General features: G+C 63.5%; 100 protein-coding genes (1 of these 100 running past the window's edge). 34 read left to right on the top strand and 66 right to left on the bottom strand.

The window, feature by feature from the left end:
* Both AC0CMF_RS03065 and aspS read right to left on the bottom strand, forming a co-directional pair.
* Positions 1-196, bottom strand: partial view of an ABC transporter ATP-binding protein gene (locus tag AC0CMF_RS03065; protein WP_374628176.1) — the beginning only. The gene continues 1,577 nt to the left of window position 1, outside the view; only the first 196 of its 1,773 coding nucleotides appear in the window; it begins with the start codon at positions 194-196; its stop codon lies off the left edge, out of view.
* A 98-nt stretch (positions 197-294) separates the two neighbouring features.
* Positions 295-2,076: an aspartate--tRNA ligase gene (gene aspS / locus AC0CMF_RS03060; RefSeq protein ID WP_123195668.1), complete on the bottom strand. Its 1,782-nt coding sequence runs from the start codon at positions 2,074-2,076 to the stop codon at positions 295-297.
* 370 nt (positions 2,077-2,446) lie between these two features.
* On the opposite strand from aspS, the gene AC0CMF_RS03055 reads away from it, so the two are divergent.
* On the top strand, positions 2,447-3,685 hold the full coding sequence (locus AC0CMF_RS03055) for an MFS transporter (protein WP_374628175.1): 1,239 nt from the start codon (positions 2,447-2,449) through the stop codon (positions 3,683-3,685).
* Positions 3,686-3,847: 162 nt separating this feature from the next.
* Here AC0CMF_RS03055 and AC0CMF_RS03050 read toward each other — a convergent pair whose 3' ends face one another.
* On the bottom strand, positions 3,848-4,465 hold the full coding sequence (locus AC0CMF_RS03050; protein ID WP_374628174.1) for a nucleotide-binding protein: 618 nt from the start codon (positions 4,463-4,465) through the stop codon (positions 3,848-3,850).
* Between the two features lie 129 nt (positions 4,466-4,594).
* Here AC0CMF_RS03050 and rnd point away from each other — a divergent pair, with 129 nt between their 5' ends.
* On the top strand, positions 4,595-5,770 hold the full coding sequence (gene rnd, locus AC0CMF_RS03045) for a ribonuclease D (protein WP_374628173.1): 1,176 nt from the start codon (positions 4,595-4,597) through the stop codon (positions 5,768-5,770).
* 414 nt (positions 5,771-6,184) lie between these two features.
* Here the strand turns inward: rnd and eno are convergent, their stop codons facing one another.
* Complete coding sequence (gene eno, locus AC0CMF_RS03040) at positions 6,185-7,459, bottom strand: phosphopyruvate hydratase (protein WP_334249725.1); 1,275 nt, start codon at positions 7,457-7,459, stop codon at positions 6,185-6,187.
* A gap of 120 nt (positions 7,460-7,579) precedes the next feature.
* Positions 7,580-8,422, bottom strand: a complete 843-nt coding sequence (gene kdsA / locus AC0CMF_RS03035; RefSeq protein ID WP_050471458.1) for a 3-deoxy-8-phosphooctulonate synthase — start codon at positions 8,420-8,422, stop codon at positions 7,580-7,582.
* 221 nt (positions 8,423-8,643) lie between these two features.
* Between kdsA and galU the strand changes: the two genes are divergently transcribed.
* Together galU and AC0CMF_RS03025 are read left to right on the top strand one after the other, a co-directional pair.
* On the top strand, positions 8,644-9,537 hold the full coding sequence (gene galU, locus AC0CMF_RS03030) for a UTP--glucose-1-phosphate uridylyltransferase GalU (protein WP_050471457.1): 894 nt from the start codon (positions 8,644-8,646) through the stop codon (positions 9,535-9,537).
* Positions 9,538-10,101: 564 nt separating this feature from the next.
* Positions 10,102-10,575 (top strand): DUF4864 domain-containing protein, encoded by a 474-nt coding sequence (locus tag AC0CMF_RS03025; RefSeq protein ID WP_374628172.1) that lies wholly within the window; start codon positions 10,102-10,104, stop codon positions 10,573-10,575.
* A 392-nt stretch (positions 10,576-10,967) separates the two neighbouring features.
* Here the strand turns inward: AC0CMF_RS03025 and tgt are convergent, their stop codons facing one another.
* The 6 genes from tgt to coaD form a co-directional block, all read right to left on the bottom strand.
* Positions 10,968-12,119, bottom strand: coding sequence for a tRNA guanosine(34) transglycosylase Tgt (gene tgt / locus AC0CMF_RS03020; RefSeq protein ID WP_374628171.1), 1,152 nt, complete (start codon positions 12,117-12,119; stop codon positions 10,968-10,970).
* Positions 12,116-13,234: a tRNA preQ1(34) S-adenosylmethionine ribosyltransferase-isomerase QueA gene (gene queA, locus AC0CMF_RS03015; RefSeq protein WP_374628170.1), complete on the bottom strand. Its 1,119-nt coding sequence runs from the start codon at positions 13,232-13,234 to the stop codon at positions 12,116-12,118. The genes tgt and queA overlap by 4 nt, the downstream gene beginning before the upstream one ends.
* 51 nt (positions 13,235-13,285) lie before the next feature.
* Positions 13,286-13,696: a VOC family protein gene (locus AC0CMF_RS03010; RefSeq protein ID WP_374628169.1), complete on the bottom strand. Its 411-nt coding sequence runs from the start codon at positions 13,694-13,696 to the stop codon at positions 13,286-13,288.
* 1 nt (position 13,697) lies between these two features.
* The gene (locus AC0CMF_RS03005; RefSeq protein ID WP_208977498.1) at positions 13,698-14,132 is read right to left on the bottom strand and encodes a peptidylprolyl isomerase; all 435 of its coding nucleotides are present in this window, start codon (positions 14,130-14,132) and stop codon (positions 13,698-13,700) included.
* A 95-nt stretch (positions 14,133-14,227) separates the two neighbouring features.
* The gene (locus tag AC0CMF_RS03000) at positions 14,228-14,710 is read right to left on the bottom strand and encodes a peptidylprolyl isomerase (RefSeq protein ID WP_050471842.1); all 483 of its coding nucleotides are present in this window, start codon (positions 14,708-14,710) and stop codon (positions 14,228-14,230) included.
* Between the two features lie 100 nt (positions 14,711-14,810).
* A complete protein-coding gene (gene coaD, locus AC0CMF_RS02995) occupies positions 14,811-15,317 on the bottom strand; it encodes a pantetheine-phosphate adenylyltransferase (protein WP_186393408.1) in 507 nt (168 codons plus the stop codon).
* Between the two features lie 188 nt (positions 15,318-15,505).
* Here coaD and AC0CMF_RS02990 point away from each other — a divergent pair, with 188 nt between their 5' ends.
* Entirely contained in the window at positions 15,506-15,793 is a 288-nt protein-coding gene (locus AC0CMF_RS02990; protein WP_374628168.1) for a hypothetical protein, read from the top strand.
* A 210-nt stretch (positions 15,794-16,003) separates the two neighbouring features.
* The gene (locus AC0CMF_RS02985; RefSeq protein ID WP_374628167.1) at positions 16,004-16,366 is read left to right on the top strand and encodes a hypothetical protein; all 363 of its coding nucleotides are present in this window, start codon (positions 16,004-16,006) and stop codon (positions 16,364-16,366) included.
* A gap of 606 nt (positions 16,367-16,972) precedes the next feature.
* On the opposite strand, the gene AC0CMF_RS02980 is transcribed toward AC0CMF_RS02985, so the two are convergent.
* Entirely contained in the window at positions 16,973-17,827 is an 855-nt protein-coding gene (locus tag AC0CMF_RS02980; RefSeq protein WP_374628166.1) for a LysR substrate-binding domain-containing protein, read from the bottom strand.
* Between the two features lie 106 nt (positions 17,828-17,933).
* Here AC0CMF_RS02980 and AC0CMF_RS02975 point away from each other — a divergent pair, with 106 nt between their 5' ends.
* Both AC0CMF_RS02975 and AC0CMF_RS02970 read left to right on the top strand, forming a co-directional pair.
* Positions 17,934-18,830 carry a DMT family transporter gene (locus tag AC0CMF_RS02975; RefSeq protein ID WP_374628165.1) on the top strand — a complete coding sequence of 299 codons (897 nt, stop codon included), beginning with the start codon at positions 17,934-17,936 and terminating at the stop codon, positions 18,828-18,830.
* Between the two features lie 179 nt (positions 18,831-19,009).
* Complete coding sequence (locus AC0CMF_RS02970; RefSeq protein ID WP_374628164.1) at positions 19,010-19,225, top strand: hypothetical protein; 216 nt, start codon at positions 19,010-19,012, stop codon at positions 19,223-19,225.
* Between the two features lie 153 nt (positions 19,226-19,378).
* Here the strand turns inward: AC0CMF_RS02970 and AC0CMF_RS02965 are convergent, their stop codons facing one another.
* The 3 genes from AC0CMF_RS02965 to gyrA form a co-directional block, all read right to left on the bottom strand.
* A complete protein-coding gene (locus AC0CMF_RS02965; protein ID WP_374628163.1) occupies positions 19,379-20,224 on the bottom strand; it encodes a porin family protein in 846 nt (281 codons plus the stop codon).
* 16 nt (positions 20,225-20,240) lie between these two features.
* A complete protein-coding gene (locus AC0CMF_RS02960) occupies positions 20,241-21,593 on the bottom strand; it encodes a metal-dependent hydrolase family protein (protein WP_472480942.1) in 1,353 nt (450 codons plus the stop codon).
* Positions 21,594-21,924: 331 nt separating this feature from the next.
* A complete protein-coding gene (gene gyrA / locus AC0CMF_RS02955; protein ID WP_374628161.1) occupies positions 21,925-24,735 on the bottom strand; it encodes a DNA gyrase subunit A in 2,811 nt (936 codons plus the stop codon).
* Positions 24,736-24,954: 219 nt separating this feature from the next.
* Here gyrA and AC0CMF_RS02950 point away from each other — a divergent pair, with 219 nt between their 5' ends.
* Positions 24,955-25,602 (top strand): MarC family protein, encoded by a 648-nt coding sequence (locus tag AC0CMF_RS02950; RefSeq protein WP_374628160.1) that lies wholly within the window; start codon positions 24,955-24,957, stop codon positions 25,600-25,602.
* 42 nt (positions 25,603-25,644) lie between these two features.
* On the opposite strand, the gene AC0CMF_RS02945 is transcribed toward AC0CMF_RS02950, so the two are convergent.
* The 7 genes from AC0CMF_RS02945 to AC0CMF_RS02915 all read right to left on the bottom strand — a co-directional run bounded on the left by AC0CMF_RS02945 (position 25,645) and on the right by AC0CMF_RS02915 (position 37,178).
* Complete coding sequence (locus AC0CMF_RS02945) at positions 25,645-28,881, bottom strand: efflux RND transporter permease subunit (RefSeq protein WP_472480940.1); 3,237 nt, start codon at positions 28,879-28,881, stop codon at positions 25,645-25,647.
* Complete coding sequence (locus tag AC0CMF_RS02940) at positions 28,878-29,915, bottom strand: efflux RND transporter periplasmic adaptor subunit (protein ID WP_374628158.1); 1,038 nt, start codon at positions 29,913-29,915, stop codon at positions 28,878-28,880. Before AC0CMF_RS02940 ends, AC0CMF_RS02945 begins: the two co-directional genes overlap by 4 nt.
* Positions 29,916-30,036: 121 nt before the next feature.
* A complete protein-coding gene (locus AC0CMF_RS02935; RefSeq protein ID WP_374628157.1) occupies positions 30,037-33,135 on the bottom strand; it encodes a CHAT domain-containing protein in 3,099 nt (1,032 codons plus the stop codon).
* A gap of 221 nt (positions 33,136-33,356) precedes the next feature.
* Complete coding sequence (locus tag AC0CMF_RS02930; RefSeq protein WP_374628156.1) at positions 33,357-34,289, bottom strand: dihydrodipicolinate synthase family protein; 933 nt, start codon at positions 34,287-34,289, stop codon at positions 33,357-33,359.
* A 34-nt stretch (positions 34,290-34,323) separates the two neighbouring features.
* Complete coding sequence (locus tag AC0CMF_RS02925; RefSeq protein WP_050471444.1) at positions 34,324-35,619, bottom strand: TRAP transporter large permease; 1,296 nt, start codon at positions 35,617-35,619, stop codon at positions 34,324-34,326.
* Entirely contained in the window at positions 35,616-36,158 is a 543-nt protein-coding gene (locus tag AC0CMF_RS02920) for a TRAP transporter small permease (RefSeq protein WP_050471443.1), read from the bottom strand. Before AC0CMF_RS02920 ends, AC0CMF_RS02925 begins: the two co-directional genes overlap by 4 nt.
* Positions 36,159-36,176: 18 nt before the next feature.
* Positions 36,177-37,178 (bottom strand): sialic acid TRAP transporter substrate-binding protein SiaP, encoded by a 1,002-nt coding sequence (locus tag AC0CMF_RS02915; RefSeq protein ID WP_094462028.1) that lies wholly within the window; start codon positions 37,176-37,178, stop codon positions 36,177-36,179.
* 159 nt (positions 37,179-37,337) lie between these two features.
* Between AC0CMF_RS02915 and AC0CMF_RS02910 the strand changes: the two genes are divergently transcribed.
* The gene (locus tag AC0CMF_RS02910) at positions 37,338-38,072 is read left to right on the top strand and encodes a GntR family transcriptional regulator (RefSeq protein ID WP_472480936.1); all 735 of its coding nucleotides are present in this window, start codon (positions 37,338-37,340) and stop codon (positions 38,070-38,072) included.
* A 7-nt stretch (positions 38,073-38,079) separates the two neighbouring features.
* On the opposite strand, the gene AC0CMF_RS02905 is transcribed toward AC0CMF_RS02910, so the two are convergent.
* Positions 38,080-38,760: a GntR family transcriptional regulator gene (locus AC0CMF_RS02905; protein ID WP_094461777.1), complete on the bottom strand. Its 681-nt coding sequence runs from the start codon at positions 38,758-38,760 to the stop codon at positions 38,080-38,082.
* A gap of 170 nt (positions 38,761-38,930) precedes the next feature.
* On the opposite strand from AC0CMF_RS02905, the gene AC0CMF_RS02900 reads away from it, so the two are divergent.
* The 6 genes from AC0CMF_RS02900 (at position 38,931) to AC0CMF_RS02875 (ending at position 47,125) form a co-directional block, all read left to right on the top strand.
* Complete coding sequence (locus tag AC0CMF_RS02900; RefSeq protein ID WP_123194335.1) at positions 38,931-40,445, top strand: ABC transporter substrate-binding protein; 1,515 nt, start codon at positions 38,931-38,933, stop codon at positions 40,443-40,445.
* A 129-nt stretch (positions 40,446-40,574) separates the two neighbouring features.
* Positions 40,575-41,492 (top strand): ABC transporter permease, encoded by a 918-nt coding sequence (locus tag AC0CMF_RS02895; RefSeq protein WP_050471840.1) that lies wholly within the window; start codon positions 40,575-40,577, stop codon positions 41,490-41,492.
* 1 nt (position 41,493) lies between these two features.
* A complete protein-coding gene (locus AC0CMF_RS02890; protein ID WP_374628154.1) occupies positions 41,494-42,396 on the top strand; it encodes an ABC transporter permease in 903 nt (300 codons plus the stop codon).
* Positions 42,396-44,066: a dipeptide ABC transporter ATP-binding protein gene (locus tag AC0CMF_RS02885; protein ID WP_374628153.1), complete on the top strand. Its 1,671-nt coding sequence runs from the start codon at positions 42,396-42,398 to the stop codon at positions 44,064-44,066. Before AC0CMF_RS02890 ends, AC0CMF_RS02885 begins: the two co-directional genes overlap by 1 nt.
* Positions 44,067-44,077: 11 nt before the next feature.
* A complete protein-coding gene (locus AC0CMF_RS02880) occupies positions 44,078-45,463 on the top strand; it encodes a M20 family metallopeptidase (RefSeq protein ID WP_374628152.1) in 1,386 nt (461 codons plus the stop codon).
* 537 nt (positions 45,464-46,000) lie between these two features.
* Positions 46,001-47,125, top strand: coding sequence for a PQQ-dependent sugar dehydrogenase (locus tag AC0CMF_RS02875; protein WP_374628150.1), 1,125 nt, complete (start codon positions 46,001-46,003; stop codon positions 47,123-47,125).
* Between the two features lie 2 nt (positions 47,126-47,127).
* Here AC0CMF_RS02875 and AC0CMF_RS02870 read toward each other — a convergent pair whose 3' ends face one another.
* The 5 genes from AC0CMF_RS02870 to AC0CMF_RS02850 form a co-directional block, all read right to left on the bottom strand.
* A complete protein-coding gene (locus AC0CMF_RS02870; RefSeq protein WP_094461782.1) occupies positions 47,128-47,358 on the bottom strand; it encodes a hypothetical protein in 231 nt (76 codons plus the stop codon).
* A 75-nt stretch (positions 47,359-47,433) separates the two neighbouring features.
* Entirely contained in the window at positions 47,434-48,231 is a 798-nt protein-coding gene (locus tag AC0CMF_RS02865) for a heme ABC transporter ATP-binding protein (RefSeq protein WP_122520141.1), read from the bottom strand.
* Between the two features lie 5 nt (positions 48,232-48,236).
* On the bottom strand, positions 48,237-49,328 hold the full coding sequence (locus AC0CMF_RS02860) for a FecCD family ABC transporter permease (RefSeq protein WP_209004841.1): 1,092 nt from the start codon (positions 49,326-49,328) through the stop codon (positions 48,237-48,239).
* A 17-nt stretch (positions 49,329-49,345) separates the two neighbouring features.
* Positions 49,346-50,269 (bottom strand): heme/hemin ABC transporter substrate-binding protein, encoded by a 924-nt coding sequence (locus AC0CMF_RS02855; RefSeq protein ID WP_374628149.1) that lies wholly within the window; start codon positions 50,267-50,269, stop codon positions 49,346-49,348.
* Between the two features lie 23 nt (positions 50,270-50,292).
* Positions 50,293-51,378, bottom strand: a complete 1,086-nt coding sequence (locus AC0CMF_RS02850) for a hemin-degrading factor (protein ID WP_374628148.1) — start codon at positions 51,376-51,378, stop codon at positions 50,293-50,295.
* A gap of 362 nt (positions 51,379-51,740) precedes the next feature.
* Between AC0CMF_RS02850 and AC0CMF_RS02845 the strand changes: the two genes are divergently transcribed.
* From AC0CMF_RS02845 to AC0CMF_RS02815, 7 genes are all read left to right on the top strand, one after another.
* Positions 51,741-53,861: a TonB-dependent hemoglobin/transferrin/lactoferrin family receptor gene (locus tag AC0CMF_RS02845; RefSeq protein ID WP_472480931.1), complete on the top strand. Its 2,121-nt coding sequence runs from the start codon at positions 51,741-51,743 to the stop codon at positions 53,859-53,861.
* A 1-nt stretch (position 53,862) separates the two neighbouring features.
* On the top strand, positions 53,863-54,306 hold the full coding sequence (locus AC0CMF_RS02840; RefSeq protein WP_122520144.1) for a hypothetical protein: 444 nt from the start codon (positions 53,863-53,865) through the stop codon (positions 54,304-54,306).
* Between the two features lie 10 nt (positions 54,307-54,316).
* Entirely contained in the window at positions 54,317-55,024 is a 708-nt protein-coding gene (locus AC0CMF_RS02835) for a MotA/TolQ/ExbB proton channel family protein (protein ID WP_050471431.1), read from the top strand.
* Entirely contained in the window at positions 55,014-55,400 is a 387-nt protein-coding gene (locus tag AC0CMF_RS02830) for a biopolymer transporter ExbD (protein WP_050471430.1), read from the top strand. Before AC0CMF_RS02835 ends, AC0CMF_RS02830 begins: the two co-directional genes overlap by 11 nt.
* A 29-nt stretch (positions 55,401-55,429) precedes the next feature.
* On the top strand, positions 55,430-55,837 hold the full coding sequence (locus AC0CMF_RS02825; RefSeq protein ID WP_050471429.1) for an ExbD/TolR family protein: 408 nt from the start codon (positions 55,430-55,432) through the stop codon (positions 55,835-55,837).
* On the top strand, positions 55,834-56,817 hold the full coding sequence (locus AC0CMF_RS02820) for an energy transducer TonB family protein (protein WP_472480928.1): 984 nt from the start codon (positions 55,834-55,836) through the stop codon (positions 56,815-56,817). The genes AC0CMF_RS02825 and AC0CMF_RS02820 overlap by 4 nt, the downstream gene beginning before the upstream one ends.
* A gap of 65 nt (positions 56,818-56,882) precedes the next feature.
* Positions 56,883-57,119, top strand: a complete 237-nt coding sequence (locus AC0CMF_RS02815) for a DUF1653 domain-containing protein (RefSeq protein WP_058899834.1) — start codon at positions 56,883-56,885, stop codon at positions 57,117-57,119.
* 3 nt (positions 57,120-57,122) lie between these two features.
* On the opposite strand, the gene uraD is transcribed toward AC0CMF_RS02815, so the two are convergent.
* The 14 genes from uraD to AC0CMF_RS02745 all read right to left on the bottom strand — a co-directional run bounded on the left by uraD (position 57,123) and on the right by AC0CMF_RS02745 (position 73,244).
* A complete protein-coding gene (gene uraD / locus AC0CMF_RS02810) occupies positions 57,123-57,659 on the bottom strand; it encodes a 2-oxo-4-hydroxy-4-carboxy-5-ureidoimidazoline decarboxylase (protein ID WP_374628146.1) in 537 nt (178 codons plus the stop codon).
* Between the two features lie 36 nt (positions 57,660-57,695).
* Positions 57,696-58,877 (bottom strand): urate hydroxylase PuuD, encoded by a 1,182-nt coding sequence (locus AC0CMF_RS02805; RefSeq protein WP_374628145.1) that lies wholly within the window; start codon positions 58,875-58,877, stop codon positions 57,696-57,698.
* Positions 58,878-59,009: 132 nt separating this feature from the next.
* A complete protein-coding gene (locus tag AC0CMF_RS02800; RefSeq protein ID WP_050471425.1) occupies positions 59,010-60,074 on the bottom strand; it encodes a BMP family ABC transporter substrate-binding protein in 1,065 nt (354 codons plus the stop codon).
* 102 nt (positions 60,075-60,176) lie between these two features.
* On the bottom strand, positions 60,177-61,091 hold the full coding sequence (locus AC0CMF_RS02795) for an ABC transporter permease (protein WP_050471424.1): 915 nt from the start codon (positions 61,089-61,091) through the stop codon (positions 60,177-60,179).
* A complete protein-coding gene (locus tag AC0CMF_RS02790; protein ID WP_058899836.1) occupies positions 61,084-62,178 on the bottom strand; it encodes an ABC transporter permease in 1,095 nt (364 codons plus the stop codon). The genes AC0CMF_RS02795 and AC0CMF_RS02790 overlap by 8 nt, the downstream gene beginning before the upstream one ends.
* Positions 62,178-63,737 carry an ABC transporter ATP-binding protein gene (locus AC0CMF_RS02785; protein WP_026355949.1) on the bottom strand — a complete coding sequence of 520 codons (1,560 nt, stop codon included), beginning with the start codon at positions 63,735-63,737 and terminating at the stop codon, positions 62,178-62,180. Before AC0CMF_RS02785 ends, AC0CMF_RS02790 begins: the two co-directional genes overlap by 1 nt.
* A 75-nt stretch (positions 63,738-63,812) precedes the next feature.
* Entirely contained in the window at positions 63,813-64,823 is a 1,011-nt protein-coding gene (gene xdhC / locus AC0CMF_RS02780) for a xanthine dehydrogenase accessory protein XdhC (RefSeq protein WP_374628143.1), read from the bottom strand.
* On the bottom strand, positions 64,820-67,165 hold the full coding sequence (gene xdhB, locus AC0CMF_RS02775; RefSeq protein WP_472480923.1) for a xanthine dehydrogenase molybdopterin binding subunit: 2,346 nt from the start codon (positions 67,163-67,165) through the stop codon (positions 64,820-64,822). Before xdhB ends, xdhC begins: the two co-directional genes overlap by 4 nt.
* Positions 67,149-68,633, bottom strand: a complete 1,485-nt coding sequence (xdhA, locus tag AC0CMF_RS02770) for a xanthine dehydrogenase small subunit (protein ID WP_374628141.1) — start codon at positions 68,631-68,633, stop codon at positions 67,149-67,151. The genes xdhB and xdhA overlap by 17 nt, the downstream gene beginning before the upstream one ends.
* A 3-nt stretch (positions 68,634-68,636) precedes the next feature.
* On the bottom strand, positions 68,637-68,987 hold the full coding sequence (gene uraH, locus AC0CMF_RS02765; RefSeq protein ID WP_019965688.1) for a hydroxyisourate hydrolase: 351 nt from the start codon (positions 68,985-68,987) through the stop codon (positions 68,637-68,639).
* A 148-nt stretch (positions 68,988-69,135) separates the two neighbouring features.
* A complete protein-coding gene (locus AC0CMF_RS02760; RefSeq protein ID WP_050471419.1) occupies positions 69,136-70,098 on the bottom strand; it encodes a LysR family transcriptional regulator in 963 nt (320 codons plus the stop codon).
* Between the two features lie 37 nt (positions 70,099-70,135).
* Complete coding sequence (locus tag AC0CMF_RS02755; protein WP_374628140.1) at positions 70,136-71,116, bottom strand: quinone oxidoreductase family protein; 981 nt, start codon at positions 71,114-71,116, stop codon at positions 70,136-70,138.
* Positions 71,117-71,281: 165 nt separating this feature from the next.
* Positions 71,282-71,998 carry a CDP-alcohol phosphatidyltransferase family protein gene (locus AC0CMF_RS02750; RefSeq protein WP_050471835.1) on the bottom strand — a complete coding sequence of 239 codons (717 nt, stop codon included), beginning with the start codon at positions 71,996-71,998 and terminating at the stop codon, positions 71,282-71,284.
* 319 nt (positions 71,999-72,317) lie between these two features.
* A complete protein-coding gene (locus AC0CMF_RS02745) occupies positions 72,318-73,244 on the bottom strand; it encodes a DUF2182 domain-containing protein (RefSeq protein ID WP_374628139.1) in 927 nt (308 codons plus the stop codon).
* A 212-nt stretch (positions 73,245-73,456) separates the two neighbouring features.
* Between AC0CMF_RS02745 and AC0CMF_RS02740 the strand changes: the two genes are divergently transcribed.
* A complete protein-coding gene (locus AC0CMF_RS02740; RefSeq protein WP_374628138.1) occupies positions 73,457-74,695 on the top strand; it encodes a UbiH/UbiF family hydroxylase in 1,239 nt (412 codons plus the stop codon).
* Positions 74,696-75,479: 784 nt separating this feature from the next.
* Positions 75,480-77,648 (top strand): putative bifunctional diguanylate cyclase/phosphodiesterase, encoded by a 2,169-nt coding sequence (locus tag AC0CMF_RS02735; protein ID WP_374628137.1) that lies wholly within the window; start codon positions 75,480-75,482, stop codon positions 77,646-77,648.
* Between the two features lie 672 nt (positions 77,649-78,320).
* On the opposite strand, the gene AC0CMF_RS02730 is transcribed toward AC0CMF_RS02735, so the two are convergent.
* The 5 genes from AC0CMF_RS02730 to AC0CMF_RS02710 form a co-directional block, all read right to left on the bottom strand.
* The gene (locus AC0CMF_RS02730; protein WP_374628136.1) at positions 78,321-79,559 is read right to left on the bottom strand and encodes a saccharopine dehydrogenase family protein; all 1,239 of its coding nucleotides are present in this window, start codon (positions 79,557-79,559) and stop codon (positions 78,321-78,323) included.
* 59 nt (positions 79,560-79,618) lie between these two features.
* The gene (locus AC0CMF_RS02725; RefSeq protein WP_374628135.1) at positions 79,619-80,716 is read right to left on the bottom strand and encodes a carboxynorspermidine decarboxylase; all 1,098 of its coding nucleotides are present in this window, start codon (positions 80,714-80,716) and stop codon (positions 79,619-79,621) included.
* A 400-nt stretch (positions 80,717-81,116) separates the two neighbouring features.
* The gene (locus AC0CMF_RS02720; protein WP_123194354.1) at positions 81,117-81,569 is read right to left on the bottom strand and encodes a DNA polymerase III subunit chi; all 453 of its coding nucleotides are present in this window, start codon (positions 81,567-81,569) and stop codon (positions 81,117-81,119) included.
* Between the two features lie 635 nt (positions 81,570-82,204).
* Entirely contained in the window at positions 82,205-82,825 is a 621-nt protein-coding gene (locus AC0CMF_RS02715; RefSeq protein ID WP_123194355.1) for an FMN-binding negative transcriptional regulator, read from the bottom strand.
* Positions 82,826-82,897: 72 nt separating this feature from the next.
* Complete coding sequence (locus tag AC0CMF_RS02710) at positions 82,898-84,397, bottom strand: leucyl aminopeptidase (RefSeq protein ID WP_374628134.1); 1,500 nt, start codon at positions 84,395-84,397, stop codon at positions 82,898-82,900.
* Between the two features lie 210 nt (positions 84,398-84,607).
* Here AC0CMF_RS02710 and lptF point away from each other — a divergent pair, with 210 nt between their 5' ends.
* The 6 genes from lptF to rsmA all read left to right on the top strand — a co-directional run bounded on the left by lptF (position 84,608) and on the right by rsmA (position 92,328).
* Complete coding sequence (gene lptF / locus AC0CMF_RS02705) at positions 84,608-85,792, top strand: LPS export ABC transporter permease LptF (RefSeq protein ID WP_082206152.1); 1,185 nt, start codon at positions 84,608-84,610, stop codon at positions 85,790-85,792.
* Positions 85,793-85,797: 5 nt separating this feature from the next.
* The gene (lptG, locus tag AC0CMF_RS02700; RefSeq protein ID WP_050475168.1) at positions 85,798-86,889 is read left to right on the top strand and encodes an LPS export ABC transporter permease LptG; all 1,092 of its coding nucleotides are present in this window, start codon (positions 85,798-85,800) and stop codon (positions 86,887-86,889) included.
* The gene (locus AC0CMF_RS02695) at positions 86,890-89,280 is read left to right on the top strand and encodes an LPS-assembly protein LptD (RefSeq protein WP_374628132.1); all 2,391 of its coding nucleotides are present in this window, start codon (positions 86,890-86,892) and stop codon (positions 89,278-89,280) included.
* A gap of 240 nt (positions 89,281-89,520) precedes the next feature.
* Positions 89,521-90,447, top strand: coding sequence for a SurA N-terminal domain-containing protein (locus AC0CMF_RS02690; RefSeq protein ID WP_208977436.1), 927 nt, complete (start codon positions 89,521-89,523; stop codon positions 90,445-90,447).
* Positions 90,448-90,469: 22 nt separating this feature from the next.
* Entirely contained in the window at positions 90,470-91,489 is a 1,020-nt protein-coding gene (pdxA, locus tag AC0CMF_RS02685) for a 4-hydroxythreonine-4-phosphate dehydrogenase PdxA (protein WP_374628131.1), read from the top strand.
* Positions 91,486-92,328 carry a 16S rRNA (adenine(1518)-N(6)/adenine(1519)-N(6))-dimethyltransferase RsmA gene (gene rsmA, locus AC0CMF_RS02680; protein ID WP_374628130.1) on the top strand — a complete coding sequence of 281 codons (843 nt, stop codon included), beginning with the start codon at positions 91,486-91,488 and terminating at the stop codon, positions 92,326-92,328. The genes pdxA and rsmA overlap by 4 nt, the downstream gene beginning before the upstream one ends.
* Positions 92,329-92,356: 28 nt before the next feature.
* On the opposite strand, the gene AC0CMF_RS02675 is transcribed toward rsmA, so the two are convergent.
* From AC0CMF_RS02675 to yajC, 5 genes are all read right to left on the bottom strand, one after another.
* Complete coding sequence (locus AC0CMF_RS02675; protein WP_374628129.1) at positions 92,357-93,202, bottom strand: phytoene/squalene synthase family protein; 846 nt, start codon at positions 93,200-93,202, stop codon at positions 92,357-92,359.
* Positions 93,203-93,297: 95 nt separating this feature from the next.
* The gene (locus tag AC0CMF_RS02670) at positions 93,298-93,675 is read right to left on the bottom strand and encodes an Mth938-like domain-containing protein (protein ID WP_082206153.1); all 378 of its coding nucleotides are present in this window, start codon (positions 93,673-93,675) and stop codon (positions 93,298-93,300) included.
* Between the two features lie 10 nt (positions 93,676-93,685).
* Positions 93,686-94,636 (bottom strand): protein translocase subunit SecF, encoded by a 951-nt coding sequence (gene secF / locus AC0CMF_RS02665; protein WP_050475175.1) that lies wholly within the window; start codon positions 94,634-94,636, stop codon positions 93,686-93,688.
* A gap of 17 nt (positions 94,637-94,653) precedes the next feature.
* Positions 94,654-96,264 carry a protein translocase subunit SecD gene (gene secD / locus AC0CMF_RS02660; protein WP_050475176.1) on the bottom strand — a complete coding sequence of 537 codons (1,611 nt, stop codon included), beginning with the start codon at positions 96,262-96,264 and terminating at the stop codon, positions 94,654-94,656.
* A gap of 64 nt (positions 96,265-96,328) precedes the next feature.
* The gene (yajC, locus tag AC0CMF_RS02655) at positions 96,329-96,658 is read right to left on the bottom strand and encodes a preprotein translocase subunit YajC (RefSeq protein WP_050475177.1); all 330 of its coding nucleotides are present in this window, start codon (positions 96,656-96,658) and stop codon (positions 96,329-96,331) included.
* 249 nt (positions 96,659-96,907) lie between these two features.
* On the opposite strand from yajC, the gene AC0CMF_RS02650 reads away from it, so the two are divergent.
* Positions 96,908-97,804, top strand: coding sequence for an ATP-binding protein (locus tag AC0CMF_RS02650; RefSeq protein WP_050475178.1), 897 nt, complete (start codon positions 96,908-96,910; stop codon positions 97,802-97,804).
* Positions 97,805-97,889: 85 nt separating this feature from the next.
* On the opposite strand, the gene AC0CMF_RS02645 is transcribed toward AC0CMF_RS02650, so the two are convergent.
* The 11 genes from AC0CMF_RS02645 to nagZ all read right to left on the bottom strand — a co-directional run bounded on the left by AC0CMF_RS02645 (position 97,890) and on the right by nagZ (position 107,499).
* Positions 97,890-99,080, bottom strand: coding sequence for a peptidoglycan DD-metalloendopeptidase family protein (locus AC0CMF_RS02645; protein WP_374628128.1), 1,191 nt, complete (start codon positions 99,078-99,080; stop codon positions 97,890-97,892).
* Positions 99,081-99,288: 208 nt separating this feature from the next.
* Positions 99,289-99,969, bottom strand: a complete 681-nt coding sequence (locus AC0CMF_RS02640; RefSeq protein WP_050475180.1) for a protein-L-isoaspartate(D-aspartate) O-methyltransferase — start codon at positions 99,967-99,969, stop codon at positions 99,289-99,291.
* Between the two features lie 37 nt (positions 99,970-100,006).
* A complete protein-coding gene (surE, locus tag AC0CMF_RS02635) occupies positions 100,007-100,765 on the bottom strand; it encodes a 5'/3'-nucleotidase SurE (RefSeq protein ID WP_374628127.1) in 759 nt (252 codons plus the stop codon).
* A gap of 3 nt (positions 100,766-100,768) precedes the next feature.
* Entirely contained in the window at positions 100,769-102,055 is a 1,287-nt protein-coding gene (gene serS / locus AC0CMF_RS02630) for a serine--tRNA ligase (RefSeq protein WP_374628126.1), read from the bottom strand.
* Between the two features lie 81 nt (positions 102,056-102,136).
* Positions 102,137-102,925 carry a twin-arginine translocase subunit TatC gene (gene tatC, locus AC0CMF_RS02625; RefSeq protein ID WP_050475183.1) on the bottom strand — a complete coding sequence of 263 codons (789 nt, stop codon included), beginning with the start codon at positions 102,923-102,925 and terminating at the stop codon, positions 102,137-102,139.
* Positions 102,922-103,428 (bottom strand): Sec-independent protein translocase protein TatB, encoded by a 507-nt coding sequence (gene tatB / locus AC0CMF_RS02620; RefSeq protein WP_374628125.1) that lies wholly within the window; start codon positions 103,426-103,428, stop codon positions 102,922-102,924. Before tatB ends, tatC begins: the two co-directional genes overlap by 4 nt.
* 38 nt (positions 103,429-103,466) lie before the next feature.
* Positions 103,467-103,703 (bottom strand): twin-arginine translocase TatA/TatE family subunit, encoded by a 237-nt coding sequence (locus AC0CMF_RS02615; RefSeq protein ID WP_050475185.1) that lies wholly within the window; start codon positions 103,701-103,703, stop codon positions 103,467-103,469.
* Positions 103,704-103,838: 135 nt separating this feature from the next.
* Positions 103,839-104,984: an ABC transporter ATP-binding protein gene (locus tag AC0CMF_RS02610; RefSeq protein ID WP_094461802.1), complete on the bottom strand. Its 1,146-nt coding sequence runs from the start codon at positions 104,982-104,984 to the stop codon at positions 103,839-103,841.
* Positions 104,981-105,640: an SMC-Scp complex subunit ScpB gene (gene scpB / locus AC0CMF_RS02605; protein WP_050475187.1), complete on the bottom strand. Its 660-nt coding sequence runs from the start codon at positions 105,638-105,640 to the stop codon at positions 104,981-104,983. The genes AC0CMF_RS02610 and scpB overlap by 4 nt, the downstream gene beginning before the upstream one ends.
* Entirely contained in the window at positions 105,630-106,436 is an 807-nt protein-coding gene (locus tag AC0CMF_RS02600; RefSeq protein WP_123194364.1) for a segregation and condensation protein A, read from the bottom strand. The genes scpB and AC0CMF_RS02600 overlap by 11 nt, the downstream gene beginning before the upstream one ends.
* Before the next feature lie 40 nt (positions 106,437-106,476).
* Entirely contained in the window at positions 106,477-107,499 is a 1,023-nt protein-coding gene (gene nagZ / locus AC0CMF_RS02595) for a beta-N-acetylhexosaminidase (RefSeq protein WP_374628124.1), read from the bottom strand.
* Positions 107,500-107,634: 135 nt separating this feature from the next.
* On the opposite strand from nagZ, the gene AC0CMF_RS02590 reads away from it, so the two are divergent.
* Positions 107,635-108,642 carry an alpha/beta hydrolase gene (locus AC0CMF_RS02590; RefSeq protein WP_374630667.1) on the top strand — a complete coding sequence of 336 codons (1,008 nt, stop codon included), beginning with the start codon at positions 107,635-107,637 and terminating at the stop codon, positions 108,640-108,642.
* 65 nt (positions 108,643-108,707) lie between these two features.
* On the opposite strand, the gene AC0CMF_RS02585 is transcribed toward AC0CMF_RS02590, so the two are convergent.
* The 3 genes from AC0CMF_RS02585 to AC0CMF_RS02575 form a co-directional block, all read right to left on the bottom strand.
* Positions 108,708-111,581, bottom strand: a complete 2,874-nt coding sequence (locus AC0CMF_RS02585; RefSeq protein WP_374630669.1) for an SPOR domain-containing protein — start codon at positions 111,579-111,581, stop codon at positions 108,708-108,710.
* An 81-nt stretch (positions 111,582-111,662) separates the two neighbouring features.
* Positions 111,663-113,429, bottom strand: a complete 1,767-nt coding sequence (gene argS / locus AC0CMF_RS02580) for an arginine--tRNA ligase (RefSeq protein WP_374630671.1) — start codon at positions 113,427-113,429, stop codon at positions 111,663-111,665.
* An 80-nt stretch (positions 113,430-113,509) separates the two neighbouring features.
* Positions 113,510-114,730 carry a deoxyguanosinetriphosphate triphosphohydrolase gene (locus tag AC0CMF_RS02575; protein WP_374630673.1) on the bottom strand — a complete coding sequence of 407 codons (1,221 nt, stop codon included), beginning with the start codon at positions 114,728-114,730 and terminating at the stop codon, positions 113,510-113,512.
* A gap of 194 nt (positions 114,731-114,924) precedes the next feature.
* Between AC0CMF_RS02575 and erpA the strand changes: the two genes are divergently transcribed.
* Positions 114,925-115,275, top strand: a complete 351-nt coding sequence (gene erpA, locus AC0CMF_RS02570) for an iron-sulfur cluster insertion protein ErpA (RefSeq protein WP_026355957.1) — start codon at positions 114,925-114,927, stop codon at positions 115,273-115,275.
* The last annotated feature ends 68 nt before the right edge of the window (positions 115,276-115,343 follow it).

The raw sequence follows: 115,343 nt of genomic DNA, 5'->3' as shown, positions 1-115,343 counted from the left end.
GGTCGCGGTTGACGAAGACCTCGTTGATCACGTCGCGCATGATCCAGGCGCTGGCAGCGGTCGAACCGGCCACGAGGCCCATGAACAGGAAGGACAGAAGATAGCCCGGCACATGGGCGCGGGCATTTTCGGAAACGAGACGCCGGATTACGGCATAGGTGCCGTCCGGGTCCTGAAACCAGGTCTTGACGCTCACGTTTCACGCCTCTGGTCTGCAGCGGCCTGCGCCCATTGCACAAGGATCACCGCCGGATAATACGGCTGCGCCCGCTTTTGGGCGGGCGCAGCATCAGATCACTTGGCCGGGAGGTTAAGCCGCAGATGCAGCTCCCGCAGCTGTTCGTTGCTGGGCGGCGTCGGCGCGCCCATCAGAAGGTCCTGCGCCTGCTGGTTCATCGGGAACAGCGACACTTCGCGCAGGTTCTTTGCCCCGACCAGAAGCATGATGATGCGGTCCACGCCAGCGGCCATGCCGCCATGCGGTGGTGCGCCATACTGGAAGGCGCGGTAGAGGCCGCCGAAACGCTCTTCCACGTCGGAGGCGCTGAGACCCACCTTCTCGAAGGCCTTGACCATCAGCTCCGGCGACTGGTTACGGATCGAGCCGGACGCAATCTCGAAGCCATTGCAGACCATGTCATACTGATAGGCCTTGATGGTCAGCGGGTCCTGGTTCTCCAGCGCCTCCATGCCGCCCTGCGGCATCGAGAAGGGATTGTGGGCGAAGTCGAGCTTCTTCTCGTCCTCGTTCCATTCATAGAACGGGAAGTCGACAATCCAGCACAGCTCGAACCGGTCGCGGTCGACGAGGTTCAGATCCTCGCCCGCGCGGGTGCGTGCTTCGCCGGCAAACTTGTAGAACTTCGCCGGATCACCGGCGACGAAGAAGGCGGCATCACCGTCCTCAAGGCCAAGCTGCTGGCGGATCGCTTCGGTGCGCTCCTCACCGATGTTCTTGGCAATGGGGCCAGCACCTTCCAGCACATCGCCTTCCTTGCGCCAGAAAATGTAGCCGAGGCCCGGCTGGCCCTGCCCCTGCGCCCAGGAGTTCATCCGGTCACAGAAGGCGCGGCTGCCGCCGGTCTTGGCCGGAATGGCCCAGACCTGGTTGCGCTCGTCTTCCAGCATGCGGGCGAAGATCTTGAAGCCCGAACCGCGGAAGTGGTCGGACACCTCCTGCATGACGATCGGGTTGCGCAGATCCGGCTTGTCGGAGCCGAACATGCGGATCGAATCGTCATAGGCGATGCGGCGGAAGGTCTGCGTCACCGGCTTGCCTTCGGCAAATTCCTCGAAGATGCCGCGGATCACCGGTTCCATGGTGGTCCACACGTCTTCCTGCGTGACGAAGCTCATCTCCAGGTCGAGCTGGTAGAACTCGCCCGGCAGACGGTCGGCGCGCGGGTCCTCGTCGCGGAAGCAGGGAGCGATCTGGAAATAGCGGTCGAAACCCGCCATCATCAGAAGCTGCTTGTACTGCTGCGGTGCCTGGGGCAGCGCGTAGAAGGTGCCCGGATGAATGCGGCTCGGCACCAGGAAGTCACGCGCCCCCTCCGGCGAGGAGGCGGTGAGGATCGGCGTCGAATATTCGGTAAAGCCGCCCTTGGTCATCTCGCGGCGCATGGCGGCGATGATCTGGGTGCGCTTGACGATGTTCTTGTGCAGCGTGTCGCGGCGCAGGTCGAGGAAGCGGTAGGTCAGGCGGACGTCTTCCGGATACTCCTGCTCGCCGAACACCGGCAGCGGCAGTTCCTTGGCAGCGCCCAGCACTTCCATGTCACGGATGAACAGCTCGATCTCGCCGGTCGGCAGGCCTGCATTCACCGTCTCTGCCGTGCGGGCCTTCACCTCGCCGTCGATGCGGATGCACCATTCGGAGCGGACGGTTTCCGCCAGCTTGAAGGCGGCGCTGTCCGGATCGACCACGCACTGGGTGATGCCGTAGTGGTCACGCAGGTCGATGAAAAGAAGCCCGCCATGATCGCGCACGCGGTGGACCCAGCCCGACAGGCGAACGGTTTCCCCAACGTGGCTCGCGCGCAATTGGCCGCAAGTGTGGCTCCGGTAGCGGTGCATGCAGTCCTCGACAATCTCGGCAATGAACAAGGGGCGCGCCCCGCAAAAGGGCACGCAATCGTGCGAGCGACAAGCCACGTTGTGCCGCCAAAGTCAAGACGCAGGCGGGTTTCCTCCCCTGTTCCAGCCCTTCCGGGGCATGCCGCGCCACGGCCTTGCGCGCCGACCGATCACTTTCCGTGAAGTGTCCATTCACCTCGTGAACTGTTTTCACCGGCAAACGCAGAGTACAACGGGATACAAGGGAATTGCAGGCGGCCTGCGGCCTTTGAGTCGGGGCCAGGCACCGCCGCACACAGAACTGACCAGGTCCAAGAGCGCAGCAGCAAAGCGCCGGTCCGCAATCGCAACGCGCCTTCCAGAGAAACCGATGTCAACGATCCGCCCGCTCATTCCCCTGCTTGCCACCGCCGGCATTCTCATCGGCGGCAACGGGCTGCAGGGAACCTTCATCTCGCTGCGCGCGCTGGAGGAAGGCTTTTCGCCGCAGACCATCGGCGTCATCGGCACGGGCTACAACATCGGCTTCGCCGTGGGCTGCATCTATATCACCCGGATCATCCGGGCCATCGGCCACATCCGCGCCTTCTGCGCCCTGGCCGCGATCGCCGCCGCCGCTTCCATGCTGATGCTGCTCTATATCGCGCCCCTGCCCTGGTTCCTGATGCGCCTCGTTCAGGGCCTGTGCATCGCCGGACTGTTTGCCGTGGTGGAAAGCTGGCTCAATGCGCGCGTCACCAATGCCAACCGCGCCCGCACGCTTTCCATCTACCGCTTTGTCGATCTGGGCGCGGTAACCTTGGGCCAGTACATCATCCCGGCGGTCGGCGTCAGCGGCTTCGAGCTGTTCGTCATCATCGCCATGACGCTGACGCTTTCGCTGGTGCCGATCTCCCTCACCGACCGCACCAGCCCGGCGGTGCCCGAACATGTGCGCTTCGATGTGCGGGTGCTGTGGCGCGTGTCACCGCTGGCGACCATCGGCTGCATCGTCGTGGGCTTCACCAACGCCAGCTTCCGCTCGCTTGGCCCCGTCTATGCGGACGGGATCGGCATGACGGTCACCTCGATCGCCACCTTCATGAGCGCGGGCATCTTTGCCGGTGTGGTGCTGCAATATCCGCTGGGGCATTATTCGGACAAGCTGGACCGGCGGCTGATCATCCTCATCGCCACTTTCGGCTCCTTTGTCTCCGGCATTTTCCTGGCGCAGGTGGCGGGCGAAAGTGTCTGGCTCAATTATCTGGGCATCTTCGCCTTCGGTGCCTTCGCCATGCCGCTCTATTCCCTGTGCTCGGCCCACGCCAATGACCACGCAGCCCCCGGCCAGCATGCGCTTGTCTCCGCCGGAACCCTGTTCTTCTGGTCGGTTGGAGCCATTGCCGGACCGCTCTTTGCCTCGATGCTGATGGGCCGTTACGGGCCGCACTCCCTCTTCTGGTACACCGCCGCCGTGCAGGGGCTGTTCATGGTCTACACGGTGATGCGGATGATGCAGCGCGAAGGCGTTCCGGCCGAAGGCCGCCGCAGCCGCTTCCGCTCCCTCCTGCGCACCTCCGCCTTCTTCGCCAAGCTGGCGGGATCGGGAGGCGCAAAGGAAAAGCCGTGAGGGAGTGTATCCTCACGGCGTCGCCCCGGCTCGCGCTTCGCTTCGCCCGGGGTGACGCCGGGATTGAGTGGCAAGGCTCAACACATCTCCGGCTCATACTGCGGCGTGATGGAGCCTGGAAGCCATAAAGACGTCAGCGCCGGAAACGGCACAAACCCCGTTTCAATCCAGCGCCTGAATGAGCGGATGCCATTGCGCCAGAACATCGGCGGGAGCCGCAGGCGGATCGAAGACGCTGGTTCCGCTCGCAGCATGGCGGGCATAGATCACCCGGTCGGCAATTTCGGTCAGCAGCGGATAGCCTGCTTCCTGCGCCTGCTGCTGCAGCAGAAGCTGATCAGCCCGGCTGCGCCGGACCCGGTTGGCCACGACGAGAATTTCCGCCTTGCCCTTGCGGATGCGTTTCATTTCCGCGAGCCGTTTCAGGAACGCTGCCGTCGCGTCCCAGTCGAAGGCCGACGGCATCAGCGGCACGACAATGTCATCGGCCTCCGCCACAAGATCCTTTGCCCGCTCACCGCGCAGGCCGCCGGGGCCATCGATGAAGATGAACCCCTGGCTGAAGGACGGCATGTTATGCTCTCCCTTGCTCCAGTCGAGCCCATGGATCACCGGCAGGCCTTGCGGCCGCCGCTTCAGCCAGCCCAGCGACGAGCGCTGCCGGTCGGCATCAGCGAGAAACACCCGCTCGCCCCTCGCCGCAAAAGCGGCAGCAAGCGTGGTGGCAAACGTGGTCTTGCCACAGCCGCCCTTGCCATTGACGATGAGAATCCTGCGCATGAAGCTGTCCTCCGGAACCTGAGCTTTGCGCAGGTGTTTCCCTCATGCAACCTCGCTGGCGCACATTACAAGAGGCTGACGGTTTCATGGCGACAAGATGGCAAGTCTGCGGTATAGACCAGAGTTACCATGAATCTGATCACGACCACATCTGACCTCGCCGACGCCTGCAAGCGCCTTGCCGCCCATGATTACGTGACTGTGGACACGGAATTCCTGCGCGAGACGACATTCTGGCCGAAGCTCTGCGTTATCCAGCTGGCTGGCCCGGATGACGCCTTCATCGTCGACGCACTGGCCACCGGGCTTGACCTTGCGCCCTTCTTCGAGCTGATGCGCGATCAGTCCGTCATCAAGGTCTTCCATGCCGCCCGGCAGGATATCGAGATCGTCTATCATCTCGGCGGCCTGATCCCGACGCCCCTTTTCGACACTCAGGTCGCGGCAATGGTCTGCGGCTTTGGCGACTCGGTCTCCTATGACCAGCTGGTGCAACGCATTACCGGTGCGCGCATCGACAAGTCGTCCCGCTTCACCGACTGGGCCCGCAGGCCCCTGACGCAGAAGCAGCTGGAATATGCACTGGCAGACGTCACCTACCTGCGCGACGTCTATCTGTTCCTCAAGGCCAACCTTGCCGAACAGAACCGCATCAGCTGGGTGGGCGACGAAATGCAGGTGCTGCTGTCGGAGGGCACCTACCGCACCGAGCCGGAAGACGCCTGGCAGCGCCTGAAGATGCGTGTGCGCAAGCCCATCGAACTCGCCGTGCTGATGGAAGTGGCCGCTTGGCGCGAGCGCGAGGCCCAGTCCCGCGACGTGCCGCGTTCCCGCGTGCTCAAGGATGATGCCATCTACGAGATTGCCGCCCAGCAGCCGGTCAATGCGGATGCCCTCAGCCGCCTGCGCACCATCCCGCGCGGCTTCGAACGCTCCAAACAGGCCGAGGACATCCTCAAGGCCGTCAACGCCGCCATGAGCCTGCCCAAGGAGAAGCTGCCGAAGCTGCCCAAGGGCCGTCAGGCGCCCGATGGCTCTGCCGCCGCGGTGGACCTTCTGAAGGTGCTGCTGAAGCTCGTCAGCGAACAGCAGGGCGTCGCCGCCAAGGTGATCGCGACGGTCGAAGATCTGGAGCAGATCGCCGCCGACGATCAGGCCGATGTGCCTGCGCTGGAAGGCTGGCGCCGCGAAATGTTCGGCGAGATGGCCCTGAAGCTCAAGCGCGGCGAAATCGCCCTCGCCTTCGACGGCCGCCAGGTCGTGGCGCTGGAGCAGCCCGCCAAGTCCAAGGCCGCTGCGGAGTAATCCGGCAGGCAGTCTAAAGATTGAAAAGCCCCCGGGCCGCGAGGTTCCGGGGGCTTTTTTTGTTCCGCCAACTCGCCACCCGGCGCCGCCCCGGGCGGAGCGGAGCGCAGACCCGGGGTCTACTCGCTTGCAGAGCGGCGAAATGAACCGCGAAGGCGCGGCAGGCGCACGAGATCATCGGTTTCTCACCTTCAGCAGATTTCGGCATCTCTCTGCAAATGAGTGGGCCCCGGCTCAAAGGCCGGGGCGACACTGCGGCAAGTGGCAAGGCAGAGCAAAACACACACCGCCTCCATAGCCAGAATGAGAACAGTCAGAAACAAAAACCCCCGGAACCTTCCGGTTCCGGGGGCTTCAAACTCAGCAGTCCGTCAGACTGATCAAACCGTCAGGCCAATCAGGCCTTCAGGCCAATCAAGCTTTCAGGATGGAGCGGCCGGCGAAACGGGCCTGGGAGCCCAGTTCCTGCTCGATGCGCAGCAGCTGGTTGTACTTGGCAAGCCGGTCGGAACGGGCCAGCGAGCCGGTCTTGATCTGGCCGCAGTTGGTGGCAACCGCGAGGTCGGCGATGGTTGCGTCCTCGGTCTCGCCCGAACGGTGTGACATGACGGCGGTGTAACCGGCCTTGTGGGCGGTTTCCACGGCGTCCAGCGTCTCGGTCAGGGAGCCGATCTGGTTCACCTTGACGAGGATCGAGTTGGCGGTGGCGCTGGCAATGCCCTGGCGCAGGCGGCTGGTGTTGGTCACGAACAGGTCGTCGCCCACCAGCTGTACGCGGTTGCCGCACAGCTCGGTCACGGCCTTCCAGCCGGCCCAGTCGTCTTCGGCCATGCCGTCTTCGATGGAGATGATCGGATAACGGGCGCTGAGGTCGGCGAGGTAAGCGGCCATCTGGTCCGAGTCGAGCGTCTTGCCTTCACCGGCCAGAACGTACTTGCCGTCCTTGTAGAACTCGGTGGAAGCGGCGTCGAGCGCGAGGTAGATGTCCTCGCCCGGCTTGTAACCGGCCTTCTCGATGGCCTTCATGACGAAGCCGATGGCAGCGTCGGTCGATTCGAGGTTCGGCGCAAAGCCGCCTTCGTCGCCCACGTTGGTGTTGTGACCGGCGTCCTTCAGGGCCTTCTTCAGCGTGTGGAACACTTCCGCACCCATGCGCAGCGCCTCGGAGAAGTTCTCCGCGCCCACCGGCATGATCATGAATTCCTGGAAGTCGATCGGGTTGTCCGCATGGGCGCCGCCGTTGATGATGTTCATCATCGGCACCGGCAGCAGGCGGGCGGAGGCGCCGCCGACATAACGGTAAAGCGGCAGGCCGGAGGACTGGGCAGCAGCCTTGGCAACGGCCAGCGACACGCCGAGGATGGCGTTGGCGCCAAGGCGGGCCTTGTTCGGGGTGCCGTCCAGCTCGATCATGGTCTGATCGATGTGGATCTGGTCTTCCGCATCGAGGCCGCCGATGGTGTCGAAGATCTCGCCGTTGACGGCATCGACGGCCTTCAGCACGCCCTTGCCCAGGTAACGGGAGCCGCCGTCGCGCAGCTCGACAGCCTCATGCGCACCGGTCGAAGCACCGGAAGGCACGCCGGCGCGGCCAAAGGCGCCGTCTTCCAGCAGCACGTCCACTTCAACGGTCGGATTGCCGCGGCTGTCCAGAATTTCGCGCGCCGTGATATCGACAATGGCGGTCATTCGTATCTCCTCGAGATCAGCCCGGCCGGCCCTCCGGCACGGGCAAGGTAGGGACCGGACAATTGTCCGGCGCATTCACATCCCCCGGCAGCCGGCAGCGGCCACGGCAAGGGCAAAAGGTCAGGACTGCGCGGCAGCCTTCACCACGCGGTCAATGTCGCGCACCTGAGCAAGCAGCGCGCCCAGGTCCTTCAGCGGCACCATGTTCGGACCATCGGACGGAGCATTGTCCGGGTCGTCATGGGTTTCGATGAAGAGCCCTGCGATGCCTGCAGCGGCAGCCGCACGGGCGAGAACCGGCACCATGGTGCGGTCACCGCCTGTGGAAGCGCCCTGCCCGCCCGGCTGCTGAACCGAGTGGGTGGCATCGAACACCACCGGCGCACCGGTGCGCGCCATGATGGGAAGAGAGCGCATGTCCGTGACAAGCGTATTATAGCCGAAGGAGGCGCCGCGCTCGGTGAGCAGCACATTCGGATTGCCGCTCTCGACGATCTTGGCCAGCACATTGGCCATGTCCCAGGGCGCCAGGAACTGGCCCTTCTTCACATTCACCGTCCGCCCCGTGCGGGCAGCAGCGACGAGAAGGTCCGTCTGGCGGCAGAGGAAGGCGGGGATCTGAAGGATATCAACAACTTCCGCAACCGGCGCACACTGGGCCTCGTTGTGGATGTCGGTGATCACCGGCATGCCGAATGTCTCGCGCACTTCGGCGAAAACCGGCAGCGCTTCTTTGAGACCAATCCCGCGCTTGCCCGTCAGCGAGGTGCGGTTTGCCTTGTCGAAAGAGCTCTTGAAAACAACGGGAATGCCGAGATTTCCGGCAATTTCCTTCACCGCCGCTGCCATCTCCAGCGCGTGGGCGCGGCTTTCCATCTGACAGGGACCGGCAATGAGGGAGAAAGGCGCGTCATTGGAGAATGTGACGTTGCCAACAACGACTTCCTTGTTCGGAGTCACCATGCGCAGATCATCCTTTGGGCGTAGGGGCCAACGGGGTCTGCATACAGGCCTTTTGCCCCTGCCGCAACTCCGCAGAACCCCAAGCAACCCCGTTTCGCATTTGCGAAAAATTTGATATTCAGGAGGTGTTGCCTGCAATCCTGCCATGTTTCGGCGCCAGCGTGAGCAACCTACAGCATATTGACCGGACAAACAGTCCACGTGTTTCAGGAGTATTTTCCATGAGCAGACCGATCCGCAAGGCCGTATTGCCGGTGGCAGGTCTCGGTACGCGTTTTCTTCCCGCGACCAAGGCCGTTCCGAAAGAGATGCTCACGATTGTTGACCGCCCGATCATCCAGCACGTGGTGGACGAAGCCCGTGCCGCCGGTATCGAGCACATTGTTTTCGTGACGGGCCGCAACAAGCACGTCATCGAAGACCATTTCGACATCAATTACGAGCTGGAAGACACCCTGCGCCGCCGCAACAAGGCAGCCGCGCTGGAGCTTCTCGACAAGATCCGGCCAGACGCAGGCAGCACCAGCTTCACCCGCCAGCAGGAGCCGCTGGGTCTGGGCCATGCCATCTGGTGCGCCCGCGACATCATCGGCGACGAGCCCTTCGCCATCCTGCTGCCGGACGTGATCGTCAAGTCGCAGAAGAGCTGCCTCGCCCAGATGGTCGACGTCTACAACGAGCGCGGCGGCAACGTCATCGCCGTTGAAGAAGTGCCGGAAGACCAGACCCACCAGTACGGCATCGTCAAGCTGGCCAGCGGTGGTCCGCGCGGCCGCGCCATGCCGATCGAAGGCATGGTGGAAAAGCCGGCTCCGGGCACCTCTCCGTCCAACCTGATGATCACCGGCCGCTACATCCTGCAGCCGGAAATCTTCAAGCTGCTCTCCGAACAGGAGAAGGGCGCAGGCGGCGAGATCCAGCTGACCGACAGCATGATCAAGCTGATGGAGAACCAGACCTTCACATCGCTTCAGTTCGAGGGCCGCTCCTATGACTGCGGCTCGAAGATCGGCTTCATCGCCGCCAACATCGCCTTCGGCCTGGAACAGTCCGATATCTCCGGCGAACTGATGACGATCATGTCCGACCTGACCCGCGCCAAGGCCGCCGAATAAGCAGCAGTCCGGAAGCAGAGCAATTCAAGGGGCGGAGCAATCCGCCCCTTTTGCGTGAGCGCGTTGCTTTTCAGGCTTTAGGGGGCATATTTTTCGGAAAACATGCGCTCTGAAAGCTGTGAGATTGACGCTCTGCTGCAGAAATTGCCGCGCGGCTGCAGACAACAGCAGCCCTCTGCAAACGAGTGGTCCCCGGCTCGCGCTGCGCTTGGCCGGGGTGCCCCCCAGTGTTTGCTGGCAGGGCAGTACTCTCGGTCTATGCCGCATGCTGCAGAGTGATGCACAGATATCCCACCCATTCAGCGTCACCCCGGACGCAGCGAAGCGGAGATCCGGGGACCACTCGCTTGCAGAGCGGTGAGAATTGTTTCCGCAGCTCAAATTGGCCTGAGTGGAGCTTACCGCAGAGCCCGGAACAACGGCCCTTCCCCGGCAAACAGTTTCCCGCCGCCGTTTTTCTCTGTCCCACCCCCGCTCTCCTCCCGAAAACGTGACGAAACAGGCAGATCTCTTTGCCGTTTTCTGGCGTAATCTTCTCATGTTCCACACGCGAGGAGACGCGCCATGAACAAGGTGGCCAGAAGGGTGATGTGGGGGGTGATGTGGGTTCTATGCTGCAGTCTGGGCCTTGTGCTGTCCCCGGACCCGGCAGCGCTGAGGCTCGGGCCTCAGGCGGTCCAGGCCGAAGAGGCCTCGGGCCAGGAGTTCCGCCAGCTCATCCAGCAGCAGATGCAGGCCTTCCGGCGCAATGACGCGGCGGGGGCCTTTTCATTTGCCACGCCCGGATTGCAGCAGCAGTTCATGACGCCGGACATCTTCATCAACATGGTGAAGGAGGTCTACATGCCGGTCTACCGGCCGAAGAGCGTCAGCTTCGGCAAGCTGCGCCAGACGAAAAGCGGCCCCGTGCAGGAGGTCTTCGTCACCGGGCCTGATGGGGACGACTGGCTGGCGCTCTATTCCTTCGCACAGCGGGAAGACGGCACCTGGGGCATCTCCGGCTGCATCCTGCGCAAGGACAAGGGCTTTCAGGCCTGAATGTCCTGCTCCTCCCACACCGCTCCGGCATAAAATCCCAAGACTGAGCCGGGAGGATGCAAAGGTCGCGGGCTGCAGAAGTGAGAGCACAGCCGCAAGGCCCATGCGGCGTCACCCCGGGCGAAGCGAAGCGCAGACCCGGGCCCTACTCGCTTGCAGAGCATTAAGTTGAGTTGCAAGGGGCGCGGCAAGCGCATGGGGCCATCCGCGCTGTACTTCGGCGAACTTGGCAACAATTCTCTGCGAACGAGTGGTCCCCGGCTCAAGGCCGGGGTGACGCGGAGAGAATGGCAACACCAGAACAAGACGGAGGTGCTGCACGCAACAACAGATTCCCGCGCACCCTGACTGCTCGGGAGTGTTTCGGCAGACAGCCAGCCCCAACATATCCCTCACAGCGGCGGCAGGTCGCCCCTGGCCCAGCCTTCCTTGACGCTGAGGCGGTGGTCTTCGAAGCGGCCAGCCTCAATGGCATCGCGCATGCCCTGCATCAGCTGCTGATAGTAAGCGAGGTTGTTCCAGGTCAACAGCATGGCCGCCAGCCCTTCGCCGGCCTTCACAAGATGATGCAGATAGGCGCGGGAATAGTCGCGCGCGGCCGGGCAGTCGCTTCCCTCGTCCAGCGGACGCGGATCATCGGCGTGGCGGGCGTTTTTCAGGTTGATCTTGCCCCGGCGGGTGAAGGCAAGGCCATGGCGGCCGGCCCGGGTCGGCATCACGCAGTCGAACTGGTCAATGCCGCGGGCGACACTCTCCAGAATGTCGTCCGGTGTGCCGACGCCCATCAGGTAGCGCGGCTTGTCCACCGGCATCACCGGCGTGGTGACTTCCAGCATGCGCAGCATCACCTCCTGCGGCTCGCCAACCGCAAGCCCGCCGACCGAATAGCCCTCGAAGGGCATGGCCGCGAGGCTTTCGGCGGAGCGGATGCGCAGATGCGGCACGTCACCGCCCTGCACGATGCCATAGAGCCCCTGCCCCTTTTCAACGCCGCCCATGGCCTCGAACTTGGCGCGCGAGCGTTCGGCCCAGCGGAGCGACAGCTCCATCGCCCGCTGCACTTCCTTTTCAGGCGCAGGCAGGCCGATGCACTCGTCCAGCTGCATCTGGATGTCGGACCCGAGCAGCCCCTGAATTTCAACGGAACGCTCCGGCGTCAGGTGATAGCGCTGGCCGTCGATATGGCTCTGGAACTTCACGCCAGTTTCATCCAGCTTGCGCAGCTGCGCCAGCGACATGACCTGAAAGCCGCCCGAGTCGGTCAGGATCGTATGCGGCCACTTCATGAAGTGATGCAGCCCGCCAAGACGTGCCACACGCTCCGCACCGGGGCGCAGCATCAGGTGATAGGTGTTGCCCAGCACCACATCGGCGCCAAGCGCGCGCACCTGATCGGTGTACATGGCCTTGACGGTCGCCTGCGTGCCCACGGGCATGAAGGCTGGCGTGCGCACGAGGCCGTGCGGCGTGGTGATCTCCCCGCGCCGGGCCATGCCATCGGTCGCAAGCAGGCGGAAGGAGAAACGCTGGGTGTCACCGGTCATCGGTCGATCTCGTCCTGGGCGGCGATGCTTCCGGCAGCGGGAAACAGCAGCGAGCTGTCGCCATAGCTGTAGAACCGGTAGCCGTCGGCAATCGCATGGGCATAGGCCGCGCGCATGGTCTCGAGGCCGCTGAGGGCGGACACCAGCATGAACAGCGTCGAGCGCGGCAGGTGGAAATTGGTCATCAGCGCATCAATGGCGCGGAAGCGGTAGCCCGGCGTGATGAAGATGCGGGTCTCGCCCCGGAAGGCGGCAAGGCCGCCGGGCCCTTGCGCGGCGCTCTCCAGAATGCGCAGCGAGGTGGTGCCGACGGCAACCACCTTGTTGCCCCGCGCCCGCACCGCCTTCAGCGCCGCGGCAGTTTCACCGGAAATCTCGCCCCACTCGGCGTGCATCTCGTGCGCGTCCGTGTCATCGGCCTTCACGGGCAGAAAGGTGCCGGCGCCCACATGCAGCGTCACCGTGTGGCGCTCGATGCCGCGTGCATCCAGCATCTCGAACAGACGCGGCGTGAAATGCAGGCCGGCGGTCGGCGCGGCGACGGCGCCTTCCTTTTCCGCATAGATGGTCTGATAGTCCTCCCGGTCCTGCGCATCCTCGCCGCGCTTGGCCGCGATATAGGGCGGCAGCGGAATGTGGCCGGTGGCGTGAATGGCCGCGTCAAGATCGGGGCCCGAAAGATCGAAGACGAAGAGCACCTCGCCCGTGTCCTTCTTCTCCGCCACGGTCGCGTCGAGCACGCCTGCCATGCAGGCCATGCCTTCGCTGGCCGAACCAAAGCGCACCCGGTCGCCCGGAACCAGCTTTTTGGCCGGGCGGACAAAAGCCCACCAGCGGTCGGCACCGGCGCGCAGATGCAAGGTTGCGCCGATGGTGGCGATGGCCTCGCCGCGCTGGCGCGTGCCTTCCAGCTGCGCCGGGATCACCTTGGTGTTGTTGAAGACAAGCGCGTCACCGGGCTGCAGCAGCGCAGGCAGATCGAGCACGTCCCGGTCCTCCAGCACAGGCCCGCCCTGCGGGCGCACCAGCAGCATGCGCGCCATGTCGCGCGGCCGGGCGGGCCTCAGGGCGATACGCTCGGGCGGCAGGTCGAAGTCGAAATCGTCAACGCGCATGGGTGCGGGGTCCTGGGATCAAACGGCATCCCGCCGGGGGCTGCGTGACAGTCAGAGGTCCCAGCCACGGTTCTGGAACACCAGCCGGTGCCCGTCCGGATCCTCGAATGTCATGCCTGCTTCGGCCCAATAGGGATTTTCCGGCGGCACAGGCTGATAACCGCTTGCCTGCATCCGGTCAACGCTGGCGGTCCACAAGCCTTTGTCCGGCTGGTAGAGCACCAGCAGGCTTTCCTTGTCCGTGCAACGCGGCACGGTCAGCCCCTCGCGCATGAACAGGGCGAGATGCCAAGGCGCATGCGCGGCTCCGGCAATGAAACCGCTGTACCCCGCATTGCCGGCGAACCGCGTCAGCACGGCAAGCCCGGCAGCATCGCAATAGAAATGCTCAAGGGCAGCAAGATTGCTTGCTGCCCTTGCAACTCTCAGCACCGGATAAGTAGAGGCCGGTGCGCTGATCATGTCAGGCGTCCGCCGCAACCTTCAGCGACACGATGCTGTCCGGGTCACGGACCGGCTCGCCGCGCTTGATCTGGTCGACGTTTTCCATGCCGGAGATCACCTCGCCCCAGACGGTGTACTGGCCGTCGAGCCAGGGCGCGTCGGTGAAGCAGATGAAGAACTGGCTGTCGCCGGAGTTCGGGTCCATGGCGCGGGCCATGGAGCAGGTGCCGCGCTTGTGCTTCTCCTTGGAGAACTCAGCCTTCAGCTTCTGGCCCGAGCCGCCGGTGCCGGAGCCGTGCGGGCAGCCGGTCTGGGCCATGAAGCCCTCGATCACGCGGTGGAAGACGATGCCGTTGTAAAAGCCCTCGCGGACCAGTTCCTTGATGCGGGCCACGTGGTTCGGCGCAAGGTCCGGACGCATTTCAATGACCACGGCTCCCTTGGTCGTTTCCATCAGGAGCGTGTTTTCGCTGTCCTTGTAGTCTGCCACTTGGATCTCCAGTTCGGATGCTTGTGTATGAACGGGTTTTAGCCTGCGCAGCGCCGCGGTCAACCCGCGTCGGCAGCAACCGTCATCTTGATGATCTTGTCCGGGTTGGCGGGCGGCTCGCCCTTGGCAATCTTGTCGACGAATTCCATGCCTTCGACCACTTCACCCCAGACCGTATACTGGCCGTTCAGCCAGTCACCATCAGCGAACATGATGAAGAACTGCGAATTGGCGCTGTTGGGCGAGGCGGCGCGGGCCATGCCGAGCGTGCCGCGCTTGAACGGTGTGCGGGAAAACTCGGCCGCCAGATCCGGCTCCTCCGATCCGCCCATGCCGGTGCCGGTGGGGTCACCCGTCTGGGCCATGAAGCCGTCGATGACGCGGTGGAAGACGTGGCCGTCATAAAAGCCTGCGCGGGTCAGCTTCTTGATTCGCTCCACATGATTGGGCGCAAGGTCCGGACGCAGGCGGATGACGACGCGGCCATCCTTCAGATCCAGATAGAGGGTGTTCTGAGGGTCGAGGGTCTGCGCCTGCGGCATCGCGGGGGCGAGGACGAGCGACATGATGACCGCAAGGCAAGCAAAAAGGCGTTTCACGCGATGCTCCTGATACAACAAAAAAGCTGGAACGGCTGACGGATCAGCCCTTTTCCGCAGCCCGGGCCGCAAGCGGGCCTGCAACCGGTGCCGGGACAAAGGGAGTGATATCACCGCCCATGCGCGCGATCTGACGCACAAGCGTGGCAGTGATGTGACGCACCCCCGGTGAGGCGGGAAGAAAAACGGTATGAACATCGGGCACCATGGTGCCGTTCATGCCTGCCATCTGCATCTCATAATCGAAATCCGTGCCATCGCGCAGGCCGCGAATGAGCAGGGAGGCACCTTCGGCCTTCGCCGTTTCCACCACCAGACCGCTGAAGGACAGCACGGACACCCGCTCCCCCGCCCCTGCCCCGAGCCTGTCTGCCACACAGGCGCGGATCAGATCCGCCCGTTCCTCGAAGGAGAACATCGGCGTCTTGCCGGGGTGGACACCAATGGCAACGATCACCTTGTCCGCAAGGCTGAGCGCCTGGGCAAGCACGTCGAGATGGCCGTTGGTGATGGGATCGAAGGATCCGGCGTAAAGGGCGGTACGTGTCATGGCAAAGTGATAGCGCCCTTGCGGCGGCCGGGCAAGCGCTCCGGCACAGTTGCGCCGTTCCCGCTCAAGGCCGCGAAACCGGAGCGGCAATCACTGAACACAGTTTCAACATGTTCACATAACGTTGACAATTTGTTTAGCCAGCTTGGCTGGACAATGACCGGCAACAGGCCCATATCCGGCTCATCATGAACACCACATTCCTCTCCTCCCTGAGAGACGGGCTCTCTTCGCGCGTCTCAACTCCTGTTGCTTTCTGGCTGGCGGCGCTGGCCGGACTTGTCCTCCTCATGGGCGCGGGCATTGCCCGTATCGACACGATCGCAGCCCCTCTGCCCCCTCATGCGCTGACACCCGGCAAGCCGGCCGTGAAGGATCCCCATGGCTGCGCCGAACTGAGGTTCCTGAAGGAAGAGCCGGCCTGTTCCTACCGCGCCCGCGACGACAAGCCGCTCAATGGCGGCCCTGCGCTCTGAATTCTGGCTCTCTGAATTCTGCCCCCCTTATTCTGGTCCTCTGATCCAGACAGCAGGCCGCCGCATCAGACATGACCAAAGGTAAGTTTTGGCATGATCGTGGCGGCCAGCCGCTCATTTCGTGTCATCTTGTGATACCCATCACGGAACCAAAGCCGTTTTTGAGGTGTTATGCTCTCACAACCTGACCAGATGGCAGGAGAGAGCCAGATGACGACGCAGCACAGCTTTACACCGCATGTTTCCGATACCGCCAGCTTCAACATTGCCAAGTTGAGCTTTGCAGGAGTTGCCGGACTTTTTGCGCTGGCCATCCTCGGCGTCTTTGCCTCCGTGGCGCTGGCCTTCGCCCAGTTCGAAACCACCCAGACCGCTCAGGCCACCAAGGGCAACCGGATCGAAGCAAGTCTTCCCTCCGACTGTGACGGCCAGAGCTGGGGCAACTGGTCCGCCGCCTGCCTTGCCACCCTCAACGGCGAGCGCACGGTCCGCACTATCTCCACCACCACCACGGTGGAACAGCGCCCCGGCGGCCCGGTCTCGGTCCTCGTGCGGACCCCGGTCGAAGGCTGATCCCCACCCCCGACCTCCTCCCTCCCCCAAACTTCTCCCCGCGACTGAAGGCGGATGAGAGCAATAGCCTCATCCGCCTTTTTTTGTTTGGGGATGGGAGACGAATTCTGTCTCAAGGAAGGCCGCGCGGTCGAAAGGCAGCCCTTCTCCGGCTTTCTCACGGACAAGGCGGAACGCCACTGCAAGCGATCCGGCTGAACCTGTCTGGTCTTGGGAACCGGGAGGACTTTGATCGGGACGGGATGTCTCTTATCCGGAACAGCCCATGGTTCATTTGGGACAACAAGCATTTGGCGGCTTTGCGGACGGGACTGACGTTTCCTGCAGGCTATGCATCGCCTGATTTGAGACCATGCCCGGAATGGCGGATTTCTCTGCCACTCTTTGAAAAGCTGCCGTTGCCTGCCCCTAGATGACGGCTCTATTCAGCAAGACATGGCGGGAATCTGCCGCAAAATATCCGCGTAAGCCTAATTTTTGCACTCGTTTCTTGCGGCAATTATCTAAAGCCACTCAATTCGGCTGACGTGGTTGCGAAACTCAGGATTTCGCGACATTGCCGATGCGGCAGCTTGCGTCCTGAAAGTGTCAAGCTCTGCCATTGTCCTATCTAGTCATCCCTTCTGCACTGGCGTGAATTGCTTCCGCCATGAAATCGCAAAGCGAATTGTTGGACCCAGCGCTGCGTATCAGGGCAACGTCAAGATGCTCTATCATAGGCAACACATCAGCCTGCGTCAGTTCCACAACAGAGGACGGGGCCGACATGCGCGTGACGGCAGCCACGGCAAGCCCAGCCTCAACCACAGTGAGAAGAGCCGACAGGCTGAAACTTTCATAAGCCGGCTGAAAGCGGATATCGCTTTTCCCCAATGCGGCCAGAACAACGGCACGTGCCTGACTTCCCGGTTCGAACAATGCAACAGGAAGCGGACGCCTTTCCAACGCAATCCGATCGCGGGAGGCAATCCAGATCATAGGCTCTTGTCGCAGGAGTTGACCTTGCACACCCCGCGACCGTGTTACGATGGCAAGATCAATGTCTCCCTTCTCGACTTGCGGCACAAGCACTGTTGATTGAGAACAAACGATCTTAATGGCGACGCGGGGGAACAGCTGGCCGAAACGGCGTAACACGGGCGGCATGATATGGGAGATATAATCATCAGGCGCGCCGATGGTGATCGACCCGGCAATATCGGGCTTGCGGAAAGCTTCCACGGCCTCGTCATGCAGCCGTAGAATGCGCCGTGCATAGGCCTCCAGTTCTTCACCGGCCTGGGTCAGAGCCAGATTGCGCGTGTCGCGGATAAAGAGCGGTGCCCCTACTTCAGCTTCGAGCCGGGAGATCTGCGTGGAAACGGTGGCCGGCGATTTATGCACGGCAGACGCCGCCCGCGTGAAACTCATCAAATCGACACATGCGACGAAGGTCCGGAGCAAGGTGTGATTAAGTTCCATGATTGTTTGGAAACTCCAATGAATATGTTCATATTATATTGATTGTGCAATTAATTGGAAAAGTCCAATCCTGAAGCAAGCAAAGGTGCATCAGGAGCGAGACAGCATGAGCAGGCACATTCAAGGTTTCCTCGGCATGGCATCTGCCCAGATGTTGTTGGGAATTCTTGGGGTCTGTGTTCTGGAAAGCAATGCGGATCCGCTATCCGTCACCTTTTACCGATGTGTAATCGGTGGCCTGGTGCTGGCACTTTATAGTGCCATGCGGGGTAATCTTTCCGGCGTGTTGCGCCTGCCGCCAAGAGTGCTCGGTCTTGCATTTACCAGTGGCCTGCTGATGGTCGGCAACTGGGTGCTGTTCTTTACAGCCATGCAACACATTGGTATCGCGGTCGCCACGATCGTCTTTCATGTTCAGCCGTTCATGGTGGTGTTGATCGGGGCGTTCGTCTTTCGTGAACGGTTGCATGCCGCCACCCTCTTATGGATCGCCGTTGCCCTGATCGGGCTCGCTTTCGCCACCGGGTCCAGCGAAGGCCAGACCACTGCCGATGCATCCTGGCTGCTGGGAATTTGCTGTGCGCTTGGCGGTGCGTTTCTCTATTCCATTGTTACGATTATCGCCAAAGGACTGACGGGCATCACCGGACCTCAATTAGCCTTCGTGCAGTGTCTTTGCGGCATAGTGCTCCTGGCGCTGGCCGTGCCGGCAGGACCTCTGAAGGTATCACCCGTTCAATGGGGGTGGTTTGCCGTCATCGGCGTCGTGCATACTGGTGCTGTATACATGCTGCTCTATAACGCACTGCCGAAGCTCCCAACGCCCTTGGCAGCCGTATTGCTGTTTCTCTATCCGGCCACTGCGATCGTTGTGGATGCCCTCGTCTATGGCCATCGGCTGGGGTTGGCGCAATATGCTGGCGTAGGCTGCATTCTGATCGCAAGCCTCGGTGTGACGCTGAAGTGGGGTGTTCGCCGTCACCCGTCAGTTTCGGCCGCTTGAGGAGTCGAAGAAAGTGCACTCCATCTTGTCGCAGAAATCCCAATTAAAGTTTCTGTATTCCGGACGGAGCGGAGATCCGGAACCGGCGAGCCGAGGTCTATAGGCTTGGCCTTGAGACAAGAACAATGGGTACGCCGACTCTCCGGTCCCGGATCGCGCGGGGCGCCTCCGCGAGGACGATGGAGAGGCAACCATGCAAGAAAAAGGGCCGCCTACTTGGGACGGCCCTTGTTCGTTTCTGCGTCAGAACAGCCTGCGACTTACTCTTCGCCGCTAGTGTCCTCGCCACCCTCAACGGCGAGCGCACGGTGCGCACCATCTCCACCACCACCACGGTGGAACAGCGCCCCGGCGGCGGTGTCTCGGTCCTCGTGCGGACCCCGGTCGAAGGCTGATCCCCACCTCTGACCTCCTCCCTACCCCCAAACTTCCCCCCGCGACTGAAGGCGGATGAGTACAGCAGCCTCATCCGCCTTTTTTTGTTTGGAGACAGCAGAACGCAAAAGATCTCAGGGCAGCAAAAACTTGATTGCAGCTCATTTCGGTCCCTAGAACCGCAAGGTCATCCCCAAAACAGGACCACTCAGAAGAACATCGTAAACATGCCCGCCGTGATCGTAATCGACTTTTAGTGCCTTATAGCCAGCCGACAAGGACAGCCTGTCGTTCAATGTATAATTTGCGGTAGCAAGCACCGACCAAGTAAGATCGGCACCAGCCCCAAATCCCCCCACATCAGCCTGAGCCTGTATCGAGAGCTGTTCCGTCATCGGAACAAACGCACGCAGTCCCACGAGTGGGTCGGCCCAGCCGAAGCTCTCGCCGTGGCTGGCAGTCCGCCGGCCAATAGCGGCATGTTCAGCCGTTACCTTGAGCTCATTGGAGATATGCCAGAAACGAACACCTGCAAGCGCATCAAGCGTGAACCGGGGCGTGTCGACGACGCGATACCCCCCCTGTAGAGCCGCCATCAACTGTTCTGTGTTGACACTTCCGCTGACGGCAGCTTCCGGAGGGATCGAAATGCCAAAGCCCGGAATCTGAAACGCAGGCAGTGGCCCGCTCGCCCGGGCATCAGTGGTGTTGACATACATGACATCACCTGAGAACACAAAACGGTCGCGCCGTATCCACAAATTGGCAAACCCGCCGAAATTCAGGTCATCCAGAACGTCCCGGAACGGCTTGTCAGCATCGACGGCGGGGCCGCGCCGGAAGGGCGAGATGCGCCCGTCAAGGCCAGCCGCCCAGAGATAGGGTGTGACCTGAACCACCCATTGGTGGCTATCCGTCACCTCATGAGCCGGGGCAAACGGACCAGAAGTACTTTCTGCCGCGTCTGTTACCTGGACACAGCACAAAAGCAGGATGGTGAACGCAGCAGCTCGTTTCAATGTATCCCCCTTCCGGTCACGCAGGCAGCGTGTTCTTGTGGATGCGCCCGTCCTTCATGACCAGTTTCATCGTGCGGTCAGGGTCAGCAATCAGGGTAATGTCTTCAAGGGGATTGCCATCAATCACCAGAATGTCCGCATAGGCTCCGGCCTCGATATGTCCAAGCTTCGCAGGATAAGGATTGCGTGCGCCGGACAGAGCCGCAAGCTCTGCATTTCCGCTGGTGAGAAGGCGCAGGACCTCGGCATTGTCATACCATCTTGCAAACTTGGCCAGCTGTTTGCCCTGGGTCGCGGTTCCCGCCGGGTTGAACAGGACATCGGTACCCAACGCCATCTTGACACCGTACCTGCGGCCAAGTTCCACAGCACGGGCAGTGCCTTCGGCAATGCGCCTTTGTTGTTCCCGCTGCTCCGGCAAAGGATATGAATTGGCATCCTCATCGGCCAGGAATGGCTGGATGCTCCACCAAGCGCCGGAATCTGCTATACGTCGAGCCGTTTCATCGTCCGCGAGCTGGCCATGCTCAATGGATTTCACCCCACACGCAAGCGCGCGCTGTATGGCGGCCGAAGTGTAGGCATGGATACAAACATAAGTCCCCCAGTCAGCCGCTGCGGAAACAGCAGCCTTGATTTCGGCCTCGGTGTATTGAAGCGTGTCGATCGGATCATAGCTGGAGGCTACGCCGCCGCCGCCCATGATCTTGATCTGACTGGCGCCGAGCATCAGTTGCTCCCGGACGCGGCGCAGCACCTCCGCCTCGCCATCGGCAATCGCTGAAATGCCAGCCTGTTCCGCCCCGCTGAGATTGGTCTGCGGAGACCGGGGCAACTCCGTGCGCAGGCGGAAGTCGCCATGCCCTGAGGTCTGGGAGATCATGGCCCCGGAAGGATAGATACGAGGCCCTGCAATGCGTCCCTCATCTATGGCGCGCTTCAGGGAAAACGAAGGCCCCCCCGCATCCCGAATTGTTGTGAAGCCGCGCAAGATCGTACGCTCGGCCTCTTGGGCGGCAACCAGATGGACGTAAGGAACATCGGCAGTCACCGCCGTCATCTGGGAAATTCCGGCAAGGATAGAATGCCAGTGCGCGTCGATCATGCCCGGCATCAGGGTCCTGCCGCCGCAGTCAATGGAATCGGCATCAGCCACTGTCTCTCCGGCTGGCACGAGTGCCTTGATCCGGTTGCCTTCGACAAGAACATGCTGCCCGGCGATCAGCTTCGGGTTAACGCCGTCAAAAACATTGACATTCGTAAAGAGCAAGGGCTTTGCCGCCGATTGCGAAAAGGCAGGATTTACAAGTCCCAATGCGGGCGCTGCAAGTGTTGCCCCAATTGCCTTGAGAGCTGACCGGCGCGACATCTCCCTGCCCATCCTGGCCAGCAGTTGCTGAGCGCCAGGGCTGTGACAGGCACACATTGCGGCCAGGGAAAGATCTTTATATTTTCCGCCAAGACTAAGCAATTTCATCCCCCCTTACGCAGCAATCGTCAGATATCATACAACAAATCATGACGCTCTGGCCACATCGTGCAACCGACGGCTGTTTCCATTCTTCATACGAGGAAACAAGACGGGTTGCACCACCCCCAACTTGAGGGAAGAACAGGCCCATTGGATCATCCCCACCATGCAAAAAGGGCCGCCCACATGGGACGGCCCTTGTCGTTTCTGCGTCGGAACACCGTGCGGCTTACTCTTCGCCGCCCGTGTCCTCACCACCAGTGTCTTCACCAGCTTCCGGGCCAGCGCCCTCACCGGCAGCACCCTCAGCGGCGATGCCGTCCACGGACTCTTCGCTGTCGTCTTCCTCGCTGACGCGTTCCACGGCGACGACCTTTTCGTCCTCGGCGGTGTTGAAGACGATGACGCCCTGGGTGGCGCGGCCGGCGACGCGGATGCCGTCAACCGGGCAGCGGATCAGCTGGCCGCCGTCGGTCACCAGCATGATCTGGTCGCGGTCCTCCACGGGGAAGGAGGCAATCAGCGGGCCGTTGCGCTTGTTCACCGCCATGGCCGTGATGCCCTTGCCGCCGCGTCCGGTGACCCGGTACTCGAAGGACGAGGTGCGCTTGCCGTAGCCGTTTTCGGAGACGGTGAGGATCACCTGTTCCGCCGCGCTCATTTCGGCGTAGCGCTCCTGCGGCAGTTCGCCGGCGGCGGCTTCCTCCCCGTCGTCGGCCACGGCTTCGCTGCCCGCATCATCGGCCTCGCCGCGCATCAGGCGGCGGAGCTTCAGATAGGCGGCACGCTCTTCCGAGGTGGCGTTGAAGTGGCGCAGGATCGTCATGGAGATCAGGCGGTCGTCGTCGGCCAGATTGATGCCGCGCACGCCGACCGAGTTGCGGCCCGCAAAGACGCGCACATCGGACACAGGGAAGCGGATGCACTGGCCGGCCGCCGTCGTCAGCATCACATCGTCATGCTCGGTGCAGGTGAAGACGCCGACAATGCCGTCGCCCTCTTCCAGCTTCATGGCGATCTTGCCGGAGCGGTTGATCTGGGTGAAGTCGGACAGCTTGTTCCGGCGCACGGTGCCGCGCGTCGTGGCGAACATCACGTCCAGATCGCCCCAGGTGTCCTCGTTCTCCGGCAGCGGCATGATCGAGGAGATCTGCTCGCCGGGTTCCAGCGGCAGCATGTTGATCAGTGCCTTGCCACGCGAGGTCGGCCCGCCCAGCGGCAGGCGCCAGACCTTCATCTTGTAGACGATGCCGCGTGAGGAGAAGAACAGCACCGGCGTGTGGGTGTTGGCCACGAACAGGCGGGTGACGAAATCTTCGTCCTTCGTCGCCATGCCCGAACGGCCCTTGCCGCCCCGGCGCTGGGCGCGGTAGGTCGCCAGCGGCACGCGCTTGATGTAGCCGCCGTGGCTGACGGTGACCACCATGTCCTCGCGCTGGATGAGGTCTTCGTCCTCCAGATCCGCGCCGCCTTCCACCAGCTCCGTCTTGCGGGGGGTGGCGAAGTCGTTGCGGATGGCCAGCAGTTCATCGCGAATGATCTGCTGCACCCGGGCGCGGGAGCGCAGGATGTCCAGATAGTCGGAAATCTCGTCGCCGAGCTTGTTCAGCTCATCGCCGATTTCATCGCGGCCAAGGGCGGTCAGGCGCTGCAGGCGCAGGTCGAGGATGGCGCGGGCCTGTTCCTCGGAGAGCCGGTAGCTGCCGTCGGCATTGACGGTGTGGCGCGGATCGTCGATGAGGCGGACCAGCGGCTCCATGTCCTTGGCCGGCCAGTCGCGGCCCATCAGCAGGGCGCGGGCGGTGGCCGGGTCCGGCGCGGTGCGGATGAGGTGGATCACCTCGTCGATGTTGGCAACGGCGATGGCAAGGCCCACCAGCACATGGGCGCGGTCACGCGCCTTGGCCAGCAGGAAGCGGGTGCGCCGGCCGATGACTTCCTCGCGGAAGACGACGAAGGCCTTCAGCATGTCCATCAGCGTCATCAGCTCGGGGCGGCCGCCGTTCAGCGCCACCATGTTGCAGCCGAAGCTCTGCTGCAGCGAGGAGAAACGGTAGAGCTGGTTCAGGATCACGTCGGCGACGGCATCCTTCTTCAGCTCGATCACCACGCGCATGCCGAGGCGGTCGCTTTCGTCGCGGATGTCGGAGATGCCCTCGATGCGCTTTTCACGCACCAGTTCGGCGATCTTCTCGATCATCGTGGACTTGTTGACCTGATAGGGGATCTCGGTGACGATCAGCGCCTCGCGCCCGGCGCGCAGCTGCTCCACCTCGACCTTGCCGCGCATGACCAGCGAGCCACGGCCCGTCTCATAGGCCGAGCGGATGCCGGAGCGGCCCAGGATCGTGCCGCCGGTCGGGAAGTCCGGGCCGGGGATGATCTCCATCAGCTCGCCGAGGCTGAGCGCCGGATTTTCCATCACGGCAATGGCGCCATCGATCACTTCGCCGAGGTTGTGCGGCGGAATGTTGGTGGCCATGCCGACGGCGATGCCGCCTGCGCCATTGACAAGCAGGTTCGGGAACTTCGCCGGGAGGACGACAGGCTCGGTCTCGGAGCTGTCGTAGTTCTCCTGGAAGTTGACCGTATCCTTGTCGATGTCATCCAGAAGCGTGTGGGCAACCTTCTGCAGACGGCATTCGGTGTAGCGCATGGCCGCTGCCGGGTCGCCGTCCACCGAACCGAAATTGCCCTGCCCGTCGATGAGCGGCAGGCGCAGGGAGAAGTTCTGCGCCATACGCACGAGGGCGTCATAGATCGCGCTGTCACCATGCGGGTGATATTTACCCATCACGTCACCGACCACGCGGGCCGACTTGCGGTAGGGCTTGTTCCATTCGTAGCCGTTCTCGTGCATCGAATAGAGGATGCGCCGGTGAACAGGCTTGAGCCCGTCCCTCACGTCGGGAAGCGCGCGGCTGACAATCACGCTCATGGCGTAATCGAGATAGCTGCGCTTCATCTCATCCGTGATGGAGACGGGGCGAATGTCGGACGGCAGGGATGCGCCCGGCGTACTTGAATCCTGATCGGCCAAGGAGTTGCTCGCCTTCTCTCTTTATGCTGCGCCGTTTATAGCCGATTCCGCCCTGCTCTCCAAATCGCCCTGCCCTGGCAGGGCCAGATATTCGCCATGCTATTCAATGGTTTACAGCGACAATTCACAGCCCCCGGAAAAGAATGCGGCAGCATGCGGGCAAAATGGCCCGATGCGCTGCTATAAAGAAGCACATGGTCACCGGAATCCTTGGGGGGAATGGTCTTGATCGAGTTCATCCTGAACGCATTTGCGACGCTCTTCGTCACCATCGATCCGGTGGGTCTGGCGCCCATGTTCCTGGCGCTGACCTCTGGTGTCTCAGCCGCCGACCGGCGCCGCGTGGCGGTGCGGGCGACGCTGACGGCGGGGGCCATTCTCTTCGTCTTCTTCTTCAGCGGCCAGACGGTGCTGAACCTTCTGGGCATCTCCGTCCCGGCCTTCCGCGTTGCGGGCGGCCTGCTGCTGTTTGCCATCGCCTTTGAAATGGTGTTCGACCACCGCAACAAGCGCAAGTCGGAGACGGCCGAGAAGGCGGTGGTGCACAGCCGGCAGGATCTTCATGCGCTGGCCGTGTTCCCGCTCTCCATCCCGCTCATAGCCGGTCCTGCGGCCATTTCCGCCGTCATCCTGCTGTCGAGCCAGGCACCGGATACGGCGACCTACGCCGGTGTGGGCGGCGTCATCCTCAGCATTCTTGCCTGCTGCATGGGCGCGTTCCTGCTGGCCGACAAGATCGAGCGGCTGATGGGCGACACGGTGCAGATGGTCGTCACCCGGCTTCTGGGCGTGCTTCTGGCCGCCCTCTCCATCCAGTTCATCGCCGACGGCGTCATCGCCTTTGCCAATGGCGCCATGGCGCAGTGAGGAAAAGGACGGCCTGAGACAAGGACATCTCAGGCCGTTGCCTCACGCCCGGCCATCCTCCCGCAGCACCACATAGATCGCCGGGATCACCAGCACGGTGAGCAGCGTCGAGGATGCAAGGCCGAAGAGCAGCGAAATCGCCAGCCCCTGGAAGATCGGATCGGTGAGGATCACCGCCGCGCCGATCATCGCCGCCACAGCCGTCAGCAGGATCGGCTTGAAGCGGATGGAGCCCGCCTCCAGCAGCACATCGCGCAGGGAGCGTTCCGGCTTGCGGGCATGGCGGATGAAATCCACCAGCAGGATCGAGTTGCGCACGATGATGCCCGCCAGCGCGATGAAACCGATCATCGAGGTGGCGGAGAAAGGCGCGCCGAAGATCCAGTGCCCGAGCAGAATGCCGATGAGTGTCAGCGGCACCGGCGTCAGGATCACCAGCGGCACGGTGAAGGAGCGGAACTGCCCCACCACCAGCACATAGATGCCGAGCAGCGCCACGGCAAAGGCCGCGCCCATGTCGCGGAAGGTGATGAAGGTCACCTCCCACTCCCCGTCCCACAGAAGCACGGTTTCGTCATCGCTGACGGGCTGGCCGTGATAGCTGATCTGCGGCTTCGGCAGATCCGCCCAGTCTGCCGCATCAATGCCGTCCGCCACCGCCAGCATGCCGTAGATGGGCGCCTCGAACTCCCCGGCGAGTTCCGCCGTCACCAGTTCGGCCGGGCGGCCATTGTGACGGTAGATGAGGTGGGACGCCGGTTCGCGGGTGAGGCGCACCACGTCCCCCAGTTCGACGACACCCCGGCTGCCCGGCATGGCATTGGCGGCCACGGGCGTCGAGAGAAGCCTCTGTCCGAGGCTCCGGTCCGCCTTCGGCAGCGCCAGAACAATAGCGAGCGGCGCCCGCCCCTCACCCCGGTGCGAATAGCCCGCAGGCGTGACGCCGAGAAGCGTGCTGATGGTCTGGTAGACGTCTGCCTCCGAGACGCCATGGAACTCCAGATTCTCGCTGTCGATCTCGATGCGGATGCGCCCGGCAGGAAGCCCCTGGCTGAGATCAATGTCCACGATATAGGGCACGGCCTTGAAGACGTCCGCGACCCTTTGGGCCACGGCCCGGCGTGTGTCTGGGTCCGGCCCATAGATTTCCGCCTGCAGCGTCGCCATCACCGGCGGTCCGGGCGGCACTTCCACCACCTTCACCGAAGAGCCGCGCGGCAGATCGAGCCCCGCCAGCCGCTCACGGATTTCAAGCGCAATGGCGTGGCTCTCGCGGGACCTCTCCCCCTTGGGCAGGAGATTGACCTGCAGGTCGCCCAGTTCCGGCCCGCTGCGCAGGAAGTAATGCCGTACAAGGCCGTTGAAGTTGAAAGGCGCAGCCGTCCCCGCATGGGCCTGGACGGACAGGATCTCCGGCACGCCTTCCAGCAGGCGCACTGCCTCGCCCAGCTGGCGGGCGGTCATTTCCAGCGCCGTGCCCTCCGGCATGTCCAGCACCACCTGCACCTCCGACTTGTTGTCGAAGGGCAGCAGCTTCACCGTCACGTGCCGGGTGTAGATCAGCACCATGCTGGCAAGCGTGGCCACGCCGACCAGCAGCAGGAAGGCAAGCGCCCGGCCCCGCGTCTTCAGCACTGGCCGTGCAGCGGCGCGGAAGATCCGCCCCAGCTTGCCCCCGTCTGCCGCCTCGTGGTGGCCTTCGCCCGCCTTGCGCCCGGCGATCTTCAGCATGGCCCAGGGCGTCAGCACCACGGCGACAAAGAAGGAGAACAGCATCGCCGCCGAGGCCACGGCCGGGATCGGGCTCATGTAGGGGCCCATCATGCCGGAGACGAACATCATCGGCAGCAGGGCGGCCACCACCGTCAGCGTGGCGATGATCGTCGGATTGCCGACCTCCGCGACGGCGGCAATCGCCGCGGTGGCCCGGCTGCGGCCATCGTTCATGGCCCAGTGGCGGGCAATGTTCTCGATCACCACGATGGCATCATCCACCAGAATGCCGATGGCGAAAATCAGCGCAAACAGGCTCACCCGGTTGATGGTGTAGCCCATCATCTGGGCGGCAAAGAGCGTCAGCAGGATCGTCACGGGAATGACGATGGCCACCACCAGCCCCGCCTGCCAGCCGATGGCGACCACCACCAGAATGACGATGGACACCGTTGCCAGCGCCAGATGGAACAGCAGTTCATTGGCCTTTTCATTGGCCGTTTCGCCATAATCACGGGTGATGTGGACGGAGACACCCTCCGGGATCAGTGAGCCTTCAAGGCTCTCCAGATGCTCGCGGACCTCTTCGGCGATCAGCACCGCATTGGCCCCTGCCCGCTTGGCCGCGGCAATGGAGACGGCCGGCACCGGCGTCAGGCTGCCGGAGGACGCGTCACGGCCGTAATGCCAGACCTGACGGTCTTCCGTGCCTGCGCCAACCGTGATGGTGGCCACGTCCTTGACATAGACCGGGCGGCCATCGCGGCTGGTGATCAACAGGTTGCCGATGGCCGGAATGGTGCCGAGCGTCTGCCCCGCCACAGCCTGCAGCGCCTCACCGTCCTGCCGCACGGTGCCGGCGAGGAACGAGCGGTTGGCGCTGGTGATCTTGCCGAGCAGCTGGTCCAGCGTCACATTCAGCCGCGACAGCCGTTCCGGGTCCGGCTCCACCCGGATCTCGTCCGGGCCCGTGCCCACCAGATAGGTCAGCCCCACATCATCCAGCCGCGCCAGCGATGTGCGCACTTCCTGCGCCAGGCCGTAGAGCGCTGACGGGCTCCAGGTCTCTGCCGAGGCCGCATCCGGGGCGAGCGTTGCCACCACGATGGCCACGTCATCCACCCCCCGCCCGACGACGAGCGGCTCGGGAATGCCGGAAGGAATGCGGTCCATGTTGGCGCGGATTTTCTCATGCACCCGGAGGATGGCGCTGTCGGAGGGCGTGCCGACCAGAAACCGGGCCGTCACCATGACCCGGTCATCCTGGGTCTGGCTATAGACATGCTCCACGCCATTGATGGCCTTGACGATGGTCTCCAGCGGCTCGGTGACGAGTTTGACCGCATCGGGGGCCTTGAGGCCATCGGCGCTGACCAGAATATCCACCATGGGCACGGAAATCTGCGGCTCTTCCTCGCGCGGCAGCGTTGCCAGCGAGATGAGCCCGACAATCAGCGAGGCAAAGAGCAGCAGCGGCGTCAGCGGCGAGGCGATGAAAACGGCGGTCAGGTGGCCCGACAGGCCGAGGCCTGCCTGAGGCGGCATGCCGTTGGGTGTCTGGCTCATGGCAGAACCACCACGTCACCGGCGGCAAGACCGCTCAGGACTTCCACCTGCGGGCCATCCTGCGTTTCGAACGCCTGCCCGCGCTGCACGGTGATGGCCGCAGCGCTGCCGTCCTTGCGGCGCAGCTGCACATAATCAAGCCCGTAACGGGTGGTCAGCGCCGCCTCCGGCACGGCCAGAACGCTTCGGGTGCCCGTGGCGATCTCGACCGGAATCCGTTCACCGACGAAAAAGTCGCCCATGTCCGGCGCAGAGGCATCGGCAATCACCCGCCCGCCGCGCAGCTCCGGATAGACCAGCGTGATCTCGCCGCTGCGCCGGGCAGCGCCCGCCTCTTGCGGCAGGTGCAGGGTGTCCCCGGCCTTCATCAGACCCGCATGGCGTTCGGGCAGCTCCAGCCGCAGGATGAAGCCTTCCCGCGCGATCTCGGCAATGGTTTCGCCCGGCATCACCAGCGCCCCCAGTGCGACGGGCACGGACAGGACACGGCCGCTGGCGGCCGCCAGGATTTCGCCTTCCCGCTCCTGCTGGTCCAGCACATCGCGCTCGGCTTCGGCGGCTCTCAGGCTGTTGCGCGCCACCTCCAGCTGGGTTTCAAGCTGATCGACACGGGCCTGCGAGATGGTGCCGCGCGCCAGCAGCTGCCGCGCCCGGCCGGCCTCCGTCTCCAGATTGGCCGCTTCGGACTGCGCTGCCGCAATCTGGGCGCTGAGCGCCTGCCGCCGCAGCGCCAGCTTCTCATCGACGATGCGGCCAATCCTCTGCCCCGCCTGCAGGGCATCGCCCTCTTTCACGGCGAGCTCCGTCACCGTGCCTTGCGTGCGGGCCCGCACCGGCACCCGGACGGCCGGTTCGACGGTCGCATAGACCGCCTTCCAGTCGGTCACCTCCAGCGGCTGGACCGCCAGATCAGCCGCACCAGCCCCCGCGGGCAGCAGCAAGGCGGCAATGACAGCAGCCGTGCAGATCAGGCGCTGAGGATCACAAAGACCACGCCGCGGCGCGGAAGGAACGGGGCAAGTCGATGCGGGCATTGGGATTCCCATATTTTCATTATTTTGAAAATATAAAGGTAAGCCTCAGCCCTGCCAATGTGTAATTCCCGGTATGCCCGCGCCCGCCTGACCGCCTCTTGGCGGCACATCTGACCCGGCCTCAGTGCTCGAACAGCACGAAGGCATAGGTCAGCTCCGGGTCGACACCCTCGATCCGCCCGGCCCAGGCATCGCGCTTGGTGGCGATGAAGGCCTTGGAATAACTCATGCCATCGCGCAGCAGGTGTTCATGAAAGCGGATCATGAAACGGGAGGTCGCCCGGTCCGGCACGTTGTCGATGGTCAGCAGCGAGCGGCGGGCACCGGCGATGGAGAGCGCCATCGGCAGGCCGCGCACCGTGGCCGTGACCCCGGGATCTCCCAGTGCGGTTTCACAGGCAGCGATGATGACAAGCCCGGCGCCGCTCAGGTTCCAGTCCAGCACCTCGCGGGCATGGACAACATTGTCGGACGGATCATCGCCCTCGCCGCTGTCCTGGAGATCCGCCAGTACGAAACCCGTATTGGTCAGCCGCGCGGCGCCGTCATCATCTTCCCGGTAGAAGCCGTGGGTGGCGAGATGGATGATGGAAGAGCTTTCCACCCCGGCCCGCACTCCGCTCTCAGTCGCCGTCTTGCCGGTGAGAAGGCTGGGCTTGAAGCCGGCCGCACCGGCAAGCTCCGCAATCGCCTGAACCTCGCTGGCCGTTCCCGGCAAGGGCACCACACTGGCATCGGGCCCATAGTCCAGCCCGCCAGCCAGCAGAATCCCTGCGCCCGGTTCCGGCCTGCTGTGGCTGTCCCGGTAGGCATAGGCCTCGCGGCTGGTAATGAGATGCACGTCCACCAGCTCGCCCAGACGCTTGCCATCCCCGGTCCTCAGTTCGGCAAGCGCCCACTGATAGAGCGAGTCGTCCGGGATGATGTACAGCGAGCCCGCGCCCTCGGCGGCCGAAGCCAGAACCTTGGCAAGGCGCGTCTCGATCGCCTTCATCACGAAGCCTGCCGGGGCCTCGCCATCCTTCATGCGAATGGTGCCGATCTGGTCCACCTGCGGCGGCTGGCCGGGACGTGAGATCACGGCACGGAGCTCGTAAGCATCCGGATAGCCCCGGCGCTCCACCGGCCATCTGCGGGTGACCGCAAGATCCACGATCACATCCCCCGCCTCCGGCTCCGCAACCGCTCCGGGAAGCGTCACCGGCCCACGGAACCAGGGTGTCACCTCGGGCAAGCCACGCGCCGCACGGGCCTCGTTGAGTGCCTTGCGGGCCTCCTCCATTTCGCTCCGCTGGGGATCGAGCTCGTCCGTATAGAGCGTGCCCGTCACCAGCTCGCGGAAGCGGCCGAACTTGCGGAAATAGGTGAGGATCAGCTCCCGGTAGGCCTGGTCCTCCGTTGTTTCGGCTTCCCGGCGCAGATCAAGCTCGGTCTGGCGCGTCAGGGTCTTCCAGCTGTCCAGCGAGGCGGCGAAGTGGCGGGCGGCATCCGCGTTGTCCCGCGCAAAATCCGCGAAGGCCGCCAGCATGTCATCGGCCAGAATGCGCGCCGAGCGCGCGGCGCTCAGGCTTCCGGCCGCCGTGACATTTGCCCGCGTCCAGCCGGACATCGCCGCATCCAGCTGCCGGAAGCCCTCTGCGGCCTCTTCCGGCTTCAACCGGCTCAGCAGCTGCAGGCGCGCAAGCTCTGCTTCGAAACTCAAGGGATGAGCCTCGGTAAACCGCTCATAGGCCACATCCCGGGCGCCCTCGCGGTAGGTCAGCGCCAGATCGTCATACCCCCGCCGCTCCGCCTCCGAGGCATAGAGATCAAGATAGGCCAGCCGCTGCTCGGTTCCGGCAGTACGCCCTTCAAGCCCGGCAGTATCGCGCAACGCCGCATCCTCAATCGCCTTCACACCGCTGCGGTAAGCCACATAATCGCGCCAGGCAGCGATCATCTGGATGTAGCGCGGCGCGTAGTCCATATCGGTGGCGATAGCCTCAAGCGACTTCAGCGTCCGCTCCGCGTCCTCCCAGCGTTCCAGATCCAGCTGGTCGTGAGCCATGTTCAGGGCCGATGCCAGCGTCAGGGGCGCCGCATTGCCGTATTTGTCATGGCGCTTCAGGTAGACGTCAAAGTCGATGATCAGCGCATCGGACGGCAGCTTCAGCGAGCGCAGCACGGCTGCATGATTGTTCCTGACACGCCAGTAATCCGGATCGTCCGCCCCGAACAGGCGCCACATCTGCGGCACCATATAGCTGTAGGCCGCTTCCGCACCCGCCAGTTGCCCGGCGGCATGCATGGTCTGGGCAAGACCGTCATAGGCATCGTAGCCCTCCTTGCTCTCCGGCCCGAAGATGCTGAAGAGCTCGTTCATCGCAGGCAGGTGCAGCCGCAGCGCCTCGTCATACACCCCCGTGTCACGCAGGAAGACGGCATAGTTGAACATGAGGAAGGCCCGGCCGGGGCTCGTGGTGCTGGCGAACAGCGGCGAGGTCATGCCGCGCTCATAGATTTCGGCTGCCATCTCCGCAGAGGCGTGGGTCATGAAGGCATCACCGCCCTCGGACACGGTGTTGAAGAAGTGGCCGTCCTCGCCGGAGGCCTCCAGCGTGTCCAGCGCGGCCATGAGGGCGTCGAAGGCCTCATCGTCCCGGTCCGTGGACAGAAGCGCATAGGCCTTGTTCACCAGCGCGCGGTGGTAGCGGCGGGCGTCCTCCGTCTTGTTCTCCTGCGCCCCTTCAACCATCTGCCGCAGCAGGGCATCCTGCTCGGCGGGCTTTCCGGCATTGCCGGCAGCGACAGAGAAATCGAACAGGAAGGCGTCAAGCTCACCCCCCTCCAGCCGCTCCATCAGCGGAGCCGCCTGTGCGGCAATGACGGCATAGGTTTCGGGCCAGCCGCCGGCGGTTGCCGTCCTGTTGACCAGCGTAGTGATGAGCTCGCCCGCCCGCGACGGTTCCTTCTCGGCAAGCTCATGGGTCAGCGCCTGCCGCAGATCATCCCGCTCCGCCGCCACCGGTCCGATGTAGCGGGTCATGTCCTGCGGGATGGTGAGGTCTTCTTGCCTCTGCGCAAAGGCAGATGGCGGCAGGGCAGTTCCGCCCAGCAACAGGGCGAGCAGCAGAGCGCCCGTGCTGATTTTCAGCCTGACTGCCCGGTCTCTCAAGACGGTCTGGAGGGGCTTGCGGGACAGGTGGACAGGCGTCTGGCGGGCAGGCGTCTGACTGAACATGCAGGGCGGCTCCATGGACTTGCGCGCAGCGGATCACTGCCGCTTTGGACAAGGACTAACGCCCTCGTCAAATTCTGCAAGTCCAGGGAAGGTTCCATCCGGCCTTGCCGGCAACTCCGCATCTCAAGGCGTTTGTTACTGCCGCATTACGCCTTGAGATTGCTCATGCGCCACACGGGCTTGGCCAGCACTCAAGCGGTCAAGCCCGTTGCGTCCTGGTATCAGCCGAGCGCTGCAATCTTCTCACGGAACTGCGCCGTGCCCTGCTCGATCCGGTCGAGGATCACATCCAGCGCCCAGAACTTGTCGAAGATGTCATAGGTGATGGTGCGGCAGTGGTCATGCCGGAAGGTGCCGAGGCGCTGATGGTAGACCTTGGCAAGCTTCGGATAGCCCATTGGCTCGCACATGGCGGCAAGGCCGAGGAACACGGCCAGCTCTTCGGCCAGCTCCGGATGGGACGCCCCGTGATCCTCCAGCCAGCGGTAGAGGTCCGGATGCACGTTGTTCATGACGCCGCAGAAGCCCCTGGAGCCTGCCTGCATCGCCGGATAGGCAATGGCCGCATTGGCATTGCTGATGGCAAGCGGCGAGCCTTTGGTCAGGGCAACGCGGCGCTTGACCACGTCCAGATTGCACGAGACATCCTTCAGCATCAGGAAGCGGCCTGTGTCTGCACAGAACCTGATCTCGTCATCCGTCAGCAGGCGGCGGTAAGGCGCCGGGCATTCGTAGAGGCCCAGCGGCACATCCTTCGGCAGAGCTGCCAGAAGATCATCAAGGCGGGCGCGGAACACATCCGTCCCCTCGTCCTTCTGCGCCAGGCGGTTGGTCACGAGCACCAGCCCGTCAACGCCCGTGGCGGCAATGGCGGTCATTTCCGCCTTCTGGTCTCCGGCGCTGTCCGAGATATGGCCCGAGGCCACCACCGGCACGCGGCCCTTCACCTTTTCCATGGTGAAGCGGGCAAGGTCCACCCGCTCCTCAAGGCTCAGGAACTGCATTTCGGAAGACTGGCAGACGGCAAAGAGCGCCTCGCTGCCATGGGCCAGATACCACTCGATCAGGGCCTCGTAGCCCTCCCAGTCGATCCGGTTGTCCGGGGTAAACGGGGTCAGGACGACAGGCACAATTCCGCCAATAGGAGCGAACACGTCAGGTTCCTTTCAGCACTAAGAACAGGTGAGGTCAGCCGGCGTAGCCGAACATGCGGGGCAGCCAGAGGACCAGATCAGGGAAGAGGATGAGCGCCAGCAGCGCCGCCAGAAGCGCCCCGAGGAAGGGCCAGATCTCGCGGATCATCTCGCGCAGGGAAATGCCGGTGACGGCGTTGATGACGAAGAGAACGATGCCATAGGGCGGCGTGATCAGGCCGATCATGCAGTTGACGATGGCCACGACACCGAAATGCACCAGATCGATGCCAAGCTCGCGGCAGGCCGGCAGGAACAGCGGGATGATGACGAGGATCAGCGTCGAGGCATCCAGCAGACAGCCGAGCAGCAGCAGCAGCACGTTGATCATCAGCAGGAACATCAGCGGCGAAATGTCGAGCGCTCCGGCGAAGGCCCGCATATGCGCCGGAATGTTCTCCGAGGCGACGATGTAGTTGAAGATCAGCGCTCCGCCGATGACGACGCCCACCGAGGCCGACTGCCTCGCGCTGACGCGCATGATGTCCCAGAAGGCGCGGAACGACAGCGCCCGGTAGAACACCACCGACAGGAACAGGGCATAAAGCGCAGCCAGAGCGGCGGCTTCCGTCGGCGTGGTCATGCCGCCGTAGATGCCGACCAGCAGGATCACCGGCATCATCAGCGCCGGAAAGGCATTGACCGTCAGGCGCGGGATCTGCCGGACCGGAACCGGCTCCTCCAGCTTGAAGCCGCGCCGCGCAGAAATGCGGGCGTTCATCAGCATCAGCACGGCCCCCATGATCAGGCCCGGCACGATGCCGCCGAGGAACAGGTAGCCGATCGACTGGTCCGACACGAGCGCATAAAGCACCATCGGGATCGACGGGGGAATGATGGGGCCGATGGTGGAAGAAGCCGCCGTGATCGCCGCCGCATAACCGGCCGTATAGCGCCCGCCCTCGCGCATCATGTTGATGATCAGCTTGCCGATACCGGCCGCATCGGCAACCGCCGAGCCGGACATGCCGGCGAAGATGAGGCTTGCCACCACATTCACATGGCCGAGCCCGCCCCGGAAGCGCCCGACAATGGCCACGACAAAGCCGAGCAGCCGTTCGGACACGGTTCCCGCATTCATGATGTTGGCGGCAACGATGAACAGCGGCACGGCGAGAATGACATAGCTGTCATAGATGCCCTGAATCAGCTGTTCTGCAGGCAGCGCCATGTCCTGACCGCGCATGGCCACATAGACGATCGAGGACACGATCATGGACAGGGCAATGGGCGCCCCGAGGGCGGCCAGCGCAAGCAGCACGCCCAGGCAGACGATGAATGCAAGGGTCACAGCCGCCCTCCCCCATTGGCCAGGATTTCAGCCGAATTGTCCGTATCGTCTTCGCCGGGCGCTTCCCCTCGCACGATCCTGGCGGCCCGCCAGATGTAGCGGCCGATGATGGCCGCAGCGAACAGCGCATAGATGCCGAAGACGTAGTCCAGACGCCACTTCAGGATGGCGCTCTTCTTGATCTTGTAGAAGGTGATGTAGTCCCAGGTGGCGGGAAGTGCCGCGGCAAAGGCAGCAACGATCACCAGCGCGGCCACAAGGGCCATGACACGGCGCGTGCGCCGCCCTGCTGCCTGATAGAACAGGTCGAAGCGGACATGGGAGGTTTCCGGGAGGCAGAACGCTGCCCCCCAGAGCACCACCCACAGCCACAGGGTCATGCTGAATTCCACCGTCCAGCCGATCTCGATCCCCGGATAAAACCGCAGGAAGACATAGCGGGACAGGACCTGAAAGATGAAGGTGGCGAACAGGGCGGCGAGCAAGCCCGCCGCCACATGATCCGCCCCGGCCTGCAAGCGGCGGGCGATTTCACGCATGACCTCTATCTCCGGAACTCAGAGGGCGTTGATCTGATCGACCATGCCTTCCGGCCAGGACTTGGAGAAGTCCGATTCCAGATACTGCTTCTGCACATGGGTGCGGAAAGCCTCGATATCCGGCGTGTAGACCTTGAGCCCCTGATCCTTGAAGAACTGCTCCAGCTCCGCCTCAAGCGCCAGCTGCTTCTGGCGGCCGCTTTCGGCAGCCTCATCAGCGGCCTTCTGCACGGCGGCCTGCTGTTCTGCGGTCAGGCTGTCCCAGACCTTCTTGGAGAAGGCAATGTAGTTGAGGTCCACCAGATGCGAGGTCAGAACGATCTGCTTGGTGACTTCATAGAACTTCACGTCGCGGTTCGTCGGCAGCGGGTTGTCCTGAGCATCAATCGCGCCGGTCTGCAGGCCGGTGTAGACTTCCGTGAAAGCCATCGGCACCGGGCTCGCGCCAAGCGCCTTGCCGAGGAACTGCCAGGCTTCGGAACCGGGCATGCGCAGCTTGACGCCTGCAAGGTCTGCCGGGGTCTTGATTTCCTTGTCCGTGCGCAGGTTCAGCTGGCGCCGGCCGAGATACATGACGGAGAGCAGCTTGACGCCAAGCTCGTCCTCAACCTTCTGCTTCAGCGGCTGCATGAATTCGGCGGCAAACACCTTTTTCTGGTGCTCGGCGTCCTTGTGCAGGTAACCGGCGGTGAAGATGGAGAATTCCGGGAAAATGGCCGCCAGTTCCTGCGCCGAGGTGATGGCCATTTCCAGGTTGCCGCGGGCGATGGCTTCCAGTTCGGTGCCCTGCTTGAACAGCGAGGCATTATAATGCGGCTGATACTCGGCAAATTCTGCAATCGCCGGAGCGAAGATGGTGGACAGCGCCACGGTGCGGCTGTCCGTCTCGGTTGCGGGCGTCGACATGCGCAGGGTGATCTTGTCAGCGGCGAGTGCCGGAATCGTGCACAGAACGGCTGCGCCCGCGGAAACGGCAGCAACGGTGCTCAGAAACTTGCGGCGGGTCAGGCTCAGATCCATCATATCCTCCCAGATCGGTCTTGTTATGGCCCCGGTCTTGCTCCTCCAAGCCGGCTGGCCGCCCCGTTCCCAGACCAGCGTGAAATTCACCCCACTGGCAAACGGTGTAACAATGTCGTAACATGTCAGCATGCGGTTAGCAATCTGGGTTAAGCAGGAATGAACACGCAAACGATGTCCCGGACGAAGGACCGGACGCCGGAGGCAGAAGGTTCGGCGGCAAAGCCGGTCTCCCTGCGTCAGGCTGCCTATGAGGGGATCGAGGAGCTGCTGAATTCCGGCCGCCTGCGGCCCGGCCAGCTCATCAGCCAGCGTGAACTCATGGACATGACCGGCGCAACCCTCGGCGCCGTGCGTGAAGCCATCCCGCGCTTCGAGGCGGAAGGCCTGCTGGTGACCGTGCCCAAGCGCGGCCTGATGGTGCCGGGGCTCGACATTCACTTCGTCCGCGACGCCTATCAGATGCGCCGCCTGCTCGAAGTTGCGGCTTTACCGGAAATTGCCGCCAAGCTCGACCCTGCCTTGCTGAAAAGCTGGATTGCCCGGCACCAGGAAGGCCAGGCGCAGCTGTTGCAGGCAGATCCCGCAGGCCATGACGCCGCTGCCCACATGATCCAGCATCTCGACTGGGAAATGCATGAGGGCCTGATTGCGGCGCTGGGCAATGCGGTGATGAGCAATGTCTACCGGGTCAATGCCATCAAGGTGCGCATGGCGGTGCAATCGCAGATCAAGGTGACCCCGGCCAATGCGGTGCGCGTCATCCGCGAGCATCTGGCTTTTCTGGAGCCCATGGCGGAAGGCCGCTACGCAGAAGCGCAGCAGGCGCTGGCCCACCACATCACCAATTCCATGCGCATCGCGCTGGGCGAGCCGATTACCGGCGGCCCGTAGCCAGATGTCAGGCGCTCGCCTGCTCCAGCGTGCGCATGGCAAATTCACCGCGCAATTCGCCGTAAACGGCCGCCTGCACCTGAATGTGGGAGCGCATCAGCCGCTCGGCCGCAGCCGTGTCCCCGGCCTCCAGAGCGTTGAGGATGTCCCGGTGCTCCTGCATGGAGGCGCGCAGCCGGTCTGCGGCAGAAAGCTGTGCCTGCCGGAAAGGCCTGAGGCGGCGCTGCATGGCGCGTGTTTCTTCCGCCAGAAAACTGTTGCCGGACGCATCATAGATCAGGCCGTGAAAGATGGCGTTCTCGTCGTAGTACTTGCGGAAGTCACCGGCGGCGAAGGCCCGCTCGCATCCATCCGCCGCCCGGCGCAGCAGCATCAGCTGGGCGGCCGTGATCCGGGCCGCGGCAAGACGGGCGCACCAGGCCTCAAGCTCGGCCATCACCTCGAACATCTCCACCAGCCGCACGAAGTCGGGCTGGCGGACGAAGGCGCCGCGGTTGTGGATAAGTTCGACCAGGCCGGAGGCGGCCAGCAGCCGCAAGGCCTCGCGCAGCGGCGTGCGCGACACGCCAAACTCACGGGCCAGCGACACCTCGTCCAGCCGTTCCCCCTGGCTGAAGCGCCCCTCGGCAATAAGGCCCTCAAGCTGTTCAAAGATATGTTCTGCGGTTGGCAGTCTGACAGTGCTCACAGCCGTTCTCCTTCTCCCGCAAACCTCTATGGCGGGAAGCCGGACTTCCCGCAAGGTCAAGACAGCGTAACACTCGATTGCATGTAGAGTGTCATTTTTTGTGTACAAAAATGAAAAATCGCGTACGCTGACAATGTAACAAGCTCGAAACGGGCAAGAGGGGAAGATTGATGAAGCTTTTGACGACTGCCGCGGCAGCGATCCTGCCTGCATGCCTGCTCACCACCTCCGCACTCGCCGGCAAGGCGGACGATACGCTCAACATTGCCTTCACGAAGGAAGTTGAGCACATCGATCCTTACTTCAACACGGCCCGTGAAGGCCTGCTTCTTGCCACCGCCATCTGGGATGAACTGGTTTACCGCGATCAGGAAACCGGCGAATACAAGGGCGTTCTGGCCACCAGCTGGAGCTGGGTGGACGACAAGACCCTGGAACTCAAGCTGCGCGAAGGCGTCAAGTTCCACAACGGCGAGGACTTCGACGCCGATGACGTCGTCTACACTCTGAACTACACGGTCGATCCGAAGAACGGCATCAAGGCAACCGCCAAGACCAGCTGGATCGACCATGCCGAGAAAGTGGACCAGTACACGGTCCGCATCCACACCAAGGGCCCCTTCCCGGCTGCGCTTGAATATCTCGCCAACGGCGTGATCATTCACCCCAACGAATATTATGCAGCCGTCGGCCCGGACGGCGTTGCGACCAAGCCGGTCGGCACCGGCCCCTACAAGGTCGAGAGCCTTGATCCCGGCAAGCACTATGTGCTGAAGCGGTTTGACGACTACGTCGAAACGGCAAAGCCGAAAGCCTCCATCGGCACCGTGGACATCCGCACCGTTCCGGACACCAACACGCAGATGGCCGAACTGTTCAGCGGCTCCGTTGATCTCGTCTGGGGCGTACCGGCCGATCAGGCGGAAAAGATGGCGACGCTGGAGCAGTTCCAGATCATCAACGCCCCGACCATGCGCATCGGCTATCTGTCGATGGATGCCGCCGGCCGCTCCTCTCCCGACACGCCGATGAAGGACGTGCGGGTGCGTCAGGCGCTCTATCACGCCATCAACCGGCAGGGCATCGTCGATGCGCTGCTGAAGGGCTCCTCGCAGGTGGTGGACAGCGCCTGTTCGCCCGTCCAGTTCGGCTGTGATCAGGACCTGCCGACCTATGCCTATGATCAGGAAAAGGCCCGCGCCCTTCTGGCAGAGGCCGGGTACCCGAACGGCTTCGAGATGGATCTTTACGCCTACCGCGACCGTCCGCTCGCCGAAGCCATGATCGGCATGCTGGCTGGCGTGGGCATCAGGGCCAACCTCAACTACCTGCAATATTCGGCCTTGCGCGAAAAGCGCCTCAAGGGCGAGGTTGCGATCTCCTTCCAGACCTGGGGCTCGAACTCCATCGCCGATGTGTCGGCCATCGCCAGCCAGTTCTTCAAGATGCAGGGCGAGGATGATGCCCGTGACGCGGACCTGCAGGCCATCCTCGACAAGGGTGACTTCTCGGTGAACGACGACGAGCGCAAGGCCGCCTACAAGGAAGCCCTGACCTACATCATCGACAAAGCCTACTGGGTGCCGCTGTGGACCTATTCGTCCAACTACGTGATGGGCCAGGACGTGTCCTTCACCCCCACCCCGGACGAGCTGGTGCGGTTCAACGAGATCAGCTGGAAATAAGCTCCTGATCCGCCGGAGCCGGGTCCGCCCGGCTCCGGGCCGACCGTGCCTTCGCCCCCGGCGAAGCTGCGCCAAGACAAGACCGGAGGCGGCCAGCCCGTCTCCCTTCCTTTTCATGCAGGCGGCAAGATGCTCAAATTCATTCTCTCAAAACTCGGACTGGCGGCCCTTGTGGCGCTGACGGTCTCCTTTTTCAGCTTCATGCTGCTGTTCATGGCAGGCGACCCGGCCATCGCCATCGCCGGTCATGAAGCCCCGCCGGAAGCCATTGCCGCCATCCGCGCCCAGTACGGCTTCGACAAGCCTTTGCTGACCCAATACGCAGAGTGGCTGATGCGGGCGCTCTCCGGCGATTTCGGCATGAGCTACTATTTCAAGGTGCCGGTGGCTGATCTCATTGCCGACCGGCTGCCCGTCACCTTCATCGTCGGCAGCCTGGGCATGAGCTTTGCCCTCATCGTTGCCATTCCGATGGGCGTCATTGCTGCTGCCTTCCCGAACACGATCATCGACCGCATCGCCCTGACCATCGCCGTCGTCGGACAGGCGATCCCGAGCTTCTGGTTCGCGCTGATCCTGATGCTCATCTTTGCCGTCAATCTCGGCGTCGTTCCGGCGTCCGGCACGCGCGTGTGGACCGGTTACATCCTGCCCATGGTCGTGCTCGGCTATTACGCCACACCCGCCATCATGCGCCTGACCCGTGCGGGCATGCTGGAGGTGCTGAACGCCGATTACATCCGCACCGCCCGGGCCAAGGGGCTCAACTGGCGCATCATCATGTTCAAGCATGCGCTGCGCAATGCCATCATCCCTGTCGTCAGCCTCGCCGCCGTGCAGCTTGGCTTCATGTTCGGCGGCTCGGTGATCGTGGAAACCATCTTCGCGCTGCATGGCGCCGGGTATCTTGCCTGGGAATCCATTTCCCGCAATGACCTGCCGACCTTGCAGGCCCTCATCCTGATCTTTGCGATGCTCTACATCGTCTTCACCTTCCTGGCCGATGTGCTGAATGCCTGGCTGGACCCGCGGCTGAGGAGCGCCTGACATGAGCACACCGTCTTCAACCCCGGCCGCAGTCGCGCCGCGCGTTGCGGTTTCGCCCTCGCGCCAGATCCTGAGCAGGGCCTTCCGCCACAAGGGCTTTCTCATCGGCTTCGTCATCGTCGCCTTTACGGCCGCCGTGGCGCTGCTGGCCCCGGTCCTTGCCCCGCATGATCCCTATCACCAGGATCTGCTGATGCGCATGAAGCCGCCCGTCTTCATGGGCGGCACCTGGGAGCATATTCTGGGCACCGACCAGCTCGGCCGCGACTATCTCTCCCGCCTCATCTACGGCGCCCGCATCTCGCTGCTGATCGGCCTTGTGGCTGCGATGATCTCCGCCGTCATCGGCACCACGCTGGGCGTGCTTGCCGGTTATTTCGGCGGGCGCGTCGATGCGGTGGTGATGTTCATCCTGTCCGTGCGCCTTGCCCTGCCGGCCACGCTGGTGGCGCTGGCGGTGGTGGCCATCTTCGGCGGCTCGCTGCAGGTGGTGGTCACCGTACTCGGCCTGCTGCTGTGGGACCGCTTTGCCGTGGTCATGCGCGCTGCCACCATGCAGGTGCGGCAGATGGACTACATCTCCGCCGCCGAAGTGCTGGGCGCCAGCCTGCCGCGCATCCTGTGGAAGGACGTGCTGCCCAATGTGATGAATGCGCTGATCGTCGTCATCACGCTGGAAATGGCCCATGCCATCATTCTGGAAGCCGCCCTCTCCTTCCTCGGCCTCGGCGTGCAGCCGCCGCTGCCGTCCTGGGGGCTGATGATCTCCGAAGGCCGTCCCATGATCCTGTTCGAAAGCTGGCTGATCACCATCCCCGGCATCGCCCTCTTCGCCCTTGTTCTCGGCATCAACGTGCTGGGCGATGGCATCCGCGACATCACCGCGCCCGAAGGGAGAAACTGATGACCATGACCGGCAACACCGTTCTGTCCATCAAGGGCCTGACCATCGACCTGCCGGAAGGCGGCGACCGGCCCCATGCGGTGGAAAATCTCTCCGTCGAAATCCGCGAGAACGAGATCCTCTGCATCGTCGGAGAGTCTGGCTCGGGCAAGTCGATCACGTCCTTTGCCGCCATGGGCCTGCTGCCCAAGGCGCTGAAACCATCGGCCGGAGAAATCTGGTTCGAGGGCAAGGACCTGCTCAAGCTGTCCCCGCGCGAGCACATGCAATTGCGCGGCAACCGCATGGGCATGATCTTCCAGGAGCCGATGAGCGCGCTCAACCCGTGCTACACGGTGGGTGAGCAGATCGAGGAAGTCTTCCGCGCCCACACCACCATGCCCCGTGCCGAGCAGAAGGCCCGCACGATTGCTTTGCTGACGGAAGTGCGCCTGCCGGATCCGGAGCGGATCTATCATGCCTATCCGCACCAGCTCTCCGGCGGCCAGCGCCAGCGCATCGTCATTGCCATGGCTCTGGCCATGGAGCCGCGCCTGCTGATTGCCGACGAGCCGACGACGGCGCTGGACGTGACGACGCAGGCGCAGATCCTGAGCATGTTCAAGCAGCTGAAGGAAACCCACAAGGCCGGCATCCTCTTCGTCACCCACGACTTCGACGTGGTGGCGGAACTCGCCGACCGTGTGGTGGTGATGCAGAAGGGCATTGTCGTCGAGCAGGGCCCGGCTGACGAGGTGCTGAACCGGCCGAAGCATCCCTACACCCGCATGCTCATCGACGCCGTGCCGCGCAAGCACAGCGGCAAGGGCGGACCGGAAACCGGCAAACCCGTGGCCCTCAAGGTCGCCGGCATCGAAAAGACCTTCCGCTCTCCGCGCAGCCTGTTCAAGCCCGCAAGAACGGTTCATGCGGTGCGGCCCATCGACTTCGAGGTTCTGCAGGGCCAGACCCTCGGCATTGTCGGCGAGTCCGGATCGGGCAAGACGACGCTGGTGCGCTGCCTGATGGGTCTGGAAGAGCCGGATGAAGGCTCGGTCTACATCGGCAACGAGCGGCTGGACATCACGACAGCCGCGGGCCGCCGCGCCTTCCGCCGCCACATCCAGATCGTCTTCCAGGACCCTTACGGCTCGCTCAATCCGCGCCGCAAGATCGGCGACCTGCTGCTCGAAGGCCCCACCAACTTCGGCGTGCCGCGTGCGCAGGCGATGGAAAAGGCGAAGGAGCTGCTCAGGATCGTCCGGCTGGAGCAGGACGCGCTCGACCGCTATCCCTCGCAGTTCTCCGGCGGCCAGCGCCAGCGCATCTCCATCGCCCGTGCGCTGATGGTCGATCCGAAGATCCTGATTGCCGACGAGGCCGTCTCGGCGCTTGATGTATCGGTTCAGAAGGACGTGCTCAAACTATTGGCCGATATCAAGAAAAAGGTCGGCCTTACAATCCTCTTCATCACCCACGACCTGCGGGTGGCTGCTGAAATCTCTGACCATATCCTCGTGATGCAGAAAGGCGTCGCGGTGGAATATGGCACGGTGGACGAGGTCTTCGGCAATCCGCAGAACGAGTATACCCGCCAGCTTCTCTCCGCCATGCCCGGCCGCGGCTGGGAAGTGCCGGACATCGCCGCCCTTGGCCCCGCCATTCCTGCGGCGCAACCCATCCCAGCATGAGCATTTCAGATATGACCACACGACAGGACCTCATTGCCGCCGCCTCCCGCTATGTCACGGAAGGCGGGCTGGAAACCGATCTCGCCCGGCTTGTGGCACACAAGTCCGTCAGCCAGTCCGAAGGCACGCCGGAAGACCTGATGGCCTATCTCACCGGCGAAATGCAGCCGATGCTGACCGCCATGGGCTTTGACGTGGCCATTCATGCCAACCCGCGTCCGGGCGGCGCACCGCTGCTGACGGGTGTGCGCATCGAGGATCCCGCCCTGCCCACCGTGCTGGTCTATGGCCACGGCGATGTGTGCAATGGCGAGGCGCACCGCTGGCGCGAGGGCCTCTCCCCCTTCGTGCTGACCCGCGAGGATGACAAGCTCTACGGGCGCGGCACCGCCGACAACAAGGTGCAGCATCTGATCAACCTGAAGGCCATGGAGCTGATCCTCAAGGAAAACGGCCGCCTCGGCTTCAATGCCAAGGTCATCATCGAGATGGCCGAAGAGACCGGCTCCTATGGGTTGAGGGACTTCTTCGAGGAAAAGAAGGACCTGCTCGCCTCGGACGTGCTCATCGCCTCGGACGGCCCGCGCCTTGCCGCTGACACGCCGACCATGTTCATGGGCTCGCGCGGTGGCATGGGCATCGATCTCACCGTGGATCTGCGCCCCTCGGACCATCACTCCGGCAACTTCGGCGGGCTGCTGGCCGATCCGGCGATCATCCTCGCCCATGCCATTGCCTCGATCACCGACAAGCGCGGCCAGATCCGCATCAAGGAATGGCTGCCCGACAGCCTGACGCCGGACATCCGCGACGCGCTGAAGGACCTGCCGCCCCGCCGCCATGATGCGGACTGGGGACAGGAAGACCTGACGCCTTCGGAGCGCGTCTTCGGCTGGAACTCAATGGCCGTGCTTGCCATGGCCAACGGCAACATCGATGCCCCGCAGAATGCCATCTCAGGCAAAGCGCGGGCGACGATCCAGCTGCGTTTTGTGGTCGGCACGGATGTGGAGGGCGTCATCCCTGCCCTGCGCCGTCATCTGGACAGGGAAGGCTTCCCTCAGGTCGCCGTGAAGCCCTCACGCGGCGAAGCCTTCCGCGCCACCCGCTTCCCGCCGGATCACCCCTGGGTCAAGTTCGTGGAACAGTCGCTGGCGGAAACCGCCGGCAGGAAGCCGCATGTGCTGCCGAACCTCGCCGGCTCCCTGCCGAACGATGCTTTCACCGAAATCCTCGGCCTGCCGACCATCTGGGTGCCCCATTCCCACGCCGAATGCGGCCAGCACGGCCCCAACGAGCACGTGCTGCTGCCGGTGATGGAAGAAGGCATGCGCCTGATGACCGGCCTGTTCCTGGACATCGCGGAAAAAGGCACCTCCCTGCCGCGCCGGGGGTGATGTGAAGCAATCGCCTTAAGCTGCCGGTGAGGCGGAGCTGATGTTATCGAGGCACAGCCTCTAGCCCACCGCAGTGGTCGCCCCGGGCGGAACGAAGTGAAGACCCGGGGACTACTCGCTCCCAGAGCAGTCATTGGAACTGCAGAAGGTGCGAGGTCTGAAGCTGATGTTTTCGCCGCACCCACTACCCACCGCGCCGTCCCGGCCTCCGTGCCGGGACCTGTGATGGATGCACAGGCCAGAGAACCCAACCACCCACTTCCTCGAAGCCTCTCACCTTGTCATCCCCGCGCAGGCGGGGATCCAGTAACCCCGGTATCAGCCATCTCCCTCTCCGGGCGTACTGGATTCCGGTCTTGCCGCTGCGCGTCAAACCGGGATGACACTCCGGACTCGCGCAGTCACGCTTGCGTGAGCCTCCGCCCCATTCCCGGCATCCCTTGTTGGTTCTCACGATCCCCTGCCCCATATGCGGGATACGCTGCGGGCGGTCTTGCCACCTGCTGACACGTCTTGTTCAAGCTGCGGAGATCCTTGATGCCCCTGTCACGCCTCTTCCCCCTTGGTCTTGCCGCCCTCATGGCGGGCGCCGCACCTGCTGCCATTGCGCAGGAAACCGTCCGCTCCAAAGCCGCAGATTTCAGGATCGTGGAAGTCGCCAAGAATCTGGAGCATCCCTGGGGTCTTACCTTCCTGCCCGATGGGCGGATGCTCGTCACCGAGCGGCCGGGACGGCTGCGGATCGTGGGTGCCGATGGCAGCCTGAGCGCGCCGCTGACCGGCCTGCCGGAGATCTACGACAGCGGCCAGGGCGGGTTGCTGGATGTGATCCTCGATCCGGATTTTGCTTCGAACAACACCATCTACTTCTCCTATTCCACGCCGGTGGAGCGGCGCGGCACCACGCGCATTGCCAAGGCAAAACTGACGGATACAGGGCTGGAGGACGTGACCGTCCTCTTCACCGCGACGACGTCGGGCTCGAACGGACGCCATTTCGGCTCCCGGCTCGTCATCGGGACAGACGGCTATCTTTACGCCAGCATCGGCGACCATGGTGCAGACGATACGGCGCAGGATCTGTCGCTGCACTCGGGCAAGATCATCCGCATCACGAAGGATGGCGCGCCTGCACCGGGTAATCCCTTCCTCGACACCGCTGGCGCGCTGCCGGAAATCTACACCTATGGCAACCGCAATCCGCAGGGCATGACGCTGACACCGGAGGGAGAACTCTGGGCCAACGAACACGGGCCGCGCGGCGGCGATGAAGTGAATGTGATCACGGCCGGAGCAAACTATGGCTGGCCCGTCGTCACCCATGGCCGCGCCTATTCAGGCCTGCCCATGGGGGAGGGCAAGGAGAAGGAAGGCATGACGCCGCCGATCCAGGTCTATGTCCCGTCCATCGCCCCGTCCGGCATGGCCTTCTATCAGGGCGATGCCTTCAAGGGCTGGCAGGGCGACCTGTTCATCGGCGCGCTCGCGCTGACCCATCTCAACCGGCTCGACATGGAGAACGGCAAGATCGTGGGTGAGGAGCGGCTGCTGGAAGACAAGGGCTGGCGCATCCGCGACGTGCGCTCAGGCCCGGACGGCTTCCTCTATCTGCTGACGGATGCGCCCGATGGCAAGCTGGTGCGGCTGGAACCGGCAGGCTGAACTCAATAGCCGCCAGCCGAACGGCCATCGATGGTCACCCGGCTGGCGGTCACTCCATCGGGCCCCGTTGAAAGCCCCACGGCGCCGCCGCGCACCTGCGTGCCGCTGTCAGGGCTTGATGTGATCACGGCACCACCGGCGCCAACTGACGCGCAGCCTGCCGGAACAAGCGCGGCGGCCAGCACAGCCGCAAGGGCAAAGGCGCGGGAGGGATCTGGAACAAGGCGCATCATCAGGCTTCCTGCATCTGGAATGGCTCGATCTGCACGCTCACGAGCCGGATGCGGCCGGAGACGCACAGATCCTCTTCATTCCGCAGCATGCAGACGCGCATGGCAAAGATGCGGCAGGATGAAAGGCGTTCCGGGCGGCGGCACGGCGCCAACGCGCAAGGGGCAGGAGTAAACTTCAGAGAGCACCTCCGTCGTCAGCGTTTCGGCCGTGGTGCCGCAGGCAATCACCTGCCCCGCTTTCAGGGCGAGTACGCGCGCCGCATACATGGCCGTCAGGTTGAGGTCATGCATCACGGCAACGACGCCGCCTCCGGCCTTTGCATAATCTGCGGCCAGATCCATGATCATCAGCTGGTGGTGAATGTCGAGGCTGGCGACGGGCTCGTCCAGAAACAGCCAGCGCGGTCCTTCCGGGCCGACAGGCTCCCAGATCTGGCACAGCACGCGGGCAAGCTGCGCCCGCTGCTGCTCGCCGCCGGACAGCGACTGATACTGCCGTCCGCCGAAACCGTTCAGGCCCACCCGCGCCAGCGCTTCGCGCACGCGGGAATCCGGCGGCGGCATTCCCGCACCGCCGAGCCGCACCAGTTCGGTCACGGTCAGCGGAAAGGCGATGGCCGAGCTTTGCGGCAGAACGGCCCGGAAGCGGGCCAGCACATGGGCCGGGACGCGGCGCAGATCATGTCCGTTCAGATGCACGTCCCCGCCGTGCCGGTGCTCACCACAGATGGCCTTGAGCAGCGTGCTCTTGCCGGAGCCGTTCGGCCCGGCAATCGCCGTCACCTCGCCTGCCCGCGCCTCGAAGGAAATCTGCCGCACGATGTCGCGCCCGGAGAGCGAAACGGTGAGGGTCTTCACATCCAGCGTTGCCATGTCCGTCACCTCAGCGCAAAGCCCCGCCGTGTCAGCAGGATCCAGAGGAAGAAGGGCGCGCCGGCCAGCGCGGTGAGAATGCCGATGGGCAGTTCGGCCGGCGTCACGATGGTGCGCGCCACCGTGTCGGCAAGAAGCAACAGGCTTGCCCCCAGCAGCGCCGAGGCGGGCAGAAGGTAGCGGTGATCCGGGCCGATGGTCAGCCGCAGCAGATGCGGCACGACGATGCCGACAAAGCCGATGCTGCCACTGACGGCCACACCAGCCCCGGTCGCCGCCGCCACGGCGACGATGCTCAGCCGCTTCAGCCGCTGCACGGGAATGCCCAGATGCCCCGCCGCCGCCTCGCCCAGCACCAGCGCATTCAGCCCGCGCGCCATGAAGGGCATGGACGCAAGCACGGCGGCGATCACCGGTGCGCACATCAGGATCTTGTCTGTTGTCGCCCCGGCCAGCGATCCGAGCAGCCAGAAATTGATGTCCCGCAGCTGCTTGTCGTCGGCCGTGAAGATCAGGAAGCCGATGGCTGCCTGTGCCAGGGCGGCCACTGCCAGACCCGCAAGCAGCATGGTGGCAACATCGGTGTAGCCCCCCCGGGTTCCGATCCGGTAGAGCAGCGCCGTGGCAGCAAGCGCGCCCAGGAAAGCGGCAACGGGAAGTGCCAGAATGCCGAACGTGGCCATAAGACCGGCCGGCAGCCAGGATCCGGCAACGATCATCAGCGCCGCCCCAAGCCCCGCCCCTGACGAAACGCCGACGATGCCGGGGTCGGCCAGCGGATTGCGGAACAGCCCCTGCATCAGCACGCCGGAGACAGCCAGCCCCGCGCCGATAAAGACGCCCACCACCATGCGCGGAAAGCGGATGTCGGCGAGGATGATCCGGTCGCGCATGGCCATGGGGCCCTCGCTCTCCCGGCCCGTCAGAATGCCGAGAAGTGCATCGAAGCTCGCAAGTCCGGTCGGGCCGGTCATCAGCGCCAGCAGGATGGCAAGGATCAGGAGGACGGAAAGCCCGGCAATCACCAGCCGCGCCCGCCCGCTGCGGTCCCCTTCGAGAGGCCCGTGATCTGCGGTCACGGTTTCAGCTGCTGTCATGGCCATCTGCCGGTCCCTCACTGGCTGGCCGCAGCGGCCTTGTCAAAGGCGGCGGAAAGCTCGCGCACGGCATCGGCGGTGCGCGGCCCGAATCCGATCATGAACAGCCCGTCCATCCGCACGATGTGCCCGGCCTGAACAGCAGGCGTCAGCGACAGCGCCGCATGGCCACGCATTTCGTCCAGCGTTGCATCATGCTGGCCGCCGCGCTCCATCATCAGAATGATGTCGGGCTTTGCCTCCGTGACGGCCTCATCGCTCAAGGGCTTGTAGCCGTTGAAACCGGACACCGCGTTGACGCCGCCGGCAAGCTGAATGACTGCATCGGCAGCAGAGCCTTCACCGGAAGCCATGATGCGCCCGCCCTGCAGGGACAGAATAAAGAGCACGCGCGGCTTGATCTGACGCTTTGCCGCAGCTTCCGCCACGGCCTGGAGATCGGCTTCCAGCTTCACCGCCAGATCCTCGGCCTTGTCTTCCAGCCCCAGCGCCTTGCCCACCACACGCACCTTTTCGGCAACGCCTTCTGCGGTGTAGCGGTCCGGCACCATGACGAGCGGCACTCCGACCTTCTTCAGCACATCCAGCGCTTCCGCCGGGCCGCTGCCTTCAATGACCAGCAGGCCATCGGGGGCGACCGCCAGCACGCCTTCCGGCGACAGGGCGCGCATGTAACCCGTGTCGGGCAGCGCCAGAGCCTCGGGCGGATAGGAACTGGTGCTGTCCCGCGCCACCAGACGGTCTTCCGCGCCAAGGGCATAGACCACTTCCGTGACGGCTCCGCCAACGGAGACGATCCGCTGCGCCCCGGCGAGAGAGGCAGGCTCCTGCGCACGGGCTTCAGGTGCCGTGAAGCCCAGGCCAAGGCTCAACAGCGCGGCGGCCATGGGCGTGAGCGCCAGGCCGCACGGACGGGAGAGAGAGGAAAGCAGACGCATCATCATATCCTTACAAGACGCAGGGCTTATTCGGCCGCAAACGGCAGCACCGCTGTCTGCGGAGCAAGGCGCGGCAGGTGTTCCACCAGTTCGCGCCAGTCGCTGCGCTCATGGTTGCCCTCGCCGCGCACGCCGAAGAACTGGATGATCAGATTGCCATCGGCCCCATAGGCTTCCAGCGACGTCACATGCCCCACATCCGCGCCCTTGCGCACGGCCCAGATCTCGCTGATGTGGTCGAGCCGCAGATGCAGATGGAAGGTGGGATCCATGACATTGATCCAAGGCCCCATCTCCTTGATGTTCATCACCGGTCCAGAGTGAATCTGCACGCATCCCCGGTTGGCAACGAAACACATCAGCGGGATCGCATTGCCGGACACCAGCCGCAGCATGACGCGGATGCTGTCGCCATCCACCTGCCAGGCCTTGTCTTCGCCCGCCAGCGCCAGTGCATTGATGCGCTCGATGTCGAGTTCGCGCAGGATGTTGAAGAACTGATGCGGATCATTCATGGCCGACCAGCGGCTGCGCAGATCACCCGCCTTGCTGCCATCGAGCGGGCGGCGTGGCTCAGGCTGCGGGCGCTGCGGGACTGTACCGAGGCCCGGCGTCTGGTCAGAGAGCACAAGGCGCTCCACCAGCGCCTCATAGGCCTCCACATTGGAAGCCACGCGCAGATGCACCTTGAACACGGCCTCGCCATGGGCGTCGAACACCTGCAGGCTGCGGCGCGGGCCCTGATCTGAAGGCTTTTCCACCGCAAAGGCATGCACCCAATGGGAAGGGAACATGCGGGTGTCGATCTGGCTGCCCAGCATCAGGCCGGTGCGGGTGCCGTTCACGAACTTTTCAAATGGCCCGATCTTTTCATGGACGGCGCTTTCGTTGCGGGTCAGCGCCATCACCTCCCCCACAGCCTGCATGCCCTCGCAGATACCGGCCATCGAAGCCTCGACACGGCGCACGCCATGGCCGCAGAACGCGGCCACAAGCTGCGCCTCGCTGATCCCCAGTTCCTGCGCCAGATCGCGCTCGCGGCGGTCCGGATTGGCGCTGACAGCGGCGCGGATCTCCTCCGGCGCCAGATCGCGATAGGCAGTCGTGGTCATGTGTCTTCCCCGCTTTGTTGCGTGGCCGGCTCCTGAGGACCGGCAAGGGCCCGCGCCTGCCAAAGGCAGAGCTTTGCGGGCGCATCTTTGAATGGCGCGTAATGGGTTCCGGCTGCCGGAAGCTGGGGTGTTGCCTGGCAGGCATGCCGTTTTGTTCAAACCCATCCGGCAGGTCCAACCGCGCAAGGGCCTGCAGAAAATGCTGACCCGCGACAGGATCGTCACCGCCGATAGTTGACTTCAATATTCATCTTTTGTATCGACCGCAATACCTGAATACGTTAATCAGGTTTTAGAGTTTCACAGTTCAGCGAGCGAGCCCTTTGCCAGCCAGCGGGATAGACCAGAAAGAGGCGTATGAAATGACTCGCGGACGGGGCACGGCAGGGTTTTGGCTGAACGGCGTGGCGCTGATTGCGCTCGCATATGCAGGCAGCGCAAATGCGCAGCAGGCACCTGTGGAAGAGACGGCGGCCGACAAGCCGCAGGCCACGACGTCATTGCAGAAGATCGTTCTCGGCGCCGGGCAGGAAAAGGTCGCCATCGACACGCCGCAGGCTGTGACGGTGATCGATCAGGAGCAGATCGACAACGCCCAGGCGACGACCATCGGCGATATTTTCAAGCAGACACCGGGCATCACCGTGGTCGGCAGCGACCGCATCGGCGGGCAGGCCTTCAACATCCGCGGCATCGGCGATCTGGGGTCGGCGGACGAATCCAAGATCATCATCACGGTGGATGGCGCCAACAAGTTCTTCGAAATGTACCGCATGGGCTCCTTCTTCTCGGACCCTGAACTCTACAAGCGCGTCGAGGTGCTGCGCGGCCCCGCCTCCTCCACGCTCTATGGTGCCGGCGCCCTTGGGGGTGTCATCGCCTTCGAGACGAAGGATGCTTCCGATTTCCTTGAAGAGGGAGAGACGGTGGCCCTCCGCCTGAAGACCGGATTTGACAGCAACAAGAACGGTCTGATGACCTCGGCCATTGCCGCCATGCGGCTCGGCCCCAGCACCGAAGCCCTGATCAACGGCAATTTCCGCCGCTCCTCCGACTACGAGACGGGCAATGGCACCCGTGTGGTGGGCTCGGCTTTCGACAGCTTCTCCGGCCTTGCCAAGGTCACCCATCACTTCGGCGAGAACAACGAGCAGTCGGTGCGCCTGTCCTATGAGCGCTGGCAGAGCGATGCGGACAACACCGCCTATTCCCAGACCGGTACGCTGGATGCCTTCGGCAACATCGATCGCGAGATCACCGACCAGACGGTTGTGCTGCGCTATGAAAATCCGGCAAGCGGCAATCCGTTCCTGGATCTGAAGGTCAACCTCTCCTTCTCCGACACGCAGGTTGCGCAGACCAACGCCCGTGCGCCAGCGGCCTCAAGGATGCGTTCGCCCGAGCTGTTCTATGATGCCGACTACGGCTACCGCACCTGGCAGGCGAAGGTGGAAAACACCTTCGAATTCAAGGGTGACATCTGGGAGAACTATCTGACCGCCGGCACGCAGGTCAGCTACCAGGAGCGCACCGCGAGCACCAAGGGCGGCGTGGGCTGGATCGACTTCCATCCCGAAGGCACGGACACCAAGGTCGGCGTCTTTGCGCAGAACGAGTTCATCTGGAACGACCGGCTGACCATCACACCGGGCATGCGCCTTGACTATGTGACCGTGCGTCCGGACAGCGTCATCCCGAATGCCTCCACCCAGACGGATTACGCATTCTCGCCGAAACTCGCCGCGCTCTACAAGTTCACGGACAGTTTCTCGGTCTTCGGCTCGGTTGCCCGCACCGAACGCCTGCCGACACTGGACGAACTGTTCTCGACAGGCGCCCGCACCTCGACTTATCCCGGCGGGCGCACCGTCAGTCTTGATCTGAAGAAGGAGGAATCCTTCAACTACGAGGCTGGCTTTGCCGTCAACCGGCAGGACCTGTTCCAGGACAACGACAGCATCGCGCTGAAGACAACCGGCTTCTACAACGATCTGACGAACCTGATCACCACGGGCCCGCAGCGGCAAGCCTCGGCTGTCCCCTATTATGTGAACGTCCACAGCGCGCACATCTATGGTGTGGAACTCGAAGCCGCTTATGACTCGCGCTACGTGTTTGCCAGCGCCGCCTACAGCTGGACGCGCGGCAAGAACGAGACCACCAATGCGGCCCTGACGACCATTCCGGCAGAAACGGTGGCCGTCACCCTCGGCGGCCGCATCCCGGACTACAACGTCAATTTCGGCTGGCGCGCCGAGTTCACCGGCTCTGCCGATGCCGGCGCCACCACAGGCCCCTTCCCCGGCTATGCGCTGCACGATGCCTTCGTGAACTGGAAGCTCGATGAGGGCCAGTTCAAGGGACTGGAGCTGCGCGCCGCCGTCGAAAACATCTTTGACAAGCGCTACCGCAACAATCTCTCCGGCGATGACGGCAAGGGGCGCACGTTCAAATTGTCCGTCAACAAGAAATTCGGATGGTGACATGACACTGGCACGCAAATTCGAAGTGATCGCAGCCGCCGCGCTGTCGATCTCCACCCTTTCCGGCGCAGCTCTGGCCCAGACAAGCCCGGCAGCGGCGGACGGGGTCAAGCTGGAGCTGAACCGGGCGGCGGATGCCGGCAACGGCTGCCTTCTGACCTTCGTTGCCACCAATGGCACCGGGGCAGCGCTGGAGACGGCAGGCTTCGAATTCGTGCTTTTCAACAAGGAAGGACTGGTGGACCGCATGACCGTCTTCGACTTCGGCGCCCTGCCGGAAGGCAAGACCGTGGTCCGCCAGTTCCAGATCCCGAACCAGCCCTGCGCGGGCATCGGTTCCATTCTCGTCAACGGCGCATCCGGCTGCAAGGCTGCCGCTGCCAGCCCGCTGTGCAGCGCGCCGCTGACCACAACAAGCCGCACAGACATCGGCTTCACCCGGTAAGGACACGGACATGCTGGACTCTCCCTATCTCGCCCCGGTCTTCAGCCTGATCGAACTTGGCGGTACGGTCGTGGCCCTCATCGCCGTCATGTCGGTTGTGGCTGGCGCCATCGTCATCGCCAAATTCGTCCAGTTCGCCCGCTTCCGCACGGCCCGGCCGGGCCGGGCCCGGGAAGCAGCAGGCCTGTGGCGGGCCGGCAGGCGCAAGGAAGCGCTGGTGCGCCTCGCCCGTCCCGTCAGCGCCGCAGAACATGCGGTCGTCACCGCCATGCGCCTGACCGCAGCCGGCCAGATGGACCGCAGCGCCATTGAAGACGAAATCGCCCGGGTGGCGGCCCAGCAGCTGCATTCGCTCCAGTCCGGCACCCGTGCGCTTGACAACATCGCCCAGCTGGCCCCGCTGCTGGGTCTGTTCGGCACGGTTCTGGGCATGATCGACGCCTTCCAGGCCCTGCAGAATGCGGGAGATGCGGTGGATCCGTCGATCCTTGCCGGCGGCATCTGGGTGGCTCTGCTGACCACCGCTGCTGGCCTTGCCGTCGCCATGCCGGTGGCCGCCCTGCTCGCCATGTTCGAATCCTGGATCGAGGCCGAGCGCGTCGCCGTGGAGACCCTGAGCGCCCAGGTTCTGGTGGATGTGGTCCATCACGACCATGAGCGCCACGCCCCGGCCGCACAGGATGGCGCTGCCCTCGGGAAGGTTTCCCATGCGCATTAACATGCCGCAGCGGCGCAGGCGGCCGCTGTCGATGACCTCCCTCATCGACGTGATCTTCCTGCTGCTGCTGTTCTTCATGCTGTCCACCACCTTCACCCGCTTTGCGGGGGTGGATCTGGGCAAGCCCGGTCAGGCTGGCGGCGGCGCCTCCGGCACGCCGGGCATCCTCGTTTTTGTCGAGGCCGACGGCCTGCGGATCAACGGCGTGACCGTAATGCCTGAGGACATGGGGGACCGGCTGGCCGGGCTGCAGGAGAAGGGCGCGACCTCTGCGCTCGTCGTTGCCCGCGAAGGGGCAAACGCCCAGGGCCTGATCGACGCCGTTCAGACCGTGCGCCGCCTTGCGCCGGCGCTCACCCTGCACGTCGCCCGGTAACGGGCCGCGGAAGGCAAGGAGCTACAGACATGGCTGTGCGGATCCCGCGCGAAAAAACCAAGCGGAAGATGGAAAGCACCATCTCGCTGATCAACATCGTCTTCCTGATGCTGATCTTCTTTCTGGTGGCCGGGCAGCTCGCCCCTCCGGCGGACAAGGAAGTGGATCTGGTGGAGACCACCGATGCGGAAAGCCTGCCGCCGCCGGACGCGCTCTATGCCCGCGCCGACGGCACGCTGGTATTCCGTGGCCAGCCCACCGATGCGGCATCCTATCTTGCTGCCAACCCGCTGCCGGAGGAAGGTCCCGAAAGCATCCTGAAACTGGCCGTCGACCGGAACCTTGATGCTGCCCGTCTCGTGGAGATCGTCGACGAGCTCTATGGCGCTGGCGCTCCCGGCATCCGTGTCGTCACGCAAAAGGCAGGCACGCAATGAAACTGAGACCCTGGCACCTGGGTGCAGCCCTTCTGGCATCGGTGACACTGCATTTCGACGCAGTTGCCCTGACCGTTGACACCTCCGAGGAGCCGGCCCTGCTTCAAGGCGGCGGTGGCGGAGCCGTCTCCATGCTGGGCGAAGCCTATACGGACATGCTGACCTCCGGCGATCCGGACACCGCCAACGCGGTTGCCGCCGAGTCCCCCGACACGCTGGCGCCGGTTGATCCGGATGCCGCCGAGCCCGAGACACAGGAGCAGATCACCGCGCAGGACATCCCGGTACAGGAAGCCACCGAAACGCCTGTTCAGGAACCAGTGCAGCAGATGGCGGAAGTCCAGCCGCAGGATATCAAGCCGCAGGAAATTGCGCCGGTGGAAGAGCTGGCCATCCAGCCGCTGACCAGCGCGGAGGCCATCGCGCCGCTCAACGAGACGCCGGAAGAGACCGTCACCGCAATCGAGCCTGTTCCCGTGCCGGAAATGCGGCCGAAGGATCTGCCGGTCAAGGTGGCCGAAGCAAAGCCCGTGCAGCCGGTCAAAAAGACCCAGACGAAGAAACCGGAAGCACAGCGCCAGCCAAGCACACAGAAGGGCAACAGCAGGGCCAATGCGGTTCAGGGCGCAGGCGGCGCCGCCGATCAGGTGGCCTCGCAGGGCAGTTCCGAAAACCAGGGCCGCTCCACGATCCTCGGCAATTCGGACCGCACCAACTACAAGGGCCAGGTTCAGCGCGCGCTGCAGCGTGCGATGCGCCGCGTCCGCTCCCGCGAGGCAGGCCTTGCGACCGTCTCCTTTGTCGTCAGCAAGGACGGCAGCGTTTCGGCCATTCGCATCTCCGGCAGCTCCGGCAATCCGGAGGTGGATGAAGTCGCGTTGGAACTCGTCCGCCGCGCCGCTCCCTTCCCGCCCATTCCGGCAGAAGAAGGCCGCTCGACGTGGAATTTCAACGTTCCCGTCGAGATCACACGCCGCTAAGCTGAGTTGAACCGGCCTGCCAGCCTCATGCTGGCTGGCAAGCAAACGGAGAGCGGAGAGCACAAATGCCTGCACCGGAAGATGCCACGATGATGACCGCCCGCGACGGGCTTGATCCGGCCCTGCGCGGCACCCGGTGGCAGCACCGCAAGACAGGCGGCATCTACCGGATCGTTGGCAAGTGCCGGATCGAGGCCACGGGCGAAGAGGCTTTCCTCTATCAGGGGGCCGAAGGCACCATCTGGGCCCGCCCCTGCGGCGAATTCATGGACGGGCGGTTCGAGCCTCTGGAGGCCAACTGAGCCTCAGACCGCAAGGATCCGGTCTTCGAGCCGGAAGCGGAAGATGCGGGCGATCTGGGCCAGTGCGGTTTCAAATTCTGCCTGCGGGCTGTTGCCAAGCCGTGCCTCGAAAGCATCAAGGATCATGTGCTTCGTTGCGCCCTTCACCGCAAAAATGAACGGGAAGCCGAAGCGGGCGCGGTAGGCATCGTTGAGCATGGTAAACCGGGCAAATTCCTCTGCCGTCAGCCGGTCAAGGCCCGCGCCCGCCTGTTCCTTCCGCGAATCCTCGGCAATGTCCCCGGCGATGGCGGCCCTGCCCGCCAGATCCGGATGGGACCGGATCAGCGCCAGCTGCTGCTCGTGGGAAGCCGCGCGCATGGCGGCTTCAAACGCGCCAATCAGATCCTCCCGCCGGACAAAAGGCCCCGCCGCAAAGGCATCCTCCGCCACCCAGGGCGAGTGCTCGGCCACATCCGCGAAGGCGGCCATGAAGGCCTCATGATCGAGCCCGGCAAGCAAGGCTTCGGCGATGGGAAAGGCAATCGGCGTGGCGGACATGAGAGTGTGCTCCAACTGTCTTCTGTCCCGGTCCATTCACTTGTTCTGCGCGATCCAGCGGCCCAGTTCCTCACGCTGCTCCGGGGTCATGCCCGTCTCGTTGCCGAGCGGCATGGCATCGGAGAGCACGGACTGGGCCATCACCTGATCAGCGTAGCGGCGCAGCTCTGCCAGCGTTTCCAGATGAATGCCCTTGGGCGCATCCGTGAAGCCTTCATGGGTCGGGGTTGCCGCATGGCAGGCCGCGCAGTGGCTGCGGATCAGCGTCAGCGCCGTGGCATCGGAAACAGCCTCACCGCCGGAAAAGTCGCGCGGGGCGGTCATCACCAGCGCTGCGGCAAAGCCAAGCGCGGTGATGGGCAGGCTCCACCAGTAGCGGTTCAGAGGGTCGCCCGCCTCATGCCGGTTGAGGAAATGCCGCACCATGCCGCCCATCAGCAGCACGAGGCCGACGAGAAGCCAGGCCTGCGGATGGCCTGTGAGCATGGGATAGTGGTTCGACACCATCATCAGCAGCACGGGCAGCGTCAGATAGTTGTTGTGCACCGAGCGCTGCTTGCCCATTTGGCCCAGCTTCGGGTCCGGCGCCTCACCGCGCAGCAGGCTGGCGACGATCTTCTTCTGGTTCGGGATGATCAGGCCGAACACATTGACGGCCATGATCGTGCCGATGAATGCGCCCACGTGGATCAGCGCCCCGCGCCCGGAGAACACCTGCGTGAACATGTAGGACGCCGCCATGATCAGCGCAAAGACACACAGTGCCAGCAGCGGCGTGCTGCGGCCGATGGGCGAGCGGCACAGCCCGTCATAGATGAACCAGCCGGCGACAAGGCTCAGAACGGAAATCAGCACCGCCTCTGACGGCAGCATCTGAAGCTTATTCACATCAATGAGATAAGACGATGCGTTGAAGTAATACTGCACCACCAGCAGGGCAAAACCAGTGACCCAAGTGAGATAAGCCTCCCACTTGTACCAGATGAGATCCTGCGGCAGGTAGGCTGGGGCAACCGTGAACTTCTCCACGTGATAGAACCCGCCGCCGTGCACCTCCCAGGCCGTGCCGTAGACGCCCTCGCGCATGCCCTCCCGCTTGCGCAGCGACAGATCGAGGGCGATGAAATAGAAGGACGTGCCGATCCAGCCGATGCCCACCACCAGATGGGCCCAGCGGAAAAGCAGATTCAGCCATTCAGCGGCAAAGGTCATGGTCATGGAGAGGCTCTGGATCGGGATTGTTATTATCTGAAAGACATGCGCGGCCACGCCGGAAGGCCCGGCCGCGCACGGTCATGGTGCAAGAGCAAACCGGCCCGCAGGTTCGGCACCTGCGGGCCGAAGCTCTTGTTACTGCGGCAGCTTGTCGTCGATGCCCTTGACGTACCAGTTCATGCCGAGGATGGCGCCATCGTCGAGACGCACGCCGTCAGCAGCGGCTTCCGAACCGTCCTGCTTGGTGATCGGGCCGGTGAAAGGCTCCCAGCCGCCCTTGATCTTCTCTTCGGTTTCCTTCGCCATGGCGACGACATCGTCCGGCAGGTTGGTGTAGGGCGCCATCACCACATGGCCTTCCTTGAGGCCGTGCCAGGTCTGCTCGCTCTTCCAGGTGCCGTCGAGGACAGCCTGAACGCGCTCGATGTAATAGGGTGCCCAGTCATCGATGATGGCGGTCAGCTGCGACTTCGGTGCGAAGTTGATCATGTCGGAGGCCTGACCGAAACCAAGCACGCCGCGCTCCTCAGCCACCTGCAGCGGTGCGGTGGAATCGGTGTGCTGCGAGATGATATCGGCGCCCTGGTCGATCAGCGCCTTGGCCGCATCGGCTTCCTTGGCCGGATCGAACCAGGAATTGGCCCAGACGATCTTGACCTTGAAGTCCGGGTTGACGGACTGGGCGCCGAGCAGGAAGGCGTTGATGCCGGAGACCACTTCCGGGATCGGGAAGGAGCCGATGTAGCCGGCGGTGCCGGTCTTGGACATCTTGGCTGCGATCTGGCCGATGATGTAGCGGCCTTCGTGGAACTTGGAGTTATAGGTCGCGACATTTTCGGCGGTCTTGTAGCCGGTCGCGTGCTCGAACTTCACGTTCGGATACTTCTGCGCCACCTTGATGGTCGGGTTCATGTAGCCGAAGGAGGTGGTGAAGATGATGCCGCAGCCTTCACGGGCGAAGCGCTCGATGGCGCGCTCGCTGTCCGGGCCTTCCGGCACGTTTTCCAGATAGGCGGTTTCGACCTTGCCGCCGAAATGGGCTTCGACAGCCTGGCGGCCCTGATCGTGCTGGTAGGTCCAGCCGAAGTCACCCACCGGGCCGATGTAGACGAAGCAGGCCTTGAGGTCGGCAGCCTGAGCAGTTGCGAGCGAGCCGGCCAGTGCGGCGGCGGCGACAGTGGCTTTCAGCAGAGTCTTCATGTTCACACTTCCCCTTCGGTTCTCGTTGGGACCGGGTATGCAGCGGGTCCAAAGATGGCGGCCGGGACCGGACCCCATTGAGGTCCCGACTCGGACCGGATGTCAGCGATCCGGCACGAACGGCTTGCCGAGGCAGGCCGGCGTATTCACGAGCGTCAGGCGCCGGTTGGCGGAAATCAGCACCAGAACGATGATGGTGGCGAGATAGGGCAGGCTCGACAGAAGCTGCGAGGGAATGCCCATGCCCTTCGCCTGCGCATGGAAGGTCAGCACCGTGACCATGCCGAAGAGATAGGCACCGGCCACGACGCGCCAGGGCAGCCAGGAGGCGAAGACCACCAGCGCCAGCGCGATCCAGCCGCGCCCTGCCGTCATGTTCTCCACCCACTGCGGCGTATAGGCGAGCGACATGTAGGCGCCCGCAAGACCGGCGCAGCCGCCGCCGAACAGCACCGCCAGAAAGCGCACCTTCAGCACCGAATAGCCAAGCGCATGGGCCGAGGCATGGTTGTCGCCCACGGCGCGCAGGATCAGCCCCATGCGTGTGCGGGTCAGCATGTAGGAGACGCCGGCCACCAGGGCGAAGGCGAGATAGACGATGGCATCCTGCCGGAACAGCACAGGCCCCAGGAACGGCAGGTCGCTCAGGACCGGAATGTCGAGCTTCGGCAGCTTGAGGCCCGGAACGCCGATGAAGCGCTCGCCGACAAGGCCGGACAGTCCGAGGCCAAAGAGCGTGAGCGCCAGTCCGGTGGCCACCTGATTGGTGACAAGGCCCAGCACCAGCGCCCCGAACAGGGCCGACATGGCCATTCCGGCCGCAATGGCCGCGAAAATGCCGAGCGTGCCGGAGCCGGTGAGATTGGCGGCGGCAAAGCCGGTCACCGCTCCCATCACCATCATGCCTTCCACGCCCAGATTGAGAACGCCGGAACGCTCGACGACCAGTTCGCCGATGGCCGCCAGCAGCAGCGGCGTTGCCGCGGTGATGACGGTGAGAAGAATGGCTTCAAACATGGGCGCCCTCCCCGGCATTTTCAGAAAGCACCTTCCGGTGCAGGCGGACGCGGTAGAAGATCAGGGTGTCGCAAGCGAGCACGAAGAACAGCAGCATGCCCTGCACCACGCTGGCAATCTTGTCGGAGATGCCAAGCGACGCCTGCACGCTTTCCCCGCCGATGTAGCTGGAGGCCAGAACAACACCGGCCACGACAATCGCCAGCGGATTGAGACGGCCAAGGAAGGCGACGATGATGGCGGTGAAGCCGTAGCCCGGCGAAATGGTGGGCAGCAGCTGGTTCAGCGAACCGGACACCTCCATGATGCCCGCAAGGCCCGCCAGCGCCCCTGAAATCGCAAAGGCGAAGACCGTCATCCGCTTGGCCGAGAACCCTGCGAATGCGCCTGCCCGGGGGCTCTCGCCCAGTACACGGATCTGATAGCCGCGCAGCGAGCGCGACAGCACCACCCACAGGAGAAGCGCAACGCCGAGGGCCACGAACACGGATACCGACAGACGCCCCATGCCAAGAGACGGCAGCGTGGCGGAAGCCGAGAACAGGGCCGTCTCGGGAAAATTGAACCCCTGCGGATCGCGCCAGGGACCGCGCACCAGATAGTCCAGCAGCAGATTGGCAACATAGACCAGCATCAGGCTGGTGAGGATCTCGTTGGTGCTGAAGCGGGTCTTCAGGATGGCCGGGATCATGGCATAGGCCGCCCCGCCAAGCGCGCCGCAGAGGAGCATCAAGGGCAGAGTGTAAAAGCCCTGCAGATGCGGGAACATGACAGGCAGGATGGAACCGGCCAGCGCGCCGGCCACAAACTGGCCTTCCGCACCGATGTTCCAGTTGTTGGAGAGGTAGCAGACGCTGAGGCCGCAGGCGATCAGCACCAGCGGCGTCGCCTTCACCAGCACTTCCTGCAGGGACCAGGCTTCCGTCAGCGGCTCGATGAAGAAGCGGAACAGCGCCTCCAGCGGGTCCGCGCCGGACATGGCAAACAGGACGGCAGCGCAGATCATGGTCAGCATGACCGCAATCAACGGGGAAACGGCGGTCATCAACCCGCTGTGTTCGGCGCGCTTGACGAGTTCGATACGCATCACGCGCCCTCCCCGGACAGACTTGCAGACGAAGGCTTTTCCGCACCGCCCGCCATCAACAGGCCGATCCGCTCCAGCGTCATGGACGAAGCCGGCTCTGCCTGCGACAGGTGCCCGCGCGAAATGACGGCGATGCGGTCGGCGATCTCGTAGATTTCATCAAGATCCTGGCTGATGACCAGAACCGCTGATCCCTTGCGGGCCAGATCCAGCAGGCACTGGCGGATGAGCGCTGCAGCTCCTGCATCCACGCCCCAGGTCGGCTGATTGACCACCAGAATGCCGGGATTGCGGCTCAGCTCGCGGCCAACGACGAATTTCTGCAGATTGCCGCCCGACAGCGACCGCGCCTCCGGATCGTCATGGGACATGCGGATGTCATAGGCCCGCGTGATGTGTTTTTCCATCTCCCCGGCGCGGCCATAGGCGGCAAAGCCGGAGCGGACCAGATCATCGCCGGTGGAATGGCGCGTCAGGATGATGTTGTGCGACAGGCGCATGCCGGGCACCGCACCGTGCCCCAGCCGCTCCTCCGGCACGAAGGCCGCCCCGCGCTGACGGCGGCGGGTGACGCTTTCATTGCCACAAGGCGTGCCATCGATTTCCACCATGCCCGGCGCGCAGCGCCGCTCACCGCTGATGGCATCGAACAGCTCGCCCTGCCCGTTTCCGGCGACGCCGGCGATTGCCACGACCTCACCGGCGCGCACGTCCAGATTGACGCCCGCCAGCGGCACGGAAAAAGGCGTCAGCGGGCTTGTGGCAAGATTGCGCACGGCAAGGCGCACCGGTCCGCTGCCCGTCAGCGCGCCGGAGCTGGTCACATGCGAAACATCGGCTCCGACCATCATGCGGGCAATCGAGGCGGGGGTTTCCAGCGCCGGATCGCATTCCCGCACGAAGCGGCCATGGCGCAGGATGGTGGCGTGGTGGCAGATGCGGCGCACCTCGTCCAGCCGGTGGCTGATATAGAGCACTGCGCAGCCCTCGTCCGCCAGCCGCTTCAGCGTCACGAACAACTCGTCCGCCTCCTGCGGGGTCAGGACGGAGGTCGGCTCATCCATGATGATCAGCCGCGGCGCCTGCAGCAGGCAGCGGACGATCTCGATGCGCTGGCGGATGCCGACCGGCAGATCGGCCACCAGCGCATGCGGGTCCAGCGGCAGGCCATATTCGCGGGAGACCTTTTCGATCCGCGCCGCCAGCTCGCGCATGGAGCCGGGTTTCGGCAGTGCCAGCGCGATGTTCTCGACAACGCTCAGGGCCTCGAACAGGGAAAAATGCTGAAACACCATGCCGATGCCCAGCTGGCGGGCGGCGGCGGGGCTGTTGATGCGCACCTTGCGCCCGTCCCATTCGATCGTGCCGGCGTCAGGCTGCAGTGCGCCATAAAGGATCTTGACCAGCGTGGACTTGCCCGCGCCGTTTTCGCCGAGGAGTGCGTGGATTTCACCCTTGTTGATGGTGAGATTGACCGCATTGTTGGCCGCGATGGCGCCGAAATGCTTGCTGATGCCGCGCGCATTCAGCAGCGGCGCACCTTGCGCCCGCCGCACCATGCCCCCAGCGGCCTGCTGCCCATCTGCGGTCTGATCGAGACTGCCCACTCCACACTGCCCCTTCTGCCGTCGGGTTCACCCCGCGTTATTGACCGGCTTCTGCCCCTGCGCAAGAGGCTGATTGTATAGACCTTCCAGCTTTACTGCCTCATTTTTAATCAGTAGTTCAACCGCAACAGAGGCCGCGATGGCCGCCGGTAATTTCGACTTCACCCCACCCGCCCCGATGGGGCACACCAGCCCGCCAACCTGCCGTTCCGCAAGTCCCCGGCGGCGCAGGCGGCTCGTGAACCGCGCGCGCTTGGTCTCGCTGCCGATCACGCCGACATAGGCAAACCGGTCCGCCGCCAGCGCTGCCGCCACAATATCCTCATCCAGCGCATGGGAATGAGTCATGACGAGAATGAAGGCACTGTCCGGCGCATCCTTGAGCAAGTCCGCCGGGCGGCTGACGCTGACGTAGCGCAGATTTCCCGGCATCGCCGGTGGAAAAAAGTCCGGGCGGCTGTCGATCCAAGTGATCCCGAACGGCAGCGGTGCCAGCGCCAGCACCACGGCACGGCCCACATGCCCGGCCCCGAACAGCCACACGGGCTGAAGCTCCAAGCCGAAGCGTTCGGTGATAACGCCATCCGCCAGCTGGAAATTCGGCCCGGCGGGCAGATCCCCCAGCACCTGCCGCTGCAGGGGCACGCCTTCCTGCCCAAGAGCCGCCCGGACCGCCAGCTGTCCGCCGCGCTCCTCCTGCGCATGCACCAGCGCCCGCACGGGTTCGATATCCTCTGCCGTGAAATGCTCCAGCGCCAGATCGACGCGTCCACCGCAGCACTGTCCGAGATCCGGTCCCAGCGACACACGGCGCAAGGCAAGCCCCCTGCGGCCTTCGCGTATGCCGGCAAGCGCACAGCGGATCGCCTCGAACTCCAGCGTTCCGCCGCCGATCGTGCCGGAAATGCTGCCATCCGCACGCACGGTCATGCGCGCACCCGCCTCACGCGGGGCGGATCCGGCCGATGCTGCGACGGTGACGAGGCAGCAGGCCCCACCTTCACGCAGCTCATCCAGAATCCGCCGCCAGAGGATCATCGCGCTCCTCCCGCCTGCCGCATGGCCTGCACCGCCTTCAGGATCGCTTCGGGCGTGGCAGGTGCGTCCAGCTGCGGCACGGTGCCGGGCCGCAGCGAGGCGACCGCATCGGTGATGGCGCAGAAGACGGAATTGGCCAGCATCACCGGCGGCTCGCCCACCGCCTTGGAGCGGTAGATCGTCTCCTCCGGATTGCCGGCGGAAGCATAGAGCGCCACGTTGAACTCGGCCGGCGTGTCGGAAATGGCCGGGATCTTGTAGGTGGAGGGTGCATGGGTGCGCAGGCGCCCCTGCTCGTCCCACACCAGTTCCTCGGTCGTCAGCCAACCCATGCCCTGAATGAAGCCGCCCTCGATCTGGCCGATATCGATGGCCGGGTTGAGCGAACGGCCCACATCGTGAAGGATGTCCACCCGGTCCACGGTCATCTCACCGGTCATGGTATCGATGGTGACTTCCGCCGCCGCCGCTCCGTAGGCGAAATAGAGGAACGGACGGCCGCTGGCGCTGTCACGGTCCCAGGTGATCTTGGGGCTGGCATAGAAGCCCGCATCGGACATGTGAACGCGGCCCATGTGGGCAAGCTTGGCGAGTTCCGCCAGGCTCACCACATCGCTTCCGGCGCGCACCCGATTGTCCGCAAAGACAACGGATTCCGGCGAACAATGGAAGTGCCCCGCCGCAAAGGCAATGAGCCTGTCCTTGATGGCGCGTGCCGCATTGCGCGCGGCCATGGCGTTGAGATCGGTGCCGGAGGAGGCTGCCGTCGGGCCGGTGTTGGGCACCTTGCCGGTGGAGGTGGCGGTGATGATTACCTTGTCGAGGGTGACGCCGAATTCCTCCGCCACCACCTGCGCCACCTTCTGATAAAGCCCCTGCCCCATCTCGGTGCCGCCGTGGTTCAGCTGGATCGAGCCGTCGGTGTACAGATGCACCAGCGCCCCGGCCTGATTGAGGTGCTTGAGCGTGAAGGAGATGCCGAATTTCACCGGCGTCAGCGCCAGCCCCTTGCGCAGCACGTGATTGCGGGCGTTGAAGGCGCGCACCTCCTCCCGGCGCTGCCAATAGGCGGAAGTAACTTCCAGCTGCTCCACGATGGTGTGCAGCGTCTGCCACTCCTCCACCACCATGCCATAGGGCGTCTGGTTGCGGGCCCAGTCATAGAAATTGCGCTTGCGCACTTCCAGCGGATCAAGCTCCAGCGTGATGGCGATGGCGTCAATCATCCGCTCCGCCGCCAGCATGCCCTGCGGCCCGCCAAAGCCCCGGAATGCGGTGTTGGAGCAGGTGTCGGTACGCAGGCGGCGGCTGCGGATCTGGGCGTCGGGATAGAAATAGCTGCTGTCCGCATGGAACATGGTGCGGTCCACCACGCCCAGCGACAGGTCCGCCGAATAGCCGCAGCGGGCGAAGAACGTCATGTCCACGGCGCGGATGCGGCCCGTGTTGTCATGGCCAACGGTCCAGTCGACACGGAAGTCATGCCGCTTGCCGGTCATGATCATGTCGTCGTCCCGGTCGAGCCGCAGCTTGCAGGGCCGGCCCGTGACGCGGGCGGCGAGCGCGGCAAGACAGGCCCACTGGTTCGCCTGCGATTCCTTGCCGCCAAAGCCGCCGCCCATGCGGCGCACATCGACTGTTACCAGCGCATCGGGCACGCCCAGAACCTTGGCCACCACATGCTGCACCTCGGTCGGGTGCTGGGTGGAGGAATGGACCTGAACGGCCCGCTCCTCGCCGGGGATCGCCAACGCAATCTGGCCTTCGAGGTAGAAATGCTCCTGCCCGCCGACATGGAACACACCGGAGAGCTTGTGCTCGGCGCTCGCCAGCCCTGCTTCAGGCGCACCGCGGCGGAACTGATAGTCCGGCAGCACGGTCACATCGGCGGCGATGGCATCTTCAACGGAGATGATCGGCGTCTGCGGTCCGACATCAATCTGCGCGAGGCGCGCTGCACGGCGGGCAGCATCCCGGCTGGTGGCAACGACGGCAAAGGCCACCTGCCCATAGAACAGGATTTCCTTGTCCGCCAGCACCGGATCGCCGCCGAAGGAGGCCGAACAATCGTTGAGGCCCGGCACATCGGCAGCGGTCAGCACCGCCACCACACCCGGCGCATTGCGCACGGCCTCAAGGTCCATCGCCAGCAGCGGTCCGCGCACAGCATGGCGCGCCCAGCCCGGCACCACATGCAAGGTGCCCTGCGGCTCCGGCATATCGTCGATATAGACCGCTGTGCCGGTGACATGCCGTTCGGCGCTGTCATGGGGCAGAGAGCGGTGCACATGGGTCAGCGCCTCTGCGCCTTCCGTCAGAGCGGTGTCATGCGGCGCGTTCATGGTCGCCTCCTTCCGGCTGAAGCACGGGCAGGCGCACGGGCTCGGCAGGCCCGGCAATCTCCATCAAGGCCTTGGCCAGCAGCGAGCGGGCGACTTCCATGCGGTAGGCCGCACTCGCGCGCATGTCGGTGATCGGCTTGAAATCCTCCTGCAGCGCGCGGATGGCCGCGCCCCAGGTAACGGGATCGTCGATGCGCGCTCCGGTCAGGGCTGCCTCTGCCCCCAATGCCCGGCGCGGCGTTGCCGCCATGCCGCCGAAGGCGATACGCGCAGCGGTGATTTCGCCCTCCACGACCGTCAGATTGAACGCCGCCATGACGGCGGAGATGTCCTGATCAAACCGCTTGGACACCTTGTAGCAGCGAAAATGCTGGTTGGCGCCCGGACGCGGCACGAAGATGCCTGCCACGAATTCGCCCGGCAGCCGGTCCTGCTTGCCATAGTCGATGAAGAAGCTTTCGAGCGGCAGATCGCGCAGATTGTCGCCCTGCTGCAGCTCGATGCTGGCGCCGAGCGCAATGAGGGCTGGCGGCATGTCGCCGATGGGCGAACCATTGGCGATATTGCCGCCGACCGTGCCGGACGCACGGACCTGTTTGGAGCCGATGCGCCCCAGCAGCACGCCCAGATCCGGCGCCAGAGCGCGCAGCGCCGGTTCGGCGGCTGCATAGGTGGCGGCAGCGCCGAGGATGATGCCCTCTCCCGTCACCTCCACCCGGTCCATGCCGGCCACATGGCCCAGCCAGATGATACGCGGCAGGGTCCTCAGGCTCTTGGTGATCCAAAGGCCCACATCCGTCGCGCCTGCCACAAGCGTGGCATCGGGAAACTGGCTGTAGAGCGCGGCGAGGCCGTCCACCGTCGCAGGTGCAGCAAAGAAACGATCGGTGGAACCGATGAACACATCCCGGGAATCCGCCAGCCGCCGCAGCGCCTCACGGGTTTCGGCAGCACGCCAGGAGAAGGCATCATCCGCCGCCTCGAAGCAGCTGGCCAGCGCCGCGTCGATGATCGGCCGGTAGCCGGTGCAGCGGCACAGGTTCCCCGCCAGCCATTCCGTCACCGCCTTGCGGCTCTTTTCCATGCCTTCGGCGTGATAGAGCGTGAAAAGGCTCATGATGAAGCCCGGCGTGCAGAAGCCGCATTGGGAGCCGTGCAGGTCGCGCATGGCCACCTGAACCGGATGCAGGCGGCCATCGGCGGCGAGATCCTCCACCGTCACCAGTTCCGCCCCGTCGATCATGCCCAGAAGCTGGATGCAGGCATTGACCGGCTGATAGGTCAGCCTGCCACCAATCACCCGGCCAAGCGCCACCGTGCAGGCGCCGCAGTCGCCCTCGCCGCAGCCTTCCTTGGTGCCGGTCGCCCTTTCGGTGAGGCGCAGATAGTCGAGCACCGTATCCATCGGCCCGATATCCGCCAGCTCCACCACTTTTCCTGCCCGCAGGAAGCGGATCGTGTCCCGCATGGCTCAGCTCCCCCTGTAGGTCGAATAGCCGTAGGGCGAGAGCAGCAGCGGCACGTGATAATGCTCGCGCGCATTGGAAATGCCGAAACGGATCGGGATCATGTCGAGGAAGGCAGGCTCTGTGACCGGCGCGCCGCTGGCCTTGAGGTAATCTCCGGCAAAGAACCGCAGCTCATAGATGCCGGGGCCGAACTCCGATCCTTCCAGGATCGCCCCATCGACCCGGCCATCGGCATTGGTTTCCACCCGGCGCAGGCGCGAGGGCTTCGGCTCCACCGCCCAAAGCTCGATCACAAGTCCTGCCGCAGGCTTGCCCAAGGCGGTATCAAGGACATGCGTGGTCAGACGGCCCATTCTGCTCTCCCTCTCGTCCGGTCCCGGGGCTGCCGCGCGTCCGCAGGCCCGGGCTGGCTGGCGTCCCGCGCCAGCCGCAATTTCTCAACCCTGAGGTTGCCTTACTTTCCGGGGAAACAATAGAACCGATTAGGGGGCGGAGCGATGCCTAAATGGCATCAATCAACGGCAAGTGCTCTTTGATGGCGAGCATGGCATGATCGTAGAACATGCCCGGCGCCAGCCCGAGCGCGCGCAGCGAGGATGTGACCACCGCCAGCCTGTCCGCCTGAAGCGGCGCATCGCTCAAGGGCCGGAACACCAGCAGCCCGCCGGCGAGATCTGCCTCAAGCCCGATCTTGGTCTGAAAGCTGACCACCGCCCCGCGCCTTGTGAGCGCCCGCATGAAGCTGAGGGAATTGGCTTCCACATAGGTGCGGATGTTGCCCGGCAGGCGGGCGAGCGCCGCATCAATGCGGGTGCGCAACGACAGGCCTTTGGCAGGCAGCGCCAGCGGATAACGCAGGCAATCGGCCAGTGTCAGATCCCCGGCATGGCTGGCCAGCGGATGATCCGGCGTCATGACGGCACCGATCACCAGTTCATGGGCAAAGGCGGTTGTCAGCGCCGAGGTGCGCGGCGGATCGAAGGTGAAGCCGATATCCGCCTCCGCCCGCTCCACCATGCCGGTCGCCTGCAGGGCGCTGGTCACGGTCACAGAAACGTGGATGCCCGGATAGGATTTGCGGAAGGAGCCGATGATCTGCGGCAGGATCGAATCGGCAACGCTTTCGACCGTTGCCACCGACACGGTGCCGCGCCGCAGGCCCTTCAGCGCGTCCAGTTCCGCCACCGTGCCTTCAAAGTCGGAATAGGTGCGCCGCACATGGGCAAGCAGCACCTCGCCTGCAGGCGACAGGCGCAGGCCCCGGCCCAGCCGCTCGAACAGGGCGAGGTCCAGCGCTTCTTCCAGCCACAGGATCTGCCGGTTCACCGCCGACGAAGCGACATTGAGATGGCGGGCCGCAGCGCGGATCGACCCGGCTTCGGCCACAGCCGCAAAGTAGCGCATGGCGGGCGCATAGAGACTGCGCGACCGGTCAGGTTCGGCTGTCTTGCGCCCGGTTTCCATGCCCCCTCACCTTTTTCAGCCCGAAATGCCGCCAGCCTTATTCGGGCAGCATCACCGATGTGCCGGTGGTCCTGCGCGCTTCCAGATCCCGGTGCGCGGTGGCAGCATCGGACAGCTTGTAGCGCTGGTTGATCTGGATCGAGACGACACCCTGCTCCACCACGTCGAACAATTCACCAGCCGTTTCCTCAAGGTCGGAACGGGCGGCGATGTGATTGAACAGGGTCTGGCGGGTGGCAAACAGCGAGCCCTTCTGCGCCAGCATGCCGATGTTGAAATCGGTGATCGGGCCGGAGGACTGACCGAAGGACGCAAAGAGGCCCATGAACTTCAGGCAGTCGAGCGAGCCGGGGAATGTGTCGCGGCCCACGGAATCATAGACCACATCGCAGCCCTTGCCGCCGGTGATCTCCTTCACCCGCTCGACGAAATTCTCCGTGCGGTAGTTGATGACATGGGTGTAGCCGTTCGCCTTGGCGAGTTCCGCCTTTTCGTCCGAGCCAACCGTGCCGATGACCGTGGCGCCCAGATGCGCAGCCCACTGTCCGGCAATGAGGCCGACGCCGCCAGCGGCCGCATGGAACAGGATGGTGGAACCGGGGCCAACCTTGAAGGTGCGGCGCAGCAGGTAGCGCGCTGTCATGCCCTTCAGCATCATGGAAGCGGCAACGTCACAGGCAATCGTCTCCGGCAGCTTCACCAGACGGTCTGCCGGGACAAGGCGCTCCTGCGCATAGGAGCCGAGCGGGCCGACATAGGCGACCCGGTCGCCCGGCGCCACGTGGGACACGCCATCGCCCACCTCGGTCACCACGCCCGCGCCCTCGTTGCCGGGAATGAAGGGCAGGCCGTTCGGCGCCGGATAAAGCCCGGTGCGGTAATAGACATCGATGAAGTTCAGCCCCACGGCCTCATGGCGCACCCGCGCCTCACCCGGCCCCGGCTTGCCCGGCTCGAAAGCCTCCCAGGTCAGAACCTCGGGACCACCGGTCTGATGAATGCGGATGGCATGAACCATGATATCTCCTCCAGATCATTTGCGCCGTTACGGCAAAATCAGGCCCTGCCTGCGGGCCACAGAAAGCCACGCCCGCGCAGGGCATTTCCGCGCGCAGGATAAAGGCAATACCGTTCAATGGGAAAGCCGCTTTCTGATGCGAAAGCGGCCCATGTGACCTTCCGGTCAGGCGTAGCGTTCCAGCGCCTGATGCACGGCAGAAACCGTCAGCAGGTAAAGGCTGGAGATGCCGAAGACCCAGGCCATCGGCTCGCTCAGGGTCATTTCGTTCCACAAGCCGATGCCGGCGGCCGCAAGCCAGGCGGCGGTCATGACCAGCGTCAGCGGACGCCAGCGCTTGACGCGCACCGGATGGACGAAGCGCACCGGCATGAAGGTGAAGAGGCAGCAGGCCAGGACAACGGCGATGGTGAAGCCCTGCGAGGGCGACAGCAGCATCAGGCCGAAGACGACCATGTTCCAGCAGGCCGGGAAGCCCTTGAACGCCTTGTCGTGGGTCTTCATGCCGTTGTCGGCGAAATAGAGCGCACCGGTGAAGACGACGAGGCCGCCGCAGATCCAGTTCCACGGCCGGTCCAGCATGGGCCCGGCGGCCAGGGCGAAGGCGGGAAGGAACACGTAGGTGGCGTAATCGATGACGAAATCCAGCGAGGCGCCGGACCAGCGCGGCAACCGTTCGGCGATGTTGTATTTGCGCGCCAAGGGGCCGTCGATGCCATCGACCACCAGCGCAAGGCCGAGCCAGACGAACATTTCCTGCCAGTTGCCGCGTGCACCCGCCAGGAGCGCCGCAAGGGCAATCGGCGCGCCGGAGGCCGTCAGCACATGAATGAGGAACAGCGCCGGCACATGGGACCGCTTTTCAGGGGTAATGTCAGTCACGGCGTTCACTTTCCCTTTGCCCGGCCCGCCCTGCGGCAGTCCGGATGCCGGTGCCTTCAACGGCACATCTGTCCATGCTTTCACGCTTCTTGCGCGCGGCAGGCACAGATCCTGCCAGAACCGGTTCCTTGAACCGGATGCCGGCACGCCCCTGCCCGCATCCGTGACATAACACACGGCCGACGCATTGGTTCCCACCACGCCCGGCTCACACCTGCGCAAGCAAGATCAATGCACCTGTTTGGGCAATATTTCAATATCATGACAGGCAGCAAAGCAGGATTTTCAGGAAATCCGGCGGATTTCTGCGAATTTCAGCTCAAATTTTCCCGCTGAGAACCAGCGTTGCCCCCATCAGCGAAGCCCCCCACAGCAGCAGGAAAACGCCGACGGCCTTGTAGAACCAGCGGCTCGGCAGGTTCTTTTCCAGCGCCATCACCGCCCCGAGCAGCCCCACCCAGATGATGTTCATGATGCCGACCGCGAACATGACGGTCATCAGCGCCCAGCAGCAGCCAAGGCAGGCCAGCCCCTGGATCAGGCCTTCCCGGTAGAATGCCGCCGCCGCACCGCCCGAAACAGGGCTGGACCAGCGCGGATACCAGCAGCGCAGGAGACAGGCCTGCTTGGCCGGGGTGAACTGGTACAGCCCGGCGGCAATCAGCGTGGTGGCCGAAAACACCAGCGACACCGGGGCCATCATCGACGACAGCAGGCCGTAATCCGTCAGCAGCCATTGAACCAGCGTCGCGGCGAGCGAATAGGCCGTCCAGATGGTGAGATAGCCGAGCGCCAGCAGGCTGACCGTGACCGCGGCAGAAGGACCGGAGACGGCACCGGCACGGCGCTTCGCATGCGACAGAAACACAGGCATCGCCGTGGGCAGCATCATGGCCAGCGTCATCATCATCCACATGAGGAAGACAAGCCCCGCTCCGCCCACGCCCCAGTCCTCGGCCGGCATGCCGAATGTGGTGGCACCCGCTGGCAGGCACAGCACGGCCAGCGCAGCGCGCACGTCCTTCGGCAACCCGTCGAAAATATTGAAGGCGTTGAAGAGACCCATGCCCGGCCCGGCCTCGGTCATGTCCATGACCGGAACCATCGCCGCGACCACGGCGGCAAGGTAAAGCCAACCGGCCACCGCCAGCAGGCTGCACAGAAGGATGACGAGACGGCGTCCGCCGGATGCATCGCTGCCCCCGGTCTTTTCCCCCGCTTCGTCAGCCTTGACGTTCTCAGGCATTGGCGCACTGCTGCTCATGAGCATCTTTCCTGCCGTCCACCGGTCAAGTGTTCCGGCCCCTGCAGCGAAAGCACTTGCCTGTCAGTGTCATACCCCTTACCCCGGCGCGGGGCGCGACGCTTTGCGCAAGGTCAAGGCCTTGCATTTCCCTCATGGGGCGCCATCCTGTCCTCAACAGGTCAAAAGATCAGGCCACAGATCGGGCAAGAGACATGAACACAGCTTCCGCCGCAGGCACGATGGACAAGGCACAGGATCAGAACCGCCACAGGGATTTTGACGCTGCCGTCATTGGTGCGGGGCCTTCCGGCATGGCCGCTGCCCTGCTGCTGGCCCGCAGGGGCTTGCGCACCGCTCTCGTCGCGCCGGAGGTGAACACGAAAGACGCCCGCACCACGGCGCTGCTGCAGGCCTCTGTCGCCTTGCTGGACGAAATCGGCGTCTGGGACAAGCTCGCCGCCCGGTCTGCGCCTCTGGCCCACATGCGCCTCATCGACGACACCCGCCGCCTGATCCGTGCACCCGAAACCACCTTTGATGCTTCGGAACTGGGACTGGAGGCCTTCGGCTACAATGTGCTGAACCGGGAGCTGAACGCGGAACTGGAAGCCGCCGTCCTGAAGGCTGACGGCCTCACATGGCTCAAGACCCGCCTTGCAAAGCTTGAGCCTGCCGAGGCAGAGGTGCGTCTGACACTGGAAGACGGTGCCACGCTGACGGCTGCCCTTGCGGTGGGCGCCGATGGCCGCACCTCCATGGTTCGTCAAGCCGCCGGGATTGACGTGCGCGAATGGTCCTACCCGCAAATGGCGCTGGTGATGAACCTGGAGCATGACCGGCCGCATGGCTCGGTCTCCACCGAATTCCACACGCCCACCGGCCCTTTCACGCTGGTGCCGCTGCCGGGGCGCATGTCGTCGCTCGTCTGCGTCGTCACGCCGGAAACAGCCACACATCTCAAGGCTTACGAAGATGGCGCACTGGCGCTGGAGCTGGAGCGGCGCGCCCATTCGGTGCTCGGCGCCTTCCGGATCGCCAGCCCCCGTCAGGTCTATCCGCTCAGCGGCATGATCGCGAAGAAAGCCGCCGCCAACCGCTGCGCCCTCATCGGCGAGGCGGCGCATGTGTTCCCGCCCATCGGTGCGCAGGGGCTCAATCTGGGCCTGCGCGATGTGGCCGATCTCGCTCGTATCGCAGGCGAGGCCAAGGCCCGTGGCGAGGATGTGGGCAGCGCTCTGACGCTCGCCCGCTATGACAGCGCCCGCAAGCCGGACATCACCAGCCGCACCACGGCAGTGGATCTCCTCAACCGCTCGCTGCTGACGGACATGCTCCCCGTCCAGGCCCTGCGCTCCCTCGGCCTCTACGCCGCCGGCCGCTTCCCGCCCTTGCGCAAATTCCTGATGCGCGAGGGGATCACCCCCAAGGCAACGCGGCTTCTGCCGTTCTGAGGGGCGCTCGTTCCGCCACCCTCCCCGTTTTCGTCATGCCACGACTTGATCGTGGCATCCATTACCTGAGCTCACCGCACGGGGACAAAACACGAATGATCCGCTGTGTGGAGAGGCAACGGCATGGGTGCCACGGTCAAGCCGTGGCATGACGGAGGATGGGGTGAGCGCACTGCTCATCTTAAGCCTTGCCCCTCGTACCAAGCTCCCCGCCCCCATCGGGCAATCGCCCCACCGCGCTGCCTCCCCGCTGCACTGTCTCCCCGCACGGCACACCCTCCCCGCTTTCGTCAAGCCGTGGCATGACGGAGTGATGGGTTGAGCGCACTGCTCACCTCAAGCCTTGCCCCTCGTACCAAGCTCCCCGCCCCCACCGCGCTGCCTCCCCGCTGCACTGTCTCCCCGCACGGCACGCCCTCCCCGCTTTCGTCATGCCACGACCTGATCGTGGCATCCATTCCCTGAATTCACTGCACGGCGACAGGCGCGGAGGGACACCTGCATGCCACGGCCAGCCGTCACACCTCTGCGTCAAAGCTCAGGTTTCAGGCTCTGTCCTGCAGTAATTTCCACTGCCGGGCGCGCTCAAGCAGCTCCGCACAAAATCAACCAAAGATATATCCCACAAACTGCACAACCAAATGCAGCAGACGGCCTGTCAAACACCTCAACGAAAACGCTGAACCAAAATGACATCAAACTGTCATGCCAATAATGTCGTTTATCATCAAGTTCGAGATGAGTTCTGCTCCGAATCCCGCCACCTGATTCTTTGAAAGAGATTATGACCCAAGCCGTTGCTTTTTCCCGTGATTTTACGGACGCCGTTATCGGCATGGAACAGGCAGCGGATGAAACCGGGATTTTCAAGGCGCTCCATACGGCCTGTGAACGGATGCTGGGGCCAACCCAGCTTGCCGGCTTCGTTGCGGCTCTGAACAGACGTTCCATCCGCCGGGCTTACTGCGCCGGCATGACAGACCTGCCGGTGGAAGCGATCAGCGCCTGGCTTGCGGATAGGCAAAACCCGGAGCCGGAGCTGGCCGGGACCGCAAGCCTTGAGCGCCCGGCATTTTTCCGGCTTCACAGTGACGGGCAGATCATCGGCGGAGTTGTCCTGCGCTGTCCGCAGCTTGATTCCGGAAAGCAGGCCGTCCGGCAGAATCTCATCCGCCTGACAGACAGCAGCCTGCGCACGCTGCAGCGTCAGAAGCTCACGCAGATGGTGCTGGAGGCACTGGAGCAAAGCGAGGAAGCCATTTCCTTTTATGATGAGGAAGATGGTGTGGTGTTCTCCAACCCGGCATACCACCGGGTCTTTCCGCATTATCCCGGGCGGCAAGGCCTGCTTGGGGCACGGCACCTCGATCTCTACAAGCTCGACCTTGAGGCTGGCATCATCGATGATCCCCTCGCCCGCACCGATCCGGATGCCTATCTTGCCGGGCGTGCCGAGCTCGCCAGCACCCTCGTTGACCACCACAGGGAAATCCAGACCCTTGGCGGCAGGACCTATATCTACTTCCGCATGAAGTCCCGAACAGGCGCCACCATGTCGCGCCGTATCGACATCACGGAACAATGGCAGATCACGGCAAAGCTGCGCGAGCGGGAGCGTGAACTCAAGGAGCTCGTCTACCGCGATGTGCTGACAGCTCTGCACAACCGTGCCTTCCTGCGCCAGCACATCACGGCCGTGTCGGCCAGGCTCGAGGCCGGTGCCATCAACGGTTTCGCCGTGCTGCTGATCGATCTCAATGATTTCAAGGCTGTGAATGATGCCTATGGGCATGACACCGGCGATCAGGTGCTCAAGGTTCTGGCAGAACGCATCGCATCTGCCGGTGGAAACGGACAGAACACCATCGCCCGGCTTGGGGGGGACGAATTCGTCGTCGTGCTGGAAAACCAGACCTCCAGAATGGCTCTGCGGTCGCTGGCCCGCCAGCTGATCGCCAGCATTGGCAGCCCGATAGAATCCAACACGCGCGTCTTCCGAATGGGATGCAGTATCGGCATCGCCATTGCCACCGGAGACAGGGCCGGCCGCCGCGACATTCTGGTTGATGCCGATGTCGCAATGTACCACGCCAAGAGCCGCAAGCCGAAACGCAGCGATTACGCCTTCTTCCGGCCGATCATGCTGGATGAACTCAACAGCCGCCGGAATCTGGTTGCCGCGTTGCGGACAGCCGTCTCGGAGCAGAAGTTTGAACTGAACTACCAGCCCCGCTTTTGCACCATGACGCGCCGGCTGATTGGCTTCGAAGCGCTGTTGCGTTGGCGCAACCAGCACAACCGTCCCGTTCCGCCAAGCCGGTTCATTCCCATTCTGGAGGAGACAGGCCTGATCGATCAGGTTGGCGAATGGGTGCTTGCGGCAGCTTGCGAACAGGCCAGGTCATGGCCAGGTCATCTCAGCGTGGCCGTCAACGTCTCGCCGGTCCAGGTCGGCAATGCACGCTTTGCGCAAAAGGTCACGGATATCCTGGCACGGACCGGTCTGCCGGCACAGCGGCTGGAGCTGGAAATCACAGAATCGGTGTTTCTGGACAACGAAAAGGCTGCCGTGGAGCGGCTCAACGAATGGCGGGCCCTTGGCGTGCGGGTGGCGCTGGACGACTTCGGCAAAGGCTACTCGTCATTTGAGTATCTCAGCTGGGTGCCGGTCGACATTCTCAAGATCGACCGCAGTTTCATTGCCCGTCTTGATCCCAATGAACCGAACCTGCGCGTCAAGGAGATCATGCGCAGCATCATAGACCTTGGAAAATCTCTCGGCATGCTGGTGATCGCCGAGGGTGTCGAAAGAGAAGACCAGATGGAGCTTTTGCGCAGCATTGGCTGCCCGCAGGTGCAGGGCTATCTTCTCGGCCAGCCCATGCCGCTTTCCGATGTTCTTCTTCTGCTGAACAGGACGTCTGCGCCAGTCTGCAGCCACCAGGCCGGATGATCACGCGGGCCGGTCCACAACGGGATTACGGCGCGCTGCCGTTCTTCGGGCAGCCAAAGGCCTGCGCAAGAGGATAACCAAATCTGCCCCTCCCCGCCTCCGTCGAGCCGTGGCATGACGGGGATGGGTTGAGCGCACTGCCTCCCCGCACGGCACGCCCTCTCAACTTTCGTCATGCCACGACCTGATCGTGGCATCCATTCCCTGAATTCACCGCACGGGGACGGGCGCGGATGGGAACCTGCAAGCTGTGCCGTATCGAGAGGCAACGGCATGGATGCCACGGTCGAGCCGTGGCATGACGGAGTGATGGTTGAGCGCTCTGCTCACCTCAAGCCTTGCACCTTGCACCTTGCACCGGGATCCCCGCCTCCATCGGACAATCCCCCGCCGCGCTTCCTCCTCGCCGCTCTGCCTCCCCGCACGGCACACCCTCCCCGCTTTCGTCATGCCACGACCTGATCGTGGCATCCATGCCCTGAACTTGCTGCACGGGGACAGGCGCGGATGGAAACCTGCAAGCTGCGCCGTATCGAGAGGCAACGGCATGGATGCCACGGTCGAGCCGTGGCATGACGGAGGATGGGGTGAGCACCCAGTCCATATCCCCCCAATACAAATCAGGCCCCCGGTTTCCCGGAGGCCTGAGAAGGTCTTGCGGTGCAGTCCGGGTCAGGCCGTGAAGGGCCGGGTGCCGGAGGCGTCCTTGATTTCGGTCGGCAGGCCGATGCGGTTGAGGATGGCGAGGAAGGGCTTGGGGTCAAGCTCCTCGACATTCTTCATCGCGCCGACGTCCCAGGTGCCATCGGCGATCAGCATGGCAGCGGCGACCGGCGGCACGCCGGCGGTGTAGCTGATGCCCTGCGAACCGACTTCATTGTAGGCTTCCTTGTGGTCGGCCACGTTGAAGACGAGCACTTCGGCCGGCTTGCCGTCCTTCTTGCCCTTCACCAGCGTGCCGATGCAGGTCTTGCCGGTGTAGTCGGGCGCGAGCGAGGACGGGTCCGGCAGCACGGCCTTGACCACCTTCAGCGGCACGACTTCCACGCCTTCCGCCGTCTTGACCGGCTGCTCGGACAGGAGGCCGAGGTTCTTCAGCACGGTGAAGACGTTGATATAGTGATCGGAGAAGCCCATCCAGAAGCGCACGTCCGCCTGCGGATAGTTGGCCGAGAGCGAATGCACCTCGTCATGACCGGTCATGTAGGTCTGCTGTTCGCCGACGACCGGCATGTCCCACACCTTGCCGACCTCGAACATTTTGTTCGACTGCCAGGCGCCCTGCTGCCAGGAATAGACCGTGCCGGTGAACTCGCGGAAATTGATCTCCGGGTCGAAGTTCGTGGAGAACCAGCGGCCATGCGAACCGGCGTTGATGTCGATGATGTCGATCGACTCCGGCTCGGTCACATATTCGTCGATGGCAAGGCGTGCATAGGCATTGACCACGCCCGGATCAAAGCCGACGCCCAGAATGGCGGTGACGCCCTTCTCAGCGCAGCGCTCGCGGCGCTGCCACTCGTAATTGCCGTACCAGGGCGGCGTCTCGCAGATCTTCTTCGGGTCTTCGTGGATGGCCGTGTCCATATAGGCCGCACCGGTCTCGATGCAGGCTTCCAGCACGGTCATGTTGACGAAGGCAGAACCGACGTTGATGACAATCTGCACGCCGGTCTTGCGGATCAGGTCCGCAACGGCGGCAGTGTCCATCGCATTGAGGGCATGGGCTTGAAGAACACCCTCGACCTTCAGGCTGCCTTTTTCGCGGACGCTGTCCAGAATCCGCTCACACTTCGCAACGGTGCGCGAAGCAATATGAATGTCGCCGAGCAGGTCGTTGTTCTGCGCACATTTATGCGCGACAACCTGCGCTACGCCACCGGCGCCGATGATGAGTACGTTGCGCTTCATTTCGCCCATAGTCCTCCTTGGGTCTCTAAGGGTTGCACAGCCTCAGTGTGAGGCTGAAATCACGACAGGGCCGCCGTGAAATCGTCATAGGTGAAGTCGCGGGCAAGGCGCACGGAGCCATCCAGCTCCTTCACCGCAATCGCCGGCATCTTCACGCCATTGAACCAGTTCTTCTTGACCATCGTGTAGCCGGCCGCATCCTGAAGGGAGAGCCGGTCACCGGCAGCCAGCGGCTTTTCAAAGCGGAACTCGCCGAAAATGTCGCCCGCAAGGCAGGACTTGCCGCAGACCATCCACTCATGATCACCCGCATTCGGCTCGACCTTGGCGCTCTGCCGGTAGATCAGCAGATCCAGCATATGCGCCTCAATGGAGCTGTCGACGATGGCAAGGTTCTTGCCGTTGTGCAGCGTGTCAAGCACTGTCACTTCCAGCGTGGCGGACTTTGTGATCGCCGCCTCGCCGGGCTCCAGATAGACCTGCACTTCGTTTTCGCCCGCAAAGCGCTTCAGCCGCTCGGCGAACTTTTCCAGCGGATAGCCCTCGCCGGTGAAATGAATGCCGCCGCCGAGGCTGATCCATTCCATCTGGCGGATGAGAAAGCCGAAGCGCTGCTCGATATGGCCAAGCATGCCGTCGAAACGGTCGAAATCGGCGTTCTCACAGTTGTTGTGGAACATGAAGCCGGTGATCTTGTCCGCGGCCTTTGCGATCGTCTCCGGGTCATGCTCGCCAAGGCGCGAGAACGGGCGGGCCGGGTCGGCGAGATCAAAATCCGAGGTGGAGACACCCGGATTGACGCGCAGGCCGCGCACATGGTTCGCCGACTGGCTCTCGAAACGCGCCAGCTGGCCGATGGTGTTGAAGATGATCTTGTCGGACGAGGCAATCACCTCGTCGATCTCATCCGGCGCATAGGCCACCGAATAGGCGTGCGTCTCGCCGGGGAATTTCTCCCGGCCGAGCTTCACCTCATAAAGCGACGACGAGGTGGTGCCGTCCATGTAGTTCGACATGAAATCGAACACGGACCAGGACGCAAAGCACTTGAGCGCCAGCAGCGACTTTGCGCCGGAGGCCTCACGCAGCCATGCGATCTTCTCCATGTTCGGCAGAAGCTTCGACTTGTCGATCAGATAATAGGGGGTGGAAATCATCTCGTGCCCTTTGCGGATCCGGTCCTGAGGACAGGGACAAAACCTGTTGGGGGGCTGTTACCCCCTTTGGGCGCAACACTCAATGAAAATCGGTACCCGGCGATGAATTAGACGTCTTTTCCGTGCCAAAGGGCAAATAGGAAAAGCCCCGCTGCAAGGCCTCACGCGGGATGGTCCTGTAAAAAACAGAAAGCCACAGGCGCTGTAACGCAAGAAAAATTCAAATCTGATTTTCAACACATGCCGGAGCGCGCCGCTGCTGCAAGAGGTGGCGCAGCAAAACGAAAGGGACGGCAGAGGTTACGAAAGCACGCCGAATGTTTTTCTTGAGCCGGCCAATCAAACAGCCGCAAACCTTCCGGCAGAGGAAGATGACAATGCGCCGGGAATGCAGACAGCCTCAGGCCTTGCGCTCCCAGCCGCCGCCATCGCGCTGCTGCCAGTAGGTGACCTCAGCCCCCTGCCCCTTGAACAGCTTCCAGTGCTGACGGGCCTCGGCCAGAGCTTCCTGATCATTGCCATCGAACATGACGACGACACGGCCATAGCCCTCGATGGGGGGCGGCGCGGCCCGGTCCACCAGAAAGCGCACCTCAGCCCCATTGGGATTGTCCGGCCCCGTGGTCAGGAACACCGGCTGATGCTCGGGGAAGCCATCGGCGATGGTTCCGTGCGGCAGAAACTCGTGATCGGAGAAGCTCCACAGATGCGCATCCAGTGCGGCGCAGCGCTCATCCGAGCCGCATTGCACCACGACCTTCCAGTCCCGCTCCAGGCATTTCATCAACAGGCCCGGCAGCACGTCTTCCAGCGGCTGGCGGGTCAGATGGTAGAACAGGACTTCCGTGCTCACTGATGATTCCTCACATGATTTCCGGTGCGCTTGCGGCCTTCCGCGCAGCGCGGTGAAAAGTTGCGGGTTATCCCCGGCAGCGCCCCAGCCTGCCATGCTTGCGCCACGTTTGCAGACCTTTTTGCCCCGCCCGCCGCGCAGGCGCCCCATTGGTGATGCGCAGGTGCAACATCACCGGGCAATAAGCGCAAAACGTGCTGTGCCGGAATGGACATGCGGACAGACATCTAGCATTAACCGCTCGCAAATGCGCGGCCGGTATGGTGAAAGAACCGGAAAACATTCAGGTCGATTCTGAATGAACCGGCGCAGAAGTTTCAGGGCCGTTTGCGGCCATTTCCCCGGGGGTTTTCATGCTTGTTCGCGTTGCGTTGTTCTTCACCATGGTCATGGGTCTGGCCGGAGCAACGGCAGCACTGGGTCTTGTGGTGACGGAGAACACCACGCAGTGCCAGACCTACAAGGCCTGCTGAGCCCCTGAACCGGGCGTGACGCGGGTCTGCAGACCTGCTGCATCCTGTGAAGAAGCGTTTTGATAACCCGCCGGAAAACCGGCGGGTTTTCTGTTGAGATGCTGTGGATAACGCGTACCGCCTTTGACCTGCGGCGCCATTGAGATTGGGTCCTGAAGAGCCTCACTCCCCGCTCTTCCGGCGCATTGCAGCAGCAAGGTGATCAGCGCCGCGTGCGGCAAGTTCCTGCGCGACGGCTTGGCGGTTTGCCTCGGGATGGTTCTGGTTCAGCTTGGACTTTGCCTCGATCCGCAAGATGGAGATTTCCAGCGCAACGATCTTGCTGATCATGTCCTCAAGATAGTCGGCCGGGGCATCGCCCATCTTCCAGGCGCCCTCCCCGTTCAGCGGTTTCTCGAAGCGGCTGGTCAGAAGGCTGACGATCCGGCGCTTGGCCGCCGCCTCCCGCAGCCAGCGGATATGGCCGTGGACATGCACCACCTGATAGTTCCAGGTCGGCACCGCCCGGTGGGTCTCGGCTTTGCTGGGGTACCAGTTGGGGCTGACATAGGCATCGCCGCCCCGGAAGATGGCCAGCACCGGCGCACCGTCCGGCACCTCTTCGTGCATCGCATTGGCCAGCGCCACATGGCCGGTGAGCCTGTCCCCGGACAGCAAAAGCGGCAGATGATTGGCGCAAAGTCCGCCCGGCGTGTCAGCCACCACCGCCGCCAGCGGAAATGCGCTGATCAGGCATTCGATTTCATCGGGATCGGCTTCGGCAAAATGCGCGGGCGTATACATCGCGTCCCCCGGCAGAAGTGGAACCGGGGCGGCAGCAGCTAAGCCGCCGCCCCAAAACAGCTAGGAGCTGTGTCAGCCTTCGTAGTGGTCGCGCACCAGCTGGTCGAGCAGGCGCACGCCGAAGCCGGACGCCCAGCCCTGGCTGATCTCGTCCTTGACGGAGCCCATCGCCGTTCCCGCCACATCCAGATGCGCCCAGGGCACATCATTGACGAAGCGCTGCAGGAACTGTGCTGCCGTGATGGAGCCAGCGGTGCGCCCGCCGGTGTTCTTCACGTCCGCATTGGGGGTGTCGATCAGCTTGTCATAGGCCTTGGACAGCGGCAGGCGCCAGACGCTTTCGCCGGTCGTCTCGCCAGCGGCAAACAGGCGCTGCGCCAGTTCGTCGTTGTTGGAGAAGAGGCCTGCATTCTGGTTGCCGAGGGCGATGATGACGGCGCCGGTCAGGGTGGCGAGATCAATCATGAACTTCGGCTTGAAACGCTCCTGCGTGTACCAGAGCGCATCGGCCAGCACGAGACGGCCTTCGGCATCGGTGTTGAGGATCTCGATCGTGGTGCCGGACATGGCACGCACGATGTCGCCCGGACGCTGGGCGTTGCCGTCCGGCATGTTTTCGACGAGGCCGATGATGCCGATGACATTCACCTTGGCCTTGCGGGCCGCCAGCGCATGCATGAGGCCGGTGACGGCAGCCGCGCCGCCCATGTCGCCCTTCATGTCTTCCATGCCGGCCGCCGGCTTGATGGAAATGCCGCCGGTGTCGAACACGACGCCCTTGCCGACGAAGGCGACCGGGGCTTCATCCTTCTTGCCGCCGTTCCAGCGCATGATGACAAGGCGCGGCGGACGGACGGAGCCCTGCGCCACGCCAAGAAGCGCGGCCATCTTCAGCTTCTTCATTTCCTTTTCGGTGAGGATCTCGATCTCCACACCAAGCTTTTCGAGCTTTGCGGCGCGGTCCGCAAACTCCACGGGCCCGAGCACATTGGCCGGCTCATTGACCAGATCGCGCGCCAGCAGAACACCCTCACCGACAGCTTCCGCATCGGCAAAGGCCTTCTTGGCAGCCTTGGATTCCGGGCCGATGATGTTGAGCGTCAGCTCGACCGGCTGGCCGTCCTCATCCTTCTTCGTCTTGTAGGCATCGAAGCTGTAGGAGCGCAGCTTTGCCCCAAGCGCGAACTGGGCGGCGGCCTTGGCGCTCACCTCGCCGCCGCCGGGCAGCTCCAGATAGACGATGGCATCGGCAGCACGGGCACCGGCCAGCGCCGCCTGCACGGAACCGCCCAGCTTCAGCCAGTCGGTGTCCTGCATGTCTTCCGCCTTGCCGAGGCCGAAGACGAAAAGACGGTCGAGATCAAGCCCGCCGGGCGCCACGAGATCCAGCTTCGAGCCGCGCTTGCCCTTGAAGCCGCCGGCACTGGCCGCGCGGGCAAGACCGCCCGGCAGCGCATCCAGCAGTCCTGCGGCCAGCGGACCGGCGGCCAGAGAATCGTCAGCCAGAACGACAGCGGCAGGAGCCGGCGCAGCGGAGGCCTTGCCGAATTGGATTTTCGTAAGCTTGTTCATTTTTCCATCTTGGGTTCACTCGCCCGTAAAAGACGGGCCAGGATGCGGTAAATTCCAGCAATGTGGCCTGATATGCCTTGTGCAGCAAGCCTTTGCCGAATAAATCTGCAATCGGGCAGTCTGCTGCAGTCCGGCATCCGGCGGCTTTGAAAGGCCATGATCGGGTGGAAAAGGTCTGCGGTTGAACCGCGTTGCAGTCCGGCAGAGAGCATGAAGACACTCGAACGTTACATCATCCGCCGGTCTGTTTTCGTCTTTACGATGACCCTCGCGGCCATGACCGGCGTGGTGTGGGCGACGCAGGCCCTGCGCCAGCTCGATCTGGTCACGTCCAAGGGCCAGACCATTGTCCAGTTCATCTCCATCACGATGCTGGCGATGCCGTTTCTGGTCGTCATCGTGGCGCCTTTCGCACTGATGATTGCCCTGATCCTCGTTCTCAACGCCCTGTCGAGTGACAGCGAGCTGATCGTCATCAATGCCACCGGCGGCTCCCGTTATCTGGTGCTCCGGCCAGTCCTCATCTTCGCGCTCGGCATCGCCCTCCTGACGGGCGCCATGTCGCTTTACGTGGCGCCGGAGGGGCTGGCACGGCTGCGCGATGAAATCACCCGCGTGCGGGTCGATCTTGTGGCGAATATCGTCAAGCCCGGCCGCTTCATTTCCATGGCAGACGGTCTGACATTCCACATCCGCAACCGCTCCGGTGATGGTGCGCTGGATGGGCTGCTGCTGCATGACACACGCGATCCGGCCACGATCTTCACCTATGAGTCCGAGGTCGGGCACATTGTCGAGGTGCAGGGGCTGACGCTGCTGGTGATGCAGAACGGCACGATCCAGCGCCGTCCGAAGACGAGCGGCGACATCTCGATCGTCCGCTTCCAGTCCTATGCCTTCGACCTGTCGAGCCTTGTTCCGGAAGCGGTTGAGCCAGTCTACAAGGCCAGCGAGCGCTCCACATGGGCTCTCATCAGCAATCCGGCGCCTGACGAGTTTTCACAGCGGTATCCGGAGCGGATCGCGGCGGAACTTCACAACCGTTTCAGCCAGCCGCTTTATGCCATTGCCTTTGGCCTGATCGTCTTTGTCTTCCTTGGCCAGGCCCGTACCACGCGTCAGGACCGCGGGCTTGCGCTGCTGGGAGCGCTCGGCGGCTGCATCCTGCTGCGCACGGCAGGCTTTGGCGCGACATCGCTTGCAAGCGGCTCGGCTGCGATCATCGCGGCCTATTATACCGTGCCGGTGCTCGGCATCGTGCTGCCGGCCTGGTTCATTCTCCAGTCCGACACGGGGGCGGCCCCCCGCTGGCTTGCAAAGCTGGTTGAACGCATGACAGACTTCAGCGAGCGCCTGCAGAACCGTCTCAGCCGCCGCCTGTCGAAGGGAGCCTGACCGGAATGCTTGGGCCGACCCTCTCCCTTTATTTCTCCCGCCGGTTCCTGCGGTCCATCCTCGGACTGTTCCTGCTGGCTGCGATCCTGATTTTCCTGTTCGATGTGCTGGAACTGCTGCGCCGTGCCGGTGAGCAGGGTGATATTTCCGTGCTGCGCGTCAGCATCATTTCGCTTCTGCGCGTGCCGCTGCTGCTGGAACAGGTCATCCCCTTTGCCGTCCTGTTCGGCTCCATCTCCGCCTTTGTCACCCTGAGCCGCGGCCTGGAGCTGGTTGTCACCCGGGCGGCGGGCATTTCGGTCTGGCAGTTCGGCGCACCGGCCGCTCTGGTGGCTCTCGTGCTCGGCGGCCTGTCGGTCGTACTCTACAATCCGGTCGCCGTATGGATGCAGCAGCAGTCCGACAGGGTTGCCGCGGGTCTTTTCGGCGGTGAGGACAGCTTCCTGCTGCAGACGACCAACGCGGTGTGGATGAGGCAGGATGGTCTTGACGGCGAATCAGTGCTCAATGCGGAGCAGCTGCTTGCACAGGGCACGACGCTGCGCGGCGTCACCGTCTTCACATTCAACCGGCAGGGGCGCTTCGATGAGCGGATCGAAGCCCGTGAAGCGGAGCTGAATGACGGCTATTGGGTGCTCAAGGACGCGGTTGTCTACCGCACCAATGCCGATCCGCAGCGCCACAACACCTATCAGGTCAGCACATTCCTGACGCCGACGGAAGTGCGCGAGAGCATTGGCTCACCCGAATCAATTTCATTCTGGAACCTGCCGCGCTTCATTGAACTGGCCAGCCGCGCCGGTCTTCCGGCCTATCGGTATACGCTGCAATATCAAACGCTTCTGGCTCGTCCCCTGCTTTTATTGGCGATGGTGCTCATCGCAGCAGCAGTTTCTTTAAAGGTTTCGCGCTTTGGTGGTCTCGGAAAGATGATTCTGGGTGGAATCGCCGCCGGGTTCGTGCTTTACGTTCTCTCTGAGCTCGCACGCGATCTCGGAGGGGCCGGTATCGTCCCCCCAGTGATCGCTGCTTGGGCCCCGGGAGTGTTTGGAGTTCTCATGGGTTTGACGATCCTGCTCAATCAGGAAGACGGCTAGATGGCGAACAAGATGCGTCTCAAGCCGGGCCTCCTGAATTCGGGTGCCTGTGCCCCGGTTCGCGGACTTTTCATCCGCGGCCTTGGTACCGTTATTGCCTGCTCACTGATCACCGCTCCCTGGGCCGCGCCTGTGGTTCTGGCGCAGTCGCCCGCGTCTGCGTCCGTCTCTGCCAACGTGAATCCCAACGCGGAGATGCTGCTGGAAGCGGATGATCTCACCTATGACTACGACCGGGACAAGATCCTGGCGCGCGGCAAGGTGCAGATCTTCTATGACGGCTACACGCTGGAAGCGGACGAAGTCATCTTCGACCGCGGATCCGGGCGTATGTTTGCCAAGGGCAACGTCAAGATGGCGGAGCCGGATGGCAACATCGTCACGACGCAGGAAATGGAACTGACGGACAACTTCGCCGAAGGTTTTGCCCGCTCATTGCAGGTGGATTCGCCCCAGCGCACACGGTTCATCGCGGAAAGCGCGAACCGTGAAGGCGGCAACGTGACCACCTTCAACAACGGGCTCTACACCGTCTACACTCGCCAGCCGGCTGAAAAACCGCCGCTGTGGCGCCTGCGTGCCCAGAAGATCGTCCACAATCAGGAAGAAAAGGTTATCCGGTTCGAGGATACCCAGCTGGAGTTCTTCGGCACCCCGATCGCCTATGTTCCCTACCTGTCGATGCCGGATCCTTCGGTCAAGCGGAAGTCCGGCTTTCTGACGCCCTCGGGCTCGGTTTCGTCCAACCTGGGTTACGGCCTGACCGTTCCCTACTACTGGGCGCTTGATCCCCATTATGATCTGACCGTCTCCGCGACCGGCTTCACCAAGCAGGGGGCGCTTGGAACTACCGTCTGGCGGCAGGAGCTTGAAGGAGGCAAGTACCTTATTTCAGGTGCGCTGATTTCGCAGCAGGATCCTTCGGCCTTTACGACATCCAGCGGCAACCGGCGCTGGCGCGGCGCCTTGCATACCGAGGGCAACTATGTGCTCTTTGACAGCTGGTCGCTGGGGTGGAACCTCACCTACAAGTCCGACCGGGCTTTCCTGTCGGACTATTCGCGCGCAGAGCTTGGCAGCACCAGCGACGTTTCGCAGGTCTCCATCAGCCGGTACAAGGACCGGAACGCTGCCAGCATCTATGCCTACGCCTTCTCGATTTCGCAGGAAGATTACAACACCACGACAAACGCACCGATTGGTCAGTTTGCGAAGGTGGGGTCGAAGCTGCAGGACAAGCAGCCGTTCGTCTTCCCGGTGGCTGATGTCAATTACGTGTTCGACCAGCCGATTGCGGGCGGCGAACTGTCTTTCGACAGCAACTTCACAAGCCTGACCCGGGCTGAGACTGACGCCTATTCCGTCAACGGCGTGAACCGCTACCGTGGTGTGGACGGCACATTCTCGCGCTGGAGCGTGAACACCCAATGGCGGCGGACCCTGATCGATCCGATCGGTCAGATGTTCACGCCCTTCGCCTATGTACGCGGCGACCTGTTCTTCCTCGGCTCGCAGGACAAGAACGTGACCCCGCTGACGGATGAAGCCTTTGTGGGCCGCGTCCTGCCTGCCGTCGGCATGGAGTACCGCTATCCGTTCATTGCCAGCTTCAACGGCGGCAACCAGATCTTCGAACCGATCGCGCAGATTATCGTGCGGCCGGATGAGCAGAGAATCGGAGAGCTGCCGAACGAAGACGCCCAGAGCCTTGTCTTCGATACGACGACCCTGTTCGAATATGACAAGTTCTCGGGCTATGACCGGGCGGAAGGCGGCACCCGTGCGAACCTTGGCTTCAGCTACAAGCTGCAACTGGACAGTGGCGAGTATCTGAGCACCCTGTTCGGCCGGTCCTTCCATCTGTCGGGCCGGAACTCCTTTGCCAAGGCAGATCTGTTCGGCTCTTCGCTGGATTCCGGTCTTGATACACGCCAGTCGGATTATGTGGCCGGCTTTGCTCTGGACACACGGCGCGGTGTCACGCTTGGATCACAAGCACGCTTTGACAGCGATGATTTGTCCTTGCGGCGCCTTCAGATGCAGGCAACGGGATCCTATGGCCCGGTTGTCAGCACTCTGGCCTATGCCTTCCTCGACAAGCAGCCCAATCTTGGCATCGACAAGAAACGGGAAGAGATCCTGGCCTCCAGCAGTCTGCGGATTGCAGAGAACTGGCGGCTGTTCGGCGGCGTGCGCTATGACCTGAAGAATGAGAACATTGTTCAGGACTCCGGCGGCCTTGGCTATGATGATGAAGGCTTCTCCATGTCGCTTTCCTATCAGCAGGACCGCAGCCGCAACAATGGCGAGACGGTGAACCGGACATTCTTCTTCCGGTTCGGCCTGCGCACGATTGGTGACACGCAGGTCTCCAGCAGCGGCGGCCTGTAAGCCATTCAGGGCAGCAGGTTTCTGCTGCCCTGCAAGCTTGTCCGTGACGTGACATGTTTCGTCTTGATGCGTTCACGAAATGGTGGCCAGCACTTGCGTAAACGGCTCAATTTGGCCATTGTTTCAGGGCATTGCGTGGATAAAAGCATTGACCGTGACTGACTAAGCCTTGTTACGGGTCAAATTCATGTCCACGACGTCATAAGGGAGACGCCGGGAGCACGTGCCGGCTGGGATGAGATGAAAAAATCACTGATGATCGCCTGCGCCGCCCTTTGCCTTGTGGCGGCAACTCCTGTCGGCGTGTACGCCCAGTCTGCCATCAAGGTGGTTGTGGATGATCAGGCCATCACCTCGTTCCAGATCGGGCAGCGGGCCCGCCTTATTTCCCTGACCGAACGCAAGAGCGGCGCTGCGGCCACCAAAGCGGCTCAGGATGAGCTCATTGACGAGGTGCTGAAACTCAAGGAAGCCAAGCGCTACGGCATCTCGGTTTCCAAGAAGCAGGTCGACGATGCCTTTGCAACGATTGCGTCACGCGTCAAGCTGACCCCTGCCAACTTGTCCGCAGCCTTGCGCCAGAGCGGTGTTGATCCTCAGACGCTGCGCGATCGCCTGCGCACGGAAATCGCCTGGTCACAGATACTTCGTCAGCGTTTCCAGGGCCGGGTCTCGGTCAGCGAATCCGATATCGCAGCTCAGTTGCAGAAGCTGAGGAACGAGAAGGACCAGCCTCTCAAGAGCATCGAATACAGGCTCGAGCAGGTGATCTTCGTCGTGCCCGAAAAGGCTTCGGGCAACTTCAAGGCGCAGCGCAAGAGAGAGGCCGACCAGTTCCGCCAGAGCTTCACCAGCTGCGAACAGGCTGCTGAGAAGGCACGGGCCTTCAATGAAGTCGTCGTCAAGACTGTTGGCTTCCGTCTGGAGACCGAGCTTCCGGGTGACATGAAGGACGTGATTGCCAAGACGGAAGTTGGCCGCCTGACCCCGGCCCAGGTCACCCCCCGCGGGCTTGAAATGATCGCCGTTTGCGGCAAGCGTGAGCTGGCGTCTGATGTGGCGGCCCGCACCGAGATCGAGGACGAGCTGCGCCAGAAGGAAGGCGAGCAGCTGACCCGGCGCTACATCCAGGATCTGCGCCGCCAGTCGGTGATTTCCTACAGGTAACAAACCGGGCAAGGCTCCGCCGATGGCTGACATCCGTCTTCCGCTTGCCGTGACAAGCGGCGAACCCGCAGGCATCGGACCGGATGTCACCCTGCAATGCTGGGCAGAGCGGAGCCTTATGGGGCTGCCGCCCTTCTATGTCCGGACAGATCCCGAACTTTTGCGCAGCAGAGCCGCGCGGCTTGGCCTTGACGTGCCCATCATCGAAGTTGCCCCGGAAGGTGCCTGCGAAGCCTTTTCCAGCGCGCTTCCGGTGGTTGCGGACGGTCACAACATGGCTGATCTGCCGGGAACACCGGATCCAGCCACCGCCGCCGCCGTCATCGCCTCGATTGACGCCTGTGTTGCCGATGTGCGCGAAGGCCGGGCTGCGGCCGTCGTCACCAACCCCATCGCCAAGAAGACGCTCTATGACGCCGGCTTCCGCCATCCCGGCCATACCGAATATCTGGGAGAGCTGGCCGGACAGTTTGGGGCCGGTCCCCATACGCCCGTGATGCTGCTGGCGGGGCCTGAACTGATGGTGGTGCCCGTCACCGTCCATATCCCGCTCAGTGCCGTTCCCGCCACGCTGACGGCTGACCTCATCCTCGAGACCGCACGCATTGTGGACAGGGACTTCCGCAAGCGCTTTGGCCTTGCAAGGCCACGCATCGCCGTTGCCGGGCTTAACCCGCATGCTGGCGAAGGCGGCAGCATGGGACGGGAAGATATCGATATCATTGCCCCTGCCCTTGAGCAGCTGCGGCATGAGGGCAGGGATGTCAGCGGTCCCTGGCCGGCCGATACGCTCTTCCATCCGGAGGCCCGCAAGACCTATGACTGCGTGCTCGGCATGTATCACGACCAGGTTCTGATCCCGGTCAAGACCATCGCCTTTGACGACACGGTGAACGTGACCCTCGGCCTGCCCTTCGTGCGCACCTCGCCCGACCATGGCACAGCTTTCGATATCGCAGGCACAGGCAAGGCAAGGCCGCAGAGCCTTGCGGCCGCGTTGCGCATGGCCGCCGTCCTGGCTGAGCCGGAGAATCTTGAATGAGCCAGATCGACGGCCTGCCGCCCTTGCGCGAGGTGATCCGTACGCACGGCCTCGACGCGAAGAAGTCGCTCGGCCAGAATTTCCTGCTCGACCTCAACCTGACCTCACGCATTGCCCGCTCCGCCGGAGATCTTTCGGCCTGCACCGTGGTCGAGGTCGGCCCCGGCCCCGGTGGCCTGACCCGGGCGCTGCTCGCCAATGGCGCACGCAAGGTGGTGGCCATCGAGAAGGACAGCCGCTGCCTTCCGGCCCTTGCCGAAATCTCGGCGCATTATCCGGGCCGCCTCGAAGTGCTCGAAGCCGATGCGCTGACGATTGATCCGGCCGCATTGAGTGAAGGCTATCCGGTCAAGATCGTCGCCAACCTGCCCTATAATGTCGGCACACAGCTCCTGCTCAACTGGATCACCTCCCCCACCTGGCCGCCATTCTGGGAATCGCTGACGCTGATGTTCCAGAAGGAAGTGGCCGAGCGCATCGTGGCGACGGTTGAGGATGATGCCTATGGCCGGCTGGGCGTGCTGGCGGGCTGGCGGACGCGGGCGAAGATCCTGTTTGACCTCAATCCGCAAGCCTTCACACCGCCGCCGAAAGTCACCTCGTCGGTGGTGCATCTCACGCCCAATCCCGAGCCCCTGCCCTGTGATCTGAAGGATCTGGAGCGGGTGACGGCAGCGGCCTTCGGTCAGCGCCGCAAGATGCTGCGTGCCTCGTTGAAGGGGCTGAAGGCGGATGCGGAAACGCGCATCAATGATTGCGGCCTTGCACCGACGGCACGGGCGGAAGAAATTGATATCGCTGGTTTCGTGGCTCTGGCCCGGCGCTTTGCCGAGGCCTGAGCGAGACGCCTGATCAAAAGCTGAGCGGTCAGCCGAGCAGGCGCCGGGCACCGCGCCAGATCAGCCACTGGCGCCGCAGCTGGGACAGGGAGACCTCGGAGCGCAGCGGATCATACCCCTTCTGCTCCATCTTCCCCAGAAACGCCTCGACGAGCACAACCGGCAGGAAGGCGGGCACGATACCAGCCGTGCAGACCGTTTTCAGGCTCTTCACGCGGCCGAGATGATGGCGGATATGCTCGCGCATTTCGGCCAGAGCTGCTCCCAGTTCCGGCGTCGCCTCGCCCCGGAACAGGGTTTCCCGGTCTACCCCATGCCGGTCCAGCACATCGGCGGGCAGATAAAGCTGCCGGCGGGAGGCATGCCAGGGCAGAGCCCGCAGCAGCCCCGTAAGGCCGTAGGCAACACCGGCGTGTCCCGCAAGGTCACAGGTGCCGGCCTCATCCCCGCCCGCCAGAATGATCGAGGCCAGCTGCATCAGCGCCGAGGACGTCTCTCCGGTATAGCCCTCCAGATCATGCAGGGTTGGCATGGGATCGTCGTAAAGATCAAAGACCCGCGCATCGATCAGCCCCTGCAAGGCCTCGACAGGCAGCCGGTAGCGCTCGATGGTGCTGGCAAGGGCAGCGGCCACCGGATTGGCATTGGCATCACCATGCGCACTGCCGGACAGAAAATCCCGCCACCACTGCAGGCGGACCTCGCCGGGCAGAGGATCGCGCACCAGTTCACGCACCCGCGCCACTTCCATGTTGAAGGCATAAAGGGCCATCAACCCGCCACGGTGCTCTTCCGGAGCGAGCAATGCCGTCAGATAACGGTCCGGATCGTGCTGGCGCACCAGTGCCTGTGCGTGGCTAAAATTCGTCTGCATTCTTGCCTAAATAGGCCTCTTTCCAGCGTGGACCAGAGCGGTGAACTGCGGATGCCTCAAGGGCACAGTGTCAGGGAACTGGTCTGGCCTTCAGGTCAGTCCACCGCAATCAGCGCTGCCGCGGCGGCACGGTCTTCGGAGAGGAGAACGTTGAGCGTCCGGACGGCGGCGCCGGTGGACATGGGCTCGGCCTTGATCCCGGCCTCGCGGAACAGGGCGCGCAACTCACTGCCGAGAGGCTTGAGCTCCGCGCCGGTGCCAATCAGCAGCACTTCGATGTCCTCTGCCTGCTCCAGCACCCTGGAAAACACGTCTGGCGAGAGATCTCCAATGCCCGTCACATCCCAGCCGTGGATCCCGCTCGGCAGGCACAGGATCGAGCCGTGATGAGACATGCCCGCAAAGCGGAACCCGCCGCCTCCATAGGAGTCGACGGGTGCACGTCCGGGAAAATGCGCCTTGCGGATTTCCATGAGACCGCCTTCAGGCCGTCTTGGCCGGTGACTTGCCGTCCTTGGCGCCATCCTCTTCCTCACCGCCGCCGGTACCGCGCAGGTTGAACAGGATGAGCAAGGGAGCCGCCAGGAAGATCGACGAGTAGGTGCCGATCACCACGCCGATGATCATGGCCAGCGTGAAGGACTGGATGACCTCACCGCCGAAGGTGTAAAGCGCCAGAAGGGCGATCAGCGTCGTCACCGAGGTCATGGTCGTACGCGCCAGGGTCTCGTTGATCGACAGATCCAGAAGTTCGGCCAGCGGCATCTTCTTGTAGCGGCGCAGGTTCTCGCGGATGCGGTCATAGACCACCACCGTGTCGTTCAGCGAATAACCGATGATGGTCAGGATGGCCGCGATGCTCGACAGGGTGAAGTCGAGCTGCAGAACCACGAAAAGGCCGATGGTGACGATCACATCGTTGAGCGTCGTCAGGATGGCGCCCACGGCAAACTGCCATTCGAAGCGGAACCAGACGTAGAACAGGATACAGATCAGCGCCACGGTCACGCCAATGGTGCCGGCTCTCGCCAGTTCACCGGAGACACGCGGGCCGACGATCTCGACGCGGCGGAACTCCACCTGCCCCTCGAAGGTCTCGCGGATGTTGTTGATGGCCGCCTGCTGGGACAGCTCTCCCCCATCCTGCTGCTCGATACGGATCAGCACCTCGTCGGGGTCGCCGAACTGCTGAACCTGTACGTCGCCGAGGTTGAGGGCCGAAAGCTCACCGCGGATGGCGGCAAGGTCTGCTGGCCCTTGCGTCTTCAGCTCGATCAGGCTGCCACCCTTGAAGTCGATGCCGTAGTTGAGACCCACGGAAAAGAACAGGCCGAAGGACACGATGGCGATGACGATGGACAGCGGATAGCTGACCGTCCTGAACCACATGAAGCGGTATTTGGTGTTGTCCGGAAAGAGACGGAGCAAAGCCATGACGTTTTTCTCCCGGATCAGAGCGCAAGCTTCGTCGGCCGGGCCCTGCGGACCCAGATCGCGACAAGAAGCCGAGTGAAGGTGAAGGCGGTGAACACCGTTGTCAGGATGCCGATGGCCAGCGTCACGGCAAAGCCGCGCACCGGGCCGGAGCCGAGCTGGAACAGCACAAGGGCTGCAATCAGCGTCGTCACGTTGGCATCCACAATGGTGCTGAACGCGCGGGAGAAACCTGCGTCAATCGCCGAAATGGCCGAGCGTCCGTTGCGGTATTCCTCGCGTATGCGCTCATAAATCAGCACGTTGGCATCCACCGCCATACCGATGGTGAGCACGATACCGGCGATACCGGGCAGCGTCAGCGTTGCTTGCAAAAGCGTCAGCATGGCGAAGATCAGCGTCACGTTCACCGCCAGGGCAATGTCCGCGAACAGACCGAAACGGCCATAGGCGAGCAGCATGAAAATAATCACCGCTGCGGCACCGATCATCGAGGCAAGACGGCCGGCATCGATGGAATCCTGACCAAGGCCGGGGCCGATGGCCCGCTCCTCGATCACGGTGAGCCTCGCCGGAAGCGCACCGGCGCGCAGCAGCACGGCCAGATCATTGGCGGTCTGGACGGTGAAATTGCCCGAGATCTGCCCCGCCCCTTGCGTGATCGGCTCGTTGATGCGCGGGGCGGAAATCACCTCGTTGTCAAGCACGATGGCAAAGGGACGGCCGACGTTCTGCGTGGTGACGGTCGCAAACTTGCGCGCGCCCGCCGTATTCAGGCGGAAGCTCACGACAGGCTCGTTGGTCTGCTGGTTGATCGAGACCTGCGCGTCGGACAGATCCTCGCCGGTCATCAGCGGCACTTCCTCGACGAGATACGGCATCGGAGGATCATCCACCGAGCTGATCACCACGGTACCTGCCGGCGGGCGGCCCTGCATGGCCTGTTCGGCAGACATGGTGGTGTCGACGAGGTGGAAGGTCAGCTGCGCCGTCTGGCCGATCAGCGACTTCAGGCGCTCAGGGTTCTGCTCGCCCGGCGCTTCCACGAGAATGCGGTCGGTGCCCTGGCGCTGGATGTTGGGCTCAGTCGTGCCCAGTTCATCCACGCGGCGGCGGATGACCTCGATCGACTGCTGCACGATTGAAGCCATGCGCTGGTTGAGGCCGTCTTCGGTGAAGGTAAAGCGGACGAGGCCGTCGTTATCCACCGAGAGGGCAAATTCATTGACCGAGCCGCCGCCGAACAGGGAGTTCACCAGCGGATTGACCAGCGGCTGCAGGCGCTCGCGCACATCGTTCAGGCGGTCCATATCGCGGATGCGCAGCTGCACGCTCTCACCCTGGATGCCAAGACCGGTGTAGCCGATGCGCGGCTCCTTGCGCAGTTCGCTGCGGATCTCACCTGTCAGCGTCGTCAGGCTCTTCTGGATATAGTCCTGCCGGTCGATCTCATAGAGCAGATAGGCACCGCCCTGAAGATCGAGACCAAGCACAATCTGGCGCTGGGGAAGCCACTTGGGCCAGGATGCAAGTGTCGATGCCGGCAGAAAGTTCGGCAAGACGGACACAATGCCCGCAAGAATCACACCAATGATCAGTGCGATCTTCCAGCGTGCGAAATAGAGCATGTCGAAACGCCTGTATTAAGGCCCGGCACAAGGGGCCGGGCCAATGGGATCCGCAGGGATGGGATTATTCGCCGTCCTTGACCGGCTCGGACTTGGAACGCACTTCCTGCACCATGGAGCGCACCAGACGCACGCGCACGCCTTCAGACAGTTCAACCTGCACTTCCGAATCGTCAACCACCTTGACCACCTTGGCGATCAGACCGCCAGCCGTGATCACCGTATCACCGCGGCGCAGGTTGGCGACCATTTCCTGGTGCTTCTTCACCCGCTGACGCTGCGGGCGGATGATGAGAAAATACATGATGGCAAAGATGGCCACGAAGGGCAGCATCTGGATCAGGAAGTCGGGGCCACCGGCACCGGTCTGGGCATAGGCAGGGGTAATCAACATCAAGCTCTCCTCGCAGAAGGGCGATTCTCACCATTGGCGGATGGCACCACCAGTTTATTTCTGGTTTCGCCTTCATCAGATTGCGCGGACTATACCGAGGGAGCCCCGCAATTCAAGCCATGCTGCAATATTGAGCGTACCGATCCAGCCAAAACCGGCATTTCGGCCCCCTTCCCCACATGCTAAGCCTGACGAAGACGCGTTTCCTCGCGCCATATAGGCACTCAGACCGCGAGTTACACCTGCAAGATGACCCAAGGCGCCAAAGATTTTCCACAAATCAACCCGGACTTCCAGTTGCTGTCGGCCAAGCTCGACACACTGATCAGCCTCATCGCCCGTGCTGTTCCCGCTGAGCCGTCTGCCCCGGACTTTGCCGCTGCAGACGCTTTTGTCTGGCAGCCTCACCCGGGCGAACTGTCGCCCGTGCCGAAGGTCAACCGGGTGGACCTGGACCTTCTGTGCGCCGTCTCCCGCGTGCGGGATCTCCTCTTTGAAAACACCATGCGCTTTGCCAAGGGGCTTCCGGCCAACAACGCCCTGCTGTGGGGCGCCAGAGGCATGGGCAAATCGTCGCTGGTGAAGGCCGTTCACGGGGCGATCAATTCTGACGGCGGCGTGCCCGCGCTGAAGCTGATCGAGATCCACCGCGAGGATATCGACACCCTGCCCGCCCTGATGAAGATCATCAAGGGCGCCCCGCACCGCTTCATCATCTTCTGCGACGACCTGAGCTTCGATCACGATGATACCTCCTACAAGTCGCTGAAGGCGGTTCTGGAAGGAGGCATCGAGGGACGGCCCGAGAATGTCATCTTCTACGCCACCTCCAACCGCCGCCACCTGCTGCCGCGCGACATGATCGAGAACGAGCGCTCGACCGCGATCAATCCGGCCGAAGCGGTGGAGGAAAAGGTCTCCCTGTCCGACCGTTTCGGCCTGTGGCTCGGCTTCCACAACTGCAGCCAGGACGACTATCTGGAGATGGTCGGCGGCTATGTGCGACATTTCGGGCTGGAGATCGATGCCGCAACGCTGCGGGCAGAGGCTCTCGAATGGTCCACCACCCGGGGCGGACGTTCGGGCCGCGTTGCCTTCCAGTATATCCAGGATCTGGCAGGGCGCCTCGGCAAACCATTGTCCTGAGGCAACTGCGGCACAGAATCAACAAGGCCCGGAGAGCACATGCTTTCCGGGCCTTGTTCTTCACTGAGCTTATCCGAAGCGCCGGTCAGCCCTTGGGCAGATAGCGCGTCGGATCCACCGGACGGTTGCCCTGACGCAGCTCGAAATGCACCTGCGGCTGGGTCACGTTGCCGGTGGCACCCGCCTTGCTGATCACCTGACCGCGCTGCACCTCGTCACCGCGCTTGACCAGGATCTCGCTGTTGTGGGCATAGGCCGAAACCCAGCCATCCGCGTGGCGGATCAGAACCAGATTGCCGAAGCCCTGCAGCTCATTTCCGGCATAGATGACCGAACCATCACCGGCAGCCTTCACCGGTGTGCCTTCCGGCACCGCCAGATTGATGCCGTCATTGCGCGCGCCGCCCGGCTTGGAGCCGAATTCGGAAATGATGCGGCCACGCACCGGCCAGCGGAACATCGGCCCGCCTACGGCCTCGTCCGGGTCGATGGACGCGGTCTGCACCGGCTTGCCTTCACCGGCGGCAGAATTCAGAGCCTCTATGGCCGGCTTGTCATTGGCCGGCAGGCTGGAAGGCTGCACCTCACGCAGGGCGGCGATCGGGGCAGCCGGCTTCGGCTCGTTCGTGCGGGTCACCGGTTTGGCCGGGGCCGGAGCATTTGCGGCCTGCCGGACACCTGCAGGCTTGCGGTCCGGCGCTGACACGGCGGCGAGCTGCTGCGGAGCAGGCGCAATGGTCCCGGTTGTTGCAGGAGCCGCGCCGGCGGGCGGCAGCGTTGCCTGCGGAGCCGAAACGCCTGCCGTGGAATAGGTGGGAATCAGCACGGTCTGCCCGGCCTGCAGCGGGGCGTTCTTGTCGATCCCGTTGACGGCCGCGATGGCATCGGCAGGAACGCCGAAGCGCTGGCCCATGGAAGCCACGGTTTCGTTCTGGCGTGCGGTCACGCTGGTCCCGCCTGCACTTGACCAGCCACGCCAGGACCGCTCGCCCTGTGCCTGCGAAAGATCAGCCACGGGCTGGGCAGGTGCCGGAGCAGCAGCAACCGGCTGCGGCGCCGGAAAACCGGAAGATTGCGCCAGCGGCGGCAGCGACGAACCGGAGACCGAACCTGTCGTGCGGGGCGAGCCGCCGGAAGCAGGCAAGCCCCCATTATTGCTGCCACGCCCGGCTACCACGTCCTGATAGGTCGGCTGGCCACCGCCGGAACTTGCAAGGATCGAACGCTGATTAGGCGTGCTGCCGGTGTAAATGGGGCCGTCAGCGAAGCGCTCCATGCTGCCGCTGCACCCGGCGCCTACAGAAGCCAGTACACAGATTGCTGCGACCCGCAAACGCAGGGAGCTGCGATACTCACGCATCGGATTTGCCATCGCCCTACTCTGATCCACAGTTGAAAACCACTGGCAATCATTAGAAGCGAGTAAGGTTGACAAAGCCTAAACGCCGCATCAACAAAAGGTAAACCCCTTGATTTGCGGGCGTTTAGAGCACCTGTGCGATCCCATCGCGCAAGGAGACCAGCCGGACTTCGCCAACTTTGCTGCTCTGGTATTCACCATCCACCTTGCGCATGCACATCAGATCCTGCTGCTGTCCCGCAGGGCCGACCGGGGCGAGAAGAATGCCATCCGGCGCAAGCTGCAGGCGCACAGAATCAGGGATGGCCGGAACCGAACCTGTCAGGATGATCCGGTCATAGGGGGCTCTCTCGCGCAGACCCGTCAGCCCATCGGCATGATGAAACTCGACATTCTGGATCTTCAGCGCAGCAATGCGCTGGCGGGCCAGATTGATCAGCGTCTGGTAGCGGTCTGCGGTGAAGACATATTGGCTCAGATGGGAGAGAATCGCCGTCTGGTAGCCTGATCCGGTGCCGATCTCCAGCACCCGGTGGTTTGGCGCAATCTCCAGAAGCTGCACCATCCTGGCCACCATCGACGGCGCACTGACCACCTGACCGCATTCGATCGGCAGCAGCGAATCCTCATAGGCAAAGCGGTGGTGGCGGGCAGAGAGGAACAGCCGGCGCGGCACCCGTTCGATGGCGGAGAGCACACGCCTGTCGTTCAGTCCGCGGCGGCGCAGGGACAGAACCAGCGCCGCACGGGCCTCCGACTCATCCTGTGTGACCGATTCCGGACCGGTGTCGAACACCTGCGGCATGCCCCACCCCTTTCATGCCCCTCGTTGCATCCCGCAATCAGGCCAGATGCTCTGCCACCAGCCCGACCAGATCATGCGCGGTCAGATCCAGGCGCAGCGGCGTCACGGAGATGCAATTGGCATTGAGTGCGTTGAGATCGCTGTTGCCGACAGGATCATGCGTGCGGGCGGTAAAGCCAAGCCAGAAATACGGGAAGCCGCGCGCATCAACGCGCTCATCCACCATCAGGCCCGTCTGCTCGTGATGGCCCTGCACGGTCACCCGCACGCCCGCCACCTGATCCGCCGGACAGGCGGGGAAGTTGACGTTCAAAAGCGTGTAACGCGGCAGCCTGAAGTCCAGCAGCTTGCGGAACAGCGCCGGGCCATGCGTTTCCGCCGTGGAATAGTCCGGGTTGCGCCCCTGCCCGTAGCCATAGGCCTGCGAGACGGCAATCGAGGGAATGCCGAGGATGGCCCCTTCCATGGCGCCTGCAACAGTGCCCGAATAGGTCACGTCATCGGCGACATTCTCACCCCGGTTGATGCCGGAGAGAATGAGATCCGGCATATCTGGCAGCACCTTGCGGGCCCCCATGATGACACAGTCCGTCGGCGTGCCGCGCAGGGCAAAGTGCCGGTCGTTCACCTGGCGCAGGCGCAGCGGCTCGGACAAGGTCAGCGAATGGGCAACGCCACTCTGGTCGGTTTCCGGCGCGACGATCCAGACATCGTCGGACAGGGTCTTCGCAATCCGCTCCAGGGCATAGAGCCCCGGAGAATGGATGCCATCATCATTGGTGATGAGAATGCGCATGGCTCACCCGATCTTTTCGAGGCCGCCCATATAGGGGCGCAGAACCTCCGGCACCGTGATGCTGCCATCGGCGTTCTGGTAGTTCTCCATCACCGCAATCATCGTGCGGCCGACAGCAAGACCCGAGCCGTTGAGCGTATGCACGTAGCGCAGGCCCTTGGCCGCCGGATCGGACGGGCGCAGGCGCGCACTCATGCGGCGGGCCTGGAAGTCGCCGCAAACCGAGCAGGACGAGATTTCGCGGTAGGTGTTCTGTCCCGGCAGCCAGACCTCGATGTCATAGGTCTTCTGCGAGCCGAAGCCCATGTCGCCGGTGCACAGGGTCATGACGCGGTAATGCAGGCCAAGCTTCTGCAGCACCATCTCGGCGCAACCCAGCATCCGCTCCAGCTCGTCCAGCGAGGTTTCGGGCGTTGTCACCGACACCAGCTCACATTTCTGGAACTGGTGCTGGCGCAGCATGCCGCGCGTATCGCGGCCGGCCGAACCGGCTTCCGAACGGAAGCAATAGGTCAGCGCCGTAACGCGCAGCGGCAGCATGTCTTCCGTCAGGATCTCGCCCGCCACCAGATTGGTCAGCGGCACCTCTGCGGTCGGCACGAGATAGTGGTTGTCACCGGCCTTGAAGAGGTCTTCCTCGAATTTCGGCAGGTTGCCGGTGCCATAGAGGGTTTCGGAATTGACGAGCAGCGGCGGCGACACTTCGGTGTAGCCGTTCTGGGTCGTGTGCAGGTCGATCATGAACTGGCCGAGCGCACGTTCAAGCCGCGCCAGCTGGCCCTTGAGGACGACGAAGCGCGCGCCCGACAGCTTGGCCGCAACGGCAAAGTCCATGCCGCCGTTGGCCTCGCCCAGCTCGTAATGCTCCTTCGGCGCAAAGCCAAGGCTCAGCTCCGGCTTCTCACCCCAGGTGCGGTAGACAACGTTGCCGCTCTCATCCTCGCCATAGGGCACATCGTCCAGCGGCAGGTTGGGGATGACGCAGAGCGCCTTGTCGAGTGCCTCGTTCAGGCGGCGCTCTTCTTCCTCACCCTCCTGAATGAAAGTCTTGATCTTGGCAACTTCATCGATCAGTGCCTGAGCCGCTGCCTCATCCTTCGTGGCCTTGGCCTTGCCAATCTCCTTGGAAGCGGCATTGCGGCGCTCCTGGGCTTCCTGCAGGCGGGCGATGTGGCTGCGGCGCGCATCGTCGAGGGCGATGAGACGGGCGGATGCCTTGTCGAGGCCACGGCGTGCGAGGGCTGCGTCGAAGGCGTCGGGATTGTCCCGGATCCACTTGATGTCGAACATGTCAGGCTTCCGCTGAAAGACAGGAAAAGCGGCCCGGACAGACCGGCGGAAGGGGCAAAGGCAAGGAAGGCTGGAGGCGGTTCACGCCGCCGCGTCTTCCTTTTCCTTTTCGGCCCGCTTGCGCTCGATCATCCGCACCGAAAGAATGGACACTTCGTAGAGAAGCAAGGTCGGGACCGCAAGGCCGATCTGACTGATGGGATCGGGCGGGGTCAAAACGGCGGCCGCGATGAAACCCACCACGATCGCATATTTCCGCTTTTCCTTGAGCGTCTGCGACGTCAGGAAGCCGGAGCGGCCCAGCAGCGTCAGAACCACCGGCAGCTGGAACACGAGGCCGAAGGCGAAGATCAGGGTCATGATGAGACCGAGATATTCACTCACCTTGGCCAGATGCTGGATGGCCACCTTGCCCTCGCCGCCCGTCTGCTCCATCGACAGGAAGAAGCCCATCGCCATCGGCATGACGAAGAAATAGACGAGACATGCCCCCATCAGGAACAGAACCGGCGTGGCCGCCAGGAACGGCAGGAAGGCCCGCCGCTCGTTCTTGTAGAGCCCCGGCGCCACAAACATGTAGATCTGCGAGGCAATCACCGGAAACGCCAGGAACAGGGCGCCGAACAGCGCCAGCTTCATCTGGGTGAAGAACCACTCCTGCGGCGCCGTGAAGATCATCTCCACAGGCTTGGCCGATCCCACTGCCTTCAGATAGGGCACCGTCAGGATGTTGTAGATGTCCGTCGCGAAGTAGAAGCACACGACAAACATGATGATGAAGGCGATGACCGACTTCAGCAGGCGGGAGCGCAGCTCGATCAGGTGCTCGATGAGCGGCGCCTTGGAGGCGTCGATGTCGTCCTGGCTCATGCTGTCTTGTCCTGGGAAGCGGGTGCAGCCTGTGCTTCTGCGGGAGCGGCCGGAGCGGCTGGAGCAGGCTCAGACTTGGGCTCAACCACGGGTTCGGGCGGTTGAGGCCCCGTCACGGGAACCGCCAGCGGCTGGTCTTCCGTCGAGCTGGCGGCGGAAACGGGCACCGGCGGCGAAACGGGTGCCGCTGCATCAGTCGCTGGAGCCGGAGAGGCGGCTTCCTTGCCGGCAGCACGGTCCCCTTCAATCGACTTCTTCAGGTCCCCCAGAGGATTGAAGTTGGCAGCAGCGTCGGCCGCCTTGCGCATGTCGTCGATGTCGGCCTGACGCTCAGCCTCGCGGATGGCATCATTGAAGGTCGACTGGAACTCGTTCGCCATACGCCGCGCCTTGCCGACGATCTGACCGAAGGTCCGCAGCATCCGCGGCAGGTCTTTCGGGCCAACGACAATGATCGCCACGCAGGCAATCACCATAAGTTCAGCCCATCCGATATCGAACATGAATAACCGCCATCCCTAGCGACAAAGCGACTGACGGATCAGCCAGCCTTGGACTGGTCCTGTACCTTGTCGGCAGCAACCGGATCGGCCGGCTTGTGTTCGATGGTCTTGGACGCTTCGGGAGCCTTCTCGGCCGTGTCGTCCTCAGCCATGCCCTTCTTGAAGCTCTTGATGCCTTTGGCGACGTCGCCCATCAGGTCGGAGATCTTGCCACGCCCGAAGAGCAGGATGACGATCACTGCGATGATCAGCAGCTGCCAGATACCAATACTCATTCCCTGAACTCCCAATATGGGTCAGATACGCAATGCCCTGCCCTCGTGCACCCTTGCCCCTGGCGCAGGACGCTTTTCCAGGAAGCGCCGCGCCCGATAGATGTGGGACCCGGAACACGGCCCCGCAAGCTCCTTCTAGTCGGTTACGGCCTCTTTGGCAAAGGCAAGTACATCCCGTGGATCAAGCTCCACACTCACATCGGAACCTGCAGTAAGGCCCTCATCACCGCGCAACCGCGCCTTCAGGGGCTGGGACAGTCCTTCCACGTCCACAAGCACCAGATCTGCCATGCCGATGAAGCGGCGGCTGAGAATGCGCCCCTTGCAGCCTTTGCCCTCTGCGCCGGAAAGAATCACGCCTTCCGGGCGCACGCAGATGTCCAGTTTCGTGCCGGCAGGCAAGCAGCGCTCCGGCTCCAGCGCCAGCCGGCCCAGGGCGCATTCCAGCCCGTCTGCCGTGGCCACGCCCTCCAGTTCATTGACCTCGGAGAAAAAACGGGCGGCAAACCGGCTTGTGGGCTGGAGATAAAGCTCCCGCGCCGTGCCGAACTGCACCAGCCGTCCGCGCCGCATGAGGGCGATCCGGTCGCCCATGCGCATCGCCTCTTCCGGGTCGTGGGTCACCATGATGCAGGTCGCCCGCGTCTCGCGCAGGATCATCAGGGTTTCCTCCCGCACATCGTCGCGCAGGCGCCGGTCAAGGCCCGAAAAGGGCTCATCCATCAGCAGGATGCCGGGGCGCGGTGCAATCGCACGGGCCAGCGCCACGCGCTGCTGCTCGCCGCCGGACAAAGAATGGGGATAATCATCCGCATAGCCCGCCAGCCCCACCCGCGCCAGCATCTGCCCGGCGACCGAGCGGGCCGCATCCCGGCTCAACTGCGTCAGGCCGAACATCACGTTCTCAAGATTGGTCAGATGCGGAAACAGCGCATAATCCTGGAACATCAGGCCCACACCACGCTTTTCCGGCGGCAGGAAGCGGGCTGGCCCGGCAACTTCCTCGCCATTGATCAGCACGCGGCCGGACGTTTGCGGCTCGACACCGGCCGCAATGCGCATCAGCGTTGTCTTGCCGCAGCCCGAATGCCCCAGAAGGCAGAGAATTTCGCCCGGCTCGATGCTGAGGCTGACACCATGCAGCGTCGGCACCCCATCATAGGAATGAAAGACATTCTCGAAGGCCAGACCAGCTGCGAAAGCCGCCCCCGCCGTGCCGCGAGCCCCCCAGCCGGGGGTATCGCCGCTTTCGGGCCGTTCCTTCAGGGCGGTTGCGCTCATTGCTGCGGTTCCTCTTCTTCAAGCTCCTCGAAATCGAACAGTTCCCCTGTCTCCAGCGGATCTTCATCCGGGGCAAGGGCATCCGAATCGTCAGGCATCGGCACATGGAAGCTGGCCGGGATGGCACTGTCGAGCAGCCCTGCCCCCTTCAGCTCCTCAAGGCCCGGCAGATCGCCGATGACCTCCAGCCCGAAATGGTCGAGAAAGGCATCCGTGGTGCCGTAGGTGACCGGGCGGCCCGGTGTCCTGCGGCGGCCGCGCATGCGGATCCAGCCGGTTTCCATCAGCACGTCCAGCGTGCCCTTGTTGGTCGAAACGCCGCGGATTTCTTCCACCTCGGCGCGGGTCACCGGCTGGTGATAGGCGATAATGGCGAGGGTTTCCAGCGCCGCCCGCGACAGCTTGCGCTGTTCCACCGCCTCGCGCTGCAGCAGATAGGCCAGATCCTCGGCGGTGCGGAAGGCCCATTTTCCGGCCACCCGCACCAGATTGACGCCGCGCATCGCATAATGGCGCTTCAGCTCGGACAGGAGCCCATCCACATCCATGCCCTGCGGCAGCCGGGCGGCAATGTCGTCCCGCGCCAGCGGCTCGGCAGAGGCAAAGAGCAGCGCCTCCACCATGCGCAGGCCATCCCGGTCGATCTCATCCGCCATCGCGGGAACCCTCCTGCCGTTTTCTGATATAGACCGGCTCGAACGGGCCGGACTGGCGCAGTTCGATATGTCCCTCACGGACCATTTCAAGGCTGGCGGAGAACGTGCTGGCGAGCACGGTCGCCCGTTCCTGATCGTCCATCAGATAGTCCATCAGATAAGAATTGATCGGCGCCCAGTCCGCCATGCTGCCGACAAGGCGCGTGAGGATTTCGCGCGCCTCCTGCAGTGACCACACGGTCCTGAGCCGCACCCGCACGTGGGTGACCGACTGGCGCTGACGCTGCGCCGCATAAGCGGTCAGGAGCTCGTAGATGGTCGCCGTCCAGATGCTCTTGCGCTGCACGGCGAGCTGCTGCGGCGCGCCGCGGGCAAACACATCCCGGCCCAGCCGGTTGCGGGCCATCAGCGCAGCTGCCGCATTGCGCATCGCCTCCAGCCGCTGCAGGCGGAAGGCAAGCGCAGCGGCCAGCTCCTCGCCCGTGGGCTCGTCCTCGTTCTTCTGCTCTGGAATCAACAAACGCGACTTCAGATAGGCGAGCCAGGCCGCCATCACCAGATAATCGGCCGCCAGCTCCAGCCGCATCTTGTGGGCTTCGGAGACGAAGGCAAGATACTGCTCCACCAGCGCCAGAATGGAAATACGGGTGAGATCCACCTTCTGGCCGCGTGCCAGCGTCAGCAGAAGGTCGAGCGGGCCTTCAAAGCCGTCCACATCCACGACAAGCTGCGGATCGGACACCGCCCGCTCATTGTCGATGGGCGGGCCTTCCAGAAAGTCCGGCTGTGTCACCATCTGCCGTTTCCTTCACGCGCTGGTTCCGGGCCGCACAAAATCAGGCAAGCCCCGCACCGCCCAGCAGTTCATCCATCTCCGCCCGCGCCGCAAGCGTATCAAAGCCCGCTTCCGGCACCGGGCGCGCGGCAAGGGCCCGCACGCAGCGGTCAAGGCTGCCGCCTTGCAGCACCGGCGCAACTGCCGCCACCTGGCGCATCTCGGCCAGATCTCCGTTGCAGTGAAGCGCAAGATCGCAACCCGCAGCAAAGGATTTCGCAGCCCGGCTGCCAATATCGCCGCCCAGAGCCTCCATGGAAAGATCGTCACTCATCAACACGCCGTCAAAGCCGATCTGGCGGCGGATGACCTCTTCAATGATGATCGTCGACTGGGTGGCCGGATGATCCGGATCGATGTCCTCGAACAGCAGATGACAGGTCATGCCCAGCGGCAAATCTGCAAGCTTGCGGAACGGCAGCATGTCCACCGCTTCCAGATCAGAGCGCGGCGCCCGCACGCGCGGCAGTTCCTGATGGCTGTCGACTTCCGCCCGCCCGTGTCCGGGAAGATGCTTGATCACCGGCAGCACTCCGCCTGCCAGCAGGCCGTCACAGGCGGCCCGGGCAAGCGCCGCCACCGTCTCCGGCTCCTCCGCATAGGCCCGGTCGCCGATGGCATCCACGGTCTGCGGGAACAACACGTCCAGCACGGGCATACAGTCTACGGTGATGCCGAGCTCGGCCAGGTCATGGGCGATCAGCCGCGCGCCGAGAAAAGCGGCGCGCAGGCCCTTTTCCCGGTCCAGCTCATAAAGCGCTCCGAAGCGGCGCGCAGCCGGATAGGATGGGGCAAGCGGTGGGCGCAGGCGCTGCACCCGCCCGCCTTCCTGATCGATCAGAACGGGCGCATCGCTGCGGCCAACTGCCTCACGGAAGGCGGCTGTCAGCGCCCCGATCTGCTCACGGCTCTCGCAATTGCGGCGGAAGAGAATGAGCCCCCACGGGTCTTCGGCGGCCAGAAAGGCGCGCTCATCCTGCGAAAGTTCCAGCCCCGCACAGCCCGTGATGAATGCCTTCGTCATCAAACACCTTTGCGGGCGTCCTTCCACAGGAACCGCCCGGATCTGTCAGGCCGCACAAAGGGCTGATTTGCACCCTCTGTGCGCCTGGCTCATAAACATGCTCTGAGACCCATGTGCCAATCACAGGATGCCATCATGCGCAAGCGCCACGACACACCCAAGGGAAGTCTTCACAGCCTCACGGTCGCAAGCTCCCTGCTGGCAGCCAATCTTCTGGGCGATCCGGCAGAGCGCGAGGTCATCGTCTACGTGCCCCATGGCCATGATGGCAAGGGGCTTCCGCTTCTCGTCGATCTTGCGGGCTTCACCGGATCGGGCCCCGGCCATGCCGCCTGGAAGAATTTCGGCGAGAACCTGCCCGAGCGGCTGGACCGGATGATCGAAGATGGCACCCTGCCCCCGGTTGTCATTGCCATGCCCGATTGCTTCACCCGGCTGGGCGGCAACCAGTATGTCGATTCGGCCGCCATGGGCCTGTGGGCGCAATATCTCACCGGCCCGATGCTGGAGGCGGTCGAGGGCCGCTTCGGCTGCGGCGGCAAGGGCAAGCGCGGGCTTTTCGGCAAGTCTTCCGGCGGCTATGGCGCCATCATGCATGCCATGCGGCACGCGGATGTGTGGTCGGCGGCCGCCTGTCATTCCGGCGACATGGGTTTCGAGCTGTGCTACCTGTCCGACATGCCAAACGTGCTGCGCACGCTGGCGCGCAAGGGCGGCTCGGTGGAGCGTTTCATCACCGACTTCGAGGCAGGACCGAAGTTCTCCGGCGCCGACATGCATGTGCTGATGTCCCTCGCCATGGCCGCGAGCTATGATCCGGACCCGGACAGTTTCTGCGGCATCCGTCTGCCGGTCACCTCCGGCACATGCGAGCTCATCCCGGAACGCTGGGCCAACTGGCTGGCACATGACCCGGCGCAGATCGTCACCCAGCACCTGGACGCGTTGTCCAGCCTCAAGGCGCTGTGGATCGATTGCGGTGATGTGGACCAGTACAATCTCCTCTACGGCGCCCGCCGCCTGCACCAGACGCTGACCGCAAGGGGCGTCGCGCATGTCTATGAGGAGTTCCCGGACAACCACTCCTCCATCGACTACCGGCTGGAGCGCAGCCTGCCGCACCTTGTGAAGGCACTGATGTAAGGCATTATTCTTAAAAGAAAAACGCCGGTCACGTGACCGGCGCTTTTCGTCTCTGGCTGTCCGTCTCAGTTGCGGCGGACGAAGCAATCGCCGCCGGCGGACTGCAGGCTGCCGCAGAGCGCGTCGGCTGCGTCCTTGGACCCGGCCGGAATGCGCACGCGGTAGAACGTGCCGCGGCCTTCGATCTCGATCGGCTCGATCACCGGCGTCTGCCCGCCCAGCACCGACGGGTAGCGGCGCTGAAGGGCGGCGTAGGCGGTCTGCGCCTGTTCCTGGCTGCGCTGAGACGTCACCTGCACCACATAGGTGCCCGGCGCAATCGAAGACGCGGCCGGAGCGGTGGCCTGCGGCTGCTGCGCGGGCTGAGCCGCAACGAGCTGGGGTGCCGCCGGCTGAGTCAGGTTGAGTGGTCCGGAATTGACAGGCTGCGGCGTGGAAGGCTGGGCCGGAACCGGCTGCGGCTGAACAGCCGCAACCTGCGCGCCCGGACCCGGCTTCACCCGCGGTGTTGCACCGTTGAAAATCGCATCCGCAGCCCGCTGTTCTTCCGGCGTTACCGGCGTCAGAGGCCCTGCGGCCTCCTCGGCGCCCGGCGCCGGCGTCAGGGCCGCAACCGGAGCCAATGCACCAGCTGCGCCGGGCATGCCCGGCGTTTCCAGTGCCGGGGTCTGCGCAACCGGCGTGGGCGAAACGGTCCGTACTGTCCCTGCCCCGGCCGTATCAGCGCTCGAAGCGCCGTTGATAATCGTGCCGTCGGGCCGCACCACGAGCGTGCGCACCCGCTTCGGCGCCCCCGGCGTCAGATCCGATGCGGAACCATCCACCGGTGCGGGGGGAAGTTCGGCCGGCTCCGGGCTGTCCTGCACGACCATGCGCTCACCATCGGCCGGCTCTCCGCCAACACGGTCATAGATGAGCTTGGCGGGCTGGCTGGCGCCGCTTTCGGCCGGTTCGGGATAGGTCTTCAGCGGCTCTTCGAGCCCTGCAATCACCTGCGGCGGGCCATCCGGCACGGACGAGCCGCCAGATCCGAGCAGCGCAAAGGCAGCCCCTCCGGCAACGGCAACGCCAAGCACGGCGGCGGCAATCTTCAGGCCCCGGCGGCTGTTGCCCGAATGCGGAGCTGCCTGCTCTTCATAGGCGGAATGGGGCGGAAGGATACCGGCGCCCGCAAGCGTCGGATCACTCTCCTGCATGGCACGGGCAACCGCATCCAGATCATAGCCACCGGGAGGGGGCGGTGCCTCGTCCTCATCATACAGCAGCGGCAGCTGCTGAGCCTGCGGACGGCTCTGGGCAAAGATATCGGCAATCTCGCCCTCAGACAGGTCATCCTCGACAGGACCTGCATCCCGCGGAAGATTGCGCAAGGCGTCCGGCCAGGCCATGTCATCGATATCGGCAGAATCAAGGCCGGAGGACTTGCGCTCCGGCTCATTGCCCCGCTGCAGTCTTTCATCCTTGAACAGGGACCCGACGAGATCATCAAGCTCGGCAAAGCTGGCCGAGGCCTCCTTTGCGCTGCGCACAGCTGCATCGGACGCCAGCGATGGCCAGGGCTGCGTGGCATCCGGCACAAAGGGAACCGCAGCGGTCGCCGCCTTGCTCGGCTGGGGCGCCGCAGCCAGGGCCTCGGGGTCATAGCCTCCGTAGGACGGCGCACTGGCGGTCTTGTTCGAAGGCTCGGCCTTGGCCTGAGGCATCTGGGGTGTTGCGCGCGGCTTGAAGGTCCGTTCCGCAGATTTTGCCCCGGCCGGAGAAACCTCTTCGCTCAGCGCAGACACCAGCGACCCGGCAAGAGCGGCCGAAAGACTTGCCGCCATGGATCCCGTCTCCGGGCCATGAGCGGAAGGAGCAGGCCTCTCCTCGCCATATCCAGCGAAGGAAGAGGCCGGTTGAACGCGGCCCTGTTCCTGAAGCCCTGCCTCGAAGGCGCCCTGCAGCTCATCCTCCAGCCCCTGCTCCAGGCTGGCAGCAAAATCAAAACCGCTTCCCCGATCCAGAGACCCGCGCAACGCGCCCTGATCCCCGGCGTCATACCGGCTGCCAGCCGCCGTCAGATTGCCAGCGTAGTCCTCAGCGGGATAAGCCTCTTCCGTATAGGCTTCTTCTGCCGGGTAAGCGCCATCGTCTGTGTAGCCCTCGTCAGCATAAGCCGATGCGCCATAAGACTGACTTGTGTAAACCTCGCCGCCGGTCATGGCGGCATCATCCTCCGGATAGCCCGCGAGCTCTTCCGGATCGAGAGACAGGTTCAGGCCCGGACGCAGACCTACAACGGCCTCGTCCTCAGCGCTCTCGCCAGCGTAATAGTCCCCCTCACCGGCAGCCAGAGAAGAGGCGAAGGCATCTTCGTCCAGCTGAAGGCCGGACGAGCCGCGCAAGCCATAGCTCTCCACTGACGGGGCATACTGCGCCGGCTCTGCCTCTTCAAAACGCAAGGGGGCACCGCCGCTGCGCAGATCCGGCGTCACGAATGGCTGCGATACGACCTCAGGATAGCCGCTCTCCTCGCTGCGGGGAGTGCCATAGGGGTCTTCCAGATGGAAGTCTTCAGGCAGGGCCACGGCCGGAGCGCCATAGTCCGGCTGGTCCGGATAGCCTTCGTACGGCTCATCCGCATAGGATCCGGCGCCGGCATAAGCCTCTTGGCCAGCATAGCTCTCCGGCTGGCCGTAAGCGCCCTGGCTCTCGTCACCGCCGTAGCCGGCAGGCTGGGAAACCGGAGGCTGCCCCGCCGGCTCCCGCAGCAGATCATCCTGATCCAGCGCTGCGAAGTAATCGCCGCCAGCTTCTGAAGATGCGGGACGGTTGCGGTTGACGATGCGCGCCAGCTGAACCAGCGGATCCTCAGCGCCCAGCTGATCGTCCGTATGCCGTGCGGCAGCATCTGCCTCACGGAAAGAATCGGATCTGGGAAAGTCAGAGCGTTGAGACATATTCGTGTTGCGTTCCACCGATGGCATCCGGCCAGGCCAACTGGCTATCCGGGATCACCCGGCCGGACACGCTCTCCTGCCTCAGCGCATTTCCTGGGGGGCGTCGACTCCAAGAATTGCAAGCCCAGAAGCAAGAACCAAAGATACTGCCCTCACAAGAGCAAGACGCGCGAGAGTCAACTCTGTATTTTCAGGGTTAATAAAACGTAATTGCGGCATTTCCTTGCCACGGTTCCAGTGCGCATGCAAGGAACTTGCCAGATCGTGCAGGAAAAACGCGATTCTGTGCGGCTCATGCGCCTCGGCGGCGGCGTCGACCATCTTCGGCCACATCGCAAGCTTGCCGATCAGCTCCAGTTCGCCAGAATCACTCAGGCCTTCGTAGCTCACCGCGGCCAGCGCAGCGTCCGACAGATCCTGCCCCTTCATCTCCTCAGCCGCCTGGCGCAGCACCGAGCAGCAGCGGGCATGGCCATACTGCACGTAGAAGACGGGATTGTCCTTCGACTGCTCCGTCACCTTCTGGAAATCGAAGTCAAGCGGCGCGTCATTCTTGCGGAACAGCATCATGAAGCGCACCGGATCGCGGCCCACTTCCTCCACCACATCGCGCAGGGTGACGAAATCGCCGGCACGCTTGGACATGCGCACGGGCTCGCCCGCCCGGAACAGCTTCACCAGCTGGCACAGGCGCACGATCACCTCGGACGAGCCGCCGGAGATGGCCTTGCCGACCGCCTCCAGACGCTTCACATAGCCGCCGTGGTCGGCGCCCAGCACATAGACCATCTCCTTGAAGCCGCGCTCGTATTTCGACAGGAAATAGGCAACGTCTGCGGCGAAATAGGTGTAGGAGCCGTCGGACTTCTTCAGCGGACGGTCGATGTCATCGCCAAAACCGGTGGCGCGGAACAGGGTCTGCTCGCGGTCTTCCCAGTCTTCCGGCAACTGGCCTTTCGGCGGCGGCAGGGTGCCCTCATAGACGAGATCACGGCCGCGCAGCACGTCCAGCATCCGGTCGATGGGCGATTCTCCGCCTTCGTTGCGCTCATGCAGGGTGCGCTCGGAGAAGAACACATCGTGATGCACGTTGAGGAGCTTCAGATCCCCCCGGATCAGCTCCATCATGCCCGAAATCGCTGCTTCCTTGACGATGGGCAGAGCCGCCTCCTCTCCCATCTCCAGCAGCGTCTTGCCATGGGCCTTGGCCAGTTCCTCGCCCACCGGCTTCAGATAGTCGCCCGGATAGAGGCCAGCCGGAATCTCGCCGATGTCCTCGCCCAGAGCCTCGCGGTAGCGCAGGAAGGCGCTGCGGGCGAGCGTGTCGATCTGCGAGCCTGCGTCGTTGATGTAGTATTCGCGGGTCACTTCATAACCGGCATAGGCCAGCAGGTTGGCCAGCGCATCGCCGAAGACCGCGCCGCGCGTATGGCCCACATGCATCGGGCCCGTCGGGTTGGCCGAAACATACTCCACGTTGACCTTGGCGCCGCCGCCCAGTGCGGAGCGGCCGAAGTCAAGGCCGCCGCTGACGACAGCCTTCAGGATCCGCTGCCACACCACGGGCTTGACGCGCAGGTTGATGAAGCCGGGACCGGCAACGCTGACCTCTGCAACTTCGGCATCCTTGGCAAGAGCTGCGGAAATCTGGTCGGCCAGATCGCGCGGCTTCATGCCGAGCGGCTTGGACAGAACCATGGCCGCGTTGGTGGCAAGGTCGCCATGGGCCGGATCGCGCGGGCTTTCCACGGTGATGCGGGCAAGATCCTGATCGCTCAAGGGGCTGGGAAGATCGAGCGCCTTTACGGCAGCCTGCACCCGGGTGGTGAATTCAGCAAAGATGTTCATCGTATGGCCAATCTGGCTTGTCTTGAAAAGGAATGGCTTGAGCGCCCCGGTTTCACCCTGGGGCATGTCTGGCGGCGGGCCTAGCCCAAATCCGGTGTATCGTCAAACAGGCGGCGGTGTTCCTCGATGGCATAGCGGTCGGTCATGCCGGCGATGAAGTCGCACACGCGCCGCGCCCTCGCTTCCGGTGCAAGGTCAGCAGCCCCAGCCGCCCATTCGCGCGGCATGTCGGCCGGTGTGGCCATGTAATGGGCAAAGAGCTCGCGCGTGATCCGCGCCACCAGCTTGCGCACCGACAGCACATCCGGATGCCGGTACATGCGGGCAAAGAGGAAGCGCTTCACTTCCTTCTCGGCTTTGCTCATTTCGGCGGAGAAGTCCACCACCGCATGCCCTGCCCTGCGGATGTCCTCGGCGCTTTTCGGCTGCAGCTCGCGCAGGCGGCGGATGCCCTCGCGGATCACGTCTTCCACCATGCGGGTGATCTGGCGGCGGACGATCTCATGGATACGCCGCGGCTCGTCCAGCCCCGGATAGCGGCTATCGACTTCCTGCAGAATATCCGCCAGGAACGGCACTTCGGCGATGTCCTGAATGTTGAACAGCCGCGCCCGCAGCCCGTCATCCAGATCGTGGGCGTCATAGGCAATGTCATCGGCAATGGCGGCGGCCTGCGCCTCTGCGCTTGGCCAGCTGTCGAGGCGCAGATCCTGCTTGTCCGAATAGGTGCGGATGGCGAAGGGCAGCACGCTGTCCTTGAACTTGCCGAGGGGCGCGCCGGAGGCATCCACCAGCGGGCCATTGTGCTTCACAAGGCCTTCCAGCGTTTCCCAGCTGAGGTTCAGCCCGTCCCATTCGGCGTAGCGGTGCTCCAGCGAGGTGACGACGCGCAGCGACTGGGCATTGTGGTCAAAGCCGCCGTAAGGGGCCATGCACTCATGCATGACATCCTCGCCCTCATGTCCGAAGGGCGTGTGGCCGAGGTCATGGGCGAGCGCCAGGCACTCGGCCAGATCCTCATCGAGCCGCAGAGCGCGGGCGAGCGCACGGGCGATCTGCGACACCTCGATCGTGTGGGTCAGACGCGTGCGGTAGTGATCGCCCTCGTGATAGACGAAAACCTGCGTCTTGTGCTTCAGGCGGCGGAAGGCGGTGGAATGGATGATGCGGTCCCGGTCGCGCTGGAAGGGCGTGCGCGTCGGGCTCGCCGGCTCGGGGTGAAGACGCCCCTGCGTCTGTGCCGGGTCCTGTGCATAGACGGCCCGTGCCTGCGCCCCATAACCAAGGCTCGCTACTGTCATTCAAATCACCCCACCTGCAAGCAGACCGTACCGGACGGCATTCCTGACCTTGCGCTTCTGCAATTGACGCAGGCCCAATGCGTACATACCTATTAGTCAAGACAAGGCGCAACTGTGATGACACCCTGTGAATGGCTGGATATGGCCATTTTCCTGCAGAAATCCAGCGCCGCACCCCAAGGGAAGCCGATTTCATGAGCACAGACACCCTGGAAGCCGCCACCCCGGTCACCCTGAGCGCCCGCGCCGCCCGCCGTGTTGCAAAGATTCTCTCCGGCGAAACGCCCGGCTCCATGCTGCGCGTCAGCGTCGAAGGCGGCGGCTGCTCGGGCCTTCAGTACAAGTATGACGTGGTTACCGCCCGCGAGGAGGATGACCTGGTCATCGAGCGCGACGGCGCCACGGTTCTGGTCGATTCGGTGTCGCTCCAGTACATGGAAGGCTCGGAAATCGACTTCATCGACGATCTGATGGGCCAGTCCTTCCAGATCCGCAATCCCAACGCCGTCGCCGGCTGCGGCTGCGGCACGAGCTTTACGATCTGAGGCGCAGTCCGGCGTAACGCAGCAAGGCTCTACGCCACTCGTCCGCAATCCCTCCCCATCGTCATCCC

The sequence above is a fragment of the Pannonibacter sp. CBAS1226 genome (assembly GCF_055685825.1).
The sequence above is the reverse complement of the archived record's forward strand: the minus strand, read 5'-3'. Positions and strand labels throughout refer to the sequence as shown.

Coding starts and splice junctions, on each gene's coding strand:
- AC0CMF_RS02610 (WP_094461802.1), bottom strand. CDS start 104,984: ATGAGCGCAACCGCCCTGAAGGAACGGCCCGAAAGCGGCGATACCCCC.
- AC0CMF_RS02695 (WP_374628132.1), top strand. CDS start 86,890: ATGGCGAACAAGATGCGTCTCAAGCCGGGCCTCCTGAATTCGGGTGCC.
- secD (WP_050475176.1), bottom strand. CDS start 96,264: ATGCTCTATTTCGCACGCTGGAAGATCGCACTGATCATTGGTGTGATT.
- AC0CMF_RS02820 (WP_472480928.1), top strand. CDS start 55,834: ATGAAACTGAGACCCTGGCACCTGGGTGCAGCCCTTCTGGCATCGGTG.
- AC0CMF_RS02845 (WP_472480931.1), top strand. CDS start 51,741: ATGACTCGCGGACGGGGCACGGCAGGGTTTTGGCTGAACGGCGTGGCG.
- AC0CMF_RS03025 (WP_374628172.1), top strand. CDS start 10,102: ATGAACAAGGTGGCCAGAAGGGTGATGTGGGGGGTGATGTGGGTTCTA.
- AC0CMF_RS02805 (WP_374628145.1), bottom strand. CDS start 58,877: ATGACCATGACCTTTGCCGCTGAATGGCTGAATCTGCTTTTCCGCTGG.
- AC0CMF_RS02935 (WP_374628157.1), bottom strand. CDS start 33,135: ATGTTCAGTCAGACGCCTGCCCGCCAGACGCCTGTCCACCTGTCCCGC.
- AC0CMF_RS02675 (WP_374628129.1), bottom strand. CDS start 93,202: ATGCAGACGAATTTTAGCCACGCACAGGCACTGGTGCGCCAGCACGAT.
- AC0CMF_RS02890 (WP_374628154.1), top strand. CDS start 41,494: ATGAGCACACCGTCTTCAACCCCGGCCGCAGTCGCGCCGCGCGTTGCG.
- serS (WP_374628126.1), bottom strand. CDS start 102,055: ATGTTCGACATCAAGTGGATCCGGGACAATCCCGACGCCTTCGACGCA.
- AC0CMF_RS02885 (WP_374628153.1), top strand. CDS start 42,396: ATGACCATGACCGGCAACACCGTTCTGTCCATCAAGGGCCTGACCATC.
- AC0CMF_RS02915 (WP_094462028.1), bottom strand. CDS start 37,178: ATGGATCTGAGCCTGACCCGCCGCAAGTTTCTGAGCACCGTTGCTGCC.
- AC0CMF_RS02725 (WP_374628135.1), bottom strand. CDS start 80,716: ATGATTTCCACCCCCTATTATCTGATCGACAAGTCGAAGCTTCTGCCG.
- secF (WP_050475175.1), bottom strand. CDS start 94,636: ATGGCTTTGCTCCGTCTCTTTCCGGACAACACCAAATACCGCTTCATG.
- AC0CMF_RS02855 (WP_374628149.1), bottom strand. CDS start 50,269: ATGATGCGTCTGCTTTCCTCTCTCTCCCGTCCGTGCGGCCTGGCGCTC.
- xdhC (WP_374628143.1), bottom strand. CDS start 64,823: ATGATCCTCTGGCGGCGGATTCTGGATGAGCTGCGTGAAGGTGGGGCC.
- surE (WP_374628127.1), bottom strand. CDS start 100,765: ATGCGCATTCTCATCACCAATGATGATGGCATCCATTCTCCGGGGCTC.
- tatC (WP_050475183.1), bottom strand. CDS start 102,925: ATGAGCCAGGACGACATCGACGCCTCCAAGGCGCCGCTCATCGAGCAC.
- AC0CMF_RS02585 (WP_374630669.1), bottom strand. CDS start 111,581: ATGTCTCAACGCTCTGACTTTCCCAGATCCGATTCTTTCCGTGAGGCA.
- AC0CMF_RS02850 (WP_374628148.1), bottom strand. CDS start 51,378: ATGACCACGACTGCCTATCGCGATCTGGCGCCGGAGGAGATCCGCGCC.
- nagZ (WP_374628124.1), bottom strand. CDS start 107,499: ATGACGAAGGCATTCATCACGGGCTGTGCGGGGCTGGAACTTTCGCAG.
- AC0CMF_RS02970 (WP_374628164.1), top strand. CDS start 19,010: ATGGAGAGGCAACCATGCAAGAAAAAGGGCCGCCTACTTGGGACGGCC.
- AC0CMF_RS02575 (WP_374630673.1), bottom strand. CDS start 114,730: ATGACAGTAGCGAGCCTTGGTTATGGGGCGCAGGCACGGGCCGTCTAT.
- AC0CMF_RS02980 (WP_374628166.1), bottom strand. CDS start 17,827: ATGGAACTTAATCACACCTTGCTCCGGACCTTCGTCGCATGTGTCGAT.
- AC0CMF_RS02640 (WP_050475180.1), bottom strand. CDS start 99,969: ATGCCGCAGGTGTTCGACACCGGTCCGGAATCGGTCACACAGGATGAG.
- AC0CMF_RS03000 (WP_050471842.1), bottom strand. CDS start 14,710: ATGCCGCAGGCGCAGACCCTCGACCCTCAGAACACCCTCTATCTGGAT.
- AC0CMF_RS02650 (WP_050475178.1), top strand. CDS start 96,908: ATGACCCAAGGCGCCAAAGATTTTCCACAAATCAACCCGGACTTCCAG.
- AC0CMF_RS02715 (WP_123194355.1), bottom strand. CDS start 82,825: ATGTATACGCCCGCGCATTTTGCCGAAGCCGATCCCGATGAAATCGAA.
- AC0CMF_RS02910 (WP_472480936.1), top strand. CDS start 37,338: ATGAACACGCAAACGATGTCCCGGACGAAGGACCGGACGCCGGAGGCA.
- lptG (WP_050475168.1), top strand. CDS start 85,798: ATGCTTGGGCCGACCCTCTCCCTTTATTTCTCCCGCCGGTTCCTGCGG.
- AC0CMF_RS02920 (WP_050471443.1), bottom strand. CDS start 36,158: ATGCGTGAAATCGCCCGCCGCTTGCAGGCCGGGGCGGATCATGTGGCG.
- kdsA (WP_050471458.1), bottom strand. CDS start 8,422: ATGGTGACTCCGAACAAGGAAGTCGTTGTTGGCAACGTCACATTCTCC.
- AC0CMF_RS02800 (WP_050471425.1), bottom strand. CDS start 60,074: ATGAAGACTCTGCTGAAAGCCACTGTCGCCGCCGCCGCACTGGCCGGC.
- AC0CMF_RS02745 (WP_374628139.1), bottom strand. CDS start 73,244: ATGCCTGAGAACGTCAAGGCTGACGAAGCGGGGGAAAAGACCGGGGGC.
- AC0CMF_RS02785 (WP_026355949.1), bottom strand. CDS start 63,737: ATGGTGCGGCGGGCGCAAGGTGCGCCGCTGCTGAATGCGCGCGGCATC.
- AC0CMF_RS02790 (WP_058899836.1), bottom strand. CDS start 62,178: ATGCGTATCGAACTCGTCAAGCGCGCCGAACACAGCGGGTTGATGACC.
- AC0CMF_RS02830 (WP_050471430.1), top strand. CDS start 55,014: ATGCGCATTAACATGCCGCAGCGGCGCAGGCGGCCGCTGTCGATGACC.
- xdhB (WP_472480923.1), bottom strand. CDS start 67,165: ATGAACGCGCCGCATGACACCGCTCTGACGGAAGGCGCAGAGGCGCTG.
- AC0CMF_RS02740 (WP_374628138.1), top strand. CDS start 73,457: ATGAACACAGCTTCCGCCGCAGGCACGATGGACAAGGCACAGGATCAG.
- AC0CMF_RS02870 (WP_094461782.1), bottom strand. CDS start 47,358: ATGATGCGCCTTGTTCCAGATCCCTCCCGCGCCTTTGCCCTTGCGGCT.
- uraD (WP_374628146.1), bottom strand. CDS start 57,659: ATGTCCGCCACGCCGATTGCCTTTCCCATCGCCGAAGCCTTGCTTGCC.
- rnd (WP_374628173.1), top strand. CDS start 4,595: ATGAATCTGATCACGACCACATCTGACCTCGCCGACGCCTGCAAGCGC.
- erpA (WP_026355957.1), top strand. CDS start 114,925: ATGAGCACAGACACCCTGGAAGCCGCCACCCCGGTCACCCTGAGCGCC.
- AC0CMF_RS03055 (WP_374628175.1), top strand. CDS start 2,447: ATGTCAACGATCCGCCCGCTCATTCCCCTGCTTGCCACCGCCGGCATT.
- scpB (WP_050475187.1), bottom strand. CDS start 105,640: ATGGCGGATGAGATCGACCGGGATGGCCTGCGCATGGTGGAGGCGCTG.
- AC0CMF_RS02795 (WP_050471424.1), bottom strand. CDS start 61,091: ATGTTTGAAGCCATTCTTCTCACCGTCATCACCGCGGCAACGCCGCTG.
- AC0CMF_RS02880 (WP_374628152.1), top strand. CDS start 44,078: ATGACCACACGACAGGACCTCATTGCCGCCGCCTCCCGCTATGTCACG.
- AC0CMF_RS02590 (WP_374630667.1), top strand. CDS start 107,635: ATGCGCAAGCGCCACGACACACCCAAGGGAAGTCTTCACAGCCTCACG.
- AC0CMF_RS02945 (WP_472480940.1), bottom strand. CDS start 28,881: ATGAGCCAGACACCCAACGGCATGCCGCCTCAGGCAGGCCTCGGCCTG.
- AC0CMF_RS02815 (WP_058899834.1), top strand. CDS start 56,883: ATGCCTGCACCGGAAGATGCCACGATGATGACCGCCCGCGACGGGCTT.
- AC0CMF_RS02755 (WP_374628140.1), bottom strand. CDS start 71,116: ATGGTTCATGCCATCCGCATTCATCAGACCGGTGGTCCCGAGGTTCTG.
- lptF (WP_082206152.1), top strand. CDS start 84,608: ATGAAGACACTCGAACGTTACATCATCCGCCGGTCTGTTTTCGTCTTT.
- AC0CMF_RS02710 (WP_374628134.1), bottom strand. CDS start 84,397: ATGAACAAGCTTACGAAAATCCAATTCGGCAAGGCCTCCGCTGCGCCG.
- AC0CMF_RS02960 (WP_472480942.1), bottom strand. CDS start 21,593: ATGTCGCGCCGGTCAGCTCTCAAGGCAATTGGGGCAACACTTGCAGCG.
- pdxA (WP_374628131.1), top strand. CDS start 90,470: ATGGCTGACATCCGTCTTCCGCTTGCCGTGACAAGCGGCGAACCCGCA.
- AC0CMF_RS03050 (WP_374628174.1), bottom strand. CDS start 4,465: ATGCGCAGGATTCTCATCGTCAATGGCAAGGGCGGCTGTGGCAAGACC.
- galU (WP_050471457.1), top strand. CDS start 8,644: ATGAGCAGACCGATCCGCAAGGCCGTATTGCCGGTGGCAGGTCTCGGT.
- AC0CMF_RS02875 (WP_374628150.1), top strand. CDS start 46,001: ATGCCCCTGTCACGCCTCTTCCCCCTTGGTCTTGCCGCCCTCATGGCG.
- AC0CMF_RS02735 (WP_374628137.1), top strand. CDS start 75,480: ATGACCCAAGCCGTTGCTTTTTCCCGTGATTTTACGGACGCCGTTATC.
- tgt (WP_374628171.1), bottom strand. CDS start 12,119: ATGACCGGTGACACCCAGCGTTTCTCCTTCCGCCTGCTTGCGACCGAT.
- AC0CMF_RS02860 (WP_209004841.1), bottom strand. CDS start 49,328: ATGACAGCAGCTGAAACCGTGACCGCAGATCACGGGCCTCTCGAAGGG.
- AC0CMF_RS02900 (WP_123194335.1), top strand. CDS start 38,931: ATGAAGCTTTTGACGACTGCCGCGGCAGCGATCCTGCCTGCATGCCTG.
- AC0CMF_RS02645 (WP_374628128.1), bottom strand. CDS start 99,080: ATGGAGCGCTTCGCTGACGGCCCCATTTACACCGGCAGCACGCCTAAT.
- xdhA (WP_374628141.1), bottom strand. CDS start 68,633: ATGCGGGACACGATCCGCTTCCTGCGGGCAGGAAAAGTGGTGGAGCTG.
- AC0CMF_RS02985 (WP_374628167.1), top strand. CDS start 16,004: ATGACGACGCAGCACAGCTTTACACCGCATGTTTCCGATACCGCCAGC.
- uraH (WP_019965688.1), bottom strand. CDS start 68,987: ATGGGCCGTCTGACCACGCATGTCCTTGATACCGCCTTGGGCAAGCCT.
- AC0CMF_RS02895 (WP_050471840.1), top strand. CDS start 40,575: ATGCTCAAATTCATTCTCTCAAAACTCGGACTGGCGGCCCTTGTGGCG.
- AC0CMF_RS02940 (WP_374628158.1), bottom strand. CDS start 29,915: ATGCCCGCATCGACTTGCCCCGTTCCTTCCGCGCCGCGGCGTGGTCTT.
- rsmA (WP_374628130.1), top strand. CDS start 91,486: ATGAGCCAGATCGACGGCCTGCCGCCCTTGCGCGAGGTGATCCGTACG.
- AC0CMF_RS03005 (WP_208977498.1), bottom strand. CDS start 14,132: ATGGAAACGACCAAGGGAGCCGTGGTCATTGAAATGCGTCCGGACCTT.
- AC0CMF_RS02975 (WP_374628165.1), top strand. CDS start 17,934: ATGAGCAGGCACATTCAAGGTTTCCTCGGCATGGCATCTGCCCAGATG.
- AC0CMF_RS02600 (WP_123194364.1), bottom strand. CDS start 106,436: ATGGTGACACAGCCGGACTTTCTGGAAGGCCCGCCCATCGACAATGAG.
- AC0CMF_RS02615 (WP_050475185.1), bottom strand. CDS start 103,703: ATGAGTATTGGTATCTGGCAGCTGCTGATCATCGCAGTGATCGTCATC.
- queA (WP_374628170.1), bottom strand. CDS start 13,234: ATGCGCGTTGACGATTTCGACTTCGACCTGCCGCCCGAGCGTATCGCC.
- AC0CMF_RS02690 (WP_208977436.1), top strand. CDS start 89,521: ATGAAAAAATCACTGATGATCGCCTGCGCCGCCCTTTGCCTTGTGGCG.
- yajC (WP_050475177.1), bottom strand. CDS start 96,658: ATGTTGATTACCCCTGCCTATGCCCAGACCGGTGCCGGTGGCCCCGAC.
- AC0CMF_RS02950 (WP_374628160.1), top strand. CDS start 24,955: ATGGTCTTGATCGAGTTCATCCTGAACGCATTTGCGACGCTCTTCGTC.
- AC0CMF_RS03010 (WP_374628169.1), bottom strand. CDS start 13,696: ATGATCAGCGCACCGGCCTCTACTTATCCGGTGCTGAGAGTTGCAAGG.
- AC0CMF_RS02835 (WP_050471431.1), top strand. CDS start 54,317: ATGCTGGACTCTCCCTATCTCGCCCCGGTCTTCAGCCTGATCGAACTT.
- AC0CMF_RS02990 (WP_374628168.1), top strand. CDS start 15,506: ATGAACACCACATTCCTCTCCTCCCTGAGAGACGGGCTCTCTTCGCGC.
- AC0CMF_RS02760 (WP_050471419.1), bottom strand. CDS start 70,098: ATGGAAACCGGGCGCAAGACAGCCGAACCTGACCGGTCGCGCAGTCTC.
- AC0CMF_RS02840 (WP_122520144.1), top strand. CDS start 53,863: ATGACACTGGCACGCAAATTCGAAGTGATCGCAGCCGCCGCGCTGTCG.
- eno (WP_334249725.1), bottom strand. CDS start 7,459: ATGACCGCCATTGTCGATATCACGGCGCGCGAAATTCTGGACAGCCGC.
- coaD (WP_186393408.1), bottom strand. CDS start 15,317: ATGACACGTACCGCCCTTTACGCCGGATCCTTCGATCCCATCACCAAC.
- AC0CMF_RS02670 (WP_082206153.1), bottom strand. CDS start 93,675: ATGGAAATCCGCAAGGCGCATTTTCCCGGACGTGCACCCGTCGACTCC.
- aspS (WP_123195668.1), bottom strand. CDS start 2,076: ATGCACCGCTACCGGAGCCACACTTGCGGCCAATTGCGCGCGAGCCAC.
- argS (WP_374630671.1), bottom strand. CDS start 113,429: ATGAACATCTTTGCTGAATTCACCACCCGGGTGCAGGCTGCCGTAAAG.
- AC0CMF_RS02825 (WP_050471429.1), top strand. CDS start 55,430: ATGGCTGTGCGGATCCCGCGCGAAAAAACCAAGCGGAAGATGGAAAGC.
- tatB (WP_374628125.1), bottom strand. CDS start 103,428: ATGTTCGATATCGGATGGGCTGAACTTATGGTGATTGCCTGCGTGGCG.
- AC0CMF_RS02730 (WP_374628136.1), bottom strand. CDS start 79,559: ATGAAGCGCAACGTACTCATCATCGGCGCCGGTGGCGTAGCGCAGGTT.
- AC0CMF_RS02865 (WP_122520141.1), bottom strand. CDS start 48,231: ATGGCAACGCTGGATGTGAAGACCCTCACCGTTTCGCTCTCCGGGCGC.